Raw genomic sequence first — 81,796 nt, 5'->3', positions numbered from 1 at the left:
CTCTAGTCCTCGCCCGGTTATTTTGTTTAAACCCCACCCCTCCTTGGGGCCCCCCGTTCCCCGCTTCCCCCAGGGTCCCCTCCGCGGGGGGGACCCGCCCCTTCACGCGCCCGATCACCTTGATCGGCCGGGTCGGGGAGGCCTCGGGCGCCCGCCGTTTCGCCCCGTTGCCTTCGGGCGCCGATGGCCGGCTCGGGGCGCTTACAAGGCGTCGTGCGCCCCGCTCGTGCTCCGGCGTCACACCCCGGTGTGCGCGCTGGTGTCGTGCGCCGTGGTGATCACCCGCGCGCCCGGCGCGGGCGCTGTCGCCGTGCGCACCGTGCGGCAGGTGCCGGAGGCGAGGAGCGCCTCGGACACCTTCTGCGCCGACGCGGTGTCGCGGACCAGGAACGCCGTCGTGGGTCCGGAGCCGGAGACCAGCGCGGTGAGGGCACCGGCCGTGCGCCCCGCGTCGAGCGTCTGGGCGAGCTCCGGGAAGAGGGAGAGCGCGGCAGGCTGGAGGTCGTTGGAGACGGCGGCCGCGAGCGCGTCCGGATCACCCTTGGCGAGCGCGTCCAGGAGATCGCGGGAGGCGACGGGCTCGGGGATGTCGAGGCCCTCGGCGAGCCGGTCGAACTCGCGGAAGACGGCCGGGGTGGACAGCCCGCGACCGGCCATCGCGAACACCCAGTGGAAGGTGCCGCCGACCTCCAGGGCGGTGAGCCGTTCGCCGCGCCCGGTGCCGAGGGCGGCGCCGCCGACCAGGCTGAAGGGCACGTCGCTGCCCAGATCGGCGCAGATGGCGAGGAGTTCGGCGCGCGAGGCGCCCGCGCGCCAGAGCTCGTTGCAGGCGAGCAGCGCACCCGCCCCGTCCGCGCTCCCCCCGGCCATGCCACCGGCGACCGGGATGTCCTTGGTGATGTGGATGTGCACGGCCGGGTCGATGCCCCGGCGCTCGGCGAGTGCGAGCGCGGCGCGCGCGGCGAGGTTGGTGCGGTCCAGCGGCACCTGGTCGGCGTCCGTGCCCTCGCAGGTGACGCTCAGCGCGTCGGCCGGCGTGACCGTGACCTCGTCGTACAGGCCGACGGCGAGGAAGACGTTGGCCAGGTCGTGGAAACCGTCGGGGCGGGCGGCGCCCACCGCGAGCTGGACGTTGACCTTGGCGGGAACGCGTACCGTGACGCTCACTTGCCGGACTCCTCTGTCGGGGACGCGGACCGCGGCGCGGCGGCCGTCTGACGCTGTGCCCCCTGCGGGGACGCGGCCTCGGCGATCCGCGCGAACTCCTCCACCGTCAGCGACTCCCCGCGCGCCTGCGGCGAGACCCCGGCGGCGACGAGAGCAGCCTCGGCGGCGGCCGCGGACCCGGCCCAGCCGGCGAGCGCCGCCCGCAGGGTCTTGCGCCGCTGTGCGAACGCCGCGTCGACGACCGCGAAGACCTCGCGCCTGGACGCCGTCGTCTTCAGCGGCTCCGCGCGCCGGACCAGGGAGACGAGCCCGCTGTCCACGTTCGGGGCGGGCCAGAAGACGTTGCGGCCGATAGATCCGGCGCGCTTCACCTCGGCGTACCAGTTGGCCTTGACGGACGGCACGCCGTACACCTTCGAGCCGGGTGCGGCGGCGAGCCGGTCGGCGACCTCGGCCTGCACCATCACCAGCGTCCGCTCGATGCTCGGGAAGGTTTCGAGCATGTGGAGGAGGACGGGGACGGCGACGTTGTAGGGGAGGTTCGCGACGAGCGCGGTGGGCGGGGGGCCGGGCAGTTCGGTGACGTGCATCGCGTCGGAGTGGACCAGCGCGAACCGGTCCGCGCGCGCCGGCATGCGCGCCGTGATCGTCGCGGGGAGGGCGCCCGCCAGGACGTCGTCGATCTCCACGGCGGTCACTCGGTCGGCGGCCTCCAGGAGCGCGAGGGTGAGGGACCCGAGTCCCGGGCCGACCTCGACGACGACGTCGTCCGGGCGGACCCCGGCCGTGCGGACGATACGGCGGACCGTGTTGGCGTCGATCACGAAGTTCTGGCCGCGCTGCTTGGTGGGGCGTACACCGAGCGCTGCCGCGAGTTCACGGATGTCGGCCGGGCCGAGGAGGGCGTCGGGGAGGGGGCTGCTCACGGGACAAGGGTACGGGCCGCCGGGATCCCGCCCGCCGGTCACCCGTGCAGCCGTGCCCCGCAGTGCGGCCAGGGCGTGGAGCCGCGTTTCGTGTAGAGCTTCTTCGCACGGAACGTCTGCTCCTCGGCCGACGCGTCCTGCGGGCGCCCGCTGCCGCCGAGGCTGTGCCAGGTGTGCGTGTCGAACTGGTACAGCCCGCCGTACGTCCCGGAGGGATCCACCGCGGCCGCGCGGCCGCCGGACTCGCAGACGGCGAGACCGTGCCAGTTGAGGCCGTCGGCGCCCTTCACGGAGTCCGGGTGCGGCTTGGTGCCCACCTTGACGAGCTGTGCGCGCGGCTCGCGGACCACCTCGGACCGCTCGCGGCGCGGCTTCTGCCGGACCCCGTTGACGCTCCGCAGGTAGTAGGTGACCCGGCGCAGCCCGGGGCGCCCGGTCCGCTCGACCACCTCGGTGCCGTTGAACTCCGTGGGGTCCGGCGTCCGCCGCACCTCGAACGGGATGGCCTCCTCGTGCACCTCCTTGCCCTCCGTGACGCGCAGCACGGTCACCGTCTGCCCGTCGCGCGGGAAGCCGGCCTGCGGTACGGAGGTGGTGTCCTGGCCGTGGAGGGTGACTCCGGCCTCCTCGACGGCCTCGCGGACGGTCGCGGCGTTGGTGCGGATGGTGCGGGTTCTGCCGTCCGCCAGGATCGTGACCGTGCGCTCGGTGCGCACGTCGAGCGCGAGCCCGGCGCGTCCGATGCCCTGGGAGCGCGAGGCGGACAGGTACGCGCCCTCGGCCCGCACCCCCATCTGGGTGAGCGCCCCGTCGACGGTGCGCGCCGTCGTCCACACCTCGCGCCGCTGACCGTCCAGCGTGAGCCGCACGGGGCGGCCGTAGCGCACCGCGACCTCGTCCCCGCTGGCCAGCTCGGCGCCGGGGGCGGGCGCCACCACGTCGTGCGCCCCCACTCGTACGCCTTCGTCGGCGAGCAGTTCGGTCACGTCGTCCGCGAACGTGTGCAGGACGCGCGGCCGGCCGTCGACGGTCAGCTCGATCGCCTTGTCCTTGGCGAGGAACGCGGTGGTGCCACCGGCGAGGAAGGCGACGACCAGCGCCTGCGGCAGCAGACGGCGCACGGCGGAATCCGGGCGCTGGATGTACCGCGCCTTCCGCCGGCGCGCGGCACGTCGGCCCGCCCCGGCGCGCACTCCCGGCTCGGGCGCCCCACTCTCCGGCACGCGCCCGCCCTGACGCGGAAGCACCGGCTCACCGGGCTCACCCGGCTCGTTCACATACGCCTGCGCCTGCCCGGCCGGAGCGACCCGCGCTCCCGCCGCGGCCGCGATCTCGTACGCCGGCCGGTACGTGTCACCCCCGTAGGCGGCGGCCACGCCGTATCCCTGCGTCACGGCGTCGTGCACGCCGGGCACCGCGGGCGCGTCGTACACGCCTTGCTCCCCGTACGCGTCCTGCTCCCCGTGCGCGCCGCCTCCGCCGCGCGCCCCGGGCGCACCGTAGGGGTCGTACGCCTCAAACGTCTCGTACTGCGATGTGCTCACGCCGACACGCTCCAGAGGGCCAGAGGGGTCCGGATCGGGCCTCCAGAACCTAGCGGAGCGTTGGTCACTCTCCAAAGCGGCACGACTACGCACGGTCGCGGCCAGGCCCAAGCTGTGCCCGAGTGAGCGTTATACGTCAGTTACGATCGATGCACCCTCAGTAGTCGAAGGCGCGGGCCGTGTTCGCGCCCAGGGCCTTCGCCAGCGCGTCCTCGTCGATGCCCCGTACGGCGGCCATCGCGCGCACCGTGACCGGAATGAGATACGGGGCGTTGGGCCGTCCGCGGTACGGCGCCGGCGTCAGGAAGGGCGCATCGGTCTCCACGAGGACCAGCTCCAGCGGAGCGACGGCGAGCGCGTCCCGGAGGTTCTGGGCGTTCTTGAAGGTGACGTTGCCGGCGAAGGACATGAAGTAGCCCTCGCGGGCGCACACCTCGGCCATCTCGGCGTCCCCGGAGTAGCAGTGGAACACCGTCCGCTCGGGGGCGCCCTCCTCCTTGAGGACGCGCAGCACGTCCGCGTGGGCGTCGCGGTCGTGGATGACGAGGGCCTTGCCGTGGCGCTTGGCGATCTCGATGTGGGCGCGGAAGGAGTGCTCCTGGGCGGCCTTGCCGTCGGGCCCGGTGCGGAAGTAGTCGAGGCCGGTCTCGCCGACCCCCTTGACCTGGGGCAGCGCGGCCAGCCGGTCGATCTCGGCGAGCGCCTCGTCCAGGGCCGCGTCCCCGCCGGCCGTGCGGGCGCCCTGCCGGGACCAGCCGTCGGGGTCGCCGTGGACGATGCGCGGGGCCTCGTTCGGGTGCAGGGCGACCGTGGCGTGGACGCTCGCGTGCGCGGCCGCCGTCTCGGCCGCCCACCGCGAGCCCTTGAGGTCGCAGCCGACCTGGACGACCGTCGTCACGCCCACCGAGGCGGCCTTCGCGAGACCCTCCTCGACCGTGCCGGACTGCATGTCGAGATGGGTGTGGGAGTCGGCGACCGGTACCCGGAGGGGTTCCGGGAGCGGCGGTGCCGCGTTCTTGTCGGCCGCGGCGGAGGCGTTCGCGGAGGCGTTCGAAGGCATGCCCCGATCCTACGAAAGGGGCACGCCCCGCCGGACCCGCGCCCGGCTCAGCTCGCCTTGCGCTGGAACGGATGCAGGAGATCGGACAGGTGCCAGTGGTGGGACGCCTTGACCTGCGCGGAGGCCTCCGTCGCCACCGCGGGTCCGGTCTCGGTCTCCTCGGCCACCTCGGCCCCGCGGCCCTGCACCGGTCGCCCGGACGACTGCTGGGCCGCGCTGTGCACCGACGAGACCTGGCCCGCGCGCATGATCCGCAGGACATGGCCGTCGCAGTTCTGGCACGAGGGCCGGCTCAGCGGGGACGGGACGACCTGGCCGTTCGCCACATACATGACGAACTCGTGGTTGTCCGCGTCCGTGTGGTGCTCTATCTCGTACGACTGCTCCCAGCCGTGCCCGCATCGCATACACGCGAAGGAATACGACTCGTGAACGACGGCTGTGGCCGCACCGCGGAGGCCGGTCTGCCCTGCGATCTCACTCATGCCAGCTCCTCTTGTCCGCTGGACAAGCACCTCCGACCGCTGGGATTCCCCCCGGAATCCCATGAAGGTGAGGGACGGGTGCGTCCCTGCTGACCAGTGGACGCCTTCACCGGCGCGAATGCGACGGGCCTGTCGAGTGTTGGATGCGATTTGGAGTCTGCTTGCCAAATCGGCCTTGTCGCGTAGGGCTGGGCTTTGCGTTTCCCGCCCTTGCTTTACCGTCCCGTGGGGCGCGCGCTCAGAGGAGACGCGCCCCGCTCAGAGGACGAATCACCGCAGGTCAGAGGCGCATAGTCAGAGGAAGAGCGATGCGCTCAAGGATCAAGGGGCGCCCCCTTGCCGAACCCGGGTCCCGGGGCGCCCCGTCAGGGGCGCGGGGAACTGTCCGACCAGCCCCCGGCGACCCGCACTCGACTGCACAGGAGCAACCACGACGGCGCTGCCGAAACCGCCCTCACCCGTCGGCGCGCTTCGCCGCCACCACCGCGTCGAACACGACCCGCTTCGGAATCCCCGCCTCGACCGCCACCGCCGCGATCGCCTCCTTGCGGCGCTCGCCGGCCTCCTCACGCACCCGCACCCGCCGGACGAGTTCCGCCGCGTCGAGCTCCTCGGGTCCGCGCTCGGGGGCGCCCTCGACGACGACGGTGATCTCGCCGCGCACCCCGTCGGCGGCCCACACCGCGAGCTCGGCCAGCGGACCGCGCCGTACCTCCTCGTAGGTCTTGGTGAGCTCACGGCAGACGGCGGCCCGCCGCTCGGCGCCGAAGACCTCGGCCATGGCGGCGAGGGTGTCGTCGAGGCGGTGCGGTGCCTCGAAGTAGACGAGGGTGCGGCGCTCCTCGGCGACCTCCTGGAGCCGCGAGCGGCGTTCGCCCGCCTTGCGCGGCAGGAAGCCCTCGAAACAGAACCGGTCGACGGGCAGCCCGGACAGCGCGAGCGCGGTGAGCACGGCGGACGGCCCCGGGACCGCGGTGACGCGGATCTCCTTCTCCACGGCGGCCGCGACCAGCCGGTAGCCGGGGTCGGAGACGGAGGGCATCCCGGCGTCGGTGACGAGCAGCACGCGCGCGCCGCCGACGAGTTCCTCGACCAGCTCGGGCGTGCGGGCGGCCTCGTTGCCCTCGAAGTACGACACCACGCGTCCCTTGGGTGTCACGCCCAGCGCCTGCGTGAGCCACCGCAGCCGCCGGGTGTCCTCGGCCGCGATCACGTCGGCGCCGGTCAGCTCGGCCGCGAGCCGGGGCGGCGCGTCCGCGACGTCGCCGATGGGGGTGCCTGCGAGGACAAGGGTTCCAGTCACGCCTCCATCCTCGCAGCCGCCACTGACAGCACCGTCCCCCGGCAACCGCGGCCGCCGATCGCAAAGGAACCCACCTCTAAGCCCCATTGCACGGGACTCACACAGAACGGTTCCCTACGATGGCGCGGTGACCAGTACCGCGTCCTCCACGGACACCCGGCAGGGCCAGGCAGCGCTCGACGAGCGGTCGACGTGGCAGCAGCGGCTGCGCCGATTCGGCTACACGGCGAGCCCGGCGCGCACGGCGCACACCACCGGCGGCAGAAGCGCCGCGGGCGCCGGCGCGGGCGCCGATGTCGTCGACCGCCTGGTCCCGCCGTACGCCGAGCCCAGCTCCCGGCTGTGGCTCGGCCTGGGCGTGCCCCCGGTGCTCGCCGAGCGGATCACGCGGTGGTCGGCCTGGGGCGGCCCGCTCCTGGTGACGCTGATGGCGGGCCTGCTGCGGTTCTGGAACCTGGGCAGCCCGAAGGCGGTGATATTCGACGAGACGTACTACGCGAAGGACGCGTGGGCGCTCGTCCACCGCGGTTTCGAGGTCAACTGGGACAAGAACGCCAACGATCTGATCCTGCAGGCGAACGGCCATGTCACGGTCCCGGCGGACGCGGCGTACGTCGTGCACCCGCCGGTCGGCAAGTACGTCATCGGGCTCGGGGAGCTGATCTTCGGCTTCGACCCGTTCGGCTGGCGCTTCATGACGGCGCTCCTCGGCACGCTGAGTGTGCTGCTGCTGTGCCGGATCGGGCGCCGGATGTTCCGTTCCACCTTCCTGGGCTGCCTGGCGGGCGGCCTGATGGCGGTGGACGGGCTGCACTTCGTGATGAGCCGCACCTCGCTGCTCGACGGCGTGCTGATGTTCTTCGTGCTGGCGGCGTTCGGCTGCCTGGTCATCGACCGGGACCGGTCACGGGAGAGACTCGCGGCCGCGCTGCCGGCCGACGCGGACGGCCGGATCCGCCCCGACGCGCGCGTGGCCGACGCTTTCCGCTTCGGCTGGCGGCCCTGGCGCTGGGCGGCGGGTGTGCTGCTCGGCCTCGCGATCGGCACCAAGTGGAACGGCCTCTACATCCTGGTCGCGTTCGCCCTGATGGCGGTGTTGTGGGACGTCGGCGCCCGCAAGGTGGCCGGTGCCCGGCACCCGTACAAGGCGGTCCTGAAGTACGACACGGGGATCACGTTCCTGGCGACGGTCCCGGTGGCGATCGCCGTCTACCTGACGTCCTGGATCGGCTGGATCCTGTCCCCGACCGACGGCAGCGGCGGCTACTTCCGCAACTGGGCGGCCACCGACGGCAAGGGCGGCGACTGGACGTTCCTGCCGGACTGGCTGCGCAGCCTGTGGCACTACGAGCACGAGGTGTACCTCTTCCACGTCGGCCTGTCGTCGCCGCACACCTACATGTCCAACCCGTGGTCCTGGCTGGTGCTGGGCCGCCCGGTGTCGTACTTCTACGAGTCGCCCTCCCCCGGCGCGGACGGCTGCCCGTCGGACGCCGGACAGAAGTGCGCGCGCGAGGTGCTGGCGATCGGCACGCCGCTGCTGTGGTGGGCGGCCTGCTTCGCGATCCTGTACATCCTGTGGCGATGGGCGTTCCGCCGTGACTGGCGGGCCGGCGCCATCGCCTGTGGCATCGCGGCCGGTTACCTGCCCTGGTTCATGTACCAGGAGCGCACGATCTTCCTCTTCTACGCCGTCGTCTTCGTACCGTTCCTGTGCCTGGCGGTGGCGATGATGATCGGCGCGATCATCGGCCCGCCGGGCTCCAGCGACACCCGCCGACTGGTCGGCGCGTCGGGAGCCGGCGTACTCGTCCTGCTGATCGCCTGGAACTTCATCTATTTCTGGCCGCTGTACACGGGCACGGCGATTCCCATCGACTCCTGGCGCTCGCGGATGTGGCTGGACACCTGGGTCTAGCTGGGCAGAAACGTCACGAGGGCGCGGCAGTCAGCTGCGCCCTCGTGGTCGTTGTCGGTCGTCAGCGGTTGTCGTGGGCCGCCCTCAGACGGCCCGAGGACGGCCCGGCTCTGAAAGCCGGCAGATTTACAGCGGGCCAGCTCCACGCAGTCTGATCAGGCCTTTCCCTCTCTGTGGAGCCGTCCGGGGGACGCATGAGGGAAAGGCGACCTTGTGTTTACAGGGGAACCCCGACCAGGGGCGCCGCATCCGAGGCGCCCTTCATGCTTGTTCGCCCGTCTCAGCGGCTCCCTGGAGAGTCTTCAGAAGCGCACCAAGAGCCGTGTCTGCCTTCCGCAGCTCTTCTTCGGTTCGATCGCCTGGCTTGTTGCTGTAGGCGATGTAGGCGCCGGGCTCAGTTATGTGCCGTGCGCGCAGGGTGAAGCTGAGGATCGGTTGACGTCTGGTGGCGTCTCAGCGCACGATCAAGGACGGTTCGATACCCCAGACGCCCCTCAATGACGGCCTCGTAGTCCCGTGCTTCTGGCACGAAGCCCGGGAAGGGTGCCCCAAACTCCAAAAAGATCTGATCAGCTGTCCGTCCACTGACAGCGAATGGCGCTGGCAAGCGCACACCGTCCTCCGAATCTGGCCTGAGGCGATCCCGCGTATTCGTTCAAGGTAGGGGCAGCACCGATCATTGCTCTTCCGGGAACGACAAGCGAAGGTCGATCACCACGATGGGCTTAGCACCCGTGTTGTAGAGAACAAGGGGGAAGCGGAGCCGGGCCAGTTGCGGCGTGACCGCAGCAGCGAACGAGTGTGGCTCCCAGCTCCGTAGCTTCCCCTGGCGAGCATTGAGCCACCAGAAGGTGGTTACGGTGAAGATCAAGGCGCAGGCCGCCACGACGGCAGCCGCGGGAAGCGAGCCTGTGCTCTGTTGCCCCGCAAGGCATGTCTGACCAACCATCCGGCGATGACCAACCATCCGGCGAGTGTGGCAGCGCATGGCAGCAGCGTGTGCCCAGGAGCCGCCGCGCCTGCCGCCGCCCGCCTTTGAGGCCGTGTCCCGGCAGGGTGGAGCCTGATCATAGGCATCGTGCATGTCGGGTGCTAGCTGCCTTTGTGTGATGCTGTTGGCGCCGGGTTGGCGTAGGCCAGATCCATGGCATCGGCGGCTGACCGGGCACTATGCGGCGTCGGGAGCGGGCCGCGGCACGTTCGACTTCAGCGGCCGGTGTGCGGCATACGCCAGGTTTCGCTACCCCCCTGAGCGTCCTAGCTGCACTTTTGTACTCGCCACCCCTCAAACGCCACCGATCGCTGTGATCATTCGCCAGGGAAATGTCGACAATTGACGGCACAGCGTATCTTGATCTCTTGTGGAGCGCTGATGACTTGCGGTTACCTCGTTAGTCGCAGCTATGGGAGGCAACCTCCCTGCGCTTCGGTCTCCCGCGTATGCAAAAGGCCTGGTCTGGGCTGCAACCCCAAACCAGGCCTGTGCGCGGGACAGGGTGGGCCCGGCCGAGTATTCGCCGGCCGGGCTCATCCGCCCAACCAGTCGTCCGGCTCACCCCTCAGTGCGTCACAAGAAGTGCCGGACGCACCCCGCGATGGCAGTGACCGCGCTAAGAGTCACTACCGCCAACTCCACCCAATCCCTCTTGCGGCGTCGGCGGCGCTTCCTCTGCTTGGGTCGCACCATCGTTCGGCTCCTGTCTCTCGTTACTCCCGACCAAGTCGAGAAGCTGACCAGGTCGGACCCCGCTCATAGCGAGCCGGGCGTCTGGGCAGGACTGAGCCGAACTCATGGCAACCTATCGCGCACGCCGGAGCGAAAGGTGCGTGAGCGACTAATCGCCACGGTGCGCCAGGGACAGCCACATGAAGAGCCAGTGAGGGCGATTGGCCTGAAGCAGAGGACCGTTCTGCGAGCCTGGGGCTCACATAGCGGAGCGCTCAGGAGCAAGGCGACTCGTGAAGCCACGGGACACAAGCCGCTCGTACGCTTGGATCACGTTGCCGGGTACGTCCAGTGGAATGGTGAAACCTTGGGCGGGATAGATCAGTAGGCGTTGTAGCGACCCAACCAGCATGTCGACAACAAGGCGTGCGTTCTGGATCGAGTCGATGTATTCAGAGAGCGTCATCGGCGTGGATGCACTGACGAACTCCACCTCAGGCCACAGTTTGCGGGCGGTGGCGTAGGCTCGTCGTTCTTCGTACGGCTTGCTGACGAGGAGCACAGAATCAACGCCGATCCCGCGCTCTTCGAGGAGCGCCCGAGACAAGCTGATGTTCTGCCCTGTGTTCCGGGCGGTGGGCTCGACAAGGATCGCATTGGCTGGCACGCCCAACTCAAGAGCGCGGTCCCGGTAGTGCTCCGCCTCACCGCGCGGCATCCGGCCCTGCGTGGTCCGGCTAGTCGCGCCCGTAAAGACGATCAGCGGCATCATCCCGCGCTGGTACAGGTCGACGGTTGTGTCAGCCACTCCCAGATCGTGACTACCCAGACCGATACCGACCGAGCAAGGGCGCGGTTCGTGGTGCATCTGCTGGTAGTCCCACAGAAGCTGAGTGTCCTCCCAGTCCTCCTGTGCGGAGATCACGGCGAGCCTTCCTTGCCCTGGTCACGGGCAGAATCGGGGACCTTGAACTCGTACTCCCACGCGAACCGAGAGGCCGCGTGCACACCCACGGCGAATTCGACCACCGTGCCATCCGCCGTGTACGTAGTTCGGTGAAGCTCCACCACGGGTTCACCTACTGGAAGCTGTAGAAGCTGCGCCTCGCCTGCCGTCGGCACGCGGGCAAAAACAGCCTCTTTCATGTGGTCGATCTCGTACCCCGCGTCGTACAGCACGCGGTATCCGCCGCCACGGCCAGCGGGCCCTGGCGGCGGATACCGATGCGTGTGCCTTCGACATGTTCGGATCGGTAATAGCTGGTCAGGGTGGCGGTTGCGTCATGCTGGGAGACCTCCACAGGTCTGTTGAGGGCAGGTGGATTGGCGGCGGCCCCGGTTCTTGACGGAAGGGGGCCGCCGTGTCGTTCGCTTGAGCGGTCAGGCGACGGTGCTCATGCCGCCTCGCGGCCGGGCAGGAGCATGCCGTCGTCGGCCTTGCGGAGGGCTCCCGTGGCCGTAAGTGCCTTGATCTCGCAAAAAACGGTGCCCTTGTTGATGCCGGTCCGGTCGGTGACGTCCCGCAGCGTCCGGGCGCCGTCGTGAACGGCCTTGAGCACCCGGTCCCGGTTCGTCTCCGCCGGCGCCACCTCGGCCGGCGCTGCCGTGGGGGCGTCCTGTTCCTTGACCAGACGGAGCGTGCTCCCCGAAGGGCCGGCTGCAGTCCGGGCCCTGAGTTCCTATCTCGGTCACGCCGACCCGGGGGTTCACCCTCCGCACCTATACGCACCTCATGCCGAGCAGTGAGGGGCGCACCAGGAAGGCTGTGGATGAGCTGTATCTGTAGGTGATCCGAGTGGCGGCGGGAGTGGCCCGCCGCCACTCGGATCACTGGGAGTCGTACGCCTTGACGCTCACGGCCGGACCGCCGGAATACCTGGCCACGGCAGTAGCGGCGGCACCGGTGACCTTGACGACTGCGCTGCCGCCACCCGGGACGAGGACCAGTCCTCCGATGGGAGTGACGGACACCGCCTGCTGTGTCTCGCCCTCCGCCGGCTGGTCGTAAACGAGGTAGGCCACACGTGTCGTCACCGGATAAGGGTTGATGTTCGTCACGCGCACAGTGGTGAAGCGTGTGAACCTGCTCACTTTGCGTCCAGCGCTGTCTAGCTCCTGAACGGTCACAGGGTGCGCGCTGGCCCGGCTCTTGGCGGCGACGAGACGCTTGACGGTGACGCGAACGTCGTAGACCTGGTGTTCACCGGCTCCCGAGAAACGCAGGATGTCGAGACCCGCCCCGTACGGAACCACCAGACGGCCGCTGTCGCTGCCGTAGACGGTTCGGACATGCACCCTCGGCAGGGGGGCACCGTTCTGGTCGAGCGCGGTGAACGCCAGTACAGGGACGACCGACTCCTTGTTCGTGTTCTTGATGGCCAATGTCTGGCTGATGGAGTTGTCGCCCCCCTCGCGCTGATATGCGAACGACAGCGCGCTCTTGGTCGGCTTGGACGACCAGTGGGTCAAACCCGTCATGATCGCGGACAGCGACACCACAACCACCCAGCCCGCGATCAGAGTCTGTCTTCGTTCCACGTTCGCCTCTCCCCAGCATGCGACTGAGCCCCCACCCCTGGAAGCGCCGTCGGATCCTAGCCCGACCAACTGCGCAATGATCAAGCCGATTAGAGGAGCGGTGAACGTGCGCCACGTCCACCCGCATGTGACGCGGGGCACACCCTCTCACCCGGCCCCCGGCCCACACACGGCCCAGTGTGGAGATCGCATGCCCAGCCGGCGTGAAGTGCCTGTTCAGGTGCCTTGCCGACCGCCACGCGGTAGCTTCATCTATTTCTGGCCGCTGTACACGGGCACGGCGATTCCCATCGACTCCTGGCGTTCACGTATGTGGCTCGATACCTGGGTATGAGCCACATCCCTGATTTCTGTTCAGACAACAATTAGTCAACATCTGACACATGGCCCTCACATCCGCCTAGAGTGCGCACCACAGCCAGCTTTTGAACGCGTTCACAAAATGCGGCAAAAGCTCACGGGGAGGGGATTCGCACCATGCGCAAGGGGGTCAAGGCGGCCATAGTCGGCAGCGTCTGCACCGTGATGGTGGGCGGAGCCGGATACGGCGCCTACAACGTGCTGTCGGCGGTGCGGGGCGACGGCGGCGGCACGCCGGCCGTACGGACCGGGCCGCCCACCGCGGACGAGATCAGGGACACCACGGGCAAGTTCTTCGCGGCCTGGGAGAAGGGCCAGTCGGTGACCGCGGCGTCGTACACGAACGACTCCGCCGACGCCGAACCGGTACTCACCTCCTTCAGCGCCACCGCGCACATCAAGGACGTGCACATCACGCCCGGCAAGGCGACCGGAGCCACCGTGCCGTTCAGCGTGAAGGGGACGGTGTCCTACGACGGGAAGTCGAAGACGCTCGCCTACCGGAGCACGTTGAGGGTCGTGCGCGGCGAGACCACGCACCGCGCGCTCGTCGACTGGCAGCCGTCCGTGGTCCATCCGCAGCTCAGACGCGGCGACACGCTGGCCACCGGCGAGGCGGCGAGCCCGCCGATCGAGGCCGTCGACCGCAACGGCACGGTCCTCAGTAAGGACAAATACCCGTCCCTGGGCCCGATCCTGGACGAGCTGCGCAGCCGCTACGGCGACAAGGCGGGCGGCACCCCGGGCGTGGAGCTGGTGATCCAGCACGCGTCCGAGGAGTCCGCCGACACCACGCTGCTGACCCTCGCGGCGGGCAGGGCGGGCAGGCTGCGCACGACGCTCGACGCGCGCGTGCAGGCCGCCGCCGAGACCGCGGTGACGAAGTACGCCGAGTCGTCGGTGGTGGCCGTCAAGCCCAGCACCGGCGAGGTGCTCGCGGTCGCCAACCACCGTGAGGACGGCTTCAACGCGGCCTTCCTCGGCGAGCTGGCCCCCGGCTCCACCATGAAGATCATCAGCGCGGCCACCCTCATCGACACCGGGATCACCACGATGAACGGCCCGGCGCCCTGCCCGCCGACCGCGACCTGGCAGAGCCAGACCTTCAGCAACCTCAAGGGACTGCAGCCGGACCTGAAGGCCACCCTCTCGGACAGCTTCGCGCGGTCCTGCAACACGGCGTTCGTGAAGTACGCGGACTCCGTCCAGGTCGACTCGCTCACCAAGGAGGCCGAGGACCGCTTCGGGCTCGGGCGCAACGACTGGAAGGTCGGCATCCCGAGCTTCGACGGCCGTGTCCCCGCCTCCGGCGGCCCGGACACCGCGGCCAACCTCATCGGCCAGGGCCAGGTGCAGATGAGCCCGCTGAACATGGCGTCGGTGACGGCGACCGCGATGACGGGAACCTTCCGGCAGCCGGTGCTCGTTTCACAGAAACTGGACAGCCGTGAAGTGGCCACCGCGAAGGGCCTGTCGACGAACACGGTCGGCCAGTTGCGCTCCATGATGAACCGCACGGCGACCAGCGGCACCGCGGCCGGGGTGATGAGCGGGCTGCACGGCAGCATCGGCGCCAAGACGGGTTCGGCGGAGGTCGACGGACAGTCCAAGTCGAACAGCTGGTTCGCCGGTTACCGCGACGACGTCGCGGCCGCGGCCATGACCCAGGACGGCGGTCACGGCATTGACGCGGCCGGTCCGATTGTCGCGAGTGTGCTACGGATCGGTGGGTGAAGTCACTCCCACAGGGCGGGACTCTAGGCTGTTGCAGTCGTTGGGGAGCGTGAGGGCTACGGGGCGGCGGTGGCCCTGGGGAAGTGCGCGGAGGAACTGGACTGTGGGCAAGAGAAGGCGCGTCGTCGAACGACGGCAGAAGAGACCCGCCGTCATCGGCGGGATGATCGCCGTCGTGGTCGGCGGCGCCGGCTTCGGCCTCTACGCGCTGTACGGCGGCGGAGCGGCCGACGCGGCGTCGAAGGCGTCAGCAACCAAGCCCGTCAAGACCGGGCCGTTGTCGGCGACCGAGGTGCAGACGACGGCGCGGACCTTCCTGACCTCCTGGCAGCAGGGCAAGGTCACGCAGGCCGCCGCCGTCACGGACGACGCCAAGGCCTGCGTCAGGCTGCTCACCGGCTACGCCAAGGACGCCCACGTCAAGGACGTCACGCTCACCGAGGGCACGCGCACCGGCGGCAAGGTCCCGTTCTCGGTGAAGGCGACGGTGTCGTACAAGGGCGTCAGCAAGCCGCTGTCGTACGACTCCTCGTTCAGCGTCGTGCGGCGCACCAGCGACGGCAAGCCGGTGGTCGACTGGCACGCCGCGGTCGTCCACCCGGACCTCGCGGACGGCGACACCCTGGCCACCGGCGAGTCCGGCACGCCGCCCATCAAGGCCCTGGACCGTGACGGCGGGGAGATCACCACCGCCAAGTACCCGTCGCTGGGCACGGTCCTGGACGGGCTCCGGGAGAAGTTCGGCAAGAAGGCCGGCGGCAAGGCGGGCGTCGAACTGCGCGTGGTGCGCGGCCAGGCGTCCGAGACGGCGAAGCTGTCCGACAAGACCCTCCTGGAGCTCAGCAAGGGCACGCCGGGCACGGTGAAGACGACGCTCAGCCCCACCCTCCAGGCGGCCGCCGAGAAGCAGGTCACCACGCAGAAGAACGCCTCGGTCGTCGTGATGCGTCCGTCGACCGGCGAGATCTACGCCGTGGCCAACTCCAGCCACGGCTTCAACGTGGCCTTCCAGGGCTCGCTGGCCCCCGGCTCCACGATGAAGATCGTCACCTCGACGATGCTGTTCGAGAAGGGGCTCATCACCCCGGACGCCTCCCACCCCTGCCCGAAGACGTACAAGCTGGCCGGGTGGACGTTCCACAACGACGACGACTCCGAGATCAAGAAGGGCACGTTCAAGTTGGCCTTCGGGGCGTCCTGCAACAACGCCTTCATCAACTTCGCGCCCAAGCTGTCCAACAGCGACCTGACGACCGAGGCGCAGCAGGTCTACGGCCTCGGTATGAACAACTGGGCCATCGGCGTCCCGACCTTCGACGGCTCGGTCCCGGTGCAGAGCGGCGCGCAGATGGGCGCCTCGCTGATCGGGCAGGGCGGGGTGCGGATGAACCCGCTGAACATGGCGTCGGTGGCGTCCACCGTCGAGACCGGCGCCTTCCACCAGCCGTACCTGGTCTCCCCCTCGGTCGACAACCGGACCGTCGCCAAGGCCTCGCGCACGATGTCCGCGAAGACACAGTCCGAGCTGAAGGAGGTCATGCAGTACACGGCGGCGTACGGCACGGCCGCCAAGGCGATGGCCGGTCTCGGCCCGGACTACGGCGCCAAGACGGGCTCGGCGGAGGTCGACGGGCAGAAGAAGCCGAACGGCTGGTTCACGGCGTACAAGGGCGATCTGGTGGGCGCGGGCGTGGTCCAGGCCGGCGGCCACGGCGGCGACACGGCCGGGCCGATCGTGGCGGCGCTGCTGAAGCTGGGGTCGTCGCTGTAGGCGGCGCTAGCCGGCCACAGGGGTGCTCATGTAGGTGCGCCTGAGGAAGCGCAGCAGCGCCTTCGACTCGAACTGCACCACCGCCGTGCCGTGGTCGGAGTGGAACTCCACCACGGCCTGCACCCGCCCCAGCGGCCACACCCGTACGTCACCGCTCTCCGCCGGTGCCCTGAGTCCCTGCTCCAGCAGCGCGCGCGAGAACGTCCATTCGTCCGTCCCGGGCAGGCCCACCCGCACCGATCGCGGATCGGCTTCGGGGTCGTAGCGCAGGACGACGGGCACCGCACCCGGGTCCTCCCGCGCGTCCTCGTCCGTGACGATGTGGGCTCGCGCATACTGCTCGACTACAGACATCGGACTGCCCTTTACGCTCCGTTACCTTTGCGAAAGCTGTGCATCCGCTTCTTCTCCAAATGTCGCACATTTTCCGGATTGTGCTTGCGGAGGCCGCGACATCTCATGCGACTCCTCGGTACACCTCCACATGCTTCGGCCCGCCTCGGTGTGCAATACACAACTCTCTCGCTCTTGCAAAAGCTTCGCAACAACACCTTAAAATCGAACCGTGCATGTACCTGACGGATTCATCGACGCCCCCACCTCCGCGGTCACCGCGGTGGTCGCGGCCGGTGCCCTCGCAGTGAGCCTGCGCGGCGCCCGCCGTGAACTCGACGAGCGCACGGCGCCGCTCGCCGGCCTGGTGGCGGCGTTCATCTTCGCCGTACAGATGCTCAACTTCCCCGTCGCGGCCGGAACAAGCGGGCATCTCCTGGGCGGAGCGCTGGCCGCGATACTCGTCGGCCCGTATACCGGCGTCCTGTGCGTCTCCGTGGTGCTGCTGATGCAGGGCATCCTGTTCGCGGACGGCGGCCTGACCGCGCTCGGCGTCAACATCACCGACATGGCGATCGTGACGACCGTCGTCGCGTACGCCGTCTTCCGGGGTCTGCTGAAGGTCCTGCCGCGCACCCGGCGTTCGGTGACCGCCGCCTCCTTCGTCGCCGCCCTGCTCTCCGTCCCGGCCGCCTCCGTCGCCTTCACCCTCCTGTACGCGATCGGCGGCACCACCGACGTCTCCATCGGCAAGGTGGCCACGGCCATGATCGGTGTGCACGTCCTCATCGGCGTCGGCGAGGCCGCGATCACCGCGCTCACGGTCGGCGCCGTCATCGCGGTGCGCCCGGACCTGGTGTACGGAGCGCGCGAGCTGCGGCAGGGCTTGAAGTTGCGCGTGAACGGCGTGCTGGTGGACGCGCCCCCGTCGCAGCCGGCGCCCACGGCGCCCGTGGCGGCGCGCACCTCGCGGCGCGCGCTGTGGATCACCGGGCTCGCCACCTCTCTGGTCCTCGCCGGCGTCGTCAGCTTCTACGCCTCAGCCGACCCGGACGGTCTGGAGAAGGTCGCCCACGACAAGGGCATCGACGTGAAGGCTCAGGAGCACGCGGCCGCCGACTCCCCGCTCGCCGACTACGGCGTCAAGGACGTCTCCGACACCCGTCTCTCCGGCGGTCTCGCGGGCGTCATCGGCGTCGGCGTGACCGTCGTCGCGGGCAGCACGGTGTTCTGGGCGGTACGCAGGCGCCGGGGCGCGGAAGCGCCGTCCGAGGCGCTCTGACATGGGCGCCGGGCACGCCCACAGGCTCTATCGGCACGCGCACTCCCCCGTGCACGCGCTCCCCCCGCACACCAAGCTCGCCGCCTCCTTCGCCTTCGTGGTCGTCGTGGTCTCGACACCGCGCACGGCGATGTGGGCGTTCGCCCTGTACGCCGTGCTCCTCGCGGGCGTCGCGCACCACGCGCGCGTGCCCGCTTCCTTCGTCCTGCGCCGGCTGCTGATCGAGGTGCCGTTCGTCGCCTTCGCGGTGCTGATGCCCTTCGTGGCGGACGGCGAGCGGGTCGACGTCCTCGGCCTCTCGCTCAGCGTGAACGGCCTGTGGGGCGCCTGGAACGTACTCGCCAAGGGCACCCTCGGCGTCGCCGCCTCCGTGCTCCTTGCGGCCACCACGGAGCTTCGCGAACTGCTCCTCGGGCTCCAGCGGCTGAAACTCCCGCCGCTGCTCGTCCAGATCGCCTCCTTCATGATCCGTTACGGCGACGTCATCACCGACGAGATGCGCCGGATGCGGATCGCGCGGGAGTCGCGCGGCTTCGAGGCGCGGGGTGTGCGCCACTGGGGCGTGCTCGCGAAGTCCGCCGGCGCGCTGTTCATCCGCTCCTACGAGCGCGGGGAGCGCGTCCACCTGGCCATGGTGAGCCGCGGGTACGCCGGTTCGATGCCGGTCATCGACGAGGTGACCGCGTCCCGGGCGCAGTGGTCCCACGCCCTCGCGCTGCCCTTGTCCGCCCTTGTCGTCTGCGTGTTGGGATGGGCCCTGTGACTGCTTCTCTGGAGGTCTCCGGCCTCGCCTTCGCCTACCCCGACGGGCACCAGGCCCTGTTCGGCGTCGACTTCACCGTCACACGCGGCGAGCGGGTCGCGCTGCTCGGGCCGAACGGCGCCGGCAAGACCACCCTCGTCCTGCACCTCAACGGCATCCTGAGCGGCGGCACGGGCTCGGTGACGGTGGCCGGACTGCCGGTCGGCAAGCGGCACATGGCGGAGATCCGGCGCCGGGTCGGCATCGTCTTCCAGGACCCGGACGACCAGCTGTTCATGCCGACGGTCCGCGAGGACGTGGCGTTCGGACCGGCGGCGGCCGGGCTGAAGGGCGCCGAACTCGACGCGCGCGTGCGTACCGCCCTGGAACGGGTCGGCATGGCCGACTTCGCCGCACGCCCGCCGCACCACCTCTCCTTCGGCCAGCGCCGCCGGGTCGCCGTCGCCACCGTCCTCGCCATGGAACCGGAGATCCTCGTCCTCGACGAGCCCTCCTCCAACCTCGACCCGGCCTCCCGCCGCGAACTCGCCGACATTCTGCGCTCCCTGGACGTCACCGTCCTCATGGTCACCCACGACCTGCCCTACGCCCTGGAGCTGTGCCCGCGCTCCCTGATCCTCAGCGACGGCACGATCGCCGCCGACGGCCCCACGGGTGAACTCCTCTCCGACGACGCCCTGATGCGCGCCCACCGGCTGGAACTGCCGTTCGGCTTCGACCCGCGCGCGGCGACGGCGGGACGCGGGGGTGCCTGACGCGTTTCCCTGACGACCGTCCCGCGCGTCCTCGCGTCCGTGACAATGGGCGGGTGACGCATCAAGAGGACACGGGGCCGCTACGGCTGGACGACCAGCTGTGCTTCGCGCTGTACGCCGCGCAGCGCGCCGTGACCGCCGCCTACCGCCCGCTCCTCGACGACCTCGGGCTCACCTACCCGCAGTATCTCGTGCTGCTCGTCCTGTGGGAGCGGGGCGAGACCACGGTGAAGGAACTGGCCGGCGCGCTCCGCCTCGACTACGGCACGGTGTCGCCGCTGCTGAAGCGGCTGGAGGCGGCGGGTCTGGTGCGCAGGGAGCGCTCGGAGTGGGACGAGCGGTCGGTGCTCGTCGCGTGCACCGAGCGTGCGGAGGAACTGCGGGAGCGCGCGGCGCGCGTACCCGGCGCCCTGCTCACGGCGACGGGACTCGACGGCGCGGACGTCGCGCGGTTGCGCGAGGAGTTGCGGGCGCTCGCGGACCGCGCGAACGGCGCGGCCTCGCGCCCCGCATAGCAGCACCCACACCCGGCGCGCCCCGACATCGCGCGCCCCACCTCCGCTCTCACCACCCTCTGCCCCCTGTTACCCACGGTTTCCTCCCCCCTGGTAATCCAAAGACTTCCTACCGGTCGGTACCTTGTGCACGATGTACTTGCACACCATCGTGTTGCCCACCATCGTTTCCGCCCTGGGGGAGGTCCCGCCGTGACCGAAGGCGCCACCGTCGACACCCGTCCGACGAAGATCATGTATGTCGCCGAGGCGACCGCGCACGGCGGCCGAAACGGGTATGTGACCAGCCAGGACGGCCAGATCGACCTCAAGGTCGCGATGCCTCCGGCGCTGGGCGGCGACGGCAACGGCACCAACCCCGAGCAACTGTTCGCGGCGGGCTACAGCTCCTGCTTCCACAACGCGCTGATCCTGGTCGGCAACCGCGCGGGCTACGACCTGACCGGCTCCACGGTCGCCGCGAAGGTCGGCATCGGCCCCAACAAGCGTCACGGCTACGGTCTCGCCGTCGCGCTCAGCGTCTCCCTCCCGGTCCTGGACGCGGACATCGCGGCGAAGCTGGTGGACGCCGCCCACGAGGTGTGCCCGTACTCCAACGCGACCCGCGACAACATCGACGTGACGATCGTGCTCGGCTGACCGCACGCCGCTCCCCCTCAGGCACACCCCCACTGAGGCACAGCTCACGCCCGTACCGCCCCGGTACCGAGGAATCGCAGGCCCCGCGGGTGCGTTGCCCCCAAGGGTGCAGGCGATCAGAAGGGATGTGGCGGGCGTGGACGTGAACGGCACTGTGGCCGAGGGCTTCGAGCCGGTCAGGGACGCGTTCGCGAAGAACTTCGAGCTGCTCGGGGACCGGGGCGCGGCGGTCGCCGTGTACCGGGACGGGCACCGGGTCGTCGACCTGTGGGGCGGTGCCCGGGACTTCGACGGGAACGCCGACGAGGCGGCCTGGGAGCACGGCACCTCGCAGATCGTGCGCTCGGCGACCAAGGGCGTCGCCGCCGCCGTACTGCTGCTTCTGCGGCAGCGCGGGGAGCTGGACCTGGACGCCCCGGTGGGTGACCTCTGGCCGGAGTTCAAGGCGGCCGGCAAGGAGCGGACGCTGGTGCGGCACCTGCTCGCGCACCGCGCGGGCGTACCGGTGCTGGACCGGCCGCTCACGCCCGAGGAGGCCGCCGACCCCGATCTGGGCGCGGCTGCGGTCGCGGCGCAGGCGCCGGTCTGGGAGCCGGGAACCGATCACGGCTATCACGCGCAGACATACAGCTGGCTCACCGGTGAGCTGGTGCGCCGGGTGACCGGGCGGAGCGTCGGCGAGTGGATCGCGGACGAGATCGCCGGACCGGCCCGTGCCGAGCTGTGGCTCGGGCTGCCGGAGGCGGAGCACGCGCGCGTGGGGCGTGTCGGGCCCGTCGAGGCCCCGGAGACCGCCGGCGCGCTGCGGACCCGGCCCAAGCGGGCCGTCTCCGAGGCGTACGCCGACCCCGGGTCGCTGACCCGCCGGGCGTTCGGCGCGATCAGCCCGCTCCCGGACGAGAACGACCCCGCCTACCGCGCGGCCGCCCTGCCCGCCTCCAACGGCATAGCCACCGCCGACGGCCTGGCCCGCTTCTACGCCTCCCTCATCGGCGAGGTCGACGGCGGCAAGCGGCTGTTCGCGCCGGAGACCGTGGAGCTGGCCCGCGCCGAGCAGTCGGCGGGGCCGGACCGGGTGCTGGTCGTCTCCACCCGCTTCGGGCTCGGCTACATGCTGCACGGCAGCGCGTCCCCGCTGCTCTCCCCCGCGTCCTTCGGCCACCCGGGCCGCGGCGGCGCGCTCGGCTTCGCGGACCCCGAGTCGGGCATCGCCTTCGGCTATGTCACCAACGGCTTCCGCAAGAGCGTGACGGCGGACGCGCGGGCGCAGGCGCTGGTGCGGGCGGTGCGCACGGCGCTGGCGTAACCGCCGCCGCACACACACCCCGACGCCCGCGTACGCGCCACAATCACACCCGCCCGCGCTCCAGCGCTCTGCACGCCCGGCGCGCGCGAACACCACACGCCCCGCGCGAGCACGCCAACACCCCGCGCGAGCACGCCCACGCCCGCGCGCCCACGCCCGCGCGCCCGCGCTTCCTCACACGTTGATCGGATGCGAGTGCCGCCCGGAGTCCGCGTCGATCTCGCCGTGCGCCTTGCTCAGCAACTGCATGGCCAGTTCGTTCATGGCGCGGGCTCCCGCGATCTCCTCCCCGACTCTGGGCTGGTTGCTGTCGGACTCATGACGGCTGGCGTGGCCGTGCGCGCGTACCTCGGTGCCGTCGGGCAGACGCACCATGGCGACCGCGCGCGTGTGCGTGTCGTCCTCCAGGAACTCCAGCTCTACGTGCCATCCCACAGCGGTTTGCATCATGGGGACCACCTCCGCAATCGCTGCTTCCAGGGTGCTCCCTCGGGGCCCCGCGCGTCACGTCGGCACCGGACCGCGCCGCCCCGCGCGCGGGTCACTTGCCGTCGAAGCTCGCGAAGTACGCGGCGGCCATGTCCTCGTCGGCGTGCCCCTGGGCGGCGGCGCGGGCAAAGCGTTCGGCGGCCGCCTCTGCCACATCGAGGCGCACGCCGCGGCTCGCGCCGGCGGCGACGATCAGCCGGGCGTCCTTCCCTGCCGTGTCCACCGCGAAGGACGGCGGGGTCAGTCCGCCGTCGATGATCAGCCCGGCCTTGGCCCGCAGATAGCCCATGTCGAGCGGGCCGCCCGCGATCAGGTCGAAGAAGTTGTGCGGGTCGACGTCGAGGCCCTGGGCGAGGGCCACCACCTCGCCGGCCGCCGCCGTCACCGCGAGGACCCAGCTGTTGGCGACCAGCTTGAGCCGGGTCGCGGCGGCCGAGGACCCGTCGTCGCCGGTCCACAGCGTGCGGGCGCCGACGGCGTCGAAGACCGGCGTGACCGTCTCCCGGCCCTGTTCGGGCCCTGCGGCCAGGACGGTGAGCTGTCCGGCCTCGGCGGGCTGGCGGGTGCCGAGGACCGGGGCGTCGTAGAAGACCAGGCCGTGCTCGCGGGCGAAGGCGGCCAGTTCGGGGATCTGGTCGAGTCCCGCGGTGGTGGACTGCGCCCAGACGACCCCGGGCCGCAACGCGCCGACGGCCTCGCGGACGGCCTCCAGGGCCGTCTCGCCGTCATACAGCATGGTCAGCACGACGTCGGCGCCCTCGACGGCCTCGGCGGGGGTGTCGGTGACCTGGGCGCCGTCGGCGGCGAGGGGTTCGGCCTTGGCGCGGGTGCGGTTCCACGCGCGGACGGTGTGCCCGGCCTTCAGGAGGTTGCGGCCCATCGCGGCGCCCATGATGCCGGTGCCCAGCAAGGCCACGGTCGGCTTGTCGGTCATGACGTCTCCCTGTCCTCGTACGTTCCGCAGCAAGCTTGGCGCATGGCGCGGCGGCCTGCGCGCGTAGGCCGTCCCGGGACCGGGGAGGGGGCGTGCGGGGCCCTGCCAGGGGCCCCGCACATGACCGCGTGGTGGGGCTGTCAGCCGTCGTTCTCCGAGGAGGGAAGGTAGGCGCCCGGTACGTCGTCCGGCGTGAAGATCTTCTTGTCGCCGGGGTACGGCTTGGTCCAGTTGTGGGTCTGGTACCAGGTGTAGCGGTTCATCTGGGTGGGGTTGGCGTAGTCGGGCACGGCGTTCGGGCCGGTCAGCCGCTGGTGCGAGGCCCAGGTCCGCCACTGTGCCGCGACCGTCTTCTCGGCGGCCGGTACGGAAACGGTCGTCGGCGCGGCCGCCGCGTCGGCGTCCTGGGCTGCCGGGGTGTCCGAGCCGCAGGACGGCTGGGGCTTCACGCCGAGGGTCAGGGAGGTCCGGTTGGGGACCGCCGTGAACGGCGTGTCGTCCGCCTTGCGGGTGAAGGCCCCGTACATCGGGGTGGCCGCGCTGTCGAGCTGGTTCATCGGGTGGATCCCGAGGATCTGCTCGATGGTGCGGACCATGGTGATCTGCGAGTAGTAGTGGTCGTCGACCGTGTTGTGCTGGGCGTACGGGCTGATGACCTGGACCGGGGCGCGGTGGCCGTCGACGTGGTCGAGGCCGGCCTGGGAGTCGTCCTCGACGACGAAGATCGCCGAGTCCTTCCAGTACTTGCTGTGGGTGATCTCGTCGACCATCCGGCCGACCGCGAGGTCGTTGTCGGCGACCTCGGCGGCCGCGTTGGCCGGGCCGCCGGTGTGGTCGTTGGAGAACCAGAACATGTTCAGGTTCGCCGGGCCGCTCTTCTCGAAGTCCTGCTTCCAGATCTGCTCTTTGTAGATGTCCGGGACGTCGAGGTCGAACAGCGGGAAGCCCTGCACCGACACGTCGTTGAGCGAGGGGATCGCCGAGCCCGTCTTGATGGGGTAGGCGGTCTGGGCCCCGGTCGCGGCCATGTTCTTGCTGTCGCAGTACAGGTTCTGCCAGTTCGCGCCGGCCGGCTTGCTCTCGTACGACTGGAACTCGCCGAAGTCCTTGACCGACTTGCCGGCCGCCTGCGCGCCGGTCCAGATGAAGCCGGTCTTCTGGTGGCCGAGGACGTCGTTCTCGGTGTCGTAACTGCGGGTGTACTCGCCGGCCGACGACTCGGTGTACTCCGGGTTGTCGGACTGCATGAGCCAGTTGTGGCCCTCGGCGGAGTTGGTGCCGATGTCGTAGAAGTTGTCGTACAGGCCGAACTGCTGGGCCAGCGCGTGCTGGTTGGGCGTGACGTTCTCGCCGAACTGGGTGAGCGCGGAGTTTCCGTTGCCCTGCGGGAGGTCGCCGAAGACCTGGTCGTAGGTGCGGTTCTCCTTGACGAGCAGGAAGACGTGCTTGATCGTCGACGGGTCGCCGATCCGCTTCGGGACCGGGACGGCCTTCTTGTGGCCGTTGTCCTTGGCGGTCTTGACCGAGTTGGACGTCCAGCCGTTCTGCTTGAACACCTTGGCCGTCTCGGACCTGACGACCTGGTCGCTCGGCATCGTGAACTGGGTGAGGCTCGACGTGGTGTCGTGCGTGTTGTGGCCGGCGGCGTCGGGGCGCAGGGCGTCGATGCCGCGGGTGTTGGCGACGACGACCTTCTTGCCGAGGGCGGTGATCCCCGACGGGAAGTAGTCCGTGGGGAGCAGGCCGACGTAGCGGGCCGGCTGCTGCGGGGAGGTGTAGCGGTAGACGGCGACCGCGTTGGCGCGGCCGAGCGTGACCAGCAGGTGTCCGTCGTCGGTGAGCGTGACCGCGTTGGGCTCGTAGCCGACCGAGGCCTCGGGCCACGGCTGGGTGGCGATGGTCTGGACGACCTTGTCCTTGCGGGTGTCGATGACCGACACGTTGTTGTCGGCGGTGTTGGTGACGAACACCGCGCCCTTGCTCGCGTACACCGCGGTCGGATGCAGGCCGACGGCGATGGTGCCGACGGCGCCGGACGGGTCGGCGGTGTCGATGACACTGACCGTGCCGGTGGTGGCGGCGCCGGTCTTCGGATTGGCGACCACGTCGGTGCCGTAGGAGTTGATGGTGGTGTCGCCGGCCTCGGCCGGACGCCCGCCCTCGTTGCTGACGTAGAGCTTGCCGCCGACCAGGGCGAGACCGCGCGGGGCGTTGCCGACGGCCCAGGTCTGCTTGATCGCGCCGGTCGCCGCGTCGATCGCGACCACCTTGTTCTGGCCGTTGACCGCGGAGTACACGGTGGAGCCGTCCGCCGAGAACACCGCCGCGCCCACCAGCGCCTGCTTGGAGCCGTCGGCCGCGATCGGAACGGCTGTCGGGCCGGTGAGGGTGCCGTCCGCGTTGACGGTGAACCTGGTGTAGCCGCCGGCCTGGCCCAGCCACAGCTGCTTGCCGTCGGGCGAGTAGGTCGGGCCCTCCTGGCCGACCGCGCCGCTGCTGATGCGCAGGTCGTCCGCCGCGTTGGTGCCGACCTTCTGCTTCACCTGCCCGGTCGCCAGGTCCATGATCACCAGGGACGCGTCACCGTCGGCGACCGAGGCCGCGAGGTGGGTGCCGTCCGGGCTGACCGTCGACGACATGATCTTGCCGTCGTTGATGACGGTGCGGCTGCCGTACGGCTTGATGTACTGGTCGGCGGAGACGACCTGGCCGTTGGCGGTGGTCTGGCCGACCTGCTGGGTGCCGAACTGGTACGTCGAGGCGACCGCGGTGCCCGTGACGCCGAGGGCGACGGTGATACCGGCCGTCACCAGCAGCGCCCGGCGGCCGACGCGCCGGCCGAGGAAGTTGACCTGTCTGTTCTCGTTGATCCGACGCTGGCGGGTTACCTGCACGGAACTGTTCCCTTCAGTGGGTTTCAAGCAGGTCGACGTTGCCGTCGAACTGCCAGAGCGGGTTCGGGGCGTCACCGGTCGAAGCCCGTACGAGGAAGTAGCCGTTCACTTCCTTCGGACCGTCGCCGTCGGCCACGAACCGCCCGTCCGAGGTGATGTCGAGCTGGTAGATCGCCGTCCCCGTCACCGAAACGCCGGGGAGGTGCCAGCTCACCACGCAACGCCAGTCGTTCCCCGCGCCCTCCTGGGCGGCTTGGCCGTCGCTCTTGGTACACGCCGCCGTGGCCCCCAACTGCTTTTCGGTGACGGCGGGTCGATGGAGTTCCTGCGTCTGCAGGCGGTAGAGGTGCGCGAAGACCGTGGCGAGGGACTTCTGCACCTTGTCCTGTTCGATGCCGGAGCCCGTCGAGGGGGTGGCCACGGCGACCGCTCCGACGGTGACGGCGGTCAGCGCGGCCAGCGGCAGCACGCCGAGGGTGATCGCGCGGCGCCCGGAACCGTCGTAGGCCGGGTTGGTGAAGTCGCGCCGTACGAACAGCACATGGGCCAGTACGGTCGCGAGCACCGCCCACACCAGGCTGACCGCGACGGCGGTCAGCAGCGGGGCGAGCTGGGCCGGGCTGGTGAACAGGCCGTTCCAGGAGATGAAGCCATAGGTGGGCAGGGCGAGGCGCACGGCGACAGGCAGCGGCAGCATCTGGGCGACCGACATCGCGAGCGCGACGATCGGGGGCAGCAGCAGCCCCATCGGGGAGCGGCCCAGCGCGACCGACCCGAGCAGTCCGATCGCGGCGAGGGCGAGCGTCGGTGCGAGGGCCGCGATCCAGGAGAGCAGGACCCGGCCGGCGGCGTCCCCGGGCGACAGCAGATGCCCGTCGAGGCCGACCAGGGGCTGGTTGCCGACCGCCGCGAGTCCGCCGACCGCGCTGGAGACGGCCAGCCCGGCCACCAGGAGCAGGATGACGGTGAGGCTGGCCAGTGACTTCGCCACGAAGATCCGCGCGGGCGAGCGGACCGCCACCAGCAGGTGACGCCAGGTGCCGAGCCGGTCCTCGGAGGCGAACACGTCGCCGGCGACCACCGAGGTCAGCAGCGGCAGCGCCCAGGTGCCCGCGAAACCGAGCATCACCAGCGGTCCGGCCCAGCCCGTGGCGTGCATCCAGCGGCCGAAGAGCGTGTCGGAGGGGAGGGTGCTCTGCCCGCTCACCCCGGCGACGAAGAGCGCCGGAGCGATCCAGCAGGCGAGCACCAGCAGCCGGATCCGCCACTGGGAGATCAGCTTGACCAGTTCGAACCGGTAGCCGCGGGACACCGGCACGCGGCGGGCGGCGGGCGTGCGCCGGGCGACGGTGGTCGCGGTCATCGGCCGGCCTCCTCATGTTCGGTGAGGGCGAGGAACGCGGCCTCCAGTGGTGATACGACGGGGGCGAGTTCGCGCACCGCGACGTCCGACCGCACGACCTTCGCGACGAGTTCGTCGAGGGCGGGCACCAGTGCGCGTACGACGAGTACGTCGGCGTCCTGTCGTACGCCGCTGTCGTCGACGATCCGGACGCCCGCCGTGCCGGCGGCGACCAGGCGCGCGGCCTCGGGATCGGAGGTGCGCAGCCGGTAGTCGAGTTCACGGTTCTCGGCGGCCAGCTTGCTCAGCGGGCCGGAGAAGACGACGCGTCCGGTGGCGAGGATGGTGACCTCGGAGCAGAGGGCCTCCAGGTCGTCCATGCGGTGGCTGGAGAGCACCACGCCGGTTCCGTCGGCGGCGAGCCGGGTGAGGACGCCGTGCACATGTCTCTTGCCGGCCGGGTCCAGGCCGTTGGACGGCTCGTCGAGCACGAGCAGCCGGGGCCGGGTGAGCAGGGCGGCGGCGAGCCCGAGCCGCTGGCGCATGCCGAGGGAGAAGCCACGGGTCCTGTCGTCGGCGACATCGGTGAGCCCGACCTCGCCGAGCACGCCGTCGATACCCGCCGGCCCCGTGTCCAGGCCGCGGAGGGCCGCCAGCGCGGCGAGGTTCTGCCGGGCGGTGAGCGAGGGGTAGAGACCGGGCGCGTCCACGAAGCCGGCGACACCGTCGGGGGCGGCGAGCGTCCGCTCGACCGGCGTCCCCAGGATCTCCAGCCGGCCGCCGTCGGCGACGGCCAGCCCCAGCAGCAGGCCGAGCAGTGTCGTCTTGCCGGCGCCGTTCGGTCCGACCAGGCCGTGGATCTGGCCTTGCGTCACATCCAGGTCGACACCGTCGAGTGCGACGATGTCACCGAAGCACTTGGTGATCCCTCGGGCCCGGACAGCGTGGAGTGTGTCCATGAGTCCCACGAGTCCCTTCTTCCGCAACTCGCAGGGACCCTACGGAGAACACACAACCCAGGCACAGGCGGTCGGCTGAACGTGCGAAGAACGGTTCGTCAAGGCAACGGCAAGTCCTGTGGCTCAAAAATGTCGACTTGGCACCGGAGCGGACGGTCACCCGGTGGGCTCACGCACGACCGCGGCAACCGGCGGGATCACGCGGTGGGTTCACGCACGTCCACGACGGTGGCGCCGGCGTGCTCGACCAGGGCGGCGGGCGGGATCGGGAAGACGGCGTGCGGGTCGCCCGCGGCGGCCCACACCACGTCGTGCCGCAGCAGCGCCCGGTCGGCGAGCACGCGCGTGCGGGTGCGGTGCCCGAACGGCGGCACGCCCCCGATGGCGTACCCGGTGGTCTCGCGTACGACGTCCGCCTTGGCCCGGGTGACCTTCTCCGCGCCGAGTTCCTTGCGCACCAGCTCCACGTCGACGCGTGAGGCGCCGTCCATCAGCACCAGGACCGGCACCCCGTCGGCCGCGAAGATCAGCGACTTGCAGATCTCGCTGAGCTCGCACCCGATCGCCGCGGCGGCCTCGGCGGCGGTACGGGCCGCGTCCGGGAACCGCCGCACGCGCGAGGTCAGTTCGCCGAGCCCCAGTTCCACCAGGGCGGCGGCGAAACGAGGGTGGGCTCCGGGGCCCTGGGCGTCGGCGTCAGTGGCGGCTGTCGTCGTCATAGGGGGCACGCTAACCAAGCGGCCGGGGCGATGCGAGCGGTTAACACCGGGGGCGCCCGTGGTGGTGGTGCGCGCGGGCGCCCATGGTGGTGGCGCGCGGGTGCCCGTGGCTGTGGCGCGCGCGGGCGCGAGGAAGCCGGTGAGGGCGCCCCGTCCCCACGGACCCTCACCGGCGGTCTTTCACGTGCCGTGCGTCAGGCGCGTACCAGCTCGCGGTCCTCGTCGTCCTTGCCTGAGTCGTCGCCGGCGTTCCTGTCGGACAGGGCGCGCAGGCCCTCGCCCTCGACGTCGACGTTGGGCAGCACGCGGTCCAGCCACTTCGGCAGCCACCAGGCGCGCTTGCCGAGCAGGGCGAGCACGGCCGGGACGATCGCCATGCGGACGATGAACGCGTCGAAGAAGACGGCGATCGCGAGGCCGAAGCCGATCATCTTGATCATGGACTCGCTGGAGCCGATGAAGCCGGAGAAGACGGCCATCATGATGACGGCGGCGGCCGTGACGACCCGTGCGCCGTGCCTGAAGCCGGTGACGACGGCCTGGCTCGGCTTCTCGCCGTGGACGTACGCCTCCCGCATCCGGGTGACGAGGAACACCTCGTAGTCCATGGCGAGGCCGAAGACGACGCCCACCATGAAGATCGGCATCATCGACATGACCGGGCCGGTCTCCTCGACGCCGAGCAGGCCGGACAGCCAGCCCCACTGGAAGACCGCGACCACGGCACCCAGGGCCGCCATCACGCTGAGCAGGAAGCCGAGGGCGGCCTTCAGCGGGACGAGGATCGAGCGGAAGACCACGATCAGCAGGAGGAAGGCGAGGCCGACGACCAGGACCAGGTAGGGGATCAGGGCGTCGTTGAGCTTCTGCGAGACGTCGATGTTCATCGCCGTCGAGCCGGTGACCAGGACCTTGGCGTCCGTGTCGGCGGTGATCTCGGTGCCCTGGTCGCGGATCGCGTGGACCAGGTCCTCGGTGGTGGTCGAGGACGGCTTGGACTTCGGGATGACGGTGATGGTCGCGGTGTCGCCGGCCTTGTTGGCGGCGGCCGGGGTCACCGTGACGACGTCCTTGAGGCCCTTGATCTCGCTGTCGACCTTGTTGAACGCGGCCTTCGGGTGGGCGCTGTCCTTGGCGTCGACGACGACCATGAGCGGGCCGTTGAAGCCGGGGCCGAAGCCGTCGGAGAGCAGGTCGTAGGCGCGGCGCTGGGTGGTCGAGGTGGGCTGGGAGCCGTCGTCGCCGAGGCCGAGCTGCAGGGAGGACGCGGGGACCGCCGCCGCGCCGAGGGCGACGACGCCGAGCAGCAGGACGGCGACCGGGCGCCGTACGACGAAGCTCGCCCAGCGGGTGCCCATGTTGGGCTTGTCGGCGTGCTTCTTCTTCGCACGGCCGCCGCCGAGCAGCTTGCTCTTCTCACCGGCGGGCTTGATCTTGCGGCCCGCGAAGCCGAGCAGCGCCGGGATGAGGGTGAGGGCGATCAGGACGGCGACGACGACCGTGCCCGCGGCGGCCACACCCATCTTGGTGAGCATCGGGATGTTGACGACGGACAGTCCGACCAGGGCGATCACGACCGTCAGACCGGCGAAGACGACCGCCGATCCCGCCGTGCCGACCGCGCGGCCGGCGGCTTCCTCGCGTTCGCGGCCCTCGGCGAGTTCCGCGCGGTAGCGGGAGACGATGAACAGGGCGTAGTCGATGCCGACCGCGAGGCCGATCATCGTGGCCAGTGTGGAGGTGGTGGAGCCCAGGTCGAGGGCGCTGGCCAGGGCCGTGATCGTGGAGACGCCGATACCGACGCCGATGACCGCGGTGAGCAGCGGGAACCCGGCCGCGAGCAGCGAGCCGAAGGTGATGACCAGGACGACCGCGGCGATCGCGATGCCGATGACCTCGCTGGAGCCGGTCTCGGGTGTGGCACTGAGCGCGTCGCCGCCGATCTCCACGGTCAGCCCGGCGTCCCGCGCGTCCTGCGCGGCCGCCTTCAGGGCGTCCCGTGAGGAGTCCTCCAGCTCCATGCCGGAGACCTTGTACCTGACCGAGGCGTACGCGATCGTGCCGTCCTTGCTGACGGCCTTGCCCTTGTAGGGGTCGGCGACCGAGTCGACCTCGGAGCCGCCGGACAGGTCCCTGACGGTCTTCTTGACGGTCGCCTTGTTGAGCTTGTCCGTCATCTTCTCGCCGGCGGGCGCCTTGAAGACTACGCGCGCGGTGGCGCCGTCGGAGCTGGTGCCCGGGAAGCGCTGGTCCAGCAGGTCGAAGGCCTTCTGGGCCTCGGTTCCGGGGATGGAGAAGGACGTGTTGCCGGCGGCGGGGGCACTGGCGGCGCCGACTCCCGCGAGGGTCAGCAGCGCCACCCATATGAGGGCGACGAAGTGCCGTCGCCTGAAGGCCAGCCGGCCCAGTTTGTAGAGGAACGTGGCCACGAGGGCGTACTCCCGGTCAGGTCGTGGGGTATTCAGGGCAGGGGTGATCAACCCGCTGGGTGGCAGGGGTGATCGGCCCGACGACGTGAGCGAAGGCGTCAGGTGGGCTGGCTGTGGGGAGAGATCAGCCGGTGGTGGGCGCGCCGAGTGCGGGGAGCACCACGGCGTCGATGTACGACAGGATGAAGGCCTGGTCGGGGGGCTGCTCGTCGATCAGGGAACGGGCGGCGAACCCGCCGATCATCATGTGCATCAGGAAGTCGATCGCCGGGTTGTCCGCACGGACCTCACCCCGGCCGATGGCACGCTGCAGCACCTGGTTGAAGTCGGCCATCTCGGGCCCGATCAGATGCTCCTTGAACGCTTCCAGGAGGTCCGGGTTGCCGTGGACCGCCATGGCGAGACCCCGCATCAGCGCGGAGTTCTGCTCCATCTCGCAGTCGTCCGAGCGCAGGGTGAGGGCGTGCAGATCGCCCCGGAGCGAGCCGGTGTCGATCTTGCCGCCCGCGCCCCCCGGCTTGGTGTGCCGTACGGCCTTGGCCACCAGTTCGGCCTTGCCGCCCCACTGGCGGTAGAGGGTGGCCTTGCTGGACTTGGTGCGGGCGGCGACGGCGTCCATGGTGAGGGCGTCGTAGCCGACTTCGCGGAGCAGGTCGAGCACGGCCTCGTACAGCTCGGTCTCACGCTCGGGCGTGATCCGACTGCGACGCGCCGTTGCGACCTCAGCCATGCCACTCACCCTTCCCTGTTCCATCGGCACCCGGGTGCGTACATCCTGCACCTCACTGCGTACATGTTGAAGATACCCCGGGATCTAGAGAAACGAAACCGTTTCGTACGTGTGCTCGCTCACGTACGTCACGCCACGCGCGCGTGCCCACGAGTTGCTGGCCCCCTGTACCCGGAAAAGCATGGGGAGGTGAGCTATCTGCGCCTGCCGCATCTCCACGGTGACCTGTTGTGCTTCGTGGCCGAGGACGACCTCTGGCTGACCTCGCTGGACGCCCCGGGCCGCGCCTGGCGGCTCACCGTCGACCGCACCAAGGTCGGCCATCCGCGCTTCTCGCCGGACGGCCGTCGGGTCGCGTACACGAGCTGGCGCAGCCTGGTGCCCGAGATCCATCTGGCCGACGTGGACGGCGGGCCGGGACGGCAGCTGACGTACTGGGGCAGCGCCGACACCCAGGTGTGCGGCTGGACGCCGGAGAGCGACATTCTCGCGGTGGCCTCGCAGGGGCAGCCGTTCTCCTATTTCACGTGGGCCTACAAGGTGTCCCCCGACGGCGACCCGGGCCGCAAGCTGCCCTGGGGGCCCGTCTCCGACATCCAGGTCGCCGACGTCGAGGGCGAGCGCAGGGCCCTGCTGCTCACCGGCACCCCGCCGCACGAACCGGCCGCCTGGAAGCGCTACCGGGGCGGCGCCATGGGCCGGCTCTGGCTGCACGGGCAGCGGCTGCTCGCCGGGATCGGCGGCCATCTGGACTCCCCGATGTTCGTCGCCGGCCGGATCGCCTTCCTCTCCGACCACGAGGGCGTCGGCAACCTCTACTCCTGCGCCTACGACGGCTCCGACCTGCGCCGGCACACCGACCACGACGCCTTCTACGCCCGGCACGCCGCCAGCGACGGCACCCGGGTGGTGTACCAGTGCGCGGGCGACCTGTGGCTCGTCGACGACCTCGGCCCGGGCTCGGCGCCGCGCAGGCTGGATGTGCGGCTGTCCGGGCCGCGCGCCGGGCGCCGCCCCTACCAGGTGCCGGCCGCCCAGCACGTCGACGGCGTCTCCGTGGACGAGACGGGACGGGCCAGCGCCGTCGTCGTACGCGGCAGCCTGTACTGGCTCACCCACCGCGACGGCCCGGCCCGCACCATCGCCGACACGCCGGGGGTACGGGTGCGGCTCCCCGAGATGCTCGGCTCGACCGGGCAGATCGCGTACGTCACGGACGCCGGCGGCGAGGACGCGGTCGAGATCGCCCACCTGCCCCGGGCGAGCGGCGACCGCCCACCGCGCCGACTGGCCTCCGGGAAGCTGGGCCGGGTCCTCGAACTGGTCTCCGACCCCCTGGGCGAGCGGCTGGCGGTGGCGGCGCACGACGGGCGGCTGCTGTTGATCGACGTGTCCGAGGATGTTGAGGGCGACGAGGCTTCTGTTGATTCAATCGACGATATTGACCATGTTGACGACACTGCCCCCGCCGGTATTGATCCTGTTGACGGCGAGGGCTCCGACGGCATGGTCACCGAGTTGATCCAGTCGATCAATGGTCCGGTCCGTGATCTGGCCTTCTCACCGGACGGGTCATGGTTGACCTGGTCGCATCCAGGCATCGGCCGTTCGCTGCGACAGATCAAGATGGCCCGGATCAGCGACCGGCTCGTCATCGACGTCACCAACGGCCGCTTCGAGGACGAGAACCCTGTCTTCACCCGCGACGGCCGCTATCTCGCGTTCCTGTCCTGGCGCGGCTTCGACCCGGTGTACGACGTGCACACCGGCGACCTGTCCTTCCCGCTCGGCTGCCGCCCGTACCTGGTCCCGCTCTCCTCGGCGACCCCCTCCCCCTTCGCCCTCAGCCCCGACGGCCGCCCGGCGGCGGGCGGTCTGGACCCCGTCGAGGACGAGGAGCCCGGCGAGGGCGGCACGGTCACGGTCGAGGTGGAGGGACTGGAGAACCGGGTGACCCCGTTCCCGGTCACCGCCTCCAAGTACTCGGCGCTGTACCCGGTCGCGGGCGGCGGTCTGGTCTGGCTGCGCTGGCCGATCTCGGGTGCGCTGGGCGAGACCTTCGTCAACCCCGCGGACACCAGCGGCCGGCCGACCCTGGAGTACTTCAACATCACCAAGGCGAAGAAGTCCGAACTCGTGGACCACCTGGACTGGTTCACGGTCAGCGGCGACGGCAGCCGCCTGGTCGTGGTCGACGAGGGCGAGTTGCGGGCCGTGCCGTCGACCGAGTCCGGCGACGCCGACTCGACCGTCTGGATCGACCTGCGCCGCATCCTGCACCAGGTCGACCCGCCCGCCGAGTGGCGGCAGGCGTACGCCGAGGCCGGCCGCCTCATCCGCGACTACTTCTGGGACCCCGGGATGTGCGGCATCGACTGGGACGGGGTGCTCGACCAGTACCGGCCGCTGGTCGAACGGGTCGCCTCCCCCGACGAGTTCGCCGACCTCCTGCGCGAGGCCCTCGGCGAACTGGGCACCTCGCACGCCTATGTCACCCCCGCCCGCCGCAACGAGGGCCCGCCGCACTACCAGCGTTTCCAGGGCCTGCTCGGCACCGACTTCGTTCGCCGGGACGGCGGCTGGACGGTCAAGCGGATCCTGCCCGGCGACTCCTCCGACTCCAAGGCACGCTCCCCGCTCGCGGGCACGGGGATCCGGGAGGGCGCGGTGCTCACCCACGTGGACGGCAGGCCGGTGGATCCGGTGACCGGCCCCTACCCGCTGCTCGCGGGAGCGGGCGGTACGACGGTGGAGCTGACGTTCGTGCCGGGCGACGGCGAGCCGGGACCACCGCGCCGGGTCGCCGTCCTCCCGCTGATCAACGAGCGGCCGCTGCGCTACCAGGACTGGGTGGCCAAACGCCGTGCCGTGGTCCGGGAGTCGAGCGGCGGCCGATGCGGCTACCTGCACATCCCGGACATGGGCGGCTCGGGCTGGGCCCAGTTCAACCGGGATCTGCGCCTGGAGGTCTCGCGCCCCGCGCTCATCGTCGACGTGCGCGGCAACGCGGGCGGCCACATCAGCGAACTCGTCGTCGAGAAACTCACCCGGACCATCCTCGGCTGGGACCTGACCAGGGACGCGCAGCCGGTGTCGTACGCCTCCAACGCCCCGCGCGGCCCGATCGTCGCGCTCACCGACGAGGCCACCTCCTCAGACGGCGACATGATCACGGCCGCGATCAAGCTGCTGAGGCTCGGCCCGGTCGTCGGCCAGCGCACCTGGGGCGGGGTCGTCGGCATGACCGGGCGGCACCGCCTGGGCGACGGCACGGTGATCACGGTGCCGATGAACGCGGCCTGGTTCGAGGAGTACGGCTGGTCCGTCGAGAACCACGGCGTCGCCCCCGACGTGGAGGTACTGCGCACCCCGATGGACTGGGCGGAGGGCCGCCACGTGGAGATGGACTACGCGATCCAACTGGCCCTGGACCTCCTGACCGATCACCCGGCAGCGATCCCCCCGGACCACAGCGAGGTACCGGACAGATCCCGCCCGAATCTGCCGCCACGACCGACGGCCCCTTGAGGAACGCCCCTGACACGCGGATTCGCCGGGGGCAGGCTGCGGTGACCCGAGCGTCGGTGCGTCCGGTGGGGCCGGGACCAGGTTCAGCAACCGGCGGTGGAGGTGCGGGAGGCGTTCCGCCAGGCGCCGTTGGGACAGATCCGGCACGTGCCGCCGACCCGGCGGGAGCACAGAACGCAGGGCACCCTCCGGAACGGAGGGTGCCCCACGCGATGTGTTCCGAGCCCGGTACAGCGCTACGCGTCGTAGTCCTGGTCGAACCGGTCCCGCATCTCGCGCTCGGTGTCGTCCATGTCCTGACGACCACGGTCATGCATCTGCTGGCCACGCTCCTGCGTCTGCTGGCCACGCTCCTGCGTCTGCTGGGCGCGCTCCTGCGTCTGCTGACCACGCTCCTGCGCCTGCTGACCACGCTCCTGCGCCTGCCGGCCGCGCTGCGGCGCCTGCTGCTGGCCTTCGCGGGCCTTCTGCTTGGCCTGGTCCTGAATCTTGCCAGCCTTGTCCTGAATCTTGCCGGCCTTGTCCTTCATACCCATGTGGGTTCACTCCCGTGGAGGGTGAGGGGATCGGCCCTCGGTGGGGCCTCGACCAGATTCACACGAGCGGACAACGCACGCATTTCGATCAGTGACGGTGCGTAGTGCGCGCCTCCTCGTCAGCCGCCCCACCTGCACCGACGAGCCCGGTACGCATGCCCTGCAAGCGGGGCGCGAACCGCTTCATCTCGCGCTGCCCGACCGTGCCGATCAGCGCCGGCAGGTACCCGCGCACGCCCTGCATCCCGCGCAGCCACCACTGCCCGTACACATGCGCCGAGCGCCGCTCGATCCCGGCCACGATCCGGTCCACCGCCGGGCCCAGCGGATACGTCTTGTTCGCCGGCCACGGCAGCCGCTGCCGCAACTCCCGCATCACCTCGTCCTGGTCGGCGCCGCGCACCATGTCGGTGTCCGTCCAGGACAGGTACCCGACCCCGACGCGCACCCCCTGGTGGCCGACCTCGGCGCGCAGACTGTGCGCGTACGCCTCAACGCCCGCCTTGGACGCGCAGTACGCCGTCATCATCGGCGCCGGCGTGATCGCGGCCAGCGACGCTATCTGCAGCAGATAGCCCCGGCTCTCCGTGAGCACCGGCAGGAACGCGCGTGCCGTCACCGCCGAGCCGATCAGGTTGACCTCGATCACCCGCCGCCACGCCTCGGGATCCGACTCGGCGAACGGACCGCCGTTCGCCACCCCGGCGTTGGCCACCACGATGTCGGCCTTCCCGAACCGCTCCTTGACCTCACGCGCCACCCGGCTCATCGCCTCGTGGTCGGTGACGTCGGCGTACCAGTACGCGCTGTCGGTGTGCAGCCGCCCGGAGACCTCCTTGAGTGCCTCCTCCTCCAGCCCGACCAGCGCGACCTTCGCTCCGCGCGCGGAGAGCTTGCGGGCGAGCAACTCGCCGACCCCGCGCGCCGCTCCGGTGACGACGGCGACCTGTCCTTCGAGACCGACCCTGCTCATGAGCCCTCCTTGATCCGCTCGGGCGCCTCGGCGCCGGCTCGCCCGGGGGTGGCCGTCACATACGCGGTGACCAGTTCCCGGATCTTTCCGTTGACCAGTTCCGGCGCCTCGACCGGAGTCATGTGCCCCATGCCGGGCAGCTCGGTGAGACCGAGGGAGTGCGGCAGCGCTGCGGCCAGGGCGCGGGCGTGCAGAGGGGGCGTGAGCCGGTCGGACGCGCCGCTGATGACCGCCGTGGGCGCGCGCAACTCCCGTACGCCGTCGTCGAGATCAAGGTGCGCGAGGACGAGCGCCCAGGCGTGGCGCACAGCGCGCGGGCAGGCGTGCACGATCCGCGCGCACGCCTCCACCATGCGCGGGTCGGAACCGGCGCCCATGGTGGCGTACTTGAGGATGCTCCGGGCGACGGGCGTGACCGGTCCGAGCGGGGCGCGCGATGCCAGGACGTGCGCCGTGAGCCAGGTGCGTACGGCCCCGGCGCGCAACGGTATGACGCGCGCCTCCGCCACCAGTCGTGAACTACCGGTGCTGCACAGCAGGACCGCGGCGGCATGCTCACGGAAGCGCGGGCGCGCGGAGGCCGCCATGACGCTCATGCCGCCCATGGAGTGCCCGACGATCACGGCCCGCTCCCCGCGCGCGAGCGTGTGCGCGAGCACCGCCTCGAGGTCGTCCGCCAGCGCCTGGGTGGTGCACGCGGGGCTCGCGGGACTGCGCCCATGCCCTCTCTGGTCGTACGTGATGACCCTGTGGTCGACGGCCAGTTCCCGTATCTGCGCCGCCCAGAAAGCGGTCGAGCAGGTCCAGCCGTGGGCGAGGACGACAGGGGGCGCGGTCTCGGGGCCGTGCACCTCGACGTGCAGGCGCGCGCCGTCGGTGGAGACGGCGGTGAGTTCACGCGCGGGCGCGGGCGGGGCGTACGGACCGCTGGTCACATGGGTGAGCCGGCTCACGCGCCCACCTCCGCACCGGACTTGGCGCCGTGCGCGCCGTCCTCGTTGCCGGCCAGAGGCGCGCGGACCACCTCGTACTCCGCCAGATCCACCCGCTGGGTCGCGCGCCGGAACTCCGTCGTCGTGCCGGGCCAGATGGTGGTGTTGCGGCCGCTCGCGTCCAGGTACCAGCTGGTGCAACCGCCGGTGTTCCACACGGTGCGCTTCATGCGTTCCTGGACCTTGTGGTTCCAGGTGGCCACGGCGGCGGGGCGCGCGTCGAGGGCCGCACGCCCCCCGAGGACACGGAGCTGGCGCAGGTAGTCGGCCATGTAGTTCAGCTGGGACTCGATCATGAGGATCATGGAGGAGTTCCCGAGGCCGGTGTTGGGCCCGATGATCGTCATCCAGTTGGGGAACCCGGCCGCGGCGGCACCGCGCAGCGCCTCCATGCCGCCCTTCCAGGCCTCCGCGAGGGTCCGCCCGTCGGCGCCGACGACGCGCTCTGCGATGGGCATGTCGGTGACGTGGAAGCCGGTGCCGAAGATGATCGCGTCGACCTCGGCGCTGCTGCCGTCGGCGGCCACCACCGTCGATCCGCGGATCTCGCTGAGCCCGCTCGCCACCACGTCGACGTTGGGCTGCGCCAGCGCCGGATAGTAGGTGCTGGACAGCAGGATCCGCTTGCAGCCGATGCGGTAGTCCGGGGTGAGCCTGGCGCGCAGCGCGGGGTCCTTGATGGCGCGGGCCATGTTGCGCTTGGCGAGGCTCTCGACCAGGCCGAGTTCGTCGGGACGCTTGGTGAACGCCTGGACCTGGAGTTCCCGGATGCCCCACAGGAACCCGCGCCGGGCCTGGGTGGTGAAGGGCAGCGTGCGGTGCAGTCGGCGTTCGGCGGCGCTGATCGCGCGGTCCACGCGGGGCATCACCCACGGGGGCGTGCGCTGGAGGAGAGTGAGTTTCGCGACCTCGGGCTGGATGGCGGGCACGATCTGGATCGCGGAGGCGCCGGTGCCGACCATGGCGACCCGCTTGCCGCGCAGGTCGTAGTCGTGGTCCCAGCGGGCCGAGTGGAAGACCTTGCCGGGGAAGGAGTCCAGCCCCGGGATCTCGGGGATCTTCGGGTCGGACAACGGCCCGGTGGCGGAGACGACGACGTCGGCGGAGAGCGAGCCGGAGGCCGTCTCGATGTCCCAGCGCAGTTTCTCCGGGTCCCAGGTCATCCGCTTGACCTCGGCGTCGAAGCGGAGGTGGGGCCGCAGCCCGAACACATCGGCGACGTGCTCCAGATAGGCGCGGATGTGTTCCTGGCCGGAGAAGGTGCGCGGCCAGTCGGGGTTGGGTGCGAAGGAGAAGGAGTACAGGTGGGACGGCACGTCGCAGGCGCACCCCGGGTAACTGTTGTCCCGCCAGGTGCCACCGACGCTGCCGGCCCGTTCCAGGACGACGAAGTCGGTGATCCCCTCCCGGCGCAACCGCACGGCCGCGCCCAGTCCGCCGAACCCGGACCCGATCACCGCCACCCGTACCTGCTCGTGCTGGGCCATCCGGAGCCTCCACGCATCGACCACGATTACGCCAGTGAACACTGGCACGATTGGACTGTAGAGCAGCTCCGTACTGATGGGTAGAGCTCGGACGGACGAAAGTTACCGGCGGTACAACATAGGCTTCGCATGTGGCAGACGACGGTGGACAGGGCGGCGAGGCGCGCGAGTACCGCATGGAGGAACTGGCCGGCCTGGCCGGCATCACCGTGCGCACGCTGCGCTTCTACCGCGAGCGCAAACTCATCCCACCGCCGCGCCGCGAGGGCCGCATCGCCTGGTACGACGACCATCACCTGGCCCGCCTGCGCACGATCTCGGCGCTCCTGGAACGCGGTCACACCCTGAACGGCATCGCGGAACTGGCGGAAGCCTTCGACCACGGCCGTGACATGGCCGACCTGCTCGGCGTCGGCACCCCCACCGAGGAGGAACCGGTCCGCCTGACCCCCGAGGAGCTCGCCGCCCGCTTCGAGGGCGAGGCCACCCCGGAGAACCTCGTCGCCGCCCTGGACCTCGGCTACCTCGGCACCGACGGCGACGACATCGTCCACATAAGCCGCCGCCTGCTGGACGCCTCGGAGGCCCTGGTCCGCGAGGGCTTCCCGCTCGCGGAGGTCCTGGCGGCCGGCCGGAGCGTCCGCGAGCACGCCGACGCCCTCGCCGAACTCTTCGCCGAACTCGTCCTGCGCCACGGCCCCCGGGAGGACATGGAGCGCCTGCGCCCCCTGGCCCGGAGCGTGGTGGAGGCAGAGGTGTCCCTGGCCCTGGACCGATGGATGAGCAAGCGGGACCAGCCCGTCAGAGGTCGTACACGACGGTGACCGGCGCGTGGTCCGACCAGCGCTCCGCATGGGTGGCCGCGCGCTCCACGAAGCCCTTGACCGCCTTGCCCGCGAGCCCTGGCGTGGCCATCTGGTAGTCGATGCGCCAACCCGAATCGTTGTCGAAAGCCCGCCCCCGGTACGACCACCAGGTGTACGGCCCCTCGGCCTCCGGATGCAGAGCGCGTACGACGTCGACGTACCCGCCGTCGGCCGGATCCAGGACGCTGCCGAGCCAGTCCCGCTCCTCCGGGAGGAAGCCGGAGTTCTTGGTGTTGCCGCGCCAGTTCTTCAGGTCGGCCTGCTGGTGGGCGATGTTCCAGTCGCCACAGACGACGACCTCGCGCCCGTCGGCGGCGGCCCGCTCGCGCAGTTCCTTCAGGTGGGCGAGGAACGCGTCCATGAACCGGTACTTCTCGTCCTGCCGCTCGGTGCCGACCTCCCCGGAGGGGAGATAGAGGGAGGCGACGGTGACGCCGGGCAGGTCGGCCTCGACATAGCGCCCGCTCGCGTCGAACTCGTCCGAGCCGAAGCCGACGCGCACACTGTCCGGCTCGCGCCGGGTGTACAGGGAGACACCCGCTCGCCCCTTGGCGGACGCGGGGGCGTGCACGACATGCCATCCGCCGGGCGCACGCACCCCCTCCGGGAGCTGCTGCGGCTCCGCGCGCACCTCCTGCAGGCAGAGCACGTCCGCGGAGGTCTCCGCGAGCCACTCCACGAAGCCCTTCTTCGCGGCGGCCCGCAGCCCGTTCACATTCACCGAGGTCACAGTCAGCACCAGGGCACGATACCGGCACACTGGACGGAGTCCCGATGTCCACCGCGCTTCCGCCTGCACGAATATACGATGCCTCACATGAATATACGTTCCGTTGCCTTCGATCACCCCGACGCCGTCAAGCTCAACGACGAGGTCCAGGCCGAGTACCACCTGCGCTACGGCGACGGGGGCGACGCCACGGCCCTCGACGCGGCCGACTTCGCACCACCGAACGGCGTCTACCTGATCGCGTACGACGAGTCCGACCGCCCCGTGGCCACCGGAGGCTGGCGCAGCCAGGACGAGAACGGCGAGGGCAACGAGAACGGCGACGCCGAACTCAAGCGCATGTACGTCGTCGAGGAGATGCGCGGCCGGGGCCTGGCCCGCCGCATGCTCGCCGCCCTGGAGGACGACGCCCGCACGGCCGGCCGCCTCCGCATGGTCCTGGAGACCGGCACCAAGCAGCCGGAGGCCATCGCCCTGTACACCTCCAGCGGTTACGAGCCGTGCGTGAAGTTCGGCTACTACCGCCACTACGAGTCGAGCCGCTGCTACGCGAAACCCCTGCGAGCAGACCTGTAATCGATGTCACATCCGGCCACCTCGCCCCCGGCGCTGGGCGTCGGGGGGATCGTGGCGCCGCCGCGTCGGCCCCAACTGCTGCACCGGACCGGCCGGGTGGCCACCCGGCCCTCACTCCTGGACCAACTCACCCTTGGGCACCGACCGATTCGGGAGACCCCGGAAACGACAGAGATCCCGGCGATCGGAACGATCGCCGGGATCTCATCGTGCAGTGGACCTGTGGGGATTTGAACCCCAGACCCCCTCGATGCGAACGAGGTGCGCTACCAGACTGCGCCACAGGCCCTTGCAACGAGTGAAACTCTAGCATCCCCGTCGGGGTGCTTGGAAATCCGTTCCCTGACTGGTCAGGGACGGGGTCCCGGGAGGCGCCTCGCGCTTTCCCCGTGTCACTCGTTGGCCGCGCGCGGGCGCTCGCCGTCCTCGTACTGGTCGAACAGCGGCGTGCGGCCGCGCTCGCGTGCCCGGCGCGCGGAGGCCGCGCGGCGCGCGTCGGTCCGGCCGTCCGCCGGCTTGTCGTCGGCGGCGGACTCCGCCGCCTCCGCCTCGCTCTCCGGCGCGACCGGCTTGGCCTCCTGCTCCGGCGCGACGGAGCTGGACCGCGCCGAACTCCAGGCGTCGGGCGCCCCCAGATCCACATCGGAGGTGGCGCGGGGCGCGACCGGCGCGGTCACGTACGTCGGCAGTGGCACCGGCACCGGGTCCCAGCTGTCTCCGTGCCCGGGTCGCCGCTGCCGCTCACGCTGCTGGTCGACCCACTCGGCGTGATCGGTCTGTTCGACGAGGGCGCGCCGGTCAGCGGCGAGCGCGGACAGGCCGGGGTCGGTCTCGGCCCCTGGTCCCTCGTCCGGTTCGTCCGTGACCGCGCCCTGGTCGAGGGGCGCACGCCGCCGCGGCTGGCGCTCCCGCAACCGCTGTGCGGCGACCTCGGCCTGACGCCGGTCCATGTGGTAGGCGAAGCGCCGGCGCTCCTGCGCGCGCAGGTAGGCGATGTAGGCGCTGAGCATGACGGCGGGTACGCCCGGGGCCCACAGGAACGCCAACCCCCCGACGGCTGCGACGATCGCGCCAAGCGTGAACGCGACGAAGAGCAACACGGTGGTGCGCCGGCGGCGCGCGAGCGCCTTCGTACGCCGGGCACGCGCCGCGGCCGTCTGCGCCGAGGACTCGCGCCGCGCAGCCGGAACTCGCTTGCGCTCGGAGGCTGATGCCGGGGCGGGCGTGGCGCCTGCCTGACGGGCCGGTGCGGACGGGGACTTGGCCGCCTGCGCGACCGCCTGGTCGCGCGCCGGTTCCTGGCGCCCGGGTGCCTCCGGCTCCGCCTCGGCCCGGACCTGACGGCGGGTCGGAGGCATGGCGAAGGCCCGGACGTCCACCGAGTCGGTGACGGCGTCCGGATCACCGGCGTCCTGCTCCCCCTCAGGGGCGGAGCGCGCCCGCAGGTCCTTGGCGTATCGGCGCTCCATCCCCGCCCGTCCGGACAGCAGCCGGATGGCGGTGCTGAAGCGTTCCGTCGGACGGGCCTCGTTCAGCTCGTCCTGCCTACGGAGCCACATCGGCACCAAGTAGGCGGCCCAGGCCCCGACAATGACTGCGTAGATGAGGCCGCTGCTGCTCACGCCTCACACGGTAGAGGGGTTTGCGTGGGGCCATCTGCCAATTGCGTCGGTGTGTCGCACGATCTGGCTGATATTTCGAACTTTTTTTGTGACCGATGCGATCAGACGCCACCGGAGCCGCGAATTCAATGCCCCGAGACGGTCACCAGTCGATCAATTTCGAACACGTATTCCATTTTCGGGCTAGCTGGGATTCCCTGGAGTGTTCTGCGGATTCCAGGGCACGTTCGGAGTACCCGTCGTGCCCGGTGCCTTCGGCGAACCGCTCTGGGAGCGTTCCCGCCGCCAGCGGCCGAGCAACCCCTCGGGCACCTCTTCCGCGGTGAGGGCGAAGACGAGGTGGTCACGCCAGGCTCCGTCGATGTGGAGATAACGCGGCCGCAGCCCCTCCTCACGGAATCCGAGTTTCTCCACGACCCGGCGGCTGGGCCGGTTCTCGGGGCGAATGCAGACCTCGATGCGGTGCAGACCGACCGTGCGGAAACAGTGGTCCACCACGAGTGCGACGGCCGTCGGCATCACCCCGCGGCCGGCCACCGACCGGTCCACCCAGTAGCCGACGTGTCCCGAGCACATCGACCCCCAGGTGATCCCGGCGACCGTCAACTGCCCGACCAGGCGACCCTGGTACTCGATGACGAACGGCAGCATGCGGCCCGCGTTCGCCTCCGAGCGCAGATGCCGGACCATCTGCCGGTAGGTCGGCCGGTGGGTGATCGGACCGCTGGGCGTGGGCGGCGGGATGGTCGCCTCCCAGGGGCGCAGCCAGTCGCGGTTGCGCCGGTTGACCTCGCGCCAGGCCCGCTGGTCGCGCACCCTTATGGGCCGGAGGACGACGTCGCCGTCCACCAGCACGACGGGCCAGGATGGGCTGTTCAGCTCGCACCCCCGGTGCTGGGTCTGGGGTGGTCGCCGCCTCGGATCTGGTCGACGGCGTGCGCCAGCAGCGGTTCCAGGACGGCCAGGCCGTCCCGTACCCCGCCGGTGGACCCCGGAAGGTTGACGATCAGTGTCCGGCCCGCCACCCCGGCCAGACCACGGGAGAGCGCGGCGGTGGGCACCTTCTCCCGTCCGAACGCGCGGACGGCCTCCGCGATGCCCGGTACCTCGTGGTCGATCACCGCGCGGGTCGCCTCGGGCGTCCGGTCGGTGGGCGAGATGCCGGTGCCTCCGGTGGTGACGACGACGTCGTACCCGGCTTCCACGGCGGCGCGCAGGGCAGCCGTCACGGGATCCCCGTCGGGCACCACCCGAGGCCCGTCCACGGCGAATCCGAGGCCCTCCAGGCCCGCCGCGACCAGCGGTCCGCCCTTGTCCTCGTAGACACCGGCGGCGGCGCGGTTGGAGGCGGTCACCACCAGCGCACGGTACGGCGCCCGCGGCGCACCACCGGCGGACGGCCCGGCGCTCACGCCCGGCTCCAGTCGCCCGACTTGCCGCCCGTCTTCTCCTCCACGCGTACGTCCGTGATGACCGCTCCCTTGTCGACCGCCTTGACCATGTCGATCACGGTGAGTGCGGCGACGGATACCGCGGTGAGGGCCTCCATCTCGACGCCCGTGCGGTCCGTCGTCTTCACGGTGGCCCGGATCTCCACGGCGTCCTCCGCGACCGACAGATCCAGTTTCACACCGGAGACCGACAAGGGGTGGCACAGCGGGATCAGATCCGGGGTGCGTTTGGCGCCCATGATGCCCGCGATGCGCGCGGTGGCGAGGGCGTCACCCTTGGGGACGCCCTCTCCGCGCAGCAACTCGATCACGCGGGGCGAGACGAGGACGCGTCCGCTGGCGCGGGCGGTACGCGCGGTCACGTCCTTGCCGGACACGTCGACCATGCGGGCGGCGCCCGCGTCGTCGATGTGCGTCAGGCGGTCTGGCGCAGGGCGTCCGGGGGTCTCCCCCCGGGAAGGCTCAGTCATGCTGTGTGGCGCTCCCGGTCCGGGCCCGTCGCGGTGCGGCGCTCGGGCCTGCTGTGCGCGACACGGTACCGCCAAGCCGGCGCAAAGGACCGGGCAGGACCGCCCGGCGGACGGGTACGCGCGCGGGTCACCCGAGCAGGACGACCTCGACCTCGCTGCCGGGCTCGACGGACTCCACGTCCTCGGGTACGACGATCAGCGCGTCGGCGTGTGCCAGGGCGGCGACCAGATGCGAACCGGCGCCGCCCACGACGGTCACCTCGCCGTCGGCGTACGCCCCGCGCAGGAACTGCCTGCGCCCCTTGGGCGAGCCGAGCGCCCGGTCCGCCTTGAGGATGGCCTTGGTACGTGGCCGGTGCACGTCCGGGAGGCCCATCAGGGTGCGGATGGCAGGTCGGACGAACAGCTCGAAGGAGACGTACGACGACACGGGGTTGCCGGGCAGGGCCAGCAGGGGCGTGTGGTCAGGGCCGATGGAGCCGAAGCCCTGGGGCTTGCCGGGCTGCATGGCGAGCTTGCGGAAGTCGACGCCGCCGCCCGCCTCGTCCTCGTCGCCGACGTGCGCCAGCGCCTCCTTGACGACGTCGTACGCCCCCACGCTCACGCCGCCGGTGGTGACCATCAGGTCGGCTCTGACGAGCTGGTCCTCGATGGTGGCACGCAGGGTGTCGGCGTCGTCGACGACCGCGCCCACCCGGTAGGCGATGGCGCCCGCGTCCCGGGCCGCGGCGGTGAGGGCGAAGCTGTTGGAGTCGTAGATCTGGCCGCTGCCCAGCTCCTCGTCGGGCTGGACGAGCTCGCTGCCGGTGGACAGGACCACCACACGCGGGCGCGGGCGCACGCGTACCGAGCCACGGCCGATCGCGGCGAGCAGCGCGATCTGCGGCGGGCCCAGCACGGTGCCCGCCTCCAGTGCGCGCTCGCCGGCCCGCACGTCGCTGCCCTTCGCGCGCACGTGCGCGCGTGCCTCGGCCGGCCGGTGCACGCGCACGTGCCCCTCGGCGCCCTGGGGCGCGAGGCGGCGCGCCACCATCCCCTCGACCGGCCCCTCGCCGAGTCCGCCGTCGGTCCACTCCACGGGGACGACGGTCTCGGCGCCGGGCGGCAGCGGGGCACCGGTCATGATCCGGGCGGCCTGACCGGGGCCGACCGGGGTGAGCTCCGCGGCGCCCGCCGCTACGTCCCCGACGACCTCCAGGACGGCCGGGAACTCCTCGCTCGCGCCCGCCACATCCGCGACCCGTACCGCGTACCCGTCCATGGAGCTGTTGTCGAAGGGCGGCAGTGACACCGGCACCATGACGTCGTCGACCAGGACGCAGCCCTGGGCGTCGAGGATTTGCAGCTCGATGACTTCCAGGGGGCGGACGGTGGTGAGGATGTCCTCCAGGTGCTCGTCCACCGACCACAGGTGGTTCTGGCCGGCGGGGCGGGTCGCGGCGCTGCTCAACTCTGCTGCATCTCCTCGGCTACGTAACTGCGAAGCCAGGTCCGGAAGTCCGGGCCCAGGTCTTCACGTTCGCACGCGAGCCTGACAATGGCACGCAGATAGTCGCCGCGGTCGCCGGTGTCATAGCGGCGGCCCTTGAAGACGACGCCGTGCACGGGGCCGCCGACCTTCCCCGCGGCGGTAGCCGCTGATGAATACGTCTGGGCGAGCTGCTGCAGGGCGTCGGTGAGCTGGATCTCACCGCCGCGGCCCGGCTCGGTGCGCCGCAGTATGTCGAAGACGTGCGGGTCGAGAACGTAGCGGCCGATGATGGCGTAGTTCGACGGGGCGTCCGCCGGGTCCGGCTTCTCCACCAGGCCGGTCACCCTGACGACGTCGCCGTCGACAGTGGTCTCCACTTCAGCGCAGCCGTAAAGATGGATCTGCTCCGGGTCCACCTCCATGAGCGCGATCACGCTGCCGCCGTGCCGCTCCTGGACCTCGATCATGCGCTGGAGCAGCGGGTCGCGCGGGTCGATCAGGTCGTCGCCGAGCAGAACGGCGAAGGGCTCGTGGCCCACGTGCGGGGCCGCGCAGAGCACTGCGTGGCCGAGGCCCTTGGGGTCGCCCTGGCGCACGTAGTGCATCGTGGCCAGGTCGCTGGACTCCTGGACCTTGGCGAGCCGGCTGGCGTCGCCCTTCTTCTGAAGCGCCGATTCCAGCTCGTAGTTGCGGTCGAAGTGGTCTTCCAGGGGACGCTTGTTGCGTCCGGTGATCATGAGGACGTCGTCGAGCCCCGCCGACACGGCCTCCTCGACCACGTACTGGATCGCCGGCTTGTCGACGACCGGCAGCATCTCCTTGGGAGTCGCCTTGGTGGCCGGCAGGAACCGGGTGCCGAGGCCTGCAGCGGGAATGACAGCCTTGCTGATCCTGGGGTGCGACTGAGTCATGTCCGCAACCTTATCCGGTGCCTTTGCGAAGAATCTGAGGCTCCGGTTAATTGGCACTCATATGAGCAGATTAGAAAGGATGCGGGGACGACCTGTGCAGCACGGTGAACCCGGGGGCGAGACTGACAAGCGAATGTTGCGGCGAGAATTCCTGGGGGTGAGGAACAGGTTGACGACAGACGTCGTCAGGGAGTCGGCCGACGCACTGGCCGAGCACGCTCTGGAACTGCCCGAGCTGGCGCATGCACGCACGGTGGCGGCGTACGTCTCCGTCGGAAGCGAGCCCGGCACCCTCACGCTGCTCGACGCGCTGCTCACGCGGGGCGTGCGCGTCCTGCTCCCGGCCCTCCTGCCGGACAACGACCTGGACTGGGGCGCGTACGCCGGGGAGGGCTCCCTCGCGCGCGTCCAACACGGCGGGAAGATGGCGCTGTTCGAACCCTCCGGTGAACTCCTCGGCCCGGACGCCGTGCTCGCCGCCGACGTCGTACTGCTGCCGGGGCTCGCGGTCGACGCGCGCGGGATGCGGATGGGGCGCGGTGGAGGGTCGTACGACCGCGTACTGGCGCGTCTGGAGCGCGCGGGCGCGCGCCCGGCGCTCGTGGTGCTGCTGTACGACACGGAGGTCGTCGAGCGCGTGCCCGCGGAGGCGCACGACCGGCCGGTGCAAGCGGTGGTGACGCCGTCGGGCGCGCGCCGGTTCGCGGGCTCGTGAGGTAACCGGCGCGCGGCACGACGGCAGGTGCCGGTGCGCGAGACGGCCCTCCACGCGTGCGTGGAGGGCCGTTTCCGGCGGCGTGCGGTCAGGCGGCTCAGGGCTTGAGGACGAGCGTGTCGCCGGTGCTCTTGTCGACCGCCTTGTCCGAGAACGACCACGGGAGCAGTTCGCCGTCGGCCCACTTGCCGGTCTGGTCGGTGTAGTGGGCGCTGAAGGCGTGGCCGGAGGCTCCGGTGAGGTTGATCCACTTGGATTTGTCGAGGTCGTCGAGGTTGACGACCATCCGCATGGAGGGGACCCAGACGACGCCGTAGCCGCCTGCGGCGTTCCAGCCGGTCGCGTTGACCGTGGCCTCGCCGCCGCTGAGCTTCCAGGGGCCGCGGTTGAGGACGTACTGGACGATGGCCGGGCCCTCGGTACCCAGGGTCTGGTTCTTCAGGAACAGGCGGTGCAGCCGGCCCCAGCTCCAGGTGTCGATGTCCTTGCCGAGCTTGGCGGTGAGCTCCCAGCGGGCGTCGATCATGGCGCGGGCGAACAGTTCGTTCATGTTGTCGGCCTTGGGGCGGGTGCCGGACGCGGGCGTCTTCCACCAGTCGCTGTTCGGCTTGTCCATGAGGGTGCGGACCACCTCGAACCAGCGGTCGCCGCCGTCCGGCTGGGCCTGGTCGGCGTCGCGCTCGCCGCACTCGCGGACCTTGGAGTCCTCGTCGACCGGACCGGTGCTGTCGGCCTTCTCGACCCACAGGCACTGGCCCTTGACCCGCAGTTCCTTGGGCAGTTTGTTGCCGAAGGCGAGCTTGAGGATGTTGCGCCAGACCGAGTTGAAGTAGGCGGCGGCCGCGGAGTCGGCGTCCTGGGTGTAGTCCCAGCCTTCGAGGAGTTTCTGCGCCTCGCGGACGTCCTTGTCGTCGAGGTTGATCTTCAGCAGCTTGGGCACCAGCAACTTGGCGATCTCACTGCTGTTGTCCAGCTGCATCTGGCGCATGTCGTCGGTGGAGATCTTGCCGCCGTCCTTGATCTTCGACTCGATCAGGTCGGTGATGCGCTGGCTGCGGGTGCCGTAGCCCCAGTCCGTGGTGAGCGTGTAGGGGTACTTGTCCTTGTCGACGACGGCCTGGTTGGCGGTGACGATGTAGCCGCGCTCCGGGTCGTACTCGTAGGGCAGTTCGTCCTGCTTGATGTAGCCGGTCCACGCGTACTTGGAGTCCCAGCCAGGAGCCGGGATGGAGCCGTCGTCGGCCGACGAACGCGTGGGGATCCTGCCGGGCAGCGTGTAGCCGATGTGGTTCTTGGTGTCGGCGTAGATCAGGTTCTGCGAGGGCACGTCGAACTGGGCGGCCGCGTCGCGGAAGCTGCTCCAGTCGGACGCCTTGTCGAGGGCGAAGACGGCGTCCATGGTGGTGCCCGGTTCGAGGGCGGTCCACTTCAGCGCGACGCCGTAACCGTCGCCTCGGTCGGGTGCGGCGGTGTCGACGGAGGCCTTCTTGCCGACCTGGACGAGTTCGTCGTCGCGGTCGGACAGCAGGGGCATCCCGTCGGCGGTCTGGCGTACGACGATCTTCTTCGACGTGCCGCCGGCGACCTTGATGGTCTCCTCGCGGGTGGTGAAGGGCTTGGTCTTGCCGTCGTACAGGTAACCGTCGCCGGAGAGCTTCTCCAGGTAGAGGTCGGTGACGTCGACACCGGAGTTGGTCATGCCCCAGGCGATGTCGGCGTTGTGGCCGATGATCACACCGGGCATGCCGGCGAAGGTGTAGCCGGTGACGTCGTACTGGCACTTGCTGGAGACCGTCGTGCAGTGCAGGCCCATCTGGTACCAGACGGACGGCAGCGAGGCCGACAGGTGCGGGTCGTTGGCGAGCAGCGGCTTGCCGGAGATGGTGTACTTACCCGCGACGACCCAGGAGTTGGAGCCGATGCCCTGGCCGTTCACGCCGACGGCCGTGGGGACGTCGTCCAGGACGTTGTAGAGGCCCGCCAGCTGGCTCGTCAGCGCCGAACCGGTGGCCGACGAGGTGGAGGAGCCACTCGTGCCCGTCGAGGTCCCGGAGCCGCTTGTGGAGCCGCTCTGCTCGAACGCCTTGGTGAGCCCGTCGTACTGGCCCTCCTGGACGATCGGCTTGTTGCGGCTGTACGGGTACTCCGGGTAGAGGTCCTTGATCTGCTGCGGGCCGAGACGGCTGGTCATCAGGGCGCGGTCGATCTCGTCCTTCATGTTGCCGCGCAGGTCCCAGGCCATCGCCTTCAGCCAGGAGACCGAGTCGACGGGCGTCCACTGCTCGGGCTTGTAGTCGTTGACGAAGCCGAGGGCCGCGTACTCCAGGGAGATGCCCTTGCCGTCCTTGCCGGCGAGGTAGGCGTTGACTCCCTTGGAGTAGGCCTGGAGGTACTTCTTCGTCGAGTCCGACAGCTTGGTGTCGTACTCCTCCTTCGCGACCCGGTCCCAGCCCAGGGTGCGCAGGAACTCGTCGTCCTTCACCTGGCTCTTGCCGAACATCTCGGACAGGCGCCCGGAGGTCATGTGGCGGCGCACGTCCATCTCGTAGAACCGGTCCTGGGCCTGGACGTAGCCCTGCGCCATGAACAGGTCCGCGTCGGACGAGGCGTAGATCTGCGGGATTCCGTAGTTGTCCCGCTTCACGGTCACGGGTCCGGAGAGGCCCTTGAGCGTGAGCGAACCCTTGGTCTGCGGGAAGGACGCGCGGACCGTGCTGATCGACCAGTACGCCCCGTAGGCGATGCCCCCGACGATGGCGAGGACGAGCACCAGAACGATCAGGCGGGCTTTGCGCCCCTTCTTCCTGCCGGACTTGCCAGGCTTGTCACCCGATGTGGCGGTGGTGTTGGGGGGCATCGCTGTCCTTGCTGTCCTAACGCGAGCGGCAGGCGGTCCTGGAGTGCTGGAGCAACCATAGGCGCAGGGCCTCACGCGCCTTGACGCGGAGTCGGGAACCGGCAGGCACGGGTGGTCGATCTTGCCTCGCGAAACGTCAAGAAAGCGTCAAGAGTTAGGTAAGGTAACGAAGTACTTGGGTGCGGAGTGCCGCAGCCTCGGTCCTGTGTACGTGAGCTTTCGCGTCGCCCGCGCGCGAGCCGACGAAGGGAATCGCCACTGACTGTCCAGCACCTCAACCAGCTCCTGCTCGTCTGCTCCCTGGTCCTGCTCGTCGCCGTCGCGGCGGTCCGGATCTCCTCGCGCAGCGGGCTCCCCAGCCTGCTCGTGTACCTGGGGATCGGCGTCCTCATGGGCCAGGACGGCATCGGCGACATCCACTTCGACAACGCCGAACTGACCCAGGTCATCGGATACGCGGCCCTGGTCGTGATCCTGGCCGAGGGCGGTCTCGGCACGAAGTGGAAGGCGGTCGAACCGGTCCTGGCGTCCGCGTCCGTGCTGGCCCTGGTCGGGGTCGGGGTGAGCGTCGGGGTCACCGCGGCGGGCGCGCACTATCTGGTCGGGCTGGAGTGGCGGCAGGCGCTCATCATCGGAGCGGTGGTGTCCTCGACGGACGCGGCGGCGGTGTTCTCCGTGCTCCGGCGCATTCCCCTGCCCGCGCGCGTGACGGGCACCCTGGAGGCCGAGTCCGGCTTCAACGACGCCCCGGTGGTCATCCTGGTCGTCGCCTTCTCCACCGCGGGCCCGGTCGAGCACTGGTACGTCCTGCTGGGCGAGATAGCCCTGGAGCTGGCCATCGGTGCGGCCATGGGCCTCGCGGTCGGCTGGCTCGGCTCGTGGGGCCTCAGGCACGTGGCACTGCCCGCCTCCGGTCTCTACCCGATCGCCGTGATGGCCATCGCGGTCACGGCGTACGCCGCCGGCGCGCTGGCGCACGGCAGCGGCTTCCTCGCCGTGTACCTCGCGTCCATGGTGCTCGGCAACGCCAGGCTGCCGCACTGGCCCGCCACGCGCGGCTTCGCCGAGGGACTCGGCTGGATCGCGCAGATCGGCATGTTCGTCCTGCTCGGCCTGCTGGTCACCCCGCACGAACTCGGTGACGACATCTGGCCGGCCCTGATCATCGGGCTCGCGCTCACCATGGTGGCCCGGCCCCTGAGCGTGATCGTCAGCCTCGCGCCGTTCCGTGTGCCCTGGCGGGAGCAGACCCTGATGTCCTGGGCCGGCCTGCGCGGCGCCGTCCCCATCATCCTGGCGACGATCCCCATGGTGAACGGCGTCGACACCAGCCACCGGATCTTCAACATCGTCTTCGTCCTGGTCGTCGTCTACACCCTCGTCCAGGGGCCGACGCTGCCCTGGCTGGCCCTCAAGCTGCGGCTCGGCGACGATCCGGAGGCGGCCGACCTCGGCATCGAGTCCGCGCCCCTGGAGCGGCTGCGCGGGCACCTGCTGTCCGTCTCGATCCCCGAGGGCTCGCGGATGCACGGCGTAGAGGTCAACGAGCTGCGGCTGCCCGCCGGGGCCGCCGTCACCCTGGTCGTCCGCGAAGGAAAATCGTTTGTTCCGCTGCCCACGACGGTGCTGCGGCGCGGGGACGAACTCCTCGTGGTCGCCACCGACCCGGTGCGCGACGCCGCGGAGCGCCGGCTGCGCGCGGTCGGGCACGGCGGCAAGCTGGCGGGCTGGCTGGGCACGAACGGAACGGCGAGCGCGGGGCCGGGCGCGGGGCCGGGGCCGGGGTCGCCCTCCGGGCGGTGAGCGCGGGCGCGTGGGGCGGTCAGGGCCGCCGGGGGCGCGGGACCGCAGCGGGCGCGGGCGCGCGCAACGGCTGCGGCCGCGGTCGCGGGGCGCGCGAAGCGCGTGAGGCGCGTGTTAAGGGTGCGTTTCGGGCGGTTCACACCCCGACCAATCCCAGGTGAACGCCCCCGGTGGTGCCCGTTTTCACAGGTGTGCGAGGCGTCGAGCCCTGTAGGATGAAAGCACCCTGATCGAACCAACTCTGCCTGACGCAGAGCTGGCGCGACCGTATGGCGGCCGGATCGCTCTTCGCAGTGGACACCGGTATCTACCGCAGTTCCGCGCAAGAGGACAGCTCTCGGCGCCCCCGCACGGGCGCGCTACCAGGCGGCAGAAAGGCACGGGCCGTGGAATCCACGGTCACCACCGAGCCGTCGGAGAACTCGGCGACGCCGCCCCGCCCGGGATACGGACAGCTGCTGCGCACCCGCGGCGCCTGGACGTTCCTGCTCCCCGGTTTCGCGGCGCGCCAGCCGTTCGCGATGCTCACCATCTCGATCGTGCTGCTCGTGCAGCACACCACCGGCTCGTACGGCGCCGCGGGCGCCGCCGCGGCGGTCACCGGTGTCTCCATGGCACTGTTCGCCCCCTACAGCGGCCGCCTCGCCGACCGTTACGGGCAGCGCGCGGTGCTGATCCCCGGAGTACTGGTCCACACGCTGTCGGGGCTCGCCTTCACAGCGCTCGCGCTGGCGCACGCGCCCTTGTGGGCGGTGTTCGTGGCGGCCGTGCCGACCGGGGCCTCGGTGCCACAGGTCGGCCCCATGGTGCGCGCCCGCTGGGGCGTGAAGCTCCAGGACTCGCCCCTCATGTCCACCGCGGCCGCCTTCGAGTCCGTCACGGACGAGCTCACCTTCGTCTTCGGCCCGCTGCTCGCGACCGCCCTGTGCACCACCGTGGCCCCGGCCGCCGGCCTGGTCACGGAGGCCGCGCTGACCCTGGTCGGCGGTCTCCTCTTCGCCGCGCAGAACAGCACCCAGCCGCGGGTGGCCGGCACCGGCCACGCACGCGTGCAGCATGTCTCCGCGCTCCGCGTCCCCGGCGTGCGGGTGCTGGTCGTCGTCTTCCTCGGCATCGGGTCCGTCTTCGGCGGCATGCAGGTCTCGCTCGCCGCGTTCACCGAGTCGATCGGCGAGCCCGGCCTGAACGGCGTCCTGTACGGCACGTTCGCCGCGGGCAACATGCTCTCGGGCGTCGTCTGCGGCGCGATCGTCTGGAAGGCCGCCCCGCACCGGCGCCTGGTCGTCGGTTACGCGGCGCTGGCGCTGACCGCGTCGGCGCTGTGGACCTCCCATTCCGTGCTCGTCCTGGCGGGCCTCGGTCTGCTGGTCGGCATGTGCATCGCGCCCGCGCTGATCACCGGCTACACGCTGGTCGAGGGCCTGGTCCCGGCGGGCGCCCGCACAGAGGCGTTCACCTGGCTGACCGGCGCGGTGGCGCTCGGCCAGGCGGCCGCGGTCACGGTCGCCGGACAGCTGGAGGACCGCCTGTGGGGCGGCGCCGGGTTCCTGGTGCCGATGGCGGGCACGGTGCTCGCCCTGGTGACCCTTCTGGCGCTGCGCTCGCGGCTCGTCACCCGGCCCCGGAACCGTACGGTCGCACGTGGCGTCGGTCACCGCGTGCCGGTGACGGTGGACTGATCCTCGGGAATACGTCACTATGGACCGTCGTTAGCACTCAATGAGTGAGAGTGCCAGGAGGAAGACAGTGCCGACCTACCAGTACCAGTGCACCGAGTGCGGCGAGGGCCTCGAGGCGGTGCAGAAGTTCACCGACGACGCCCTGACCGAGTGCCCCAACTGCGGTGGCCGCCTGAAGAAGGTGTTCTCCGCCGTCGGCATTGTCTTCAAGGGCTCGGGTTTCTACCGCAACGACAGCCGCGGCTCCTCGTCGAGCAGCAGCCCCGCGTCGAAGCCGTCGAGCTCCGGCTCGTCGAGCACGTCGTCCGACTCGAAGTCGTCGTCCTCGACGTCGTCCTCGGGCTCGACGTCGTCCTCGGGCTCCGCCAGCAGCTCTGCCGCCTGAGACTCCTCCTCCCGGACCCCGCTGTCGTGCGACGGCGGGGTCCGAGGTGTTCCCGGACACCGGGTCCGGCGTGCCGCGGCGGCCAGCTAGTGTGCTGGGCATGGTGAACGCAGAGATCGGCGTAATCGGCGGCTCCGGCTTCTACTCCTTCCTCGACGACGTGACCGAGGTCCAGGTCGACACGCCCTACGGGCCGCCCAGCGACTCCCTCTTCCTCGGCGAGATCGCCGGCCGCCGGGTCGCCTTCCTGCCCCGACACGGACGCGGCCACCATCTGCCGCCGCACCGCATCAACTACCGGGCCAACCTTTGGGCGCTGCGCTCCGTCGGCGTGCGCCAGGTGCTGGGCCCGTGCGCGGTGGGCGGTCTGCGCCCCGAGTACGGGCCGGGCACGCTCCTCGTGCCGGACCAGCTGGTGGACCGTACGAAGTCCCGGGCCCAGTCGTACTTCGACGGGCTGCCGCTGCCCGACGGCACCGTGCCGAACGTGGTGCACGTGTCCCTGGCCGACCCCTACTGCCCCACCGGGCGGGCCGCGGCGCTCAAGGCGGCTCGCGGCCGGGACTGGGAGCCGGTGGACCGGGGCACGCTGGTCGTGATCGAGGGACCGCGCTTCTCTACCCGCGCCGAGTCGCTGTGGCACCAGGCGCAGGGCTGGTCCGTGGTGGGCATGACCGGTCATCCGGAGGCGGCGCTCGCCCGCGAACTGGAGCTCTGCTACACGTCGTTGACGCTGGTCACCGACCTGGACGCGGGCGCCGAGACCGGTGAGGGCGTCTCGCACGACGAGGTGCTGCAGGTGTTCGCGGCGAACGTGGACCGGCTGCGGGGCGTGCTGTTCGACGCGGTGGCGGCCCTGCCGGAGAACGCGGCACGGGACTGCCTGTGCACGAACGCGCTCGGCGGGATGGACCCGGGGTTCCCGCTGCCGTAGCACGGGCGCCAGGGCGGTCACCGAGCCGCCAGGCTGCTGTGGAAAACGGGCGGAACTCCTCGTTCGGGTGGCGGAGTTGTCCACAACCCGTGGGTAGCACACGGGCTCCGACGCGTTTCGGCGCGAGGCCTCATCGTGGCCTCGCAAGCCGATTCCTCGTCGCAGGTGGTGATCCACATGTCCGTTCCCCCAGCCTCCTCCCCCGTCTTCCCTCCTCCCCTTCGCGTCCCGCGCCCGTTGGGCACGGACGCCCCCGCCACCTGCGAGGTCCCGCACTTCGACCCGGTGCGCGTACGCGGCGGGAGCCACCGGCTGGGGCGATTGCTGCGGCACCGCAGGCGGGCCCTCGCGGCCGGCCTGGCGGTCACGGCGACGGCGCTCGTCGCGGCCGGGCCCCGCGCCGCCACGGATCCCCTGCGTGCCGAGCGGCCCCGGAAGCATCCGGTCACCCAGCCGGTACGGCGGCACGCCCCGCCCGTGGACATGGTGACGGCGCCGGTGCGGATCGCCGACGCCGCCACGGTCCTTCTGCTGCGCCCGGGCGACCGGGTGGACGTCATCGCCGCCGGGGATCCCGCGACGGGCGGGGAGGCCCGGGTGATCGCGCGCGGGGTGCGTGTGAAGGAGCTGCCGGAGCCGGTCGAGGGGACCTCGGAGAGCGGGGCGCTGGTGGTGCTCTCGGTTCCGCGTGCCGTCGCGGCACAGCTGGTCGGCGCGAGCGCCACGGCACGGCTGGCGGTGACGGTGTGCTGAACAGCCTGGGGAAATTTCTTGGCCGAATCCTGTCAAGTCGCTCGTTCGACCTGCCGGATTGGGCACGATGGCCGCATCGTGACGTAGGTTGCGGAGCGCTTTGTTCCACACCCCGTACACGCGAGGAGAGTTCCCGAGGTGAGCGAGAAGCAGGATCCGGGCATATGGCAGGGCTTCAAGGCCTTCCTGATGCGCGGCAACGTCGTCGATCTGGCAGTCGCGGTGGTCATCGGCGCCGCCTTCACGAACATAGTCAACTCGGTAGTGAAGGGACTCATCAATCCGCTGGTCGGCTCGATCGGCACGCAGAACCTCGACAGCTACAGCTCGTGCCTGAAGGACCCGTGCGCGTTGAACCCGGACGGCACGGTGAAGAGCGGCATCCGGATCATGTGGGGCTCCGTCCTCGGGGCCACGCTGAGCTTCGTGATCACCGCGGCGGTCGTGTACTTCCTGATGGTCCTGCCGATGGCGAAGTACCTGGCCCGGCTGGAGGCCCGCAGGAGGGCGAAGGAGGGCACGCGCGAGGTCGTCGAGGTGACCGAGCTGGAGGTGCTGAAGGAGATCCGCGACGCCCTGATCGCGCAGCGCGGGTCCGGGCACAACGGACGCTAGCGAAACTGCCGCGCGCGGTCCGGGCCACGGCGCGGGCCGCTCGGCGGTGGTGGGTCCGTGCGATGGCGCGGACGGCTCAGAGGTGGTGGGGCGGCTTCTCGTCGAGGAAGCGCTTGAGGTCGGCCGCGGAGTCCCCTTCCGGCCGCTCGCCCCAGCCGCCGTCCGTGTCGTCCGACGACTGCCGGTCCAGCGGGTCGTCGAAGATCAGCGCGGCCTTCGGGTCGCGCGGCTCGGGCTCGGGTGCGGCGGTGCTCATGCCTCAAGAGTACGGTCCGTCCGTTCCCGGCCCGGCCGTGGCGGCCGCCGACCCTGGGCCCGCGCCCTTCTCATCTCTGGCTCACCACCTCTCGTCCCCGGCTCACCTCCCTCCGCTCGTGAACTCGTTCACAAGCTTTCGGTGTCCTTTTCTGCTGTGCTGGACGCATGACGTCGAGTTCCGCTCCGGCGCCCGCTTCCCAGGGCGCGCCCCAGCACCTCCGGCCGCTGCGCCGGCTCACCGCGCGCGGGCGCGACGAAGCCCACCGCGTCGCCTCCCCGCTCGAGCTCTTCTTCGACCTGTGTTTCGTGGTGGCCATCGCACAGGCGGGTGGGGAGCTGGTGCACGCCGTCGCGGAGGGCCATCCCGGCATGGGCATCCTCAACTACGCGATGCTGTTCTTCGCCATCTGGTGGGCGTGGATGAACTTCACCTGGTTCTCCTCGGCGTACGACAACGACGACGCGCTCTACCGGGTCGTCACCCTGATCCAGATCGCCGGCGTGCTGGTGCTGGCGGCCGGCATCTCGCGGGGCTTCGCGGACCACGAGTACATGGCGGTCTGGCTGGGCTACGTGATCATGCGGCTGGCGATGGCCGCGCAGTGGCTGAGAGCCGCACGATCGGCGGAGGGCGCGGAGAGAACGATGGCGCTCCGGTACGCGGGCGGCGTGCTGCTGTGCCAGGTCGGCTGGACGGGCCTGGTGCTGCTGCCGGAGCACGCGCGCGCCTGGGTGTTCCTGGTGATGGCGGTCGTCGAGATGTGTGTGCCGCTGTACGCGGAGAAGGCCTGTGCGACCTCGTGGCATCCGCACCACATCGCGGAGCGCTACGGGCTGTTCACGATCATCGTGCTCGGGGAGACGGTCGCGGCGGCGACCGTCGCCGTGAAGTCGGCCGTGGCCGAGCATGACGCGCTGGGCGAGCTGCTGCCGATCGCCGCGGGCGGTCTGCTGATCGTCTTCTCCGCGTGGTGGATCTACTTCGTGGTGCCGATCCACGGCCATCTGCGCTCCAACAGGCAATCGTTCCTGTGGGGTTACGGCCACTACCTGATCTTCGCGTCGGCGGCCTCGATCGGCGCGGGCCTGGAGGTGGCCGTGGAGCAGGCGGTCGGCACGGCGCACATCTCGACGCCGGCGGCCTCGGCGGCCGTGACCCTGCCGACGGCGCTGTACCTGCTGACCGTGTGGGCGCTGCACTCGCGGTACTTCAAGGTCGGCATCGCCCAGCAACTGGTGCTGCCGGTGACGGCGCTGCTGGTGATCTGCTGCACCTTCCTGGGCGACCGGGCGGTGCCGGCGGCGGGCCTGGTGTGCGCGCTGGCGGTGGCGACCGGGACAACCCTGACGGCGCGCATGGTCGGTCGGGAGCGCCCGGCGAAGGCGACCGCGGGCGCCGCCTGACACTCCGGAAGCGGGGCGGTCTGGGCCAGACTGGCCGTCATGACAGTTGACGCATTGACGGACGTGGCCGGGCTGCGGGTGGGACACGCGTCGCGCAGCGGCGACGGCTGGCTCACCGGCACCACGGTGGTACTTGCTCCCGAGGGCGGCGCGGTCGCCGCGGTGGACGTGCGCGGTGGCGGTCCGGGTACCAAGGAGACGGACGCGCTCGACCCGCGCAATCTGGTGCAGCGGGTGGAGGCGATCGTGCTCGCGGGCGGCAGCGCCTACGGGCTCGACGCGGCGTCCGGGGTGATGGCCTGGCTGGAGGAGCGGGGGCGCGGGGTGCGGGTGGGAGCGGATCCGGCGCACGTCGTGCCGGTGGTGCCCGCCGCCTGCGTCTTCGACCTGGGGCGGGGCGGGGACTTCCGGGCCCGGCCGGACGCGGCCATGGGGCGCGCGGCGATCGAGGAGGCCGCGGCGAGCGCGTCCGGGGCGCCGGTGCGGGAGGGGTGCGTGGGGGCCGGTACGGGCGCCGTGGCCGGGGCGCTGAAGGGCGGGGTGGGCAGCGCGAGTGCGGTGCTGGAGTCGGGGATCACGGTGGCCGCGCTGGTGGTGGCCAATGCCGCCGGCGCGGTGATGGATCCCGAGACGGGCGTGCTGTACGGGGAGTTGTTCCAGGGGCGCGTGGAGTACCCCGAGGAGCGGGTGCACGACGCCGCGCGCCGGCGGCTGGCCGAGGCCGCCGCCGACAACGGGCTCCCGCCGCTCAACACCACACTCGCGGTGGTGGCGACCGACGCCGACCTCTCCAAGGCGCAGGCGCAGAAGCTGGCCGGGACGGCGCACGACGGGATCGCGCGCGCCGTGCGGCCGGTGCATCTGCTGCACGACGGGGACACGGTGTTCGCGCTGGCGACGGGTGCGCGCCCGCTCGACGCGAGCCCGCTCGCGCTCAACGAGATTCTCGCGGCCGGCGCGGACCTGGTGACGCGCGCCGTCGTGCGCGCCGTGCGCGCCGCCGAGTCCGTGGCCGGGCCGGGCGGAGTGTGGCCGTCGTACGGGGAGTTGTACGGGGCGCGGTGACAGTGGCGGGGGCGCGCCCCGACTGTCGCGCGTCCTCGCTGATTGTCCCGGTTCTGTCACGTGATGGCGTTCACGGCCGCCCGGTGGAACCCGAACCCTCGTCGGCGCCCTCTCTCTCCACGCACTGGAGCGGATCACGCACATCACAAGAAATGGAGCAGCCCGTGACAACGCCGGACATTGCAGCGCGGCGCGCACTGGGGGCCTGTGCCGCCCTGATGGTCGGCGCCCTCACCCTGACCGCCTGCGGCGGCAACGCCAGCGCCAAGAGCGACGACAGCAAGGGCGGGCAGGACAGCGCCGCCAAGACGTCGACCGCGAAGATCGTCATCTCGGCGAAGGACGGTTCGACCGGCGCGTCCATCAACTCGACCGGCGTGCAGGTCAGCGACGGCAAGCTGACCGTCGTGAAGATGACCGTGGCAGGGTCGGGGCAGGCCGTGGATGGCACCCTCTCGGCGGACGGCAGCGCCTGGAAGCCGAAGGAGCAGCTGGAGCGCGGCACGAAGTACGAGATATCGGCGACCGCAAAGGACTCGAAGGGGCTCACGGCGGCGGCCAACTCCATCTTCACCACCGTCAATTCGGCGAACAGCTACATCGGGACGTACACGCCGGACAACGGGACGACGGTCGGTGTGGGGATGCCGGTCTCGTTCGACTTCGACAAGGTCATCAGCGACAAGAAGGCCGTGCAGTCGCACATCACGGTCACGTCCAGCAGCGGCCAGCAGGTGGTGGGGCACTGGTTCGGCTCGCAGCGGCTGGACTTCCGGCCGCAGGATTACTGGAAGGCCGGCTCCAAGGTCACGATGAAGATCGACCTGGACGGGGTCGAGGGCGCGAACGGCGTCTACGGGGTACAGAAGAAGACGGTGACCTTCACCGTCGGGCGTTCGCAGGTCTCCACGGTCGACGCGAACACGCAGACCATGACGGTGGTCCGGGACGGCAAGACGCTCAAGTCAGTGCCGGTGTCGACGGGCAGCCCGGAGCACACGACGTACAACGGGCAGATGGTGATCTCCGAGAAGTTCACCCAGACCCGGATGAACAGCCAGACGGTCGGCCTGGGCGGGGAGTACGACATCCCGGACGTGCCGCACGCAATGCGGCTGACGCAGTCGGGGACGTTCATCCACGGCAACTACTGGTACAACAAGGGCAACCCGCCGTTCGGGCGCGAGGGCACCAGTCACGGCTGTGTGGGGCTCGCGGACGCGCAGGGCGCGCAGGGCGACACGACGGCCAAGTGGTTCTACGACAACTCCCTCATCGGTGACGTCGTGATCGTGAAGAACTCCCCCGACAAGACCGTGCAGCCGGACAACGGGCTCAACGGGTGGAACCTGTCGTGGAGCGAGTGGACTGCCGGAAACGCCGCCTGACCGGCTGGTTTTGACAGATCGTCGGGCCGCGCGGGAACTTTTCGCGCGGCCCGCGTGTTTTCCCGGCGTACGTTTTCTCGGTTCCCGGACATGATGTCCGATCGAGGGGCTACGGTATGCACCCACAAGGTGACATGCAGCAACGCCGGGAGAAACCTTGAGCGTTCCGTACGAGACGGCAGCGTACGAACCAGCCGAGTCGCCCGAGTCTCCGGAGGAGCATCTCGCGCGGCTCCTGGGCCGTGCCCTGAACTCCTTCGAACTGCCCGACGAGGCGGTAAGGCAGCTGGACTGCGCGCTGGCGCACGACAGTTCGCTGCACTCCGCGCACCACAGCGCGGGGCTGCACCGGGAGACCTACCGGCACACCTGGCTGCTCGCCGACGGCTCGGCGGTCACTCTGTGGGAGCTCGTGCACAACACCGCGCCGGGCAGCGCCCCGCAGGCCGAGGTGTACGTCGATGAGGAGGAGCTGCGGGCCGCGACGGCGCGGCTGCCGCTGCCGCCGGACGCCCCGGACTTCGAACTGCCGGTGCTGATGACGCTGGCGGCCGTCCCCGAACCCCGGCACATGTACGTACCGGACGACTCCGCGGACCATGCGCGCCGGCTTCTGCGCCGTGCGGAGAACCCCGACCGGCCGGACACGGAGACGGCTCAGGTGCTGGCGACGGCGTTCGCGCACCAGATCACCCAGGCGTTCGGACGACCGGGGCGGGCGGGCCGGACCGCACTGAGTTTCTCGCTCTACGAGCACGCGTTCCTGCTGAGCGACGGCCGGGAGCTGTCGCTGTGGGAGGTCGAGCACACGGCGACGCCGGACGGCCGGCACATGTGCGAGGTGTATCCGTCGGAGGACGCGGCCCGGGCGGCCATGGAGCGACGGGCGGCGCGGCGGCCTTGAGCCGGGCGCACCGGCCCAGCGTGCCTCAGCGGCCGCCAAGTCGGCGTACCAGGCCGGCGAAGGCGTCCTGTTCGGCCGGGGTGAGTTCCACGGACTCGCGTGGCGGGCCGGCCTGGAGCTGGTGCGGGTGGCCGGGGAGGAAGCGGCCCGGGTGCCAGGCGGTGGCCTCGCGGCGGGTGTGACGCAGCACGCGCATCAGGACGACCACCCAGGCGACGGTCGCCAGAGCGAGGGCGGTCACTCCGATCAGCTGGAGGGGCGCGACGTGCTCAGACATGCGTCCCAGTACACACCACGGTCCGGGACTTTGGCCCCGGACCGTGACGTATCTCGCAGGTGCCGTGAACAACTCACAGCGAATCAAAGGGACAAGAGGGTGCGGGTGATCAGGCCGCGACGGGCTGCTTGGTCTCCTTCGTGGTGGCGGCCGGGCCGGCCGCGGAGCCGCCCGCCGGGGTCTGCGGGGCCGGCTTGCGCAGGCCCTTGAGGATGACTACCAGGGTCGTGGTGACACAGACACCGGCGGCGATGGCGATCAGGTAGAGGAACGGGTTGCCGATCAGCGGGACCACGAAGATGCCGCCGTGCGGTGCGCGCAGGGTGGCGCCGAAGACCATCGACAGGGCGCCGGTGATCGCGCCGCCGACCATCGAGGAGGGGATGACACGCAGCGGGTCGGCGGCCGCGAACGGGATCGCGCCCTCGGAGATGAAGGAGGCGCCCAGGACCCAGGCGGCCTTGCCGTTCTCGCGTTCGGTCTCGGTGAAGAGCTTGCCGCGCACGGTGGTGGCCAGGGCCATCGCCAGGGGCGGGACCATGCCGGCCGCCATGACCGCCGCCATGATCTTCATCGCGGAGTCGCTGGGGTTGGAGACCGCGATACCCGCGGTGGCGAAGGTGTACGCGACCTTGTTGACCGGACCGCCGAGGTCGAAGCACATCATCAGGCCGAGCAGGGCGCCCAGCAGGACGGCGTTGGAGCCGCTGAGGCCGTTCAGCCAGTCGGTCATGCCCTTCTGTGCGGAGGCGATGGGCTTGCCGATGACGACGAACATCAGGAACCCGACGATCGCGGAGGAGATCAGCGGGATCACCACCACCGGCATGATCCCGCGGACCGCCGCCGGGATCTTCACCTTCTGGATCGCCAGCACCACACCACCGGCGATCAGACCGGCGACCAGGCCGCCGAGGAAGCCCGCGTTGATGGTGGACGCGATCATGCCGCCGACGAAGCCGGGCACCAGACCCGGCCGGTCCGCCATGCCGTAGGCGATGTACCCGGCCAGTACCGGGACCAGGAAGCCGAAGGCCACGGCGCCGATCTGGAAGAGCAGGGCGGCCCAGCTGTCGCTCTGGGTCCACACGAAGTGGGTCATGACCGAGGGCGCGGACTTGATCTCGTAGCCGCCGATCGCGAAGCCGAGGGCGATCAGGAGACCGCCGGCCGCGACGAACGGAACCATGTAACTCACGCCGGACATCAGCCACTTGCGCAGCTTGGTGCCGTAGCCCTCGGACTCGTCGCCGGCCCGCTCGACCGGGGTGGGCGCCGATCCGGAGGTGACTTCTCCGCGTTCGGCCCTGGCGCGCACCTCGCCGATCAGCTCGGCGGGGCGGTTGATGCCCGCCTTCACGCCGACGTCGACGGTCGGCTTGCCGGCGAAGCGGTCCTTGTCGCGCACGGGCACGTCGTGCGCGAAGATCACGCCGTCCGCGGCCGCGATGACCTCGGGATCGAGCCGGGTGAAGCCGGCCGAGCCCTGCGTCTCGACGACGAGTTCGACGCCCGCCTCGCGGCCCGCGTTCTCCAGGGACTCGGCCGCCATGTAGGTGTGCGCGATACCCGTGGGGCAGGAGGTGACGGCGACGATACGGAAGGGGCGCTCGGCAGTCGCCTCCGCGCCGGAGCCCGGGGTGGGCGCCTGTGCCGTGTTTGCCGCTGCGGCGCCGGCGGAGGCCGCCGCCGGCGTCGCAGCGGTGCTCTGGGAGGCGCTCACGGCGCCCTCAGCGGCGCTCGCGGTGCCCTTCGTGCCCGCGCCGACGCCCGTGTCACCGGCGTCCGCGGCCTCCGCGCCGTTCGTGGGCGCCTTGTCCCCCCGGATCAGTGCCGCAGCCGTCTCCGCGTCGCCCGCCGACCGCAGCGCGTCGGTGAACTCGCTGTTCATCAGCTGGCGGGCCAGTGAGGAGAGGATCGTGAGGTGGGCGTCGTCGGCGCCGGCGGGGGCCGCGATCAGGAAGACGAGGTCGGCGGGGCCGTCCGCCGCGCCGAAGTCGATGCCGGCGGCGCTGCGCCCGAAGGCGAGCGTCGGCTCGGTGACGTGGGCGCTGCGGCAGTGCGGGATGCCGATGCCGCCGTCGAGGCCGGTCGGCATCTGGGCCTCGCGGGCGGCCACGTCGGCGAGGAAGCCCTCCAGGTCGGTCACCCGGCCCAGGGCCACCATGCGCTCGGCGAGGGCGCGCGCCGCCGCTTCTTTGGTGTCGGCGGACAGGTCGAGATCGACCAGGTCCGCGGTGATCATGTCGCTCATCGCGGGCTCCTATGCACGCGTATCGCCCGGGGTGTGGGGTGGGCGGTTTCGGGGACGGGGGTGCCGTGGGGGGCGGGGTGGGAGGAGGGGCCGGGGAAGCCCCGCCTCCCGGGGACGCCGGGGCGGCTCAGGGTGCCCCGTCGGCCCGTCGGTGCGGCGAGTAAAGAGGAGGAACCTCGCCGCTCCTGGGCCGGTTGTCGGCGGGCGGCGCCGGGGAGGAGCGCGGTCGCGTGCAGGGTCGTACGAGCGTTCATGACACCGGCTCCGTAAGTTCGCGGTCGACGGGGACGCGGTCGGTGACGGTCACCGCCGTGGGGTCCAGGTCGGCGGGGGTGGGCATCACGCTGCCGGGCAACTGGACGGCGGCGGCGCCGTGGGCGACGGCGGAGGCGAGGGCCTTGGGACCGCTGCCGCCGGCGATGAGGAATCCGGCGAGGGAGGAGTCGCCGGCGCCGACGTTGCTGCGGACGGTGTCCACGCGGGCGCTCGCGAACCAGGCGCCGGCGTCCTCCACGAGGAGCTGGCCGTCGGCTCCCAGGCTCGCGAGGACGGCGCGTGCGCCCATGCCGCGCAGCTCCTCGGCCGCCTTCAGCGCGTCGCCCACCGTCGCCAGGGGGCGCCCGACGGCCTCCGCGAGCTCCTCGGCGTTCGGCTTCACCACGTCCGGGCGCTCGCGCAACGCTTCCAGCAGCGCACGTCCCGAGGTGTCCAGCGCGATGCGCGCGCCCCCGGCGTGCGCTCGGGCGACCACATCGGCGTACCAGGACGGCGCGAGCCCTCGCGGCAGGCTCCCGCAGCACGCGATCCAGTCCGCGTCACGGGACTGCTCGCGCACCGTCTCCAGGAGCAGCTCCTGCTCCGCCCGCGAGAGTTCCGGACCCGGCGCGTTGATCTTGGTGAGCACCCCGTCGGACTCCGCGAGAGCGATGTTCGAGCGGGTGGCTCCGGCGACCGGGACCGGCGCGACCTCGATGCCCTGCGCGTCGAGCAGGTCGGCGACGAGCGCGCCGGGCGCACCACCCAGGGGCAGCACGGCGACCGTGCGCCGGCCGGCGGCCGCGACGGCGCGGGAGACGTTCACGCCCTTGCCGCCGGGGTCCATGCGTTCGCCGGTGGCGCGGATGACCTCGCCGCGCTCCAGGGAGGGCACCTCGTAGGTGCGGTCGAGGGAGGGGTTGGGGGTGACGGTGAGGATCATGGTCGTACCGGTCGTGCCGTTCGTCGCGTTCACGCTGTCCGTGGTGCTCATGCTCGTACTACTTCCGTGCCGCCGCGCTCGATGGCGGCGGCGTCCTCGGGGCTCAGCCCGCTGTCGGTGATCAGCAGGTCCACGTCGCTCAGGTCGCCGAAGCGGGCGAAGTGCTCCTGGCCGTGCTTGGCGGAGTCGGCGAGCAGGACCACCCGGCGGGCCGCGGCGACGGCCGCCCGCTTGACCGCGGCCTCGGCGAGGTCGGGGGTGGTCAGGCCCTGTTCGGCGGAGAAGCCGTTGGCGGCGACGAAGAGGACGTCCGCCCGGATCTCGCTGTACGCACGCAGCGCCCAGGCGTCCACGGCGGCGCGCGTGCGGTGCCGTACGCGCCCCCCGACCAGGTGGAGCTGGATACCCGGGTGGTCGGCGAGGCGGGCCGCGATCGGCAGGCTGTGCGTGACGACGGTGAGGGACGCCTCCAGCGGGATGGCCCCGGCGAGGCGGGCGACCGTCGTGCCGGCGTCGAGGATCAGGGTGCCCTCGGTCGGCAGTTCCGAGACGGCGGCCTTGGCGATGCGGTCCTTCTCGTCGGCGGAGGTGGACTCGCGTTCGGCGAGGTCCGGCTCGAAGTCGAGGCGGCCGGCCGGGATGGCACCGCCGTGCACCCGGCGGACCAGGCCGGCGCGGTCGAGGGCCTTCAGGTCGCGGCGGATCGTTTCCGCGGTGACCTGGAACTCCTCGGCGAGCGACACGACGTCCACCCGGCCGCCGTCACGGGCAAGCCGGAGGATCTCCTGCTGCCGCTCCGGTGCGTACATGCCCTGCGCCTCCGCTCCAAGATACGTCCGACTGGTGTCCGGCGCGTGTCCGACTACGTCCGACTCGTGCCCGAACTTGTGGTTTCGCTGGAGGCTACGCCCGGATTTCCGGAAAGTAAACAGGTTCGGGCTTCAACCGGGCATGGCCGGACTTCCGTGCCGTCCGGAGGGGCGGGAGAGGAGCACGGAAGACTCCTTCGCGCATGCGGAAGGGCCCGGCGCCAAGAGGTGGCCGGGCTCTTCGCCAGGGGCGTGCTCAGGGGCGCGCTCGGGAGGCGTGCTCAGGGGACGAGCGCGGGCTCGTCCTCCGGTTGCGCCGGGAGAGCCTCCTGCGCGCCGCCGCCCTCCACGTGCTGCGCCGGGTGCTTCGGCAGGGCGGACATCAGCAGGAACATCACGGCCATGACGGCGGCCACCCAGAGCAGTGCGTGCTGGAAGGCGTGCACGAACGCCGGGCCGAGCCGGTCCGGGGTCAGGCGGTCGTCGATGACACCGAAGAAGACGACCGAGACCAGGCCGAGGCCGAGCGCGTTGCCCATCTGCTGCACGGTGTTGATCAGGCCGGAGGCGGAACCGGCGTGCTCGCGCGGCACCTCCGACAGCACCGCGTCGGTCAGCGGGGCGACGATCAGGCCCATGCCCACACCCATCACGACCAGCGGGAGGGCCATCTGCCAGGAGGCGATGGCGAGGCCGTAGCGATCGGACTCCCAGATGTAGAGCAGGACGCCCAGGCCCATCACCAGGGCGCCCGCCTGGAGCACCTTGCGGCCGAAGCGCGGGACCAGTTTCTGCACGGACAGGCCGGCCGCCACGGAGACGGCGATCGAGAACGGCACCCCGGTCAGACCCGCGTGCAGCGGGCTCCAGCCGAGGCCGTTCTGCATGTACAGCGTCCAGACCAGGAAGAAGATGCCGAGCGCGACACCGAAGACGGTCTGCACGGCGATGCCGGCGGCGAAGCTCTTCACCCTGAACAGGGACGGTTCGATGAGCGGGGAACCGTCGCGGGCTGCCTTGCGGCGTTCGTACGCCACCAGCGCACCGAAGACGACGAGCGCCCCCGCCATCGACGCGTACCCCCACAGCGGCCAGCCCAGCTCGCGGCCGCGGGTCAGCGGGTAGAGCAGCATCAGCAGGCCGAGGGTGACCAGGGCGACACCGACGAGGTCGAGCTTCAGGGCGTGCGGGGCCTTGGATTCGCTGATGTAACGGCGACCGAGGAGCAGGGCCGCGATGCCGACCGGGAGGTTGATGAGGAAGATCGGGCGCCATTCGAGGCCGAGGACGTTCCACTCCGTCAGAAGGGCGCCGAGCAGCGGGCCGGAGACCGCGCCCAGCCCGACGATCGCGCCGAACAGGCCGAAGACCTTGCCGCGCTCGTGCGCGGGGAAGGTGGCGTGCACGATGGAGAGGACCTGCGGGACCATCATGGCGGCCATGCCGCCCTGCAGGATGCGGGCGGCCACCAGCATCTCCGGGTTGGCGGCGAAGCCGCACAGGGCCGAGGCGAGGGTGAAGCCGCCGACACCGAGGAGGAAGATCCGTTTGCGGCCGTGAATATCGCCGAGGCGGCCTCCGGTGATCAGGCCGGCCGCGAAGGCGAGGGCGTAGCCGGCGGTTATCCACTGGATCTGGCTGAAGGAGGCGTGGGCGGTCCGCTGGATGGAGGGGATGGCGATATTGACGATCGTGACGTCGACCAGGTCCATGAAGGCGGCGGTCATGACGATGGCCAGGGCCAGCCAGCGGTGCGGTGCGCCGGGAGTGGCCGACGTTTCGAGCGCCGTCGGGGTCGCTGTGGCGGGTTGCCTGCGGGTTCGTCGTGGTTGAGTGCGCAGTTCCCCGCGCCCCTTTGCGGCGTTGTCGTCAACGGAAGTCATGTCGCCAACGTAGGTCGCGAGTAGGTCAGATCCTGTCCTAGTCGTAAGGCATCCTCTGGTGCATGACGACAGACACTCCGGCTCGACTGCTCCAGCTGCTGTCTCTGCTCCAGACGCCCCGCGAATGGCCCGGCGGTGAGCTGGCCGACCGGCTCCGGGTGTCCCGGCGCACCGTGCGGCGGGACATCGACCGGCTACGGGAACTGGGGTATCCGGTGGAGGCCAGCAAGGGGGCCGACGGCGGGTACCGGCTGGTCGCCGGGAAGGCGATGCCGCCGTTGCTCCTCGACGACGAGGAGGCGGTGGCCATCGCGGTCGGGCTGCGCGCCGGGGCGGGGCATGCCCTGGAGGGGGTGGACGAGGCGTCCGTACGGGCGCTGGCGAAGCTGGAGCAGGTGCTGCCGGCCCGGCTACGGCACCGGGTGACCACGCTTCAGGCCGCGACCACGCCGCTGACCAGTGGGGACGGGGCGAGCATCGCGCCGGAGACGCTGACCGTGATGGCGTCGGCGGTTGCGGGGCGGGAGCGGTTGCGGTTCACCTACCGGGCGGCGGACGGAAGCGAGACGCGGCGGCAGGCCGAGCCGTACCGGCTGGTGTCGACGGGGCGGCGGTGGTACCTCGTGGCATACGACGTCGATCGTGACGACTGGCGGACGTTCCGGGTCGACCGGGTGAGCGAGCCGTTCGCGACCGGGGCGCGGTTCGCTCCGCGGGAGTTGCCGACGGGGAGTGCGGCGGAGTATCTGCGGCGGTCGATCCAACGGCAGCAGGAGACGTACGAGTTCGTGGTCGCCTTCGCCGGGACGGCGGAGGAGGTGGGGGCCCGGGTGCCGGGGTGGCTGGGGACGCCGGTGGACGAGGGGGGCGGGTGGTGTGTGGTGCGAGGAACCACCGGGGATCCGAAGGAGTGGCTCGCGGTGCGGCTGGTGATGGCGGGGTGCGAGTTCGTGGTGCGGGAGCCGCAGGAACTCGTGGAGTGTGCGAGGGAGTTGGGGGGTCGGTTGGTGCGGGCCGGCGGGGCCGCGTGAGCGGGCGGCCGGACGCCTCCCAGGTCCTTTGGACACCCGAAGCCCTACAGGCGCTGGAGCACTTTCAGGTGTCGGCGGCCCTCCAGACGCCGGCGGCCCTTCAGGCACTGGGGAGGCGCGTTTGCCCGCGGCCCGGCTTGAGCAGCCGTATCCGCTACGTCTGCTCTCCCCAGGCGAACCCGCGCAGATCCGCCAGGTTCCGCAGCGCGAGGGCCGCCGGTCCCTCCGCGTCCGACGGGGACGCCGTGCCCGCCGCCCAGGACTCCACCGCCACTCGGACCGCCGCGCCGGCCACCGCCGAGGCGAAACGGAGGTGCGGGGTGGGGGCAACGTTGTCGGCGGTGTCGGGTGCGGTGCGCTCGGCCAGGATCGTCGCCAGGAGGTCTTCCGAGGACTGGCAGACCTCCGCCCACACCTTGCGCAGGGCCGGACTGGTGTCGGCGAGGTGGATCAGGGTGCGCACCCATTCCCAGGACGCCGCGGAGACGCCCACGCCGGGGGTCAGGGTGTGGTGGACGGCGTGTTCCAGTGCCTCCGGGACCGAGAGGGCCGCCGGGGCCGCCCGTACGGCCTCCGCCCAGCGCTGGGCGCCCGCCGCGTAGAGCGGGGCGACCGCCTCCTCCTTCGTGGCGAAGTAGCGGTAGAACGTGCGGGGCGCGATGCCGGCGGCGTGTGCGATGTCCTCGGCGCGGGTGGCTCGCAGGCCCTGCCGTACGAAGAGGCCGGCGGCCGCCCGGGCGATCTCCATCCGGGTCTCCGCCTTGCGCCGCTCCGTCAGGGAGACACCGGGAGGATCCTGTCGGGAGGTGTTGCCGGTGGTGCTGGGGGTGCTCACCTCGGCAGGCTATGCCGCTGTGGCAGAATCTGCCATCCGGTGGTTCACCCCGTGGTTCAGGTACGGGGTGGGCCACCGTTCCAGCATGCGGAAGAGACAGAACCCGGCAAACGCGCGGCGCCGTGACGGGCCGCGCCGAGCCGGGTGGCCGCGCAACAGCCGACAAATGTCCGCCGGATGCTCGCCGGGTGCTCGCCGAACAATGGAGCCGGGCTCCGGCACCCGGGGGGGTTGGGCGCCGAAGCCCGGCTCTGCGGAAGTCCCGGCGCCGGGGGGATTGGTGCGTCGGGACGTGGCTCACTGAGGGGTCGTCATACGTCGTCGTCGGAAGTCGTCGTCAGAGATCGTCGCGGGCTGCCCCGCGAGAAGCCCGCTGTTCTCCTGAGCCGGCTGCTCCGGCCAGGTCCTCAACTCCCCGGCCCGGATTGGTTGTTCCCTACACGCGGAGCCTTGAAGCGGCGGTACCGCGCCATGTTTGCGCCGTCTTTCGCCACCCGGCGCACGCGCTCGGCGTGAATGGCTCCACGCGCGCCCCCAGGCTCGCGAGCCCGCACACACCCGGGAGCCCCCGCGGACCCGCGAGGCTCGGGGAGCTCCCGCAGACGCGGGAGCCCCATGCGCCGAGCCGCCCCCGACTCTCTTACGCCGCCGGCTCGAACCCCGTGCTGCGGGCCAGCTTCTTCAGCTCCAGCAGCGCGTGCTTCTCGATCTGACGGATGCGCTCACGGGTCAGGCCGTGCTCCTTGCCCACCTCGGTCAGCGTGCGCTCGCGGCCGTCATCGATGCCGTACCGCATCTTGATGATGGAGGCCGTGCGCTGGTCCAGGCGACCGATCAGGTCGTCCAGTTCCTCGCTGCGCAGCAGGGTCAGGACGGACTGCTCGGGGCTGACCGCCGACGTGTCCTCGAGGAGGTCGCCGAACTGCGTCTCGCCCTGGTCGTCCACCGCCATGTTCAGGGACACCGGGTCACGGGCCCAGTCGAGGACGTCGATGACGCGCTCGGCGTTGGAGCCGAGCTCGGCGGCGATCTCGGCGGGCTCCGGGTCGCGGCCGTGCTCCCGGTTGAACTCGCGCTGGACGCGGCGGATCCGGCCCAGCTCCTCCACCAGGTGGACGGGGAGCCGGATGGTCCGGGACTGGTCCGCGATGGAACGGGTGATCGCCTGGCGGATCCACCAGGTGGCGTACGTGGAGAACTTGAAGCCCTTGCGGTAGTCGAACTTCTCGACGGCACGCACCAGGCCGGCGTTGCCCTCCTGGACCAGGTCCAGCAGGGGCAGGCCACTGCGCGGGTAGCGTCGGGCGACGGCCACGACCAGGCGGAGGTTGGAGCGGATGAAGACGTCCTTCGCCCGCTCGCCGGCGGCGACGAGCGCCTCCAGCTCCTCGCGGGTGGCGTCCGACCCGGACTCCTCCTCGCCGTCGAGGACCTGCCGCGCGAACACACCCGCCTCAATGGTCTGGGACAGCTCGACTTCCTTGGCGGCGTCGAGGAGCGGTGTGCGCGCGATCTCGTCGAGATACATGCCGACCAGATCGCGGTCGGCGATCTCGCCGCCATGGACGCGGCGAACACTGCTTGCCGAGTCGGCCGTCTCGCCGGTGGCGGACTGACGACGGGCGACGGCACGGGTTGCCATGCGGTGCTCCCTTGCGATGGTGGGCGGGCGGGGTGGTCCTATCCGGTTCTTCTCGGTCTTCCGGTGGATGCTCGGCGCTCGGCCGGCGGCGCTGCGGAGTCCGCTTCTGGAACTCCCGGCGTTCTGGTCTTGTGCCCGGCATCCGAAGGAAACAACGACTGGAATCCGGACAGAATTCCCATGCCGCCCTCCGATTTTTCTGATCATGCAGTACCCTGTCGGACCGACCGAGGGGGCGTGATGTCGCCAGAACGTACAGAGGTGCAGGTCAGGCCGGGAGTCGAGGGAGACCTCGAAGCCCTCACGAACCTCTACAACCACTACGTACGTGAGACGTCCATCACATTCGACACGGTGGTCTTCACGCCGGAAGAACGTCGTGCATGGCTGCTCTCCCACCCGGAAGACGGCCCGTACCGCCTGATGGTTGCCACGCCGGCGGACTCACAGGAGATTCTCGGGTACGCCACATCCAGCCCTTACCGCGCGAAACCCGCCTACGGGACCTCGGTGGAGACCACGGTCTACGTCGCCCCGGACGCCGACGGACGCGGCATCGGCACCCTTCTCTACAAGGCCCTCTTCGAGGCGCTCGCCGGCGAGGACCTGCACCGTGCCTACGCGGGCATCGCCCAGCCGAACGAGGCGTCCACCCGGCTGCACGAGCGCTTCGGCTTCCGGTACGTCGGCACGTACCGCGAGGTGGGCCGCAAGTTCGGCCGCTACTGGGACGTGGCCTGGTACGAACGCCCGCTCTAGCCGAACTGCACGGACCGCTTGGCCATCCCCATCCAGAACCCGTCGATCACCGACTTCTGCGCGTCCAGCTCGCCGCCGGCCTCCGCCGCGCCCATGGTGACGAAGAGCGGGGCGAAGTGCTCGGTGCGCGGGTGTGCGTAACGGCCGGCCGGCGCCTTGTCGAGGAAGTCCAGCAGGACGTCCCAGTCACGGTGCTCCAGGGCCCGGTGCCCCCAGTCGTCGAACTCCGAGGACCAGGACGGCACCCCGGCCCCGGTGTGGCGCAGGGCGGCCAGGTTGTGGGTGAAGAAGCCGGAGCCGACGATCAGCACGCCCTCGTCGCGCAGCGGGGCGAGCCGGCGGCCGATCTCCATCAGCCGGACCGGGTCGAGGGTGGGCATGGAAATCTGCAGGACAGGGATGTCCGCGGCCGGGAACATCTCCACCAGGGGCACGTACGCGCCGTGGTCGAGCCCGCGGTCCGGGATGTCCTGCACGGGGGTGCCGGGGGCGCGCAGCAGCTTGCGTACGGACTCGGCGAGCGCGGGTGCGCCGGGGGCCGCGTACCGCACCTGGTAGTAGTGCTCGGGGAAGCCCCAGAAGTCGTAGACGAGGGGGACGGTCTGTACGGCACCGAGGGCGAGGGGGGCCTCCTCCCAGTGAGCGGAGACCATCAGGATCGCCTTGGGGCGGGGCAGACCGGCGCTCCAGGCGGCCAGTTCGCCGGGCCAGACCGGGTCGTCGGCGAGCGGCGGCGCGCCGTGGCTCAGATAGAGGGCGGGCATGCGCTCCCCGGAAGCGGCGGGTCGCTCCTGTGCGGCGGCGGTCATGACGGCGGCTCCCTCCACGGACGGGAACCCCCAGGGCCCCATGTTTTAACTCTCAAGCTTTCCGTGAAACACCATACGCCCCACTTGTTTAACCTTCAAGGAGAGGCCTCGTACAGTGGGATACATGAATACGGCACCCACCTCCGCGACCGCCGCCGGGGATCGCTGGCTCAGCGACGAAGAACAGCGCGTCTGGCGCTCGTATCTGCACGCCACGACCCTGCTGGAGGACCATCTGGACCGTCAGCTCCAGCGGGACGCGGGGATGCCGCACATCTACTACGGCCTGCTGGTCGGACTCGCCGAGGCGCCCGGGCGGCGGCTGCGGATGACCGAGCTTGCCATGGGAGCGAAGATCACCCGGTCCCGGCTCTCGCACGCCGTCGCCCGCCTGGAGAAGAACGGCTGGGTGCGCCGGGAGGACTGCCCCTCCGACAAGCGGGGCCAGTTCGCCGTCCTGACCGACGAGGGCTCCGAGGTACTGCGCCGTACCGCGCCGGGCCATGTGGCCGCCGTACGGCAGGCGCTGTTCGAGCGGCTGACCCCCGAACAGCAGCAGACCCTCGGCGAGATCATGCAGATCGTCGCCGAGGGCCTGCAGCCCAACGAAGCGGGCGCGGACCTGCCCTGGCTCCGCTGAGGAGCTCAGGACAGGCCCGCGTGCGGGTACCCGGTCGGCCGGTGGTGGCTCAGAGGCTCAGTGGGCGACCACCGGGATCGCCACCTCGTCCTCCGCGCCCTCGCCCGAGGCCACCGTCGTGGTGTCCGGCTTGCCGGCGTTGACGAAGGTCACCACGACCACGGCGGCCAGCACCAGCATGCCGACGGCGACCCAGATCGCGTTGGCGTAGCCGTGCACCGCGCCCTCCATCTGGACCAGCTGCTGCTGCGACTTGGAGGTCGCGGTGGCGATGTGGTCCTTGATGTACGACGTCGTCGCGGAGGCGGCGATCGTGTTCAGCAGGGCGGTGCCGATCGCGCCGCCCACCTGCTGCGAGGTGTTGACCATCGCGGAGGCGACACCGGCGTCCCGGGGCTCGACGCCGAACGTGGCCAGGGACATGGCCGGCATGAACGCCGTACCCATGCCGAGACCGAGCAGCAGCATCGCCGGCAGGATCGTCGAGGCGTACGACGAGCCGATCTCCATCTGGGTCATCACCAGCATGCCGGCCGCGGCGACCAAAAAGCCGGGGCCCATCAGCGCCCGGGCCGGGACCCGGGTCATCAGACGGGTGCCGATCTGGGTGGAGCCGACCATCATGCCCGCGATCATCGGCAGGAACGCGAAGCCGGTCTTGATCGGCGAGAAGCCCTTGATGACCTGGAGGTAGTAGGTCAGGAAGAGGAACGTGCCGAACATCGCGATGATCGCGATACCGAGGGAGAGGTAGATACCGCCGCGGTTGCGGTCGAGGACCACGCGCAGCGGCAGCAGCGGGGCCTTGACCCGGGTCTCGGTGACGACGAACGCGGCCAGCAGCACCACGGAGGCGACGAACAGGCCGATGGTGGTGGCGTCGCCCCAGCCGTCGGACTCGGCGCGGGTGAAGCCGTAGACCAGGGAGACCAGGCCGAGGGTGGACAGGAGCACGCCGGGGATGTCGAGCGGGTTGCGGTTGCGGCCGCCCTCCGGCTCGCGGATGACGAAGTACGCGCCGAGCGCCGCGACGATGGCGAACGGGATGTTGACGAAGAACGTCCAGCGCCAGTCCAGGTACTCGGTGAGCACACCGCCGAGGATGAAGCCGACGGCGCCGCCGCCACCGGCGATCGCGCCGTAGATGCCGAACGCCTTGGCACGCTCCTTGGCGTCCGTGAACATCACGGCGAGCAGGGAGAGCGCGGCCGGCGCGAGCATGGCGCCGAAGACGCCCTGCAGGGCGCGGGCGCCGAACATCATCGCGCCGCTGGTCGCCGCGCCGCCGAGCGCGGAGGCGGCGGCGAAGCCGGTCAGGCCTATGACGAAGGCCCTCTTGCGGCCCCACAGGTCGGCGATCCGGCCGCCGAAGAGCAGCAGACCGCCGAAGGCGAGGGCGTAGGCCGTGACGACCCACTGCCGGTTGCCGTCGGAGATGCCCAGGTCGGTCTGGGCGGAGGGCAGTGCGATGTTCACGATGGTGGCGTCGAGGACGACCATCAGCTGGGCGAGCGCGATGAAGACCAGCGCTTTCCAGCGGTTGGCGTCACCGGACTGCGCCGGTGCGCCGGGAGCCTTGGCGGCTGTTTCGGACATGGGGGTACCCACTTCTTGACTTCGTGAATGCGTGACGGAAAGTCGGTGCTTCGTTACGGAAGGTCGGCGACACGGGCCGGAAGGCCGGCGTTCATGACGGAAAAAGGGATCGGTGGAGCGCAGACGGTGGTCGGTGCGGAACAAGGGGTGCGCGCAATGAAGGACCGGCGCTCGGTCCGAAACTGATCGGCCCCCCGTGGGACGGTGCGGTCGCTCTCGGTCGTTCAGGCCTGGCGGAGGTCCTCCATGGTCACGGCCGTACCCGGCAGGGCGGAGCGGGCCGGGGCCCGCAGTCCGTCCAGGAACAGCTGCAGAAGACGGTGGACGAAGCGGTCGCCGACCAGGCAGTCGGTACCGAACGGGGGCCGGCTGAGCTGAGCCACGGCGATCATCACGTCGCCGACACCCACGTCCGGGCGGAGCTGCCCGGCCGCCTTGGCGCGGTCCATGAGCTGCTCGATGAGCTGCTCACAGCGCTCGCGCGCCGCTTCCAGGTCGGGGTGGTTCTTGTCGAAGGTGCTGGAGACCATCGGGCACAGCGCGCTGACCCGCTCGTCGGCGGAGGCGTGCACGAACCTCTCCAGCGCCCCGAAGGCGTCCCCGGTCTCCGCGAGCGCGAGTTCGGCCGCTTCCGACGTCCGGTCCATCACGGAGCAGACGACCTCACGGACGAGCGCGTCACGGTCGGGGAAGTTGCGGTACACCGTGGCGTTGCCGACGCCGGCCCGGCGGGCGATCTCATCGAGCGGCACGTCGGGGCCGTACTCGGTGAACATCTCGCGGGCGGCGATGACGATCCGCTCCCGGTTGCGCAGGGCGTCGGCGCGGGGCCGGGGCGCCTTGCGCACGGTGGGGATTGCGGTCGCGGTCTGCACGGCGCACTCCTTGTCTGGTGGTCTGGGTGATGCTCTGGGCTTCCACGATCCGGGGATCCGTTCCCCGTTTCGCTCGGACACAGGTCTAAACGGGGAGAGGGTCCCCGGTTATTTCCACACCCTCTCCTCATCTTATGTGACCTGCATCACATCTTCCGGGCCGGGGAATCGCACGATCGGCCTCTCCAGCGCGCGCCCGCCGCCCCGCCGACACAGGGTGATCGAGAGGGTGCAGCCGGAAACCGGCGGCTGCCGTGGCGCGAAAGGTCCATGCATGCAGCCGCAGCCCAGCCGCCCGATACCCGCGCGCCGAGACACCCCACGCGCCCCGCGCACGCCACCCACCACGCACACGCCACACGTCACGCACAGCGCGCACCCGCCGCGCGCCACGCGCACGTCACGCTCCCCGCGCACGCCCCCGAGCCGCGCGATACGCCACCGCCGTGCGGTCTCCCTCGCCGCCGTGACCGTGCTGATCCTCGCGGTCGGCACCTCGGCGGGCACCGGACACCCCACGGCGGCGCCCACGCCGGCCGGCGCCGGCCCGATCGCGCTGGCCCGCTCCTCGACCTACGGCCCCTGCCTGATCAGCGGCGCCCACGAGGTCCAGATGACCGAGGGCATCCCCACCCCGGGCGGCTACTCCCGCTCCACCGGCACCGTGCACGCCCTGACCCTGATGGTCGACTTCTCCGACGCGCCCGGCCAGGGCAACGCGCTCGACCGCTACCACGAGTTCTTCCCGCGGACCCAGGACTGGTTCCGCACCGCCTCCTACGGCAAGCTCGACTACCAGCCGGCGGCCCCCGTCGACCACTGGCTGCGGATGCCCAAGCCGTTCGCGGCGTACGGCATAGAGCGCGGCGCCCCCTTCGACCCCGGCTACCGGCAGCTGGTCCAGGACATCGTGGCCGCCGCCGACCCGGACGTGGACTTCCGGTCGTACGACCTCCTGAACGTGCTGGTCACCCCGAACGCCGGCCCCTCCGCCCTGGACACCGTGCTGTCGGTGACCTTCGCCGGCAACTCCGACGCCCCGGTCGCCGACGGCGTCCCGGTCGCCAACGCCTCCTTCGTCTACTCCCGCCAGGACGACGGCTCCGGCTCCTACGCGCAGACCGGCTACCGGGTCCTCCCCCACGAGAACGGCCATGTCTTCGGCCTGCCCGACCTCTACACCCAGGAGGGCGGCGGCGCGGTCGGGCACTGGGACATCATGAGCGAGGACTGGGGCGCCGACAACGACCTCCTCGCCTGGCACAAGTGGAAGCTCGGCTGGCTCGACGCCGACCAGGTCAGCTGCGCGGCCACCCGCGGCAGCACCGACTACACGCTGACCCCGCTCTCCCGGGCCGGCGGCCACAAACTGGTCTTCGTCCCCGTCGACGCCCGGACCGGCTACGCCCTGGAGGTCCGCACCAAGGGCGGCAACGACGAGGACGTCTGCCGCCCCGGCGTCCTCATCTACAAGGTCGACGCGAACGTCGACACCGGCCGCGGACCGATCAAGGTGTACGACGCCCACGGCGACACCGGCGGCTGCACCCGCAGCCCCAACGTCCAGGCGGAACTCTCCGACGCCCCGTTCGGCCCGGGCGAGACCTTCAAGGACCCGAAGCACGGGATCGAGGTGCGGGTGGCGGACGTGGACGCGGAAGGGAACTACCGCGTGCAGGTGACGCGGCGGTAGCCGGCCCGGCCGGGGTTTACGGTGGGCGTGCCCTGATCGCCCTGCCGGAGATCGCCGGCGTGTCCTGATCGCCCTGCCGGAGATCGTGGGCGTGCCCTGATCGCCGTGCCGGAGATCGCGGAAGCCGCCGTACCGGAGAGTCGATGACCACCCCCCTGTCCCCCGCCGCGCCACCGCACGATCCGCCGGCCGAGGCGGTCGCTCCGCTCGTCCGGGGTGTGGCCGTGCTGGCGGCGCTGACCGAGGCGGGCGGGACGCTGAGCGCGAGCGCACTGGAACGGCGTACGGGCCTCGCCCGTTCCACGGTCGACCGGATCACCGCGACCCTCGCCCGCACCGGATACGTCCGCCTGGACGGCCGGGACGCGGTACTCACCCCGCGCGTGATGGAACTCGGCAACGCCTACCTGGCCGCCCTCCGCCTGCCCGCCCTCCTCGACGGGCACGCCGACGCCCTCGCCGACGAGCTGGACGAGTCCGTCTCGCTCGCGGTCGCCGACGGGGACGGCATCCGCTTCATCCACCAGGCGACCCGCCGCCGCGCGATGTCCGTCAGCTTCCGCATCGGCGACCTGCTGCCGGCCGAACGCACCGCCCCCGGCCCGCTGTTCGCCGCGCAGTGGACGGAGCCGGAGTGGACGGCCTGGCGGGCCCGGCGCGCGGCGGACCCGGCCGACGCGGGTTTCCCGGCCGTACCGCCCCGCGGCACCACCGCCGACGACTTCGCGACGCGGGCGGACCGGGCCCGCCGGGACGGCTGGGCCCTGGACGACCAGCTGATCGAACCGGGCCTGGTCGCGGTGTCCGTCCCCGTGCGCGACCCGGCCACCGGCCGGGTGGCCTGCGTGGCGAGCGTCGTCAGCCACACCAGCCGCCACACGGCGGCGGAGCTGCGCACCGCGCTCCTGCCCCGCCTGCGTACGGCGGTGACAGCGATGGAGCGGGAACTGCGCGAGGCCGCGCCGCCGCGGCCGGGCCCGCCGCCCTCCGGCCTGGCCGGCTGGACCACGGCGTCCAAGCACGAACTGGGCCGCGACTTCGTGGAGTCCCTGGCCCGCGGCCTGACGGTCCTCACGGCGTTCGGCGAGGGCCGCTCGGCCCTGACCCTGACGGACGTGGCGAAGGCGACGGGCCTGGCCCGGGCCACGGTCCGCCGGGCCCTGATCACCTACGAGCACCTGGGCCTGGTGACCGCGCAGGACCGCACCTTCACCCTCACCCCCCGGGTACTGTCGCTCGGTTACCCGCCGCTGTCCCGCACCACCCTCGCCCGCCTGGCGGCCCCCCACCTCCGCGCCCTCACGGACCGGCTGCAGGAGCCGACGGCCCTGGCCGTACCGGTCCCGGGGGCGGACCCGGCGGAGATCCAGTACATCGCGGTGGCGACCGCGAGCCGCGTCCTGACCGTGGACATCACGGTCGGCACCCGCCTCCCGGCGGCCCGCACCTCCCTCGGCCGGGCCCTCCTCGACCCCGACGGGCCACCCGGATACGCCCTCGCCGACGAGGAACTGGAATCGGGGCTGCGCTCGATCGCGGTGCCGGTACGGGACCGGACCGGCCGCCCGGTCGCCGCCCTGAACGTGGCCACGCACGCGGCCCGCCGCTCCCTGGAGGAGTGTGTGACGGACGTCCTCCCACACCTGCGCACCACGGCGGACCACATCCAGACCGACCTGCGCATCGCCTCCCGCTTCACCCGCGTGCCGCTCTCCTGAACCAGGAACACGGCCGCATCGCGAAAGCACCTGTGCCCCGGGCCCGGCCGAGCGCCTTCCGGCATCAGGCGGCGGCCTCGTGGCCCTGCCCGGACGAATCGGCGCGGCACCGGGTCGGAGGTTCGGATCGTTCACCATGTGCCCGCGGTAGACGGGCAGTTCGACACCCTGGACCGTTTCGGTGGGCCGGGAGCGCGGCTTGGCGTACTGGCCGGCGAGCCGGCCCACGCGCACCACCGGCCGGCCCGCGTTGACCATGACACCCGCCAGGAGGTCGAGCACCGCCGCCTTGCGGGCGATGTCCACGCGGCCGTTCTCCGCCCAGTCCTCGGCACAGTCACCGGCCTGGATGACCTGGGCGTGCCCCTGGGCGACCGTCCCGAGGTGGTCGCGCAGCCGGGTCGCGTCCGGGGCCTCGACGAGCGGCGGCAGCGCGCTCAGTTCCCGCCTCGCCCGCTCCGTCTCAGGATGACCCCGCCAATCGGGCTGCTGGAGAGCGGGGAGCGATTCGATGTAAGCGAGCTCGCTGTCCACCTCGGTTCCTCTCATGGAGATGAAGAAGGATTTCTTCGGCTGAACTCGTGAGTTGCTTTCACCGATTCTGCAGAATTACGGAATCACCGCGAAGGGGGGAATCGTTACTTCGTCAGGTTCCGGCGGAGCAGTATCAATTCATCCGGAGATCGGGGCGAATTCACACGGCCGGAAAACGGGGAGTTCCGGAAAGCACGGAGTACCGGGGGGGGGGGGGGGGCGGGGCGCGGGGGCGGGGGGGGGGGTGACGAAAAAAAAAGGCAACCAACAAGAAGACAGAGTCGGGGCTGTGGGGGGGGGGGGTGGTGT

The 81,796-nt window shown here is 71.0% G+C and carries 69 protein-coding genes, 1 tRNA gene and 3 pseudogenes; 29 read left to right on the top strand and 44 right to left on the bottom strand.

What is annotated here, in order from left to right:
• Positions 1–237: 237 nt before the first annotated feature.
• The 6 genes from ACWGJB_RS20280 to rsmI form a co-directional block, all read right to left on the bottom strand.
• Entirely contained in the window at positions 238–1,167 is a 930-nt protein-coding gene (locus ACWGJB_RS20280; RefSeq protein ID WP_453381519.1) for a 4-(cytidine 5'-diphospho)-2-C-methyl-D-erythritol kinase, read from the bottom strand.
• The gene (gene rsmA, locus ACWGJB_RS20275) at positions 1,164–2,093 is read right to left on the bottom strand and encodes a 16S rRNA (adenine(1518)-N(6)/adenine(1519)-N(6))-dimethyltransferase RsmA (RefSeq protein ID WP_453381518.1); all 930 of its coding nucleotides are present in this window, start codon (positions 2,091–2,093) and stop codon (positions 1,164–1,166) included. Before rsmA ends, ACWGJB_RS20280 begins: the two co-directional genes overlap by 4 nt.
• 38 nt (positions 2,094–2,131) lie before the next feature.
• Positions 2,132–3,637: a ubiquitin-like domain-containing protein gene (locus ACWGJB_RS20270; protein ID WP_453381517.1), complete on the bottom strand. Its 1,506-nt coding sequence runs from the start codon at positions 3,635–3,637 to the stop codon at positions 2,132–2,134.
• 157 nt (positions 3,638–3,794) lie between these two features.
• Positions 3,795–4,697, bottom strand: a complete 903-nt coding sequence (locus ACWGJB_RS20265; protein WP_453381516.1) for a TatD family hydrolase — start codon at positions 4,695–4,697, stop codon at positions 3,795–3,797.
• A gap of 47 nt (positions 4,698–4,744) precedes the next feature.
• Positions 4,745–5,182 carry a hypothetical protein gene (locus tag ACWGJB_RS20260; protein WP_453381515.1) on the bottom strand — a complete coding sequence of 146 codons (438 nt, stop codon included), beginning with the start codon at positions 5,180–5,182 and terminating at the stop codon, positions 4,745–4,747.
• 454 nt (positions 5,183–5,636) lie between these two features.
• Positions 5,637–6,485, bottom strand: coding sequence for a 16S rRNA (cytidine(1402)-2'-O)-methyltransferase (gene rsmI / locus ACWGJB_RS20255; RefSeq protein ID WP_450765487.1), 849 nt, complete (start codon positions 6,483–6,485; stop codon positions 5,637–5,639).
• 127 nt (positions 6,486–6,612) lie between these two features.
• Between rsmI and ACWGJB_RS20250 the strand changes: the two genes are divergently transcribed.
• Positions 6,613–8,403 (top strand): dolichyl-phosphate-mannose--protein mannosyltransferase, encoded by a 1,791-nt coding sequence (locus ACWGJB_RS20250; RefSeq protein WP_453381514.1) that lies wholly within the window; start codon positions 6,613–6,615, stop codon positions 8,401–8,403.
• Positions 8,404–10,328: 1,925 nt separating this feature from the next.
• Here ACWGJB_RS20250 and ACWGJB_RS20245 read toward each other — a convergent pair.
• The 3 genes and pseudogenes from ACWGJB_RS20245 to ACWGJB_RS20235 all read right to left on the bottom strand — a co-directional run bounded on the left by ACWGJB_RS20245 (position 10,329) and on the right by ACWGJB_RS20235 (position 11,658).
• Positions 10,329–10,994 (bottom strand): YdcF family protein, encoded by a 666-nt coding sequence (locus tag ACWGJB_RS20245; RefSeq protein ID WP_453381513.1) that lies wholly within the window; start codon positions 10,992–10,994, stop codon positions 10,329–10,331.
• Positions 10,991–11,346 (bottom strand): annotated as a pseudogene (locus ACWGJB_RS20240) (UTRA domain-containing protein); the annotation flags it as partial. The pseudogene ACWGJB_RS20240 and the gene ACWGJB_RS20245, both read right to left, overlap by 4 nt.
• A gap of 117 nt (positions 11,347–11,463) precedes the next feature.
• Positions 11,464–11,658: a hypothetical protein gene (locus ACWGJB_RS20235; protein WP_453381512.1), complete on the bottom strand. Its 195-nt coding sequence runs from the start codon at positions 11,656–11,658 to the stop codon at positions 11,464–11,466.
• 73 nt (positions 11,659–11,731) lie between these two features.
• On the opposite strand from ACWGJB_RS20235, the pseudogene ACWGJB_RS20230 reads away from it, so the two are divergent.
• Positions 11,732–11,855: pseudogene (locus tag ACWGJB_RS20230) on the top strand (tyrosine-type recombinase/integrase); the annotation flags it as partial.
• Positions 11,856–11,896: 41 nt separating this feature from the next.
• On the opposite strand, the gene ACWGJB_RS20225 reads toward ACWGJB_RS20230, so the two are convergent.
• Positions 11,897–12,607: a hypothetical protein gene (locus tag ACWGJB_RS20225; RefSeq protein WP_453381511.1), complete on the bottom strand. Its 711-nt coding sequence runs from the start codon at positions 12,605–12,607 to the stop codon at positions 11,897–11,899.
• Between the two features lie 477 nt (positions 12,608–13,084).
• Between ACWGJB_RS20225 and ACWGJB_RS20220 the strand changes: the two genes are divergently transcribed.
• Both ACWGJB_RS20220 and ACWGJB_RS20215 read left to right on the top strand, forming a co-directional pair.
• Positions 13,085–14,701: a penicillin-binding transpeptidase domain-containing protein gene (locus ACWGJB_RS20220; RefSeq protein ID WP_453381510.1), complete on the top strand. Its 1,617-nt coding sequence runs from the start codon at positions 13,085–13,087 to the stop codon at positions 14,699–14,701.
• 103 nt (positions 14,702–14,804) lie between these two features.
• Complete coding sequence (locus ACWGJB_RS20215) at positions 14,805–16,472, top strand: penicillin-binding transpeptidase domain-containing protein (protein ID WP_453381509.1); 1,668 nt, start codon at positions 14,805–14,807, stop codon at positions 16,470–16,472.
• Positions 16,473–16,478: 6 nt separating this feature from the next.
• Here the strand turns inward: ACWGJB_RS20215 and ACWGJB_RS20210 are convergent, their stop codons facing one another.
• On the bottom strand, positions 16,479–16,826 hold the full coding sequence (locus ACWGJB_RS20210; RefSeq protein ID WP_453381508.1) for an SsgA family sporulation/cell division regulator: 348 nt from the start codon (positions 16,824–16,826) through the stop codon (positions 16,479–16,481).
• A 211-nt stretch (positions 16,827–17,037) separates the two neighbouring features.
• On the opposite strand from ACWGJB_RS20210, the gene ACWGJB_RS20205 reads away from it, so the two are divergent.
• The 6 genes from ACWGJB_RS20205 to ACWGJB_RS20180 all read left to right on the top strand — a co-directional run bounded on the left by ACWGJB_RS20205 (position 17,038) and on the right by ACWGJB_RS20180 (position 22,065).
• Complete coding sequence (locus ACWGJB_RS20205; protein WP_453381507.1) at positions 17,038–18,087, top strand: energy-coupling factor ABC transporter permease; 1,050 nt, start codon at positions 17,038–17,040, stop codon at positions 18,085–18,087.
• Between the two features lies 1 nt (position 18,088).
• Entirely contained in the window at positions 18,089–18,850 is a 762-nt protein-coding gene (gene cbiQ / locus ACWGJB_RS20200) for a cobalt ECF transporter T component CbiQ (RefSeq protein ID WP_453381506.1), read from the top strand.
• Complete coding sequence (locus tag ACWGJB_RS20195) at positions 18,838–19,605, top strand: energy-coupling factor ABC transporter ATP-binding protein (RefSeq protein ID WP_453381505.1); 768 nt, start codon at positions 18,838–18,840, stop codon at positions 19,603–19,605. The genes cbiQ and ACWGJB_RS20195 overlap by 13 nt, the downstream gene beginning before the upstream one ends.
• Before the next feature lie 53 nt (positions 19,606–19,658).
• Positions 19,659–20,120 carry a MarR family winged helix-turn-helix transcriptional regulator gene (locus ACWGJB_RS20190; protein ID WP_453381504.1) on the top strand — a complete coding sequence of 154 codons (462 nt, stop codon included), beginning with the start codon at positions 19,659–19,661 and terminating at the stop codon, positions 20,118–20,120.
• A gap of 234 nt (positions 20,121–20,354) precedes the next feature.
• Positions 20,355–20,759, top strand: a complete 405-nt coding sequence (locus ACWGJB_RS20185; RefSeq protein WP_453381659.1) for an organic hydroperoxide resistance protein — start codon at positions 20,355–20,357, stop codon at positions 20,757–20,759.
• Between the two features lie 136 nt (positions 20,760–20,895).
• Positions 20,896–22,065 carry a serine hydrolase domain-containing protein gene (locus tag ACWGJB_RS20180; RefSeq protein WP_453381503.1) on the top strand — a complete coding sequence of 390 codons (1,170 nt, stop codon included), beginning with the start codon at positions 20,896–20,898 and terminating at the stop codon, positions 22,063–22,065.
• Positions 22,066–22,239: 174 nt separating this feature from the next.
• Here ACWGJB_RS20180 and ACWGJB_RS20175 read toward each other — a convergent pair whose 3' ends face one another.
• From ACWGJB_RS20175 to ACWGJB_RS20140, 8 genes are all read right to left on the bottom strand, one after another.
• Entirely contained in the window at positions 22,240–22,515 is a 276-nt protein-coding gene (locus ACWGJB_RS20175; RefSeq protein ID WP_450765465.1) for a DUF1876 domain-containing protein, read from the bottom strand.
• A 91-nt stretch (positions 22,516–22,606) separates the two neighbouring features.
• Positions 22,607–23,488, bottom strand: coding sequence for an NAD(P)-dependent oxidoreductase (locus ACWGJB_RS20170; protein WP_453381502.1), 882 nt, complete (start codon positions 23,486–23,488; stop codon positions 22,607–22,609).
• Between the two features lie 140 nt (positions 23,489–23,628).
• On the bottom strand, positions 23,629–26,382 hold the full coding sequence (locus tag ACWGJB_RS20165) for an alkaline phosphatase family protein (protein WP_453381501.1): 2,754 nt from the start codon (positions 26,380–26,382) through the stop codon (positions 23,629–23,631).
• A gap of 13 nt (positions 26,383–26,395) precedes the next feature.
• Positions 26,396–27,745: an ABC transporter permease gene (locus ACWGJB_RS20160; RefSeq protein WP_453381500.1), complete on the bottom strand. Its 1,350-nt coding sequence runs from the start codon at positions 27,743–27,745 to the stop codon at positions 26,396–26,398.
• Entirely contained in the window at positions 27,742–28,683 is a 942-nt protein-coding gene (locus ACWGJB_RS20155; protein ID WP_453381499.1) for an ABC transporter ATP-binding protein, read from the bottom strand. Before ACWGJB_RS20155 ends, ACWGJB_RS20160 begins: the two co-directional genes overlap by 4 nt.
• Positions 28,684–28,880: 197 nt before the next feature.
• Positions 28,881–29,402, bottom strand: coding sequence for a YbaK/EbsC family protein (locus tag ACWGJB_RS20150; RefSeq protein WP_453381498.1), 522 nt, complete (start codon positions 29,400–29,402; stop codon positions 28,881–28,883).
• Between the two features lie 194 nt (positions 29,403–29,596).
• Positions 29,597–31,831 (bottom strand): MMPL family transporter, encoded by a 2,235-nt coding sequence (locus ACWGJB_RS20145; protein ID WP_453381497.1) that lies wholly within the window; start codon positions 31,829–31,831, stop codon positions 29,597–29,599.
• A gap of 124 nt (positions 31,832–31,955) precedes the next feature.
• Complete coding sequence (locus tag ACWGJB_RS20140) at positions 31,956–32,561, bottom strand: TetR/AcrR family transcriptional regulator (protein ID WP_453381496.1); 606 nt, start codon at positions 32,559–32,561, stop codon at positions 31,956–31,958.
• Positions 32,562–32,750: 189 nt separating this feature from the next.
• On the opposite strand from ACWGJB_RS20140, the gene ACWGJB_RS20135 reads away from it, so the two are divergent.
• Complete coding sequence (locus tag ACWGJB_RS20135) at positions 32,751–36,089, top strand: S41 family peptidase (protein WP_453381495.1); 3,339 nt, start codon at positions 32,751–32,753, stop codon at positions 36,087–36,089.
• A 236-nt stretch (positions 36,090–36,325) separates the two neighbouring features.
• Here ACWGJB_RS20135 and ACWGJB_RS20130 read toward each other — a convergent pair whose 3' ends face one another.
• The 4 genes from ACWGJB_RS20130 to ACWGJB_RS20115 form a co-directional block, all read right to left on the bottom strand.
• Positions 36,326–36,619 carry a hypothetical protein gene (locus tag ACWGJB_RS20130; protein ID WP_453381494.1) on the bottom strand — a complete coding sequence of 98 codons (294 nt, stop codon included), beginning with the start codon at positions 36,617–36,619 and terminating at the stop codon, positions 36,326–36,328.
• A 94-nt stretch (positions 36,620–36,713) separates the two neighbouring features.
• Entirely contained in the window at positions 36,714–37,598 is an 885-nt protein-coding gene (locus ACWGJB_RS20125) for an SDR family oxidoreductase (protein ID WP_453381493.1), read from the bottom strand.
• Positions 37,595–38,551 carry an alpha/beta fold hydrolase gene (locus ACWGJB_RS20120; RefSeq protein ID WP_453381492.1) on the bottom strand — a complete coding sequence of 319 codons (957 nt, stop codon included), beginning with the start codon at positions 38,549–38,551 and terminating at the stop codon, positions 37,595–37,597. The genes ACWGJB_RS20125 and ACWGJB_RS20120 overlap by 4 nt, the downstream gene beginning before the upstream one ends.
• A complete protein-coding gene (locus ACWGJB_RS20115; RefSeq protein ID WP_453381491.1) occupies positions 38,548–40,077 on the bottom strand; it encodes a flavin-containing monooxygenase in 1,530 nt (509 codons plus the stop codon). The genes ACWGJB_RS20120 and ACWGJB_RS20115 overlap by 4 nt, the downstream gene beginning before the upstream one ends.
• A gap of 176 nt (positions 40,078–40,253) precedes the next feature.
• On the opposite strand from ACWGJB_RS20115, the gene ACWGJB_RS20110 reads away from it, so the two are divergent.
• A complete protein-coding gene (locus ACWGJB_RS20110; protein WP_453381658.1) occupies positions 40,254–40,901 on the top strand; it encodes a MerR family transcriptional regulator in 648 nt (215 codons plus the stop codon).
• On the opposite strand, the gene ACWGJB_RS20105 is transcribed toward ACWGJB_RS20110, so the two are convergent.
• Complete coding sequence (locus tag ACWGJB_RS20105; RefSeq protein WP_453381490.1) at positions 40,879–41,682, bottom strand: exodeoxyribonuclease III; 804 nt, start codon at positions 41,680–41,682, stop codon at positions 40,879–40,881. The two genes, ACWGJB_RS20110 and ACWGJB_RS20105, sit on opposite strands and share 23 nt — an antisense overlap.
• 78 nt (positions 41,683–41,760) lie before the next feature.
• Here ACWGJB_RS20105 and ACWGJB_RS20100 point away from each other — a divergent pair, with 78 nt between their 5' ends.
• Positions 41,761–42,249 carry a GNAT family N-acetyltransferase gene (locus ACWGJB_RS20100; RefSeq protein WP_453381489.1) on the top strand — a complete coding sequence of 163 codons (489 nt, stop codon included), beginning with the start codon at positions 41,761–41,763 and terminating at the stop codon, positions 42,247–42,249.
• A 215-nt stretch (positions 42,250–42,464) separates the two neighbouring features.
• On the opposite strand, the gene ACWGJB_RS20095 is transcribed toward ACWGJB_RS20100, so the two are convergent.
• From ACWGJB_RS20095 to galU, 7 genes are all read right to left on the bottom strand, one after another.
• Positions 42,465–42,538 (bottom strand) — tRNA-Ala (locus ACWGJB_RS20095).
• A 103-nt stretch (positions 42,539–42,641) separates the two neighbouring features.
• Positions 42,642–43,871 carry a divisome protein SepX/GlpR gene (gene sepX / locus ACWGJB_RS20090; RefSeq protein WP_453381488.1) on the bottom strand — a complete coding sequence of 410 codons (1,230 nt, stop codon included), beginning with the start codon at positions 43,869–43,871 and terminating at the stop codon, positions 42,642–42,644.
• Positions 43,872–44,054: 183 nt separating this feature from the next.
• Positions 44,055–44,726 carry a GNAT family N-acetyltransferase gene (locus ACWGJB_RS20085; protein WP_453381487.1) on the bottom strand — a complete coding sequence of 224 codons (672 nt, stop codon included), beginning with the start codon at positions 44,724–44,726 and terminating at the stop codon, positions 44,055–44,057.
• 20 nt (positions 44,727–44,746) lie between these two features.
• A complete protein-coding gene (locus ACWGJB_RS20080) occupies positions 44,747–45,283 on the bottom strand; it encodes a MogA/MoaB family molybdenum cofactor biosynthesis protein (RefSeq protein WP_453381486.1) in 537 nt (178 codons plus the stop codon).
• On the bottom strand, positions 45,280–45,792 hold the full coding sequence (gene moaC / locus ACWGJB_RS20075) for a cyclic pyranopterin monophosphate synthase MoaC (RefSeq protein ID WP_450765430.1): 513 nt from the start codon (positions 45,790–45,792) through the stop codon (positions 45,280–45,282). Before moaC ends, ACWGJB_RS20080 begins: the two co-directional genes overlap by 4 nt.
• 127 nt (positions 45,793–45,919) lie before the next feature.
• Positions 45,920–47,242 carry a molybdotransferase-like divisome protein Glp gene (gene glp, locus ACWGJB_RS20070; protein ID WP_453381485.1) on the bottom strand — a complete coding sequence of 441 codons (1,323 nt, stop codon included), beginning with the start codon at positions 47,240–47,242 and terminating at the stop codon, positions 45,920–45,922.
• Entirely contained in the window at positions 47,239–48,174 is a 936-nt protein-coding gene (gene galU / locus ACWGJB_RS20065; protein WP_453381484.1) for a UTP--glucose-1-phosphate uridylyltransferase GalU, read from the bottom strand. Before galU ends, glp begins: the two co-directional genes overlap by 4 nt.
• Before the next feature lie 133 nt (positions 48,175–48,307).
• Here galU and ACWGJB_RS20060 point away from each other — a divergent pair, with 133 nt between their 5' ends.
• Positions 48,308–48,889, top strand: coding sequence for a 5-formyltetrahydrofolate cyclo-ligase (locus ACWGJB_RS20060; protein WP_453381483.1), 582 nt, complete (start codon positions 48,308–48,310; stop codon positions 48,887–48,889).
• A gap of 97 nt (positions 48,890–48,986) precedes the next feature.
• Here ACWGJB_RS20060 and ACWGJB_RS20055 read toward each other — a convergent pair whose 3' ends face one another.
• Positions 48,987–51,746, bottom strand: coding sequence for a penicillin acylase family protein (locus ACWGJB_RS20055; protein ID WP_453381482.1), 2,760 nt, complete (start codon positions 51,744–51,746; stop codon positions 48,987–48,989).
• A gap of 186 nt (positions 51,747–51,932) precedes the next feature.
• Here ACWGJB_RS20055 and ACWGJB_RS20050 point away from each other — a divergent pair, with 186 nt between their 5' ends.
• From ACWGJB_RS20050 to mscL, 6 genes are all read left to right on the top strand, one after another.
• Positions 51,933–53,549, top strand: coding sequence for a potassium/proton antiporter (locus ACWGJB_RS20050; RefSeq protein WP_453381481.1), 1,617 nt, complete (start codon positions 51,933–51,935; stop codon positions 53,547–53,549).
• Between the two features lie 386 nt (positions 53,550–53,935).
• The gene (locus tag ACWGJB_RS20045; RefSeq protein ID WP_453381480.1) at positions 53,936–55,228 is read left to right on the top strand and encodes an MFS transporter; all 1,293 of its coding nucleotides are present in this window, start codon (positions 53,936–53,938) and stop codon (positions 55,226–55,228) included.
• A 67-nt stretch (positions 55,229–55,295) separates the two neighbouring features.
• Entirely contained in the window at positions 55,296–55,613 is a 318-nt protein-coding gene (locus tag ACWGJB_RS20040; RefSeq protein WP_450765416.1) for an FmdB family zinc ribbon protein, read from the top strand.
• Positions 55,614–55,713: 100 nt separating this feature from the next.
• Positions 55,714–56,547, top strand: coding sequence for an S-methyl-5'-thioadenosine phosphorylase (locus tag ACWGJB_RS20035; protein ID WP_453381479.1), 834 nt, complete (start codon positions 55,714–55,716; stop codon positions 56,545–56,547).
• Positions 56,548–56,724: 177 nt separating this feature from the next.
• Positions 56,725–57,300 carry a hypothetical protein gene (locus tag ACWGJB_RS20030; RefSeq protein ID WP_453381478.1) on the top strand — a complete coding sequence of 192 codons (576 nt, stop codon included), beginning with the start codon at positions 56,725–56,727 and terminating at the stop codon, positions 57,298–57,300.
• Positions 57,301–57,438: 138 nt separating this feature from the next.
• The gene (gene mscL / locus ACWGJB_RS20025; RefSeq protein WP_453381477.1) at positions 57,439–57,915 is read left to right on the top strand and encodes a large conductance mechanosensitive channel protein MscL; all 477 of its coding nucleotides are present in this window, start codon (positions 57,439–57,441) and stop codon (positions 57,913–57,915) included.
• A 76-nt stretch (positions 57,916–57,991) separates the two neighbouring features.
• Here mscL and ACWGJB_RS20020 read toward each other — a convergent pair whose 3' ends face one another.
• The gene (locus ACWGJB_RS20020; RefSeq protein WP_362570258.1) at positions 57,992–58,171 is read right to left on the bottom strand and encodes a hypothetical protein; all 180 of its coding nucleotides are present in this window, start codon (positions 58,169–58,171) and stop codon (positions 57,992–57,994) included.
• A 167-nt stretch (positions 58,172–58,338) separates the two neighbouring features.
• Here ACWGJB_RS20020 and ACWGJB_RS20015 point away from each other — a divergent pair, with 167 nt between their 5' ends.
• From ACWGJB_RS20015 to ACWGJB_RS20000, 4 genes are all read left to right on the top strand, one after another.
• Positions 58,339–59,577, top strand: a complete 1,239-nt coding sequence (locus ACWGJB_RS20015; protein ID WP_453381476.1) for a low temperature requirement protein A — start codon at positions 58,339–58,341, stop codon at positions 59,575–59,577.
• A 39-nt stretch (positions 59,578–59,616) separates the two neighbouring features.
• The gene (locus tag ACWGJB_RS20010) at positions 59,617–60,642 is read left to right on the top strand and encodes a P1 family peptidase (protein WP_453381475.1); all 1,026 of its coding nucleotides are present in this window, start codon (positions 59,617–59,619) and stop codon (positions 60,640–60,642) included.
• A 164-nt stretch (positions 60,643–60,806) separates the two neighbouring features.
• Positions 60,807–62,030 carry a L,D-transpeptidase gene (locus tag ACWGJB_RS20005; RefSeq protein ID WP_453381474.1) on the top strand — a complete coding sequence of 408 codons (1,224 nt, stop codon included), beginning with the start codon at positions 60,807–60,809 and terminating at the stop codon, positions 62,028–62,030.
• Positions 62,031–62,187: 157 nt separating this feature from the next.
• On the top strand, positions 62,188–62,934 hold the full coding sequence (locus ACWGJB_RS20000; protein WP_453381473.1) for a DUF6227 family protein: 747 nt from the start codon (positions 62,188–62,190) through the stop codon (positions 62,932–62,934).
• 25 nt (positions 62,935–62,959) lie between these two features.
• Here the strand turns inward: ACWGJB_RS20000 and ACWGJB_RS19995 are convergent, their stop codons facing one another.
• The 5 genes from ACWGJB_RS19995 to ACWGJB_RS19975 all read right to left on the bottom strand — a co-directional run bounded on the left by ACWGJB_RS19995 (position 62,960) and on the right by ACWGJB_RS19975 (position 69,355).
• Entirely contained in the window at positions 62,960–63,211 is a 252-nt protein-coding gene (locus tag ACWGJB_RS19995; protein WP_360489816.1) for a hypothetical protein, read from the bottom strand.
• 109 nt (positions 63,212–63,320) lie between these two features.
• Positions 63,321–65,465, bottom strand: a complete 2,145-nt coding sequence (locus tag ACWGJB_RS19990; protein ID WP_453381472.1) for a PTS fructose transporter subunit IIABC — start codon at positions 65,463–65,465, stop codon at positions 63,321–63,323.
• 250 nt (positions 65,466–65,715) lie between these two features.
• Complete coding sequence (gene pfkB, locus ACWGJB_RS19985) at positions 65,716–66,663, bottom strand: 1-phosphofructokinase (protein ID WP_453381657.1); 948 nt, start codon at positions 66,661–66,663, stop codon at positions 65,716–65,718.
• Positions 66,664–66,710: 47 nt separating this feature from the next.
• On the bottom strand, positions 66,711–67,472 hold the full coding sequence (locus ACWGJB_RS19980) for a DeoR/GlpR family DNA-binding transcription regulator (protein WP_453381471.1): 762 nt from the start codon (positions 67,470–67,472) through the stop codon (positions 66,711–66,713).
• A gap of 281 nt (positions 67,473–67,753) precedes the next feature.
• Positions 67,754–69,355, bottom strand: a complete 1,602-nt coding sequence (locus ACWGJB_RS19975) for an MFS transporter (protein WP_453381470.1) — start codon at positions 69,353–69,355, stop codon at positions 67,754–67,756.
• A 62-nt stretch (positions 69,356–69,417) separates the two neighbouring features.
• On the opposite strand from ACWGJB_RS19975, the gene ACWGJB_RS19970 reads away from it, so the two are divergent.
• The gene (locus ACWGJB_RS19970; RefSeq protein WP_453381469.1) at positions 69,418–70,386 is read left to right on the top strand and encodes a helix-turn-helix transcriptional regulator; all 969 of its coding nucleotides are present in this window, start codon (positions 69,418–69,420) and stop codon (positions 70,384–70,386) included.
• Positions 70,387–70,540: 154 nt separating this feature from the next.
• Here the strand turns inward: ACWGJB_RS19970 and ACWGJB_RS19965 are convergent, their stop codons facing one another.
• Both ACWGJB_RS19965 and ACWGJB_RS19960 read right to left on the bottom strand, forming a co-directional pair.
• Positions 70,541–71,134, bottom strand: coding sequence for a TetR/AcrR family transcriptional regulator (locus ACWGJB_RS19965; RefSeq protein ID WP_453381656.1), 594 nt, complete (start codon positions 71,132–71,134; stop codon positions 70,541–70,543).
• Between the two features lie 727 nt (positions 71,135–71,861).
• Positions 71,862–72,863 carry a sigma-70 family RNA polymerase sigma factor gene (locus ACWGJB_RS19960; RefSeq protein WP_453381468.1) on the bottom strand — a complete coding sequence of 334 codons (1,002 nt, stop codon included), beginning with the start codon at positions 72,861–72,863 and terminating at the stop codon, positions 71,862–71,864.
• Between the two features lie 240 nt (positions 72,864–73,103).
• Between ACWGJB_RS19960 and ACWGJB_RS19955 the strand changes: the two genes are divergently transcribed.
• Complete coding sequence (locus tag ACWGJB_RS19955; protein WP_453381467.1) at positions 73,104–73,622, top strand: N-acetyltransferase family protein; 519 nt, start codon at positions 73,104–73,106, stop codon at positions 73,620–73,622.
• Here the strand turns inward: ACWGJB_RS19955 and ACWGJB_RS19950 are convergent.
• The gene (locus tag ACWGJB_RS19950) at positions 73,619–74,431 is read right to left on the bottom strand and encodes a dioxygenase family protein (protein WP_453381466.1); all 813 of its coding nucleotides are present in this window, start codon (positions 74,429–74,431) and stop codon (positions 73,619–73,621) included. The genes ACWGJB_RS19955 and ACWGJB_RS19950 overlap by 4 nt on opposite strands.
• Before the next feature lie 124 nt (positions 74,432–74,555).
• Between ACWGJB_RS19950 and ACWGJB_RS19945 the strand changes: the two genes are divergently transcribed.
• Positions 74,556–75,071, top strand: coding sequence for a MarR family winged helix-turn-helix transcriptional regulator (locus tag ACWGJB_RS19945; RefSeq protein WP_453381465.1), 516 nt, complete (start codon positions 74,556–74,558; stop codon positions 75,069–75,071).
• A 57-nt stretch (positions 75,072–75,128) separates the two neighbouring features.
• Here the strand turns inward: ACWGJB_RS19945 and ACWGJB_RS19940 are convergent, their stop codons facing one another.
• Positions 75,129–76,667: an MFS transporter gene (locus tag ACWGJB_RS19940; protein ID WP_453381464.1), complete on the bottom strand. Its 1,539-nt coding sequence runs from the start codon at positions 76,665–76,667 to the stop codon at positions 75,129–75,131.
• 224 nt (positions 76,668–76,891) lie between these two features.
• Entirely contained in the window at positions 76,892–77,542 is a 651-nt protein-coding gene (locus ACWGJB_RS19935; RefSeq protein WP_453381463.1) for a TetR/AcrR family transcriptional regulator, read from the bottom strand.
• A 274-nt stretch (positions 77,543–77,816) separates the two neighbouring features.
• Between ACWGJB_RS19935 and ACWGJB_RS19930 the strand changes: the two genes are divergently transcribed.
• Positions 77,817–79,235 (top strand): M6 family metalloprotease domain-containing protein, encoded by a 1,419-nt coding sequence (locus tag ACWGJB_RS19930; protein WP_453381462.1) that lies wholly within the window; start codon positions 77,817–77,819, stop codon positions 79,233–79,235.
• Positions 79,236–79,378: 143 nt separating this feature from the next.
• A complete protein-coding gene (locus ACWGJB_RS19925) occupies positions 79,379–80,953 on the top strand; it encodes an IclR family transcriptional regulator domain-containing protein (RefSeq protein ID WP_453381461.1) in 1,575 nt (524 codons plus the stop codon).
• A gap of 162 nt (positions 80,954–81,115) precedes the next feature.
• On the opposite strand, the pseudogene ACWGJB_RS19920 reads toward ACWGJB_RS19925, so the two are convergent.
• Positions 81,116–81,502 (bottom strand): annotated as a pseudogene (locus ACWGJB_RS19920) (3-deoxy-7-phosphoheptulonate synthase); the annotation flags it as partial.
• Between the last annotated feature and the right edge of the window lie 294 nt (positions 81,503–81,796).

The sequence above is a fragment of the Streptomyces sp. NPDC054813 genome (assembly GCF_053611365.1).
This window is presented reverse-complemented; position numbering and strand designations above follow the sequence as displayed.

Excerpts from the sequence above, each read along its gene's own strand:
- ACWGJB_RS20175 (WP_450765465.1), bottom strand. The coding sequence starts at position 22,515 with ATGATGCAAACCGCTGTGGGATGGCACGTAGAGCTGGAGTTCCTGGAG.
- ACWGJB_RS20140 (WP_453381496.1), bottom strand. The coding sequence starts at position 32,561 with ATGGCTGAGGTCGCAACGGCGCGTCGCAGTCGGATCACGCCCGAGCGT.
- ACWGJB_RS19970 (WP_453381469.1), top strand. The coding sequence starts at position 69,418 with ATGACGACAGACACTCCGGCTCGACTGCTCCAGCTGCTGTCTCTGCTC.
- ACWGJB_RS19980 (WP_453381471.1), bottom strand. The coding sequence starts at position 67,472 with ATGTACGCACCGGAGCGGCAGCAGGAGATCCTCCGGCTTGCCCGTGAC.
- ACWGJB_RS20160 (WP_453381500.1), bottom strand. The coding sequence starts at position 27,745 with ATGACCGCGACCACCGTCGCCCGGCGCACGCCCGCCGCCCGCCGCGTG.
- ACWGJB_RS20100 (WP_453381489.1), top strand. The coding sequence starts at position 41,761 with ATGAATATACGTTCCGTTGCCTTCGATCACCCCGACGCCGTCAAGCTC.
- ACWGJB_RS20195 (WP_453381505.1), top strand. The coding sequence starts at position 18,838 with ATGGGCCCTGTGACTGCTTCTCTGGAGGTCTCCGGCCTCGCCTTCGCC.
- ACWGJB_RS20055 (WP_453381482.1), bottom strand. The coding sequence starts at position 51,746 with ATGCCCCCCAACACCACCGCCACATCGGGTGACAAGCCTGGCAAGTCC.
- ACWGJB_RS20150 (WP_453381498.1), bottom strand. The coding sequence starts at position 29,402 with ATGACGACGACAGCCGCCACTGACGCCGACGCCCAGGGCCCCGGAGCC.
- ACWGJB_RS20265 (WP_453381516.1), bottom strand. The coding sequence starts at position 4,697 with ATGCCTTCGAACGCCTCCGCGAACGCCTCCGCCGCGGCCGACAAGAAC.
- ACWGJB_RS20155 (WP_453381499.1), bottom strand. The coding sequence starts at position 28,683 with ATGGACACACTCCACGCTGTCCGGGCCCGAGGGATCACCAAGTGCTTC.
- ACWGJB_RS19940 (WP_453381464.1), bottom strand. The coding sequence starts at position 76,667 with ATGTCCGAAACAGCCGCCAAGGCTCCCGGCGCACCGGCGCAGTCCGGT.
- ACWGJB_RS20010 (WP_453381475.1), top strand. The coding sequence starts at position 59,617 with ATGACAGTTGACGCATTGACGGACGTGGCCGGGCTGCGGGTGGGACAC.
- ACWGJB_RS20110 (WP_453381658.1), top strand. The coding sequence starts at position 40,254 with ATGGAGGAACTGGCCGGCCTGGCCGGCATCACCGTGCGCACGCTGCGC.
- ACWGJB_RS19965 (WP_453381656.1), bottom strand. The coding sequence starts at position 71,134 with ATGGAGATCGCCCGGGCGGCCGCCGGCCTCTTCGTACGGCAGGGCCTG.
- ACWGJB_RS19945 (WP_453381465.1), top strand. The coding sequence starts at position 74,556 with ATGAATACGGCACCCACCTCCGCGACCGCCGCCGGGGATCGCTGGCTC.
- ACWGJB_RS19955 (WP_453381467.1), top strand. The coding sequence starts at position 73,104 with ATGTCGCCAGAACGTACAGAGGTGCAGGTCAGGCCGGGAGTCGAGGGA.
- ACWGJB_RS20125 (WP_453381493.1), bottom strand. The coding sequence starts at position 37,598 with ATGAGCAGGGTCGGTCTCGAAGGACAGGTCGCCGTCGTCACCGGAGCG.
- pfkB (WP_453381657.1), bottom strand. The coding sequence starts at position 66,663 with ATGATCCTCACCGTCACCCCCAACCCCTCCCTCGACCGCACCTACGAG.
- ACWGJB_RS20020 (WP_362570258.1), bottom strand. The coding sequence starts at position 58,171 with ATGAGCACCGCCGCACCCGAGCCCGAGCCGCGCGACCCGAAGGCCGCG.
- ACWGJB_RS20210 (WP_453381508.1), bottom strand. The coding sequence starts at position 16,826 with ATGTCTGTAGTCGAGCAGTATGCGCGAGCCCACATCGTCACGGACGAG.
- ACWGJB_RS20030 (WP_453381478.1), top strand. The coding sequence starts at position 56,725 with ATGTCCGTTCCCCCAGCCTCCTCCCCCGTCTTCCCTCCTCCCCTTCGC.
- cbiQ (WP_453381506.1), top strand. The coding sequence starts at position 18,089 with ATGGGCGCCGGGCACGCCCACAGGCTCTATCGGCACGCGCACTCCCCC.
- moaC (WP_450765430.1), bottom strand. The coding sequence starts at position 45,792 with ATGACTGAGCCTTCCCGGGGGGAGACCCCCGGACGCCCTGCGCCAGAC.
- ACWGJB_RS20170 (WP_453381502.1), bottom strand. The coding sequence starts at position 23,488 with ATGACCGACAAGCCGACCGTGGCCTTGCTGGGCACCGGCATCATGGGC.
- ACWGJB_RS19975 (WP_453381470.1), bottom strand. The coding sequence starts at position 69,355 with ATGACTTCCGTTGACGACAACGCCGCAAAGGGGCGCGGGGAACTGCGC.
- ACWGJB_RS19950 (WP_453381466.1), bottom strand. The coding sequence starts at position 74,431 with ATGACCGCCGCCGCACAGGAGCGACCCGCCGCTTCCGGGGAGCGCATG.
- ACWGJB_RS20130 (WP_453381494.1), bottom strand. The coding sequence starts at position 36,619 with ATGAAGGACAAGGCCGGCAAGATTCAGGACAAGGCTGGCAAGATTCAG.
- ACWGJB_RS19930 (WP_453381462.1), top strand. The coding sequence starts at position 77,817 with ATGCAGCCGCAGCCCAGCCGCCCGATACCCGCGCGCCGAGACACCCCA.
- ACWGJB_RS19990 (WP_453381472.1), bottom strand. The coding sequence starts at position 65,465 with ATGAGCGACATGATCACCGCGGACCTGGTCGATCTCGACCTGTCCGCC.
- ACWGJB_RS20185 (WP_453381659.1), top strand. The coding sequence starts at position 20,355 with ATGTATGTCGCCGAGGCGACCGCGCACGGCGGCCGAAACGGGTATGTG.
- ACWGJB_RS19995 (WP_360489816.1), bottom strand. The coding sequence starts at position 63,211 with ATGTCTGAGCACGTCGCGCCCCTCCAGCTGATCGGAGTGACCGCCCTC.
- ACWGJB_RS20060 (WP_453381483.1), top strand. The coding sequence starts at position 48,308 with ATGTTGCGGCGAGAATTCCTGGGGGTGAGGAACAGGTTGACGACAGAC.
- ACWGJB_RS20260 (WP_453381515.1), bottom strand. The coding sequence starts at position 5,182 with ATGAGTGAGATCGCAGGGCAGACCGGCCTCCGCGGTGCGGCCACAGCC.
- ACWGJB_RS20035 (WP_453381479.1), top strand. The coding sequence starts at position 55,714 with ATGGTGAACGCAGAGATCGGCGTAATCGGCGGCTCCGGCTTCTACTCC.
- ACWGJB_RS20015 (WP_453381476.1), top strand. The coding sequence starts at position 58,339 with ATGACGTCGAGTTCCGCTCCGGCGCCCGCTTCCCAGGGCGCGCCCCAG.
- ACWGJB_RS19925 (WP_453381461.1), top strand. The coding sequence starts at position 79,379 with ATGACCACCCCCCTGTCCCCCGCCGCGCCACCGCACGATCCGCCGGCC.
- ACWGJB_RS20115 (WP_453381491.1), bottom strand. The coding sequence starts at position 40,077 with ATGGCCCAGCACGAGCAGGTACGGGTGGCGGTGATCGGGTCCGGGTTC.
- galU (WP_453381484.1), bottom strand. The coding sequence starts at position 48,174 with ATGACTCAGTCGCACCCCAGGATCAGCAAGGCTGTCATTCCCGCTGCA.
- ACWGJB_RS19960 (WP_453381468.1), bottom strand. The coding sequence starts at position 72,863 with ATGGCAACCCGTGCCGTCGCCCGTCGTCAGTCCGCCACCGGCGAGACG.
- ACWGJB_RS20220 (WP_453381510.1), top strand. The coding sequence starts at position 13,085 with ATGCGCAAGGGGGTCAAGGCGGCCATAGTCGGCAGCGTCTGCACCGTG.